The 113,179-nt window shown below is 69.0% G+C and carries 100 protein-coding genes, 1 tRNA gene and 2 pseudogenes (2 of these 103 cut by a window edge); 37 read left to right on the forward strand and 66 right to left on the reverse strand.

Going from position 1 to position 113,179, the window contains the following annotated elements; genetic code table 11:
* The 6 genes from EER27_RS09910 to dnaA form a co-directional block, all read right to left on the reverse strand.
* Positions 1-204 carry the 5' end (the start) of a M48 family metallopeptidase gene (locus EER27_RS09910; RefSeq protein ID WP_123087945.1) on the reverse strand. 600 nt of this gene lie to the left of the window's left edge, so only the first 204 of its 804 coding nucleotides appear in the window; the start codon lies at positions 202-204; the stop codon falls past the left edge of the window.
* Between the two features lie 120 nt (positions 205-324).
* Entirely contained in the window at positions 325-1,140 is an 816-nt protein-coding gene (locus EER27_RS09915) for a CPBP family intramembrane glutamic endopeptidase (protein WP_223807266.1), read from the reverse strand.
* Between the two features lie 7 nt (positions 1,141-1,147).
* Positions 1,148-3,616 (reverse strand): DNA topoisomerase (ATP-hydrolyzing) subunit B, encoded by a 2,469-nt coding sequence (gyrB, locus tag EER27_RS09920; protein ID WP_123087946.1) that lies wholly within the window; start codon positions 3,614-3,616, stop codon positions 1,148-1,150.
* Between the two features lie 204 nt (positions 3,617-3,820).
* Complete coding sequence (recF, locus tag EER27_RS09925) at positions 3,821-4,951, reverse strand: DNA replication/repair protein RecF (RefSeq protein WP_123087947.1); 1,131 nt, start codon at positions 4,949-4,951, stop codon at positions 3,821-3,823.
* A 105-nt stretch (positions 4,952-5,056) separates the two neighbouring features.
* On the reverse strand, positions 5,057-6,157 hold the full coding sequence (dnaN, locus tag EER27_RS09930) for a DNA polymerase III subunit beta (RefSeq protein ID WP_123087948.1): 1,101 nt from the start codon (positions 6,155-6,157) through the stop codon (positions 5,057-5,059).
* 278 nt (positions 6,158-6,435) lie between these two features.
* Entirely contained in the window at positions 6,436-7,770 is a 1,335-nt protein-coding gene (gene dnaA, locus EER27_RS09935; protein WP_123087949.1) for a chromosomal replication initiator protein DnaA, read from the reverse strand.
* Positions 7,771-8,129: 359 nt separating this feature from the next.
* Between dnaA and rpmH the strand changes: the two genes are divergently transcribed.
* From rpmH to EER27_RS09960, 5 genes are all read left to right on the forward strand, one after another.
* Complete coding sequence (rpmH, locus tag EER27_RS09940) at positions 8,130-8,270, forward strand: 50S ribosomal protein L34 (RefSeq protein WP_031374044.1); 141 nt, start codon at positions 8,130-8,132, stop codon at positions 8,268-8,270.
* Positions 8,271-8,325: 55 nt separating this feature from the next.
* On the forward strand, positions 8,326-8,847 hold the full coding sequence (gene rnpA, locus EER27_RS09945; RefSeq protein ID WP_123087950.1) for a ribonuclease P protein component: 522 nt from the start codon (positions 8,326-8,328) through the stop codon (positions 8,845-8,847).
* A 41-nt stretch (positions 8,848-8,888) separates the two neighbouring features.
* Positions 8,889-10,586: a membrane protein insertase YidC gene (gene yidC, locus EER27_RS09950; protein ID WP_123087951.1), complete on the forward strand. Its 1,698-nt coding sequence runs from the start codon at positions 8,889-8,891 to the stop codon at positions 10,584-10,586.
* Positions 10,587-10,699: 113 nt separating this feature from the next.
* The gene (mnmE, locus tag EER27_RS09955; RefSeq protein ID WP_123087952.1) at positions 10,700-12,052 is read left to right on the forward strand and encodes a tRNA uridine-5-carboxymethylaminomethyl(34) synthesis GTPase MnmE; all 1,353 of its coding nucleotides are present in this window, start codon (positions 10,700-10,702) and stop codon (positions 12,050-12,052) included.
* A 146-nt stretch (positions 12,053-12,198) separates the two neighbouring features.
* Positions 12,199-13,233 (forward strand): energy transducer TonB, encoded by a 1,035-nt coding sequence (locus EER27_RS09960; protein ID WP_123087953.1) that lies wholly within the window; start codon positions 12,199-12,201, stop codon positions 13,231-13,233.
* A gap of 322 nt (positions 13,234-13,555) precedes the next feature.
* Here the strand turns inward: EER27_RS09960 and EER27_RS09965 are convergent, their stop codons facing one another.
* The 3 genes and pseudogenes from EER27_RS09965 to EER27_RS09975 form a co-directional block, all read right to left on the reverse strand.
* Complete coding sequence (locus tag EER27_RS09965) at positions 13,556-13,885, reverse strand: hypothetical protein (RefSeq protein WP_123087954.1); 330 nt, start codon at positions 13,883-13,885, stop codon at positions 13,556-13,558.
* Between the two features lie 345 nt (positions 13,886-14,230).
* Positions 14,231-14,878, reverse strand: a complete 648-nt coding sequence (locus EER27_RS09970; RefSeq protein ID WP_123087955.1) for a response regulator transcription factor — start codon at positions 14,876-14,878, stop codon at positions 14,231-14,233.
* A pseudogene (locus EER27_RS09975) lies at positions 14,875-16,081 on the reverse strand (sensor histidine kinase). Before EER27_RS09975 ends, EER27_RS09970 begins: the two are co-directional and overlap by 4 nt.
* 46 nt (positions 16,082-16,127) lie before the next feature.
* On the opposite strand from EER27_RS09975, the gene EER27_RS09980 reads away from it, so the two are divergent.
* Both EER27_RS09980 and EER27_RS09985 read left to right on the forward strand, forming a co-directional pair.
* Complete coding sequence (locus EER27_RS09980) at positions 16,128-16,835, forward strand: hypothetical protein (RefSeq protein WP_123087956.1); 708 nt, start codon at positions 16,128-16,130, stop codon at positions 16,833-16,835.
* A 48-nt stretch (positions 16,836-16,883) separates the two neighbouring features.
* Positions 16,884-18,254, forward strand: coding sequence for an alpha/beta hydrolase family protein (locus EER27_RS09985; RefSeq protein WP_123087957.1), 1,371 nt, complete (start codon positions 16,884-16,886; stop codon positions 18,252-18,254).
* A 120-nt stretch (positions 18,255-18,374) separates the two neighbouring features.
* On the opposite strand, the gene phhA is transcribed toward EER27_RS09985, so the two are convergent.
* A complete protein-coding gene (gene phhA / locus EER27_RS09990; RefSeq protein WP_123087958.1) occupies positions 18,375-19,268 on the reverse strand; it encodes a phenylalanine 4-monooxygenase in 894 nt (297 codons plus the stop codon).
* A 207-nt stretch (positions 19,269-19,475) separates the two neighbouring features.
* On the opposite strand from phhA, the gene EER27_RS09995 reads away from it, so the two are divergent.
* A complete protein-coding gene (locus tag EER27_RS09995) occupies positions 19,476-19,952 on the forward strand; it encodes an Lrp/AsnC family transcriptional regulator (protein WP_123087959.1) in 477 nt (158 codons plus the stop codon).
* A gap of 66 nt (positions 19,953-20,018) precedes the next feature.
* On the opposite strand, the gene EER27_RS10000 is transcribed toward EER27_RS09995, so the two are convergent.
* Both EER27_RS10000 and EER27_RS10005 read right to left on the reverse strand, forming a co-directional pair.
* The gene (locus EER27_RS10000) at positions 20,019-21,050 is read right to left on the reverse strand and encodes a TIGR00266 family protein (RefSeq protein WP_123087960.1); all 1,032 of its coding nucleotides are present in this window, start codon (positions 21,048-21,050) and stop codon (positions 20,019-20,021) included.
* A gap of 117 nt (positions 21,051-21,167) precedes the next feature.
* Positions 21,168-22,997 carry a M20/M25/M40 family metallo-hydrolase gene (locus EER27_RS10005; RefSeq protein WP_223807268.1) on the reverse strand — a complete coding sequence of 610 codons (1,830 nt, stop codon included), beginning with the start codon at positions 22,995-22,997 and terminating at the stop codon, positions 21,168-21,170.
* On the opposite strand from EER27_RS10005, the gene EER27_RS10010 reads away from it, so the two are divergent.
* Positions 22,957-23,571, forward strand: coding sequence for a DUF2238 domain-containing protein (locus EER27_RS10010; RefSeq protein WP_223807269.1), 615 nt, complete (start codon positions 22,957-22,959; stop codon positions 23,569-23,571). The genes EER27_RS10005 and EER27_RS10010 overlap by 41 nt on opposite strands.
* A gap of 95 nt (positions 23,572-23,666) precedes the next feature.
* Here the strand turns inward: EER27_RS10010 and EER27_RS10015 are convergent, their stop codons facing one another.
* Positions 23,667-24,230, reverse strand: a complete 564-nt coding sequence (locus EER27_RS10015; RefSeq protein ID WP_123087962.1) for a cysteine hydrolase family protein — start codon at positions 24,228-24,230, stop codon at positions 23,667-23,669.
* Positions 24,227-24,673, reverse strand: a complete 447-nt coding sequence (locus EER27_RS10020) for a cytochrome c oxidase assembly factor Coa1 family protein (RefSeq protein WP_123087963.1) — start codon at positions 24,671-24,673, stop codon at positions 24,227-24,229. Before EER27_RS10020 ends, EER27_RS10015 begins: the two co-directional genes overlap by 4 nt.
* Before the next feature lie 160 nt (positions 24,674-24,833).
* Here EER27_RS10020 and hrpB point away from each other — a divergent pair, with 160 nt between their 5' ends.
* Both hrpB and EER27_RS10030 read left to right on the forward strand, forming a co-directional pair.
* The gene (gene hrpB, locus EER27_RS10025) at positions 24,834-27,368 is read left to right on the forward strand and encodes an ATP-dependent helicase HrpB (protein ID WP_123087964.1); all 2,535 of its coding nucleotides are present in this window, start codon (positions 24,834-24,836) and stop codon (positions 27,366-27,368) included.
* 433 nt (positions 27,369-27,801) lie between these two features.
* A complete protein-coding gene (locus EER27_RS10030; protein WP_123087965.1) occupies positions 27,802-28,842 on the forward strand; it encodes a sulfotransferase family protein in 1,041 nt (346 codons plus the stop codon).
* A 226-nt stretch (positions 28,843-29,068) separates the two neighbouring features.
* Here EER27_RS10030 and EER27_RS10035 read toward each other — a convergent pair whose 3' ends face one another.
* Positions 29,069-29,740, reverse strand: a complete 672-nt coding sequence (locus EER27_RS10035; protein ID WP_123087966.1) for a Fe2+-dependent dioxygenase — start codon at positions 29,738-29,740, stop codon at positions 29,069-29,071.
* Between the two features lie 144 nt (positions 29,741-29,884).
* Here EER27_RS10035 and EER27_RS10040 point away from each other — a divergent pair, with 144 nt between their 5' ends.
* The gene (locus EER27_RS10040) at positions 29,885-30,286 is read left to right on the forward strand and encodes a hypothetical protein (protein ID WP_223807270.1); all 402 of its coding nucleotides are present in this window, start codon (positions 29,885-29,887) and stop codon (positions 30,284-30,286) included.
* A gap of 47 nt (positions 30,287-30,333) precedes the next feature.
* Here the strand turns inward: EER27_RS10040 and EER27_RS10045 are convergent, their stop codons facing one another.
* Positions 30,334-31,428, reverse strand: coding sequence for a hybrid sensor histidine kinase/response regulator (locus EER27_RS10045; protein WP_190285737.1), 1,095 nt, complete (start codon positions 31,426-31,428; stop codon positions 30,334-30,336).
* A 372-nt stretch (positions 31,429-31,800) separates the two neighbouring features.
* On the opposite strand from EER27_RS10045, the gene EER27_RS10050 reads away from it, so the two are divergent.
* Both EER27_RS10050 and EER27_RS10055 read left to right on the forward strand, forming a co-directional pair.
* Positions 31,801-32,748, forward strand: a complete 948-nt coding sequence (locus tag EER27_RS10050; RefSeq protein WP_123087968.1) for an aldo/keto reductase — start codon at positions 31,801-31,803, stop codon at positions 32,746-32,748.
* 93 nt (positions 32,749-32,841) lie between these two features.
* Entirely contained in the window at positions 32,842-33,786 is a 945-nt protein-coding gene (locus EER27_RS10055) for a DMT family transporter (protein ID WP_123087969.1), read from the forward strand.
* Positions 33,787-33,827: 41 nt separating this feature from the next.
* Here EER27_RS10055 and ada read toward each other — a convergent pair whose 3' ends face one another.
* The 7 genes from ada to EER27_RS10090 form a co-directional block, all read right to left on the reverse strand.
* Entirely contained in the window at positions 33,828-35,009 is a 1,182-nt protein-coding gene (gene ada, locus EER27_RS10060) for a bifunctional DNA-binding transcriptional regulator/O6-methylguanine-DNA methyltransferase Ada (RefSeq protein WP_123087970.1), read from the reverse strand.
* A gap of 175 nt (positions 35,010-35,184) precedes the next feature.
* Positions 35,185-35,832: a DNA oxidative demethylase AlkB gene (gene alkB, locus EER27_RS10065; RefSeq protein ID WP_123087971.1), complete on the reverse strand. Its 648-nt coding sequence runs from the start codon at positions 35,830-35,832 to the stop codon at positions 35,185-35,187.
* 9 nt (positions 35,833-35,841) lie between these two features.
* Complete coding sequence (locus EER27_RS10070) at positions 35,842-36,573, reverse strand: 2OG-Fe(II) oxygenase (protein WP_123087972.1); 732 nt, start codon at positions 36,571-36,573, stop codon at positions 35,842-35,844.
* 271 nt (positions 36,574-36,844) lie between these two features.
* Positions 36,845-37,414: a pseudouridine synthase gene (locus EER27_RS10075; RefSeq protein WP_123087973.1), complete on the reverse strand. Its 570-nt coding sequence runs from the start codon at positions 37,412-37,414 to the stop codon at positions 36,845-36,847.
* A 21-nt stretch (positions 37,415-37,435) separates the two neighbouring features.
* A complete protein-coding gene (locus tag EER27_RS10080) occupies positions 37,436-37,867 on the reverse strand; it encodes a PPC domain-containing protein (protein ID WP_123087974.1) in 432 nt (143 codons plus the stop codon).
* Positions 37,868-37,967: 100 nt separating this feature from the next.
* On the reverse strand, positions 37,968-38,864 hold the full coding sequence (locus tag EER27_RS10085; protein ID WP_425480832.1) for a class I SAM-dependent methyltransferase: 897 nt from the start codon (positions 38,862-38,864) through the stop codon (positions 37,968-37,970).
* Between the two features lie 170 nt (positions 38,865-39,034).
* Complete coding sequence (locus EER27_RS10090; protein WP_123088171.1) at positions 39,035-39,952, reverse strand: LysR substrate-binding domain-containing protein; 918 nt, start codon at positions 39,950-39,952, stop codon at positions 39,035-39,037.
* Between the two features lie 125 nt (positions 39,953-40,077).
* On the opposite strand from EER27_RS10090, the gene EER27_RS10095 reads away from it, so the two are divergent.
* Positions 40,078-40,296 carry a hypothetical protein gene (locus EER27_RS10095; protein WP_123087975.1) on the forward strand — a complete coding sequence of 73 codons (219 nt, stop codon included), beginning with the start codon at positions 40,078-40,080 and terminating at the stop codon, positions 40,294-40,296.
* Between the two features lie 275 nt (positions 40,297-40,571).
* On the opposite strand, the gene EER27_RS10100 is transcribed toward EER27_RS10095, so the two are convergent.
* From EER27_RS10100 to EER27_RS10110, 3 genes are all read right to left on the reverse strand, one after another.
* Positions 40,572-42,803 (reverse strand): NADP-dependent isocitrate dehydrogenase, encoded by a 2,232-nt coding sequence (locus tag EER27_RS10100; RefSeq protein WP_123087976.1) that lies wholly within the window; start codon positions 42,801-42,803, stop codon positions 40,572-40,574.
* A gap of 271 nt (positions 42,804-43,074) precedes the next feature.
* Positions 43,075-43,446 (reverse strand): YkgJ family cysteine cluster protein, encoded by a 372-nt coding sequence (locus tag EER27_RS10105; protein ID WP_123087977.1) that lies wholly within the window; start codon positions 43,444-43,446, stop codon positions 43,075-43,077.
* Between the two features lie 91 nt (positions 43,447-43,537).
* Positions 43,538-44,254, reverse strand: a complete 717-nt coding sequence (locus EER27_RS10110) for a UPF0149 family protein (RefSeq protein ID WP_123087978.1) — start codon at positions 44,252-44,254, stop codon at positions 43,538-43,540.
* 210 nt (positions 44,255-44,464) lie between these two features.
* Between EER27_RS10110 and EER27_RS10115 the strand changes: the two genes are divergently transcribed.
* The gene (locus EER27_RS10115; RefSeq protein WP_123088172.1) at positions 44,465-44,845 is read left to right on the forward strand and encodes a YchJ family protein; all 381 of its coding nucleotides are present in this window, start codon (positions 44,465-44,467) and stop codon (positions 44,843-44,845) included.
* Between the two features lie 149 nt (positions 44,846-44,994).
* Here EER27_RS10115 and EER27_RS10120 read toward each other — a convergent pair whose 3' ends face one another.
* The 11 genes from EER27_RS10120 to EER27_RS10165 all read right to left on the reverse strand — a co-directional run bounded on the left by EER27_RS10120 (position 44,995) and on the right by EER27_RS10165 (position 53,893).
* Positions 44,995-45,489, reverse strand: coding sequence for a hypothetical protein (locus tag EER27_RS10120; RefSeq protein ID WP_123087979.1), 495 nt, complete (start codon positions 45,487-45,489; stop codon positions 44,995-44,997).
* A 44-nt stretch (positions 45,490-45,533) separates the two neighbouring features.
* On the reverse strand, positions 45,534-45,866 hold the full coding sequence (locus EER27_RS10125) for a LysM peptidoglycan-binding domain-containing protein (protein WP_123087980.1): 333 nt from the start codon (positions 45,864-45,866) through the stop codon (positions 45,534-45,536).
* 95 nt (positions 45,867-45,961) lie between these two features.
* On the reverse strand, positions 45,962-46,801 hold the full coding sequence (queF, locus tag EER27_RS10130; RefSeq protein WP_123087981.1) for an NADPH-dependent 7-cyano-7-deazaguanine reductase QueF: 840 nt from the start codon (positions 46,799-46,801) through the stop codon (positions 45,962-45,964).
* A 117-nt stretch (positions 46,802-46,918) separates the two neighbouring features.
* Positions 46,919-47,107 (reverse strand): hypothetical protein, encoded by a 189-nt coding sequence (locus tag EER27_RS10135; RefSeq protein WP_123087982.1) that lies wholly within the window; start codon positions 47,105-47,107, stop codon positions 46,919-46,921.
* Positions 47,104-47,694: a peroxiredoxin family protein gene (locus EER27_RS10140; protein ID WP_123087983.1), complete on the reverse strand. Its 591-nt coding sequence runs from the start codon at positions 47,692-47,694 to the stop codon at positions 47,104-47,106. The genes EER27_RS10135 and EER27_RS10140 overlap by 4 nt, the downstream gene beginning before the upstream one ends.
* Positions 47,695-47,839: 145 nt before the next feature.
* Entirely contained in the window at positions 47,840-49,162 is a 1,323-nt protein-coding gene (locus EER27_RS10145; protein ID WP_123087984.1) for a M20 family metallopeptidase, read from the reverse strand.
* A gap of 121 nt (positions 49,163-49,283) precedes the next feature.
* The gene (gene zapE, locus EER27_RS10150) at positions 49,284-50,420 is read right to left on the reverse strand and encodes a cell division protein ZapE (protein WP_123088173.1); all 1,137 of its coding nucleotides are present in this window, start codon (positions 50,418-50,420) and stop codon (positions 49,284-49,286) included.
* 28 nt (positions 50,421-50,448) lie between these two features.
* Positions 50,449-50,592: a hypothetical protein gene (locus tag EER27_RS17100; RefSeq protein WP_190285738.1), complete on the reverse strand. Its 144-nt coding sequence runs from the start codon at positions 50,590-50,592 to the stop codon at positions 50,449-50,451.
* A gap of 10 nt (positions 50,593-50,602) precedes the next feature.
* Positions 50,603-51,310: an alpha/beta hydrolase gene (locus EER27_RS10155; RefSeq protein ID WP_123087985.1), complete on the reverse strand. Its 708-nt coding sequence runs from the start codon at positions 51,308-51,310 to the stop codon at positions 50,603-50,605.
* A gap of 61 nt (positions 51,311-51,371) precedes the next feature.
* Entirely contained in the window at positions 51,372-53,225 is a 1,854-nt protein-coding gene (locus EER27_RS10160) for an ExeM/NucH family extracellular endonuclease (RefSeq protein ID WP_123087986.1), read from the reverse strand.
* 152 nt (positions 53,226-53,377) lie between these two features.
* Positions 53,378-53,893, reverse strand: coding sequence for a c-type cytochrome (locus EER27_RS10165; RefSeq protein ID WP_123087987.1), 516 nt, complete (start codon positions 53,891-53,893; stop codon positions 53,378-53,380).
* 674 nt (positions 53,894-54,567) lie between these two features.
* Between EER27_RS10165 and EER27_RS10170 the strand changes: the two genes are divergently transcribed.
* Together EER27_RS10170 and EER27_RS17600 are read left to right on the forward strand one after the other, a co-directional pair.
* A complete protein-coding gene (locus EER27_RS10170) occupies positions 54,568-54,966 on the forward strand; it encodes a hypothetical protein (RefSeq protein WP_148040993.1) in 399 nt (132 codons plus the stop codon).
* Entirely contained in the window at positions 54,963-55,529 is a 567-nt protein-coding gene (locus tag EER27_RS17600) for a putative immunity protein (protein WP_123087989.1), read from the forward strand. The genes EER27_RS10170 and EER27_RS17600 overlap by 4 nt, the downstream gene beginning before the upstream one ends.
* A 423-nt stretch (positions 55,530-55,952) precedes the next feature.
* Here the strand turns inward: EER27_RS17600 and EER27_RS10180 are convergent.
* Positions 55,953-56,029, reverse strand: a tRNA-Arg gene (locus EER27_RS10180).
* A gap of 225 nt (positions 56,030-56,254) precedes the next feature.
* On the opposite strand from EER27_RS10180, the gene ubiA reads away from it, so the two are divergent.
* Both ubiA and EER27_RS10190 read left to right on the forward strand, forming a co-directional pair.
* A complete protein-coding gene (gene ubiA / locus EER27_RS10185; RefSeq protein WP_123087990.1) occupies positions 56,255-57,160 on the forward strand; it encodes a 4-hydroxybenzoate octaprenyltransferase in 906 nt (301 codons plus the stop codon).
* Between the two features lie 53 nt (positions 57,161-57,213).
* Complete coding sequence (locus EER27_RS10190; RefSeq protein WP_190285739.1) at positions 57,214-57,744, forward strand: Rid family hydrolase; 531 nt, start codon at positions 57,214-57,216, stop codon at positions 57,742-57,744.
* Positions 57,745-57,758: 14 nt separating this feature from the next.
* On the opposite strand, the gene EER27_RS10195 is transcribed toward EER27_RS10190, so the two are convergent.
* Positions 57,759-58,418 carry a ComF family protein gene (locus tag EER27_RS10195; protein WP_263316931.1) on the reverse strand — a complete coding sequence of 220 codons (660 nt, stop codon included), beginning with the start codon at positions 58,416-58,418 and terminating at the stop codon, positions 57,759-57,761.
* A gap of 160 nt (positions 58,419-58,578) precedes the next feature.
* Here EER27_RS10195 and bioB point away from each other — a divergent pair, with 160 nt between their 5' ends.
* From bioB to EER27_RS10220, 5 genes are all read left to right on the forward strand, one after another.
* Positions 58,579-59,709: a biotin synthase BioB gene (gene bioB, locus EER27_RS10200; protein ID WP_123087992.1), complete on the forward strand. Its 1,131-nt coding sequence runs from the start codon at positions 58,579-58,581 to the stop codon at positions 59,707-59,709.
* A gap of 4 nt (positions 59,710-59,713) precedes the next feature.
* Positions 59,714-60,922, forward strand: coding sequence for an 8-amino-7-oxononanoate synthase (bioF, locus tag EER27_RS10205; RefSeq protein WP_123087993.1), 1,209 nt, complete (start codon positions 59,714-59,716; stop codon positions 60,920-60,922).
* 9 nt (positions 60,923-60,931) lie between these two features.
* Positions 60,932-61,753 (forward strand): pimeloyl-ACP methyl ester esterase BioH, encoded by an 822-nt coding sequence (gene bioH, locus EER27_RS10210; RefSeq protein ID WP_123087994.1) that lies wholly within the window; start codon positions 60,932-60,934, stop codon positions 61,751-61,753.
* Between the two features lie 141 nt (positions 61,754-61,894).
* Positions 61,895-62,815: a malonyl-ACP O-methyltransferase BioC gene (gene bioC / locus EER27_RS10215; protein ID WP_123087995.1), complete on the forward strand. Its 921-nt coding sequence runs from the start codon at positions 61,895-61,897 to the stop codon at positions 62,813-62,815.
* 70 nt (positions 62,816-62,885) lie between these two features.
* A complete protein-coding gene (locus tag EER27_RS10220) occupies positions 62,886-63,878 on the forward strand; it encodes a multidrug resistance efflux transporter family protein (RefSeq protein WP_123087996.1) in 993 nt (330 codons plus the stop codon).
* 282 nt (positions 63,879-64,160) lie between these two features.
* On the opposite strand, the gene EER27_RS17605 is transcribed toward EER27_RS10220, so the two are convergent.
* From EER27_RS17605 to EER27_RS10280, 10 genes are all read right to left on the reverse strand, one after another.
* A complete protein-coding gene (locus EER27_RS17605; RefSeq protein ID WP_123087997.1) occupies positions 64,161-64,532 on the reverse strand; it encodes an ankyrin repeat domain-containing protein in 372 nt (123 codons plus the stop codon).
* 63 nt (positions 64,533-64,595) lie between these two features.
* A complete protein-coding gene (locus EER27_RS10230; protein WP_123087998.1) occupies positions 64,596-65,219 on the reverse strand; it encodes a TonB family protein in 624 nt (207 codons plus the stop codon).
* Positions 65,220-65,699: 480 nt separating this feature from the next.
* Positions 65,700-66,227, reverse strand: coding sequence for a hypothetical protein (locus EER27_RS16935; RefSeq protein ID WP_148040994.1), 528 nt, complete (start codon positions 66,225-66,227; stop codon positions 65,700-65,702).
* A gap of 19 nt (positions 66,228-66,246) precedes the next feature.
* A complete protein-coding gene (locus EER27_RS10240; protein ID WP_123088000.1) occupies positions 66,247-66,717 on the reverse strand; it encodes an HIT family protein in 471 nt (156 codons plus the stop codon).
* Positions 66,718-66,753: 36 nt separating this feature from the next.
* Positions 66,754-67,245: a hypothetical protein gene (locus EER27_RS16940; RefSeq protein ID WP_148040995.1), complete on the reverse strand. Its 492-nt coding sequence runs from the start codon at positions 67,243-67,245 to the stop codon at positions 66,754-66,756.
* 93 nt (positions 67,246-67,338) lie between these two features.
* Positions 67,339-67,623 carry a hypothetical protein gene (locus EER27_RS10250; RefSeq protein ID WP_123088002.1) on the reverse strand — a complete coding sequence of 95 codons (285 nt, stop codon included), beginning with the start codon at positions 67,621-67,623 and terminating at the stop codon, positions 67,339-67,341.
* 1,086 nt (positions 67,624-68,709) lie between these two features.
* Positions 68,710-69,258 (reverse strand): hypothetical protein, encoded by a 549-nt coding sequence (locus EER27_RS10260; protein WP_148040996.1) that lies wholly within the window; start codon positions 69,256-69,258, stop codon positions 68,710-68,712.
* An 853-nt stretch (positions 69,259-70,111) separates the two neighbouring features.
* The gene (locus tag EER27_RS10270; protein WP_123088006.1) at positions 70,112-70,537 is read right to left on the reverse strand and encodes a ketosteroid isomerase-related protein; all 426 of its coding nucleotides are present in this window, start codon (positions 70,535-70,537) and stop codon (positions 70,112-70,114) included.
* A gap of 2 nt (positions 70,538-70,539) precedes the next feature.
* Positions 70,540-71,535 (reverse strand): pyridoxal-phosphate dependent enzyme, encoded by a 996-nt coding sequence (locus EER27_RS10275; RefSeq protein ID WP_123088007.1) that lies wholly within the window; start codon positions 71,533-71,535, stop codon positions 70,540-70,542.
* Positions 71,536-71,612: 77 nt separating this feature from the next.
* Complete coding sequence (locus EER27_RS10280; RefSeq protein WP_123088008.1) at positions 71,613-72,581, reverse strand: DMT family transporter; 969 nt, start codon at positions 72,579-72,581, stop codon at positions 71,613-71,615.
* Between the two features lie 140 nt (positions 72,582-72,721).
* Here EER27_RS10280 and EER27_RS10285 point away from each other — a divergent pair, with 140 nt between their 5' ends.
* From EER27_RS10285 to EER27_RS10300, 4 genes are all read left to right on the forward strand, one after another.
* Positions 72,722-73,297, forward strand: a complete 576-nt coding sequence (locus EER27_RS10285) for a hypothetical protein (protein ID WP_123088009.1) — start codon at positions 72,722-72,724, stop codon at positions 73,295-73,297.
* 670 nt (positions 73,298-73,967) lie between these two features.
* Positions 73,968-75,857 carry a tRNA uridine-5-carboxymethylaminomethyl(34) synthesis enzyme MnmG gene (gene mnmG, locus EER27_RS10290; RefSeq protein WP_123088010.1) on the forward strand — a complete coding sequence of 630 codons (1,890 nt, stop codon included), beginning with the start codon at positions 73,968-73,970 and terminating at the stop codon, positions 75,855-75,857.
* Between the two features lie 163 nt (positions 75,858-76,020).
* Positions 76,021-77,400: a sialidase family protein gene (locus tag EER27_RS10295; RefSeq protein WP_123088011.1), complete on the forward strand. Its 1,380-nt coding sequence runs from the start codon at positions 76,021-76,023 to the stop codon at positions 77,398-77,400.
* Between the two features lie 201 nt (positions 77,401-77,601).
* Positions 77,602-78,102 carry a hypothetical protein gene (locus EER27_RS10300; RefSeq protein WP_123088012.1) on the forward strand — a complete coding sequence of 167 codons (501 nt, stop codon included), beginning with the start codon at positions 77,602-77,604 and terminating at the stop codon, positions 78,100-78,102.
* A 319-nt stretch (positions 78,103-78,421) separates the two neighbouring features.
* Here EER27_RS10300 and EER27_RS10305 read toward each other — a convergent pair whose 3' ends face one another.
* Positions 78,422-82,339 (reverse strand): translocation/assembly module TamB domain-containing protein, encoded by a 3,918-nt coding sequence (locus EER27_RS10305; protein WP_223807271.1) that lies wholly within the window; start codon positions 82,337-82,339, stop codon positions 78,422-78,424.
* A gap of 119 nt (positions 82,340-82,458) precedes the next feature.
* A complete protein-coding gene (locus tag EER27_RS10310) occupies positions 82,459-84,468 on the reverse strand; it encodes an autotransporter assembly complex protein TamA (protein WP_123088175.1) in 2,010 nt (669 codons plus the stop codon).
* A gap of 444 nt (positions 84,469-84,912) precedes the next feature.
* Here EER27_RS10310 and EER27_RS10315 point away from each other — a divergent pair, with 444 nt between their 5' ends.
* Positions 84,913-87,621 carry a TonB-dependent receptor plug domain-containing protein gene (locus EER27_RS10315; protein ID WP_190285750.1) on the forward strand — a complete coding sequence of 903 codons (2,709 nt, stop codon included), beginning with the start codon at positions 84,913-84,915 and terminating at the stop codon, positions 87,619-87,621.
* A 147-nt stretch (positions 87,622-87,768) separates the two neighbouring features.
* On the opposite strand, the gene EER27_RS10320 is transcribed toward EER27_RS10315, so the two are convergent.
* The 4 genes from EER27_RS10320 to glyQ all read right to left on the reverse strand — a co-directional run bounded on the left by EER27_RS10320 (position 87,769) and on the right by glyQ (position 93,482).
* Entirely contained in the window at positions 87,769-89,445 is a 1,677-nt protein-coding gene (locus EER27_RS10320) for a tetratricopeptide repeat-containing sulfotransferase family protein (protein ID WP_123088015.1), read from the reverse strand.
* Between the two features lie 328 nt (positions 89,446-89,773).
* Entirely contained in the window at positions 89,774-90,211 is a 438-nt protein-coding gene (locus tag EER27_RS10325) for a hypothetical protein (protein ID WP_123088016.1), read from the reverse strand.
* 61 nt (positions 90,212-90,272) lie between these two features.
* Complete coding sequence (gene glyS / locus EER27_RS10330) at positions 90,273-92,372, reverse strand: glycine--tRNA ligase subunit beta (RefSeq protein WP_123088017.1); 2,100 nt, start codon at positions 92,370-92,372, stop codon at positions 90,273-90,275.
* A 186-nt stretch (positions 92,373-92,558) separates the two neighbouring features.
* Positions 92,559-93,482, reverse strand: coding sequence for a glycine--tRNA ligase subunit alpha (glyQ, locus tag EER27_RS10335; RefSeq protein ID WP_123088176.1), 924 nt, complete (start codon positions 93,480-93,482; stop codon positions 92,559-92,561).
* A 76-nt stretch (positions 93,483-93,558) separates the two neighbouring features.
* Between glyQ and EER27_RS10340 the strand changes: the two genes are divergently transcribed.
* The 3 genes from EER27_RS10340 to EER27_RS10350 are packed head-to-tail and all read left to right on the forward strand — an operon-like array spanning position 93,559 to position 97,168.
* Positions 93,559-95,490, forward strand: coding sequence for a GspE/PulE family protein (locus EER27_RS10340; protein WP_123088018.1), 1,932 nt, complete (start codon positions 93,559-93,561; stop codon positions 95,488-95,490).
* Positions 95,487-96,212 (forward strand): glutamine amidotransferase, encoded by a 726-nt coding sequence (locus tag EER27_RS10345; RefSeq protein WP_123088019.1) that lies wholly within the window; start codon positions 95,487-95,489, stop codon positions 96,210-96,212. Before EER27_RS10340 ends, EER27_RS10345 begins: the two co-directional genes overlap by 4 nt.
* A 53-nt stretch (positions 96,213-96,265) precedes the next feature.
* Entirely contained in the window at positions 96,266-97,168 is a 903-nt protein-coding gene (locus EER27_RS10350) for a hypothetical protein (protein ID WP_123088020.1), read from the forward strand.
* A gap of 108 nt (positions 97,169-97,276) precedes the next feature.
* On the opposite strand, the gene EER27_RS10355 is transcribed toward EER27_RS10350, so the two are convergent.
* The 5 genes and pseudogenes from EER27_RS10355 to EER27_RS10375 all read right to left on the reverse strand — a co-directional run bounded on the left by EER27_RS10355 (position 97,277) and on the right by EER27_RS10375 (position 100,470).
* On the reverse strand, positions 97,277-98,041 hold the full coding sequence (locus EER27_RS10355; RefSeq protein WP_123088021.1) for an RDD family protein: 765 nt from the start codon (positions 98,039-98,041) through the stop codon (positions 97,277-97,279).
* Positions 98,038-98,796, reverse strand: a complete 759-nt coding sequence (gene tatC, locus EER27_RS10360; protein ID WP_123088022.1) for a twin-arginine translocase subunit TatC — start codon at positions 98,794-98,796, stop codon at positions 98,038-98,040. The genes EER27_RS10355 and tatC overlap by 4 nt, the downstream gene beginning before the upstream one ends.
* A gap of 95 nt (positions 98,797-98,891) precedes the next feature.
* A pseudogene (gene tatB / locus EER27_RS10365) lies at positions 98,892-99,161 on the reverse strand (Sec-independent protein translocase protein TatB); the annotation flags it as partial.
* A 21-nt stretch (positions 99,162-99,182) separates the two neighbouring features.
* Positions 99,183-99,428, reverse strand: coding sequence for a Sec-independent protein translocase subunit TatA (gene tatA / locus EER27_RS10370; RefSeq protein WP_123088024.1), 246 nt, complete (start codon positions 99,426-99,428; stop codon positions 99,183-99,185).
* Between the two features lie 163 nt (positions 99,429-99,591).
* Positions 99,592-100,470, reverse strand: coding sequence for a lipid-binding SYLF domain-containing protein (locus EER27_RS10375; RefSeq protein WP_190285751.1), 879 nt, complete (start codon positions 100,468-100,470; stop codon positions 99,592-99,594).
* Between the two features lie 221 nt (positions 100,471-100,691).
* On the opposite strand from EER27_RS10375, the gene hemH reads away from it, so the two are divergent.
* A complete protein-coding gene (gene hemH / locus EER27_RS10380; RefSeq protein WP_123088026.1) occupies positions 100,692-101,720 on the forward strand; it encodes a ferrochelatase in 1,029 nt (342 codons plus the stop codon).
* An 8-nt stretch (positions 101,721-101,728) separates the two neighbouring features.
* Positions 101,729-102,595, forward strand: coding sequence for an alpha/beta fold hydrolase (locus EER27_RS10385; RefSeq protein ID WP_123088177.1), 867 nt, complete (start codon positions 101,729-101,731; stop codon positions 102,593-102,595).
* 93 nt (positions 102,596-102,688) lie between these two features.
* Here EER27_RS10385 and EER27_RS10390 read toward each other — a convergent pair whose 3' ends face one another.
* The 4 genes from EER27_RS10390 to ttcA all read right to left on the reverse strand — a co-directional run bounded on the left by EER27_RS10390 (position 102,689) and on the right by ttcA (position 106,080).
* Positions 102,689-103,246, reverse strand: coding sequence for a hypothetical protein (locus tag EER27_RS10390; RefSeq protein ID WP_123088027.1), 558 nt, complete (start codon positions 103,244-103,246; stop codon positions 102,689-102,691).
* Positions 103,247-103,335: 89 nt separating this feature from the next.
* Complete coding sequence (locus EER27_RS10395; protein ID WP_123088028.1) at positions 103,336-104,121, reverse strand: M48 family metallopeptidase; 786 nt, start codon at positions 104,119-104,121, stop codon at positions 103,336-103,338.
* Positions 104,122-104,209: 88 nt separating this feature from the next.
* On the reverse strand, positions 104,210-105,115 hold the full coding sequence (locus EER27_RS10400) for a recombination-associated protein RdgC (protein ID WP_123088029.1): 906 nt from the start codon (positions 105,113-105,115) through the stop codon (positions 104,210-104,212).
* Between the two features lie 29 nt (positions 105,116-105,144).
* Positions 105,145-106,080 (reverse strand): tRNA 2-thiocytidine(32) synthetase TtcA, encoded by a 936-nt coding sequence (ttcA, locus tag EER27_RS10405; RefSeq protein WP_223807273.1) that lies wholly within the window; start codon positions 106,078-106,080, stop codon positions 105,145-105,147.
* Between the two features lie 191 nt (positions 106,081-106,271).
* On the opposite strand from ttcA, the gene EER27_RS10410 reads away from it, so the two are divergent.
* The gene (locus EER27_RS10410; protein WP_123088031.1) at positions 106,272-106,481 is read left to right on the forward strand and encodes a YdcH family protein; all 210 of its coding nucleotides are present in this window, start codon (positions 106,272-106,274) and stop codon (positions 106,479-106,481) included.
* A gap of 402 nt (positions 106,482-106,883) precedes the next feature.
* Positions 106,884-108,845: a S8 family serine peptidase gene (locus EER27_RS10415; RefSeq protein ID WP_223807274.1), complete on the forward strand. Its 1,962-nt coding sequence runs from the start codon at positions 106,884-106,886 to the stop codon at positions 108,843-108,845.
* 159 nt (positions 108,846-109,004) lie between these two features.
* Here EER27_RS10415 and plsB read toward each other — a convergent pair whose 3' ends face one another.
* Both plsB and EER27_RS10425 read right to left on the reverse strand, forming a co-directional pair.
* A complete protein-coding gene (gene plsB / locus EER27_RS10420) occupies positions 109,005-111,953 on the reverse strand; it encodes a glycerol-3-phosphate 1-O-acyltransferase PlsB (protein WP_425480833.1) in 2,949 nt (982 codons plus the stop codon).
* 288 nt (positions 111,954-112,241) lie between these two features.
* Positions 112,242-113,179: the 3' portion of a hypothetical protein gene (locus EER27_RS10425; protein WP_148040997.1), read on the reverse strand. The gene runs 1 nt beyond the window's last position; only the last 938 of its 939 coding nucleotides appear in the window; its start codon straddles the right edge of the window (only 2 of its three bases are visible, at positions 113,178-113,179); the stop codon is at positions 112,242-112,244.

Consider the following 113,179-nt stretch of genomic DNA (forward strand, 5'->3'; position numbering starts at 1 on the left):
CACGCAACGCACGTACGCGACCTGCCGCGAGTCCCGGCTCTGCGGGGTTTTCGCCTTGGCTTCGGCGAACGCCTGCATGCCGAGCTGGTCGAGCTGCGCCTGCGAGACACCGCCGACCCGTTGCGTGCGCCCGGTGGGCGAGGTGGTGGTGGCGCAGGCGGCAAGCAACACCGCGATCGACAGGCCGAGCACGATCGGTTTCATGGAATCTGGTCCGTTCAGCGGGATGAAGACTTGTAACTCCGCCGCAATGAACAGGCCGTCAATATCCGACGATGGACAGGTGCATTGGCGGGTGCACCGCTTCGACGTTTCGAACGCCGCTCACTGCGTGGCCAGCAGTACCAGGCAGGCGAGCAGGTTGTTGATCGCGTGCGCGCCGATCGCGGCCCACAACGTGCCGGTGTGGCGGTAGACGCAGGCGAAGATTCCGCCCATCAGCGTGTAGCCCAGCAGCAGCAGGGTGGTCGCCGCGACGCTGTTGCCACCGACGCCGGGCACCTCGTGCATCAGCGCGAAGGCAAGGCTGCTCAGGAGCACGCCCAACCACGGCCGTCCGGCCGCCCACAGACGCCCGAACAGCACGCGTCGAAACAGCAGCTCTTCGTAGGCGGGTGCAAACAGCACGACGAGGGCAAACAGCGTCCACGGATGGCTGTGCAGCAATTCGCCGATCAGGACCTGATTGCTGGGGACCGCGTCGACGCCGACGTGCTGCATGGCCCAGCCCAGCAGCAGGCTGGCGGCGAAGGCCACCACGCCAGCCAGCAATGCCCAGCCCCAGCTCGACGGGCGCCGCGCTGCACGCAACGAGGTCGCGCGTTCGGCGGCCGGTGCGGGGCGTCGAAAGAAGTACACGACCAGCGCGGTGGCAAACATTGCGCCCAGGCCGATGCCGATCTGGGCCGCCATGCCGGGCTGGCCGATGGCCGCGGCCATCCGGTCGGGGGTGGCGAGAACGTCCAGGCGTGGTGCCATGGACACGAGGCGGGCGGCCGCCCAGACCATGCCACCCAGCACGCTGGTGGCCAGCAGCACCGCGAGCGCGATCAGCAGGTCGACCACGAAACCCAGCAGCGGGCGCCACCCCGCGTCGCCGGGCAGGCCCGGAGGCGGGCAGGTGCTGATCTTGGCCAGCACCGATGCCTCAGACGTCGAGATTGGCCACCTTCAGCGCGTTGTCCTCGATGAACTCGCGGCGCGGTTCGACCACGTCGCCCATCAAGGTCGCGAAGATCTGGTCGGCGGCCACCGCGTCCTCGATCCGCACCTGCAGCAGGCGTCGGGTCTCGGGATTCACCGTGGTGTCCCAGAGCTGCTCGGGGTTCATTTCGCCCAGGCCCTTGAAGCGCTGGATCTGGCGGCCCTTCTTGGCTTCCTCGAGCAGCCAGGCCTGCGCTTGGGCGAAGCTGGACACCGGCTGCGCGCGGTTGCCGCGCAGGATCTGCGCGCCTTCGCGCACCAGGCCATGCAGCTGCACCGCGGCTTCGCGAAGCGCGCGCAGCTCGCCGCTGTCGAACGCGCTCAACGGCAGGATCTGGGTGAGTTCCTCGCCCATGTGGCGGCGGGTGACCAGCAGCGCGCCCTGGCGGGTTTCAGTGGCCGGGTGCAGGTCGATCTTGTAGCGCGGCTTGCCAAGGCCGTGGTCGTTGAGGCGTGCGGCCAGTGCCTCCAGCTCGGCGTCCAGGTTGGAGCCGGGCGGCAGGTGCGCGCTGTCGAGCGGTGCGAAATCGATCAGCGCCGCGAGCACGTTCGGGTCGTAGCGGTGCGAGTTGCGGGCGATCGCCTCGCGAGCCCCGGCGTAGGCCAGCAGCAGCTTCTCCAGCGCGACACCCACGATCGGCGGCTCGCCGGTGGCCGGAATCAGCGACGCACCTTCCACGGCGTTGCCGGCCAGGTAGGCGTCCAACGCGGCATCGTCCTTGAGATAGAGCTCGGTCTTGCCCTGCTTGATCTTGTAGAGCGGCGGCAGGCCGATGTAGATGTGCCCGCGTTCGATCAGCTCCGGCATCTGCCGGTAGAAGAAAGTCAGCAGCAGCGTGCGGATGTGCGAGCCGTCGACGTCGGCGTCGGTCATCAGGATGATGCGGTGGTAGCGCAACTTGTCCGGGTTGTACTCGTCCTTGCCGATGCCGGTGCCCAGCGCCGTGATCAGCGTGCCGACCTCGGCACTGGCGAGCATGCGGTCGAAGCGCGCGCGCTCGACGTTGAGGATCTTGCCCTTGAGCGGCAGGATCGCCTGCGTCTTGCGATTGCGGCCCTGCTTCGCCGAACCACCTGCCGAGTCGCCCTCGACGATGAACAGTTCGGACTTGGCCGGATCCTTCTCCTGGCAGTCGGCGAGCTTGCCCGGCAGGCCGGCGATGTCGAGCGCACCCTTGCGCCGCGTCAGGTCGCGCGCCTTGCGCGCCGCCTCGCGAGCGCGGGCCGCATCGACGATCTTGCCCACGATGGCACGGGCTTCGTGGGGGTGCTCCTGCAGGAACTCCTCCAAACGTGCACCGAACGTGTGCTCAACTACCGGCCTGACCTCGGAACTGACCAGTTTTTCCTTGGTCTGCGACGAGAAGCTGGGGTCGGGCACCTTCACTGACAGCACCGCGATCATGCCTTCGCGCATGTCGTCGCCCGACAGCGCCACCTTGGCCTGCTTGGCCAGGCCGCTCTGCTCGACGTAGTTGGACAACGTGCGGGTCAATGCGGCGCGGAAGCCGATCAGGTGGGTGCCGCCGTCCTTCTGCGGGATGTTGTTGGTGAAGCAGAACATCGTCTCCTGGTAGGAGTCGGTCCACTGCAGCGCCACGTCGACGGTGATGCCGTTCTGCTCGCCCGACACCGAGATCACGTTCGGGTGCAGCGGGGTCTTCAACTGCGCCAGATGCTCGACGAACGAGCGGATACCGCCCTCGTACTCGAACACGTCGCGCTTGCCTTCGCCACGCTCGTCGGTGAGGACGATGCGGACGCCGGAGTTGAGGAACGACAGCTCGCGCAGGCGCTTGGCGAGGATGTCGTAGTGGAACTCGACATCGGTGAAGATCTCTACCGAGGGCTTGAAGCGCAGCAGGGTGCCGCGTCGCTCGGAGTTGTCGAGCGTCTTCAGCGGGTACAGCGGCTCGCCAAGCGCGTACTCCTGGCGGTGGTGGTTGCCATCGCGCCAGATGTCGAGCCACAGGTGCTCGGACAGGGCGTTGACCACCGACACGCCCACGCCGTGCAGACCACCGGAAACCTTGTAGCTGTTGTCGTCGAACTTGCCGCCGGCGTGCAGCACGGTGAGGATCACCTCGGCCGCCGAAACGCCTTCTTCCTTGTGGATGTCGACCGGAATGCCGCGTCCGTTGTCGGACACCGAGCACGATCCGTCGTCGTGCAAGGTCACCAGGACCTCATTGGCGTGGCCGGCGAGCGCTTCGTCGATCGAGTTGTCGACCACCTCGAAGACCATGTGGTGCAGACCGGTGCCATCGTGCACGTCGCCGATGTACATGCCCGGACGCTTGCGAACGGCCTCCAGACCACGCAGGACCGTGATCTTGCTGGAGTCGTAGGTCTGGTTCGGAACGGGCGCGTCGGCGGACGGTTCTTGCGACGGGTCGTGCTCGATCTGGGTCATGCGGCAGAAGGCTCCGGTGACGCGGTCGCGGGCGGTGCGCGCGCGTCGGGACACATTAGAAATACGTGACGGGAGTATAGCAGCCGGGGCTGGCCGGCCCGGCCGGGCTCCCAGTGCGTGCCGGTTTACGGCGTAGCCGGTTCAGCGGCAGAGGGCGCGACCCGGTGGGCGGTTTCTTGGCACCGCGAGCGCGAACGGTGGTTGTTAAATGCGTGTGACCAAACCATGTTCCACGTGGAACATGGTGATCGGAACATTGGCGGCCGCCACCGCGACCGGGATGTCGGTGCCGGTGACAAATACCTGGGCGCCGGTTTCCAGCAGGTAGTCCAGCACCCGCTGCTGGTGGTGTCGATCGAGCTCGGACGCCAAGTCATCGAGCGCGACGACCGGCCATTCACCGCGCTGCCTCGCGTAATCCTGCGCCTGGGCGAGCAGCGCGCACAACGCCACCAGCTTGGCCTGGCCGCGCGACAGGGCCTCGCGGCCAGGCAACCCGGCAATGGCGATGCGCCAGTCGGCCCGATGCGGCCCGACCGAGGTGAATCCGGCCAACAGGTCCCGGTCCCGGGCCAGCAGCAGGGCGTCGGCGAGCGACAGTTCGTCACGTCGCCAACCCGGTGCGTACGAGAGATGGACTTGGCCCAGGCTGGGGGCCAAGCGGTCGATGAGCTCGCGAAAACCCGGTTCAAGGGCATCGAGGTAGTGCTGTCGTCGTTGGCTCAGCGGTTCACCGGCGTCGGCGAGCTCGTGATCCCAGGCGTCGAGCTGCTTGCCGCCCGTCCGCGACTTGAGGAGGGCGTTGCGTTGCTTGAGGGCGCGCGCGTACCGGCGCCACAGCGGCAGGAAGTTCTGTTCCACGTGGAACAACCCCCAGTCGAGGTAGCGCCGACGGACCTCGGAAGGCCCGGTCACGAGGGCGTGACTGCCGGGCTCGAAACTGACCACGGCCAACGCCGCGCAAAGTTCGCCCAGGTGCCCGACGTCCTCACCATCGAGTCGGCCGCTCCAATCGCTGCCCCGATGGGACAGTCCCGCTTTCCGGGTGCGCGACCAGGCGGCTGCACCGTCGGCGACGCGACCGTCGGCGGGCTCACGAACCACCGCCTCCTGCCATTCGACGAAGACCTGCAGCGACGTGTCCCCGGCACGGATCAATCCGTCACGGACCCGACCGCGGAAACTTCGCCCGTACGCCATCAGGTGCAGCGCCTCCAGGAGGCTGGTTTTTCCCGCGCCGTTGTCGCCGGTGATCAGATTCAGCCCGCTGCCGGGTTCGATGCGGACATCGGCGAACCGTCGCAGGCCGCGTGCATCGAGGCGCGTTACCTGCATCGCTCGTCCTCCGGCACGCGGAAACAAACACGCCCGGGCAGGCCGGGCGTGTCAGGAAGCACATGTTCCACGTGGAACATCAGCAGATGTGCCCGGCCGATCGGGTCAGAGCCGCAGCGGCATCACGACATGCCGGCACCGCTCGTTACTCGCTTCGCGCACCAGCGCCGAGGAGTTGGCATCGCGCAAAGCGATCACGACGTGCTCATCGCGAAGCGCCGTCAAGGCGTCGAGCAGGTAGTTGACATTGAAGCCGACGGCCAGGTCATCGACCTTGGTGTCTGCCTCAACCTCTTCCTGCGCTTCTTCCTGCTCGGGATTGTGTGCGCTGATCTTGAGCTGGCCAGGCGACACCTCGATGCGCACGCCGCGGTACTTCTCGTTCGAGAGGATCGCGGCGCGTTGCAGGGATGCACGCAGGACCTCGCGCTCGATGCGGACTTCGCGATCGGCGCCAATCGGAATCACCGCCTCGTAGTCCGGGAAGCGGCCGTCGATGAGCTTGCTGGTGAAGGTGACGTCGTCGCGCTTCACCCGGATGTGCCCTCGCCCCATCTCCAGTTCGATCTCCCTCTCGCCGTTTTCGAGCAGGCGCTGCAGCTCCTGCACGCCCTTGCGGGGCACGATGATCTGGCGCTTGGTCTGCGCACTGCCTTCGTAGCTGGCTTCGCAAAGCGCCAATCGATGGCCATCGGTGGCCACGCAGCGCAGGCTGGTTTCCCGCAGGTCGAACAACAGGCCATTGAGGTAGTAGCGCACGTCTTGCTGGGCCATCGCGAACGCAGTGCGCTCGATGAGCTCCTTCAGTGCGGCTTCCGGTACGCGGACGCGTTCGGTCGCTTCCACCTCGTCGATCGACGGGAAGTCGTTCGATGGCAGACACGCCAGAGTGAAGCGCGAACGACCGGCCTGCACGGTGACCTTCTCGGCCGCCTGCGACACGGTGATCTTGCTGCCGTCGGGCAGGGCACGAACGATCTCGAACAACTTGCGCGCCGGAATCGTGGTTTCCCCGTCTTGCGCGTCGTCGACGGCGATGCGGGAAACCATCTCGACCTCGAGATCGGTACCGGTCAACGACAGCTGACCGTCGCGGACCTGGACGAGCAGGTTAGCCAAAACGGGCAAGGTCTGGCGTCGTTCGACGACGTTGACGACTTGCGCGAGCGGCTTGAGGAAAACTTCGCGTTGCAGGCTGAAGCGCATGCGGACCCCTTTGCCCCTGAGCTGTGATGGGCGAAAACCCAATACAGGATTGTTGAATAAATCAAAAGCTTGGTGGTGATGGTGTCGCCGAAAATCCGGGAAAACTCAATCAAGCTATTGATTTACAAGAAATTTCTTGCAATGGAAAACCTGCTGAAAGCTAGCTGGCAAACCTCTGACAAGCTGTGGACAACTTTACCATCGGCAACCGGCGCGACACTTGTCCACAACTTCTACGGCATTGATCCACCAGGCTCTGTGCGTAATCGCCAAAACGGCTATTCGCTGAGCTTGCGGATCAGCTTCTCCCAGTCCTCGCGCAGCTTTCCGTCGGCCTCCATCAGCGTGCGGATCTGCCGGCAGGCATGCAGCACGGTCGTGTGGTCGCGGCCGGCGAAGGCATCGCCGATCTCCGGCAGGCTGTGCTCGGTGAGTTCCTTGGTCAGCGCCATGGCCACCTGGCGCGGGCGCGCCAGCGAGCGCGTACGGCGCTTGGACAACAGATCCTTGATCTGGAGGCCGTAGTAGTCGGCGACCGTCTTCTGGATGTTCGGGATGCCGATGGCGTGCTGCTGGGCGCGCAGCAGGTCACGCAAGGTCTCCTGGGCGAACTCGGGCGTGATCGCCCGGCCGGTGAAGTTGGCGCGTGCGGTCAGCGTGTTGAGCGCGCCCTCGAGGTCGCGCACGTTGCTGCGCATCTTCTTGGCGAGCAGAAACGCGACTTCTTCGGGAATGTTGGCGCCGCGTTCCTTGGCCTTGGCCAGCACGATCTGCGCGCGGGTCTCGAAATCCGGCGGCTCGATCGCCACGCTCAGGCCCCAGGCCAGACGGGACTTCAGGCGCGGTTCCAGGCCGTCGACCTCGCGCGGGTAACGATCGCAGGTCAGGATGATCTGCTGCTTGCCGTCGAACAGCGCGTTGAAGGTGTGGAAGAACTCCTCCTGCGTGCGGTCCTTGCCGGCGAAGAACTGGATGTCGTCGATCAGCAGCGCGTCGACCTGCTGGAACTGGCGCTTGAACTGGTCCATGGTCCGGTCCTGCAGCGCTTTCATCATCGCGCTGAAGAACTGGTCCGAGCGCAGGTACATCACCCGCGTGCCCGGATTGGCCGCCCGCATCGCATTGCCGGCGGCAAACATCAGGTGCGTCTTGCCCAGGCCGGTGCTCCCGTACAGCAGCAGCGGGTTGTGCGAGCGGTCACCGGGCTTCTGCGACGCCTGCAGCGCCGCGGCCCGGCCGAGCTGGTTGCTGCGGCCTTCGACGAAGTTCTCGAAGGTGTAATGGTTGTCGAGGTTGCCCTGGAACGGCTCGGCGTTTGCCGCGGCGGGCGCGGCGCGCGGGCGAGACGGTTCGCTGGCGGTGGCCGGCGGCGCGGCGCGCGGCAGGGAGCCGACCTCGAGGCTGACCTCGCTGCTGCCGGCGAAGTACGACAGCAGCTCACGGATGCGGCCCAGGTAACGTTCGCGCACGTTCTCGACCACGAACGCGTTTGGCGCGTACAGCACGGTGACGTCGTCGCGATGGCTGGCCTGCAGTGGCTTGAGCCAGGTGTGGACGTCCTCCGCGGGGAACTCGGCTTCAAGGCGTTCGAGGCAGCGGGGCCAGGCGTCCATCGTATTCACAAACTTCTCGGGTTCTGGCTGGCCGGGCGGCTGGGCGGGCAAAAAGGTGCCGGCCGCACGATGCACGCATCGCGGCAAAGCTGATTGGGGACGCGGCAGACTACCACCGCCGAGAGGCGCGGAACAGGACTTGTCCACAGGTCTCTGTACAGGGTAGTCCACAGGCTCTGGCACGGGCATCGCCACGTCCGGCGAGGCTTTGCGCGAAAGATCCCCAGCTTCGAGCCACCGAGCGGTGGATAACTATGGGCGGCCGTCCCCGGGGGGGCGTGGACGGGGCGACTTGACCTGCCTGCCGTGAGGTCGCTAGACTCCGCGGTCTTTTCCGCCGTTCACGCAGAAGCCGAGCCATGGCCACCAAGCGCACCTACCAGCCCAGCAACCTCAAGCGCAAGCGCGACCACGGCTTCCGTGCCCGCATGGCGACCGCCGACGGCCGCAAGATTCTTGCCCGTCGCCGCGCCAAGGGCCGCAAGCGTCTTTGCGCCTGAGCGTTCGGCGACAGCCGGACCTCCAGTGGCCGTCCCTGACGGCCGCCAGCCGACAATGTCATCGAACCGCTTCCCGCGCACCGCGCGGGTTCGCGCGCGTTCGGATTTCGACCGCATCTTCAAGCATGGTCGGCGCGTAGCGCTGCCCGTGCTTGCGCTGCATTGGCAGGCCGATGACGCCGAGCCACGGATGGGCCTTGCGGTGTCACGCAAGGTCGATCCGCACGCGGTCGGCCGCAACCGCATCAAGCGCATTCTCCGCGACGAGTTCCGTCATCGCCGGGCCAACCTGGCCACCGGCGACTACGTGCTGGTCGCGCGCCCCGGCGCCGCCCGTTGCAGCGGCGACGAGCTGCGTGCCGCGCTGCAGTCGTTGCTAAAGCGTGCCGGCGCGCTGCGCCCCGACGGTTCGTCGCCATCGGGTGGCCCGCAGGCCGCCAGTGCGCACGCCCAAACACCCGGTTCCACGGCCTCGCCCGGTTCGACACCCGGTGACGCCGCGTTGCCGCTGTCGCCAGCGCCCGGCACAATGCCGCCCGCTGCTTGTCCGGCGGACCTTCCGCCCCAATCCCCCTGATCCTGCGCCGACCTCCCGCGTCGGCCGAGCCACTGCCGCCCATGAACCAGACACGTGCCTTCCTGATCTTCGCCTGGCTGATGGTGGCGACCCTGCTGTGGATGGAATGGGGCAAGGAGAAGGTCGCGCCGCCGGCGACTCCGACCGCTACCCAGCCCGTGCCGTCGGCCAGCACCGTCCCCGGCGCTCCGACCGCGAACATCCCCAAGGCGCCCGCCGCCAACGGCACCGCACCGACGGTCGCCACCGCAAGCGCCACGCCGGCCGGTCCGACCGCGGTGACCGTGGTCACCGACGTGCTGCGGGTCCGTCTCGACGGCGGCGTGCTGCACCAGGCCGACCTGCTGAAGTATCCGAGCACCGCCGACGCCCGCAGCGCACCGGTTCGACTGCTCGCCGATGACCCGGCCAACTACTTCGTGGCACAGAGCGGTTGGACCACGGCCGGCGGCCTGCCTGCGCCGACCCACGAGTCCGGCTTCGTGCTCGAGGGTGCGCCGCGCGAGTTCAAGCTGGCCACCGGCAGCAACACGCTGGTCGTGCCGTTCGTGTGGACCGGCAACAACGGCGTGACGATCCGCCGCAACTACACCTTCCACCGCGGTGGCTACGTGGTGACTGTCCGTGACGAGGTCGCCAACAACGGCGCCGCGCCGTGGCAGGGCTTTGTCTATCGCCAGCTTGGCCGCGTGCCGCGCGCTCTCGTCAAGAAGGGCCCGATGAGCGCGGAGAGCTACAGCTTCCAGGGCGCGGCGTGGTTCAGCTCCGCCGACAAGTACGAGAAGCGCCCGTACGACGACTTCGTCGAAGATGGCACCCTCGACAAGCAGGTCACCGGCGGCTGGATCGCGATGGTGCAGCACCATTTCTTCGCCGCCTGGATCCCGGGCGCGAACGACGCCAGCACGTTCTCGGTGATCGCCACCCCGGTCACCGGCGGCAGCCAGTACCTGATCCGCGAAGTCGGTCCCGGCGTCAATATTGCGCCCGGCGCGACCGCCAGCACCGAGGCGCGCCTGTGGGTCGGGCCGAAGCTGGTCAAGCAGATCGAAGCGCAGAACGTGCCGGGTCTGGACCGCGCGGTCGACTTCAGCACGTGGTCGATCATGGCCGCCATCGCAAACGCGCTGTTCTGGCTGCTGGAGAAGATCCACGGCCTGGTCGGCAACTGGGGCTGGGCGATCGTCGGCCTGGTGGTCGTGATCAAGGCGCTGATGTACCCGCTGTCGGCCGCGCAGTACAAGTCGATGGCGAAGATGCGCAAGTTCCAGCCGCGCATCGCCCAGCTCAAGGAGCGCTACGGCGAGGACAAGCAGAAGTTCCAGATGGCGATGATGGAGCTGTACAAGAAGGAGAAGATCAACCCGGTTGGCGGTTGCTTCCCGATCCTGCTGCAGATGCCGGTGTTCCTCGCGCTGTACTGGATGCTGTCCGAATCGGTCGAGCTGCGCCATGCGCCGTGGATCGGCTGGATCCAGGACCTGACCTCGCGCGATCCGTTCTTCGTGCTGCCGGTGATCAACATCGCGTTGATGTGGGCCACCCAGAAGCTCACGCCGACGCCGGGCATGGACCCGATGCAGAAGAAGATGATGCAGATGATGCCGCTGGTGTTCGGCGTGATGTTCGCGTTCTTCCCGGCCGGTCTGGTGCTGTACTGGATCACCAACTCCGGCCTGGGCCTGCTGCAGCAGTGGTGGATGACCCGCAAGTACGGCGAGGCGCCTGCCAAGGCGTGATGCACCCCGCGTCGTAACCCGTCCAGGCCCGCCGAAAGGCGGGCTTGGCGTTTGAGGCGCGGGCATTCCGCGCTGCGACGGCAACCCCATCCCGTTCTGCCACCATTGCCGCCATGACCGAACCCGCCCGCGACACCATCGTTGCCGTCGCCACCGCCCCGGGGGCCGGAGGCGTCGGCATCGTGCGCCTGTCCGGTGCCGGCGCCAGCGCGATCGCGCGGACTCTGGCCGGCCGGGCGCTGCGCCCGCGCCACGCGCACCACGTGCGCTTCCGCGATGCGCGCGGCGAGGTGCTCGACGACGGCATCGCGCTGTACTTCCAGGGCCCCGCCAGCTACACCGGCGAGGACGTCGTGGAATTGCAGGCGCACGGCAGTCCCGCGGTGCTGCAGGAACTGCTGCTGCGTTGCTGCGAGCTGGGGGCGCGGCGGGCGCGTCCGGGTGAATTCAGCGAACGCGCGTTCCTCGAAGGCCGCCTTGACCTCGCCCAGGCCGAGGCCGTGGCCGATCTCATCGCCGCGGCCGATGCGCGCGCCGCCCGCGCGGCGCGCCGGGCACTCGATGGCGAGTTCTCGCGGCGCGTCGACGCGATCGCCGACGAGCTGCTCGCGATCCGCGTGCACGTCGAAGCGGCGATCGATTTTGCCGACGAGCCGCTGGACACGCTTGGCGGCGCCGGCCTGGGCAAGCGCTTCGATGCCCTGGCTTTGGCGCTGGCGGCGCTGCTGCGGGCCGCCGAACGCGGCCGACGCCTGCGCGACGGCCTGCACGCGGTGATCGTCGGCCCGCCCAATGCCGGCAAGAGCTCGTTGCTGAACGCGCTGGCCGGGAGCGACCGGGCGATCGTCACCGACATCGCCGGCACCACGCGCGACCTGCTGCAGGAAACGATCCGCATCGACGGGGTCGAACTGACCCTGGTCGATACCGCCGGCCTGCGCGACGGGGGCGACGCCATCGAACGCGAGGGCATGCGCCGCGCCCGCGCCGAACTGTCGCGCGCCGACCTCGCGATCGCCGTGATCGACGCCCGGGACCCCGAGGCCGGCCACGCCGCGGTCGCCGACGCCATCGCCGGGGTCGCCTCGGTTCTGTGGCTGCACAACAAGTCCGATCTGCTGGCGTCGGGACCGGCGTTCGACCCCGGCACGGACGAGGTGCTGCACGTGTCGGCGCGCACCGGCGCCGGCCTCGACGCGCTGCATCGGCGCCTGCGCGGGCTGGCTCAGGGCGAGGGCGAGGACGCGGGAGAAGGCGCATTCACCGCCCGGGCGCGCCACGTCGACGCCCTGTTGCGGGCGCAGGCGCACCTGGTCGAGGCCCGCGGGCAGCTGGACCACGAGATCCTGGACCTGGCGGCCGAATCACTGCGCCTGGGCCACGACGAGCTCGGGGCGATCACCGGCCGGGTCCGGCCCGACGACCTGCTGGGGCACATCTTTTCGAGCTTCTGCATCGGAAAATAGGCGCCCGCGGGGGTAGAACGGCAGACGCGCATCCCGTAACGTGCTCCGGCGGCCGCCGTCGATGCCGTTCATGCTTGACAAACGCAGCGCTCTAGCGCGTCCTAACCATGTGCGCCGCGCTGGCGTACTTCAGGGGAGCTTTGCCAATGATTGTGAACACACAGCGCCGGCCTGTCAGCCGGCTTGCCAACCTCACTCGGTTGACCGCGCTGCTGGCCCTGGGCCTGGCCGTGGCAGCCTGCAACAAGGAACCGGCCGCACCTGGCCCGGCCACCACGCCTACGACCGACGCCGCGGCACCCGCGGTCACGGCGCAGACGGCGGTGTCCGACAAGGTTTCCGCCATGGACGTCGAGCAGCTGCGCGAAGCCGCTCGCAAGGCCTACGCCGAAAACCGCCTGTACGCGCCGGCCGAGGACAACGCGGTCGAGTACTACCTCGCGCTTCGTGACAAGCAGCCTGGCGACGCCGCGGCGTCCAGCGCACTGACCGACCTGTTGCCGATGACGGTGATCGCGATCGAGCAGAGCATCACGCGCGAGGACTTCGCAGAAGCCCAGCGCTTGTCCGCGTTGCTGGAGAAGACCGACCCGAACCACCCGGCGCTGGCCCGCCTCAAGAGCACCATCACCACCCAGCAGACCGCGGCCGTGAAGCGCGCCGAAGAGCAGGTGCTGACCGCCGAAGAGCAGGCCAAGAAGCAGATCGAGCTCGAGAAGCAGCGTCTGGAAGATCAGAAGAAGCAGCAGGAGCAAGCCGCTCGCGCGCTTGCGACGCAGCAGGCTGCCGACGCCCGCGCCGCCGAAACGCGTGCCACCGAACAGCGCGCCGCCGACGCCCGCGCCGCCGAACAGCGTGCCGCCGACGCCCGCGCTGCGGAGCAGCGTGCCGCCCGGCAGCGCGCAACGGCGTCCGCCCCGGCTGCGCAGGAACTGCGTGCGCTGTCGACGCCGGCGCCGCGCTACCCGCCGGAAGCGTTGCGCGCAGCGCAGCGTGGCGAGGTGCAGGTCGAGTTCACCGTCGGCACCGACGGCTCGGTGACTTCGGCACGCGTGGTGCGTTCCAACCCGGCCCGCATCTTCGATCGCGAAGCGGTCAATGCAGTCCGCAAGTGGCGCTTCCAGCCGGTGGCTTCGCCGGTGACGACGCGTCGCACGATCGGCTTCGATCCGGGTCAGTAAGCCCGCCTCCGCCAACGCTGCAGCAACAGGCAGCGGCATCAACGAGAAGCCCGGCCTGGCCGGGCTTCTTGCTGTCTGCCTGACGCATCCGGTTGCCACGCCGTGCGTGTGTCGTTCCTGGTCCGACGCTGCGCAGGCACGACGCACGGCCGGCAAGCCCGATGGCAGAGCGCGCTCTGCTATGACAACCGCGCCGTGCCGCACGGGCCCGCGATTCCGGGTGCCGGTCTGCGTTGAACGACTACGGCCGGGCGACGACAAACAAGTGAACACAAACGGGCGACACGTGCCGGCCGTCCATCACGTCACGCCGTGTTGCGGGCTATCCCGCGTCTGCGCTCACCGCGCGTCGTCGGCCGGCGCGCGATAGATGCCGGCGCACGCGCAGGGTCAGTTGTTCGCGTGCCATGGCCAGCATCAGCAGCGGCGCGGCCGGGTCCGCCGCCTCCATCGCACGCTTGGCGGCGGAGATCGCCTCGCTCGCCGCCGCTGCGCCCTCGTCATCGAGCAGCGATCGCAGCGCACGCGAATGCTGGTCCAGACGTCGCGAGAATCCGGGGTTCACTCCGTGTCCGGCGCGCCGTATGACCTGGACCATGGTGGCTTCGGTGCGCACCAGTTCGTTGCGAAGCTGCTCGTTATGGAGAGTCATGCGAAGAGTGTGGCCCGTGTCTGTCGCAGTGGCTGCGAAAGGCCCGCATCTTGACGACGCCAATGTTATTGACCGGTGCACGCGGTGCTACGCAATCGTTACAGCGGCTGGCCGTCGACGCTGGCGTTCGCGATGCGTGACGTCGCGCCATGTCCACACGCATCGCGCAGCGGCGCTCTGCTGGAACGTGCGCCGTGCGCCGACAACACGGATGGCGCTGTTCGATGTTCGATGGACAACGTCCACCCCAAGCCGACCGCGCCCGCGACGGCGTCGAATGATTGTGCTGCGCGCTGGCATCGGCATCGGTAGCGTGTCCGGACGCCGCGACGAGAACGATCTCGCTCAGATCACCCGCAACGTGATCGCCTTGAGCACAGCGCGCGTGCGATCGCGCGTGTCGAGCTTCTCGAGGATCACCGACACGTAGTTCTTGACCGTGCCCTCGGCCAGGAACATCGCGCGTGCGATCTCCTTGTTGGAGTAGCCGCCCGCCATCAGCCGCAGGATCGCCACTTCCTTGTCGCTGAAGCGTTCCCGTGGCGGGTCCTCGGTGTGGTAGCGGTAGCGCGCGCGCACCGCGTCGGTGCTGACCGGCTGCAGCAGCGTGCCACCGTCGGCGACGTGCACGATCGCCGCACGCAGGTCTTCCGGCGCGGCGTCCTTGAGCAGAAAGCCCTGCGCACCGGCTTCGGTCGCGCGCAGGAGGAGTTCGCTGTCGTCAAAGGTGGTGAGCAGCAACACCGGGGTGGTGTCGCCGCGGTCGCGCAGCCGTTGCAGCGCGTCGATGCCGTCGATGCCCGGCATGCGGATGTCGCTGAGCACCACGTCGACGGGTTGCCCGGCCAGTTGCGTCAGCAGCGCTTCGCCGTCGTCGGCCTCGAAGGCGATCGCGATGCCCTGGCGTTCGAGCAATGCGCGCAGGCCGGCGCGAACCAGGCCCTGGTCGTCGGCCAGCGCAATCCGGATTGGCGTCGCGCGCGGCGCGGTCATGCCGGGAGCCTCGCGTCGATCCGCATCGATCCCTTGGCGGTCAGCGTGAACGCCACCGTGCCGCCGGCGCCTTCAATGCGTTCGCGCATGCCCGTCAGCCCGTTGCCTTCGCGCAGCGCGTTACGCACGCGGCCATCGTCTTCGATGGCGAGCAGCAGCGCATCGCCTTCGCGCAGCAGCGACACCCGCAAGGTGTCCGCACCGGCGTGGCGGGCGGCGTTGGTCAGCGCCTCCTGCACGATGCGCAGGATCGCCTCGGCCAGGCACGGGTCGTCGACGCGAACGTCCTCGTCGACCTGCAATCGCAGCAGCGGCCTCGGCAACGGCGCGGCAAGGGCACGCAGCGCAGTGGCCAGGTCGAGCCCGCGACTGTCGCGCAACGCCTGGACCACGTTGCGGATGTCCCCGAGCAGTTCCGCCGACAGCTGTTGCGCCACGCGCACTTCGCTGCGCGCGGCCAGCTCGGGGTCCGTGGCGAGCGCGCGCAGGTTCAAGGTCATCGCGGTGAGCTTGTGCCCGGCGACATCGTGCAGCTCGCGCGCCACGCGCAGACGCTCGGCGTCGCGCGCGGCGTCGGCCAACAGCGCGCGCGTGGCCAGCAGGTCGGCGTTGACGCGGGCCAGCTGGTCGCGCGCCTGCTCGGCGGAACGTGCGTAGTGCGAGCACATCATCGCAAAGCCCTGGAAGCCGGCGTTGATCATCACCACCAGCATCGGCGAGGTCCAGTTGGCGTCGCGCAGGATCAGGTAGTAGGCGATGTCGGCCAGCAACGCGGCAACCAGCGTCACGCGCAGCGAGCGCTCAGCAGCCAACTGCGTGACCCAGATCACCAGAAGCACCTGCGCCGTGCCAGGACGCGGATCGAGCCAGATCAGCGTCAGCGCGGCAAGGGCTTCGAACAGCAACAGGGCATTGCGCAACCAGGGCCTGTCCGTCTGCAGCAGCTCGTGGACCACCAGAGCGAGCAGCCACGAGACCAGCAGCACCCAACCCAGCGCCTGGTGCTGGGCCATGAAGCGCATCGCCAACGCCACCGCCAGCCAGGTCAGCAGGCCGGCGATGAACAACGGGTCGAGCAGCAGTTTGCGAAGGCGTTCGATCATGCCGGCCATGCTGGGGCGGCGCGCGGTGCGTGGCAATGCCGTCGGGTCGGAAAGTGACTTCCGGCAGGTCGGATCGATGACTGGGGGCACTGCGGCGCATCCGGCCACGCGGACACGCTGTGCGCACCTTGCCACGGAGCCCTGACATGACCGCGTACCAGATGCTTGTCGCCTTCCACGGCGCGATCGGAGTCGTCGCGCTCGCCGCCTTCTGGGGCGCCGCCGCGCTGCGCAAGGGAAGCGTGCTGCACCGTCGGGTCGGACAGATCTACCTGATCGCGATGGCGGGCATCGTCGTCACCGCGTTGCCATTGGCGGCGGCGGCCTTCGCGCGCGGCAAGCCGGTGATTGGCGTGTTCCTGGCCTACCTGGTGGTCATCACCGCAACCGGCACGTGGAGCGCCTGGCGCGCGATCCGCGACAAGCACGATGTCGCGTGCTACACCGGCCCGGTCTACGTCGCGTTGGCGTGGCTGTCGTTGTTGTCGGGCGTGGGATCGCTCGCGTTCGGCATTCGCACCGGGATGCCGTTGCTGATCGGCTTCTCGGCCGTCGGACTGTTCACCGGGCAGGACATGCTGCGCAAGCGTCGCAATCGCGTCGCGTTCGGACAGCAACCGCGCTGGTGGCTGGTGGAGCACTACACGGCGATGCTGGGCAACGGCATTGCGACGCACATCGCGTTTCTTGGCATTGGCCTGCCGCGCCTGCTCCCGTCCATCAACGGCGAAGCCCTGCATTACTTATCGTGGTTTGGTCCGCTGGCCGTGGCGCTGGTGGCCAAGGTTCTGGTCGATCGCCGCTGGAAGCCGCGCCCGAAGGTAGGAGTAACGGCACGTGCCAGCACGGTCTGAGCTCGACCAACATGGACACCCCCACGAACACCCATTCAAGGAAATCCGATGCGCGCTTCGCAACCGTTCCTGTTGACCGTGGCATGGATGCTCGCCGGCATCGCCGGTTGCGCCAGCGCCAACGATCTTGCCTGCCATGCCGGCGCCTATCGACTGGTCGACGGGAGCGTGGTCGACGTGGCGGCGCGCGACGATGACGACGCCCTGCGCTGGCGTCTGCTCGATGGCCGCACCGGTCGCCTGACGCGCGGTGCGGACGGCGCTTGGACCAGCACCCTGGGCTGGACCAACCGCAACGATGGCGTGCAGGTCGACTTTGGCGAATGCGCCGCGGAGCAGATCCGGTTCGGTGGCCAGGCCGGCAAGAAGCTGGCGTTCGACGTCGTCGACACGCGGTTCGCCGGCGAAGGCGTGAGCCTGCGCGGCCGACTGGTGTTGCCGCGCGGCAACGGCCCGGTGCCCATCGTGATCGAAGTGCACGGTTCCGAACACAACTCGGCCGTGCGCGGCAATCACCGCCAGTACCGTTTCCCGGCGCACGGCATCGGCGTGTTCGTCTACGACAAGCGCGGCACTGGCGAGTCCAGCGGCCGTTACACCCAGGACTTCCACGTGCTTGCCGCCGATGCCACCGCGGCGATGGCCGAAGCCCGGCGGCTGGCCGGCGCACGGGCCGGGCGGATTGGCTTCGAGGGCGGTAGCCAGGGCGGCTGGATCGCGCCGCTGGCCGCCAACCGCGCCGGTGCCGATTTCGTCGTGGTCGGCTTCGGACTGGCAGAGAGCCCGCTGGCCGAGGACCGCGAGCAGGTGATCCTGGATCTGGCCACGGCCGGCTTCACCGCGCCGGACGTGCTGGCGAAAGCGCGCGAGATCACCGACGCCACCGGCGCAGTGGTTGCCTCGGGGTACCGCGACGGCTTCAAGCGCCTCGACGAGGTGCGCGCGCTGTACCGCAACGAGCCGTGGTACGCGGCGATGCGCGGCGAGTTCACCGGCGAGGTTCTGAGCCACCGCAACTGGATGTTGCGCATCGTCGGCCCCGTGCGCGACCCGGGCACGTCGTGGGACTACGATCCGATGCCGACCCTGCGGGGCGTGCAAGCGCCGCAACTGTGGGTGCTGGCCGGCGCGGATCGCGAGGCGCCGTCGATCGAGACGCAGCGCCGTTTGCTCTCGCTGACTGCCGAGGGTCGGCCGATCACCACCGTGATGTTCGCCAACACTGACCACGGCATCCTCGAGTTCGAGACCGATGCGCAGGGCCAGCGCTCGGAGACGCGCTTCGCGGACGGCTACTACCGCCTGCTCGTCGACTGGATCCACAACGGCAAGCTGGCGCCGCCGTACGGCAAGGCGTTGTGGCCAGCGGCAACAGACACGGCCGCTGACGCGGCGGCCGGCGCCGCGGCCAGCCGGTAATGCCCGGATGCCGGTGGCGACCGAGAGGTTTGCCACCGGCGTCGAAACCGGTCCCGGCGTGTGCGCCTACCGGGCCGTTCTTGGAATCAGGTGCGCCGACCTTGACCCGGCGCGGCGGCTTCAGACGTCGCCGTCGTTGAGCCAGCCCTCGCCGGTGCCGCGATTGAACACGGTGTCGGTCGCCAGCACCTCGCCGGCCGGGATCGAGTCCTGCTGCGCCAGCTTGGTGTAGATCGGCGTGAAGTCCGGCGTGGTCGACTCCATCAACTGCTCGTAACTGTCGATCACGAAGTAGGTCTTCTGGTAGGTGTCGATCCGGTAGCGCGTGCGCATGATCCGCTCGAGATCGAAGCCGATCCGGTTGGGTGCCTTCGATTCCAGGCAGTGGATCGATTCGCCCTTGCTCGACACGATGCCGCTGCCGTAGATGCGCAGGCCGTCGTCCTGGCGGATCAGGCCGAATTCGACCGTGTACCAGTACAGGCGCGTGAGATTGACCAGCGCTTCGGGGCCGATCGCATGCGCCTTGACGCCACCGCGGCCGTAGGCGGCCATGTAGTCGGCGAACACCGGGTTCATCAGCAGCGGCACGTGGCCAAACAGGTCGTGGAACAGGTCCGGCTCGCTGAGGTAGTCCAGCTGCTCGGGCTTGCGGATCCACCACGTCACCGGGAAACGGCGGTTGGCGAGATGGTCGAAGAAGGTGAGTTCGGGCAACAGCCCCTCGACGCCGACCAGCTCCCAGCCAGTGGCCTTTCGCAGCAGCTTGTTGAGGTCGTCGAACTTCGGGATGCGGTCGGGCGTCATGCCCATCGCCTGCTGCGTCGACAGGAACTCGTCGCTGGCACGCCCCACCAGGATCTCGCGCTGGCGCTTGAACAGCGTCGCCCAGACCGCATGGTCGGCGTCGCTGTAGGCGTCCCACGGTTGGTCAACCACGGCGGTCGTGTAGACCGGCACATAGCCCTTGTCGGTGAGCTGGTGTTCGACGCGGTTGGGCGTGGTGGTGTTCATGGCGGCTCCGGGGTCGACGGCTGCCTTCCGTTGCAAGCGGGGACGGGCCAGGGGCTGGGTTCGCAGGTGGCGCAGTGACTGCGCCCGCGCCGGTCAAGCCGGCCAGAACGAATGTAGCCCGCTTGGCGCGCAACAAGCTTGCGTTATTGCGCCAGATTGCGGGTCTGGCGCATGATTCTTGCTTGTTCAGCGAGTTGATCGCACGAAATGCCCGCAGTTGACCTCGATCGCACCGACCTGTTGCTGCTTGCGCAGCTGCAACGCGGTGGCCGCCTCACCAACGCCGAGCTGGCCGAACGCGTGCACCTGTCAGCGTCGGCCTGTCTGCGGCGCGTCCAGCGGCTCGAGCGTGAGGGGGTGATCGCCGGCTACAGCGCGCAGGTCGATCCCGAGCGCATTGGCCTGGGCCTGCAGGCGTTCGTGCGCGTGCAGCTCGCGCACCACGACGCCGATGCGATCGCCGCGTTCACCGCGTTCGTGAACCAGTGGGACGAGGTGATCGCCTGCCACGCCCTGACCGGCGACATGGACTACCTGCTGCAGATCGCGGTGAGCGATCTGGAGCACTTCTCGCGCTTCCTGCTCGACCGCCTGCTCAACCAGGCCGGCGTCGCCGACGTCAATTCCAGCTTCGTGCTGCGAACCGTCAAGGCGTTCCGCGGTCTGCCACTGCCGGCGCGCTGAGCGCGACGGGTTGGATCGCAATGCACCGTGCCCAGGACGGGCACGGTGCGCGGCATCGCGACGACGTCAGAAGTTGTTGTCGCCGTCGAGCAGACGGCCCAGGCCGCCAAGCACCGAGCCTTCGCCACGGTTCTGGCCGCCGGCCTGCGGCGCGGCCGCGAGCATGCGTCCGGCCATGCGCGAGAACGGCAACGACTGCAGCCAGACCTTGCCCGGCCCGGTCAGGGTGGCCAGGAACACGCCTTCACCACCGAACAGCATGCTCTTGATGCCACCGACCGCCTGCACGTCCATGCTGACGGTGTCGTGGTAGGCCATCACGCAGCCGGTGTCGACGTCGATGCGCTCGCCGGCCTTGAGTTCGCGTTCGACCAGCGTGCCGCCGGCGTGCACGAACACCCAGCCGTCGCCTTCGAGCTTCTGCATGATGAAGCCTTCGCCGCCGAACAGGCCGGTGAGGATCTTGCGCTGCAGGTGGATGCCCACCGACACGCCGCGCGCGCCGGCCAGGAAGCTGTCCTTCTGGCAGATCAGGCGGCCGCCGTGCTCGCTGAGGTTCATCGCCAGCACCGTGCCCGGATACGGCGCGGCGAACGCGACCTTGGCCTTGCCGGTGCCCTGGTGGGTGAACATCGTGGTGAACAGGCTCTCGCCGGTCAGCACGCGCTTGCCGGCCGACAGCAGCTTGCCCATGAAACCGCCACCGCCCTGGCCGCTGCTGGAGCCGTCGCCGAACACCGTGTCCATCTGCACGCTGGCGTCCTTGTACATCAGCGCACCGGCCTCGGCGATCGCGCTTTCGCCCGGGTCGAGTTCGACTTCGACGAAGGGCATGTCGTTGCCGACGATGCGGTAGTCGATCTCGTCGCTGCGGCCGCGTGGCTTGGCACCGCCCGGAATCGGCGGAAGGACCGGCGGCGGCATGTCGGTGTGGGCGCTGGCGAACTCGGGCATCGCCCGCACCGGCTGCCAGCCGCCGAGGCCTTCGCGCCAGCACTGGTCGCCGGGGTTGCGCTGCGCGTGCGCCTGGGCGGCGTCCTCGTCGAGCGGGCCGACGCGGTTGCCCGTGCCGGGCGAGACGAAATACCACTGGATCATGACGACGTTCCTTGCTGTGCTGGGTAATGGCCGCACGGAATACCACGGGATCGCCGCAGCGTCATGGGTGGAAGGTGAGGGTGGTCGATGGCTACACCGGCCGCGGACGCGGAATCGCTAGCGTTGGGTGTCCGGCGTGTCGGGGACGGTACCGCCGTACCCCGCGGTGGCCACCCAGGCGGGGCGCTGTGGGGCGTCGGCCACTCGCGCGCCAGTGCGGGCGACCAACCGTGCCAGGCGCTCCGCGTCGGGCCAATGGATGGCCTGGTCCGGCCCGTCGTCCACGTCGTGGTAGCGCTGGCCGAGAAAGCGCGTGAATCCGGCGCGCGCGTCCTCGCGCCAGCTGCTCGCGTCGACGCCCCCGAACAGGTAGAGCGCCGGGATGCCGGCGCGCGCGAACGCGTGCTGGTCGCTGCGCTGGAACATCGCGTACTGGGGCAGCGGATCGGCACTCACAGACACGTCGAGCTCGCGTGCCGCGTCGTGCAGGGGCTGCCGCAGGTCCGACAGCGCCGCGCCGGCGACGCCCACGTCGTCGGTCGCCACGGCCAGCACCGGCATGTCGAGGTTGAGGTTGGAGATCAACGCGCCCCGTGGCGCGGCCCGAACGAACCAGCGGGCACCCAGCAGGCCCTGCTCCTCGCCGGTGGTGGCCAGGAACAACACCGAGCGGCGTGGGCGATGCGGTTGGGTTGCCAGCACACGCGCGCTTTCCAGCATCACCGCAACGCCCAGTGCGTTGTCGACCGCTCCGCCGTGGATGCGACCGCCGGCGATGCCCAGGTGATCCAGGTGCGCGCTCAGGACCACGTGCTCGTCGTTCAGCCCGGGGTCGCTGCCGCGCAGGCGCCCGACGACGTTGTGCGACTGCACGCGGTCGATGGCGTTGCGTGCGGAAAGTCGCAGCGTGCCGGGCAGGGGGAAGGCGCGCACGCGGCCGTCGCGGCCGGCCTGAAACAGCGTGGCAGCATCGGTGCCGCTGCCTGCCAGCACCGCGTCGGCGGCGCCGGCACGCACCACCGCGACCACCCGCAACCCCGGCAGGCTGTCGAGCCCGCGGTCGTCGCGACCGCGCAGCTGCATCGCCGGCTCGTGCCAATGCGCGGCGATGCGCGACCACGGCCACGCGCGCTCGTCGTCGTCGCGGCGCAGGAACACCGCGCCGACCGCGCCGTGCCGAGCGGCTTCGCGCAGCTTGGCCTGGCGCGAGGCGTGCAAGGCGTCGCTGACCGGATCCAGGCCGACGGGAGCGCCGTCGAGCAGCACCGCGATGCGCCCGCGCAGGTCCAGCCCGGCGTAGTCGTCGCGACCCGCGACACGCACGCCGTGACCAACGAACACCGCCGGGGCTTCGACCTGTGCGACGGCGTGGTCGACGCTGGGCTCGGGCAGGAAATCCGACTGCCAGCGCAACGCGCGGTCGCGGCCGTCGCGACGCACGCGCAGCTCGCCGCCGTGTTCGATCCGCGTCGCGCGCAGCAAGGGCACCGCCTGCAACCAGCCACCGGCATCGCCCGCCGGTTCCAGGCCCAGCGCCTGCATGCGCCGAACGACGTGATCGGCCGCGCCCTCGAACCCGCGACTGGCGGTCAGGCGGCCTTCGAAGCGGTCGTGCGACAGCGCGCGTACGTCGGCCTCGATGCGTGCCGCGCCGGCTTGCTGTTGCGCGGTGGGCGCGCGCGAGCAGGCGAGCGGCAGCAGCAACAGGAGTGCCGTTAAAAGCGGCGATGGCAGGCAGCGGTAGTGCATCGGCGCAGGGTAGCGGACGACGCCCGCTGGACGCGCCACAATCGACGCCCACCACCACGCCCTGGACACCATGGCCGCGCCATCGCCATCGCCATCGCCATCGCCATCCGCAAACGCCGCCATCGCCACGACGCCTTCGAGGCGCGAGGCCGGCCTGATGGCGGCGATCGTCATCGCCGCGCTGCTGTGGTCGGCCATTGCGCCGACCGACCGGCTGACCTGGCTGCTGGAGGTGGTGTGGGTGCTGGTCGGCTTGCCGCTGGTGGTGCTGGCCGCGCGCGGCACGTTCGGCGCGGCGTTCCCGCTGTCGCGATTGCTGTGCTGGCTGCTGGTCGCGCACGCGCTGGTGCTGATCTACGGCGGCGCCTACACCTACGCGCAGACGCCGCTGGGTTTCTCGCTGCGGGACCTGTTCGGTTTCGAGCGCAATCCCTGGGATCGCGTCGGGCACTTCATGCAGGGCTTCGTGCCGGCGATTCTCGCCCGCGAACTGTTGCTTCGTTGCACGCCCCTGCGTCGCGGCGGCTGGTTGGTCTACCTGGTGCTGGCCGCCGCGTTGAGCTTCAGTGCCCTGTTCGAACTCATCGAGTGGTGGGCCGCGTTGGCCTTTGGCGCCGATGCCGATGCTTTCCTGGCCACCCAGGGCGATGTCTGGGACACGCAGTGGGACATGTTTCTGTGCCTGTGCGGCGCGGCATTGTCGTTGCTGCTGTGGTCGCGCGTGCACGACCGCCAACTTGGCGCAGCCGCGCCGACGGAGCCCGCCCGCTAGGCGCGCAACCGACCGCGTTGTTCTTGCCGATGGTGATGCGGGACGTGGGAACGCACCTCGCCGTGCGTCCCGAATGCAGAACCTGCTGGGAGCCGTTAGCCAGCGCGGGAAAACTCAATCGCGTCGCTGTCCACGGCGCGGATTTCCACCCCGAAGCTGGAGATGTCCGGCAACGTGGCGTTGTGGTGCGCGCGAATGCGTGCCGCGTCCAGGTGGGGTTTGTCGTGCGTCGTGTGGGCGTCGGCGGCCAGGGTCACGGGAAAGCCCAGCGCGGCCGCACGCCGGGCGGTAGTGTCGACGCAGAACTCGCTCGCGTAACCGCACAGCACCAGCCGGTCGACGGCGAGTGCTTGAAGCAGGTCGGCCAGCCCGGTGCGCAGAAACGCGTCGGGCGTGGTCTTGCGCACAACGTAGTCGCGCGGGCTCTGCCGCAGGCTGGATTCCAGCGACCAGCCATTGCTGCCGAACGCGAGCGGGCTGCCGTCGCGCTCGTGTTGCACGAACACCACCGGCGCGCCGGCTGCGCGCGCCCGGTCGGCCAGCCCGTTGATCCGGGCGACCACCGCGTCGGCCTCGAACGGCGGCGGCCGGGTGTCGAACAGACCGCGTTGCACATCGATCACCACCAGCGCGGCGGTGCCCGTGTCGATGGCGTTCATGGCGCTTCGGCCTCGGTCGCCGTCGGCGCAGCGGCCGTCGTTCCCAGGTCGATCGCCGCACCGACGCGCGGCTGTACGCGCAGCAGCGAATACTCCCATCGGCCCGCGCGCTTGCGGCCTTCGATGGTCAGCGTCGCCTTGCCTTTGGGACCGAGCAGCGGCACGGACAACACTGCCTCGCCGCTTGCGCCGCTGACCTCGATGTTGCCCGAGACCAGGTAGCCGGCCTCGATCGGTCGACCGAGTGCGGCCTCCACGGCCGGGCTGCTGCGCGCCGCGGCGAGTCCGTCACGGTAGGGGTCACTGCTTTTGATCATCGAGAACACGAACCCGACGATGGCCAACGCAAAGGCGACCAACAATCCCAACGCAAGCACCAGCCCGACGGCGAGCAGCCACTTCCAGTTGCGACGTGCCCAGCCGGGCGGCGCGGGGTGCGACATGGCGTGCTCCTGATTCGGGTGACGATGCTGCCGAGTCTAGCGCCGCGCCTGAAGCCGGGCCGCGTGATCGGAACAGCGCAGCCCGTCGAGACACCGGCCGTCTCATCAGTACGCCCGAACTCGCACCATCGCGGTTGCCGCCGCCCGGTATCCTTTCCGCGTGAATCGCAGCGCATCGCCACCGCCTTCCTTCCCGATCGACGAACTGCTGCCGCGGATCCGCGACAGCTTGGCGGCGCACCCGCGCCTGGTGCTGGAAGCGCCGCCCGGTGCAGGCAAGACCACCCAGGTGCCGCCGGCGCTGCTCGACGCACCGTGGCTGGCGGGCCAGCGGATCGTGATGCTCGAACCGCGGCGTGTCGCCGCGCGTGCGGCGGCCACGTTCATGGCCGGCCAGCGCGGCGAGCCGGTCGGCGAAACCGTCGGCTACCGCATCCGGTTTGAGAACAAGGTGTCCGCGCGTACCCGCATTGAGGTGGTCACCGAGGGCATCCTGACCCGGATGATCCAGGACGACCCGATGCTCGAGGGCATCGGCGCCCTGCTGTTCGACGAATTCCACGAACGTCACCTCGCTGCCGACCTCGGCCTGGCGCTCGCGCTGGACGTGCAGGCCGGATTGCGCGAGGACCTTCGCATCGTGGTGATGTCGGCAACCCTGGATGGCGAACGGCTGGCGAACTTCCTGGATGCGCCGCGCCTGAGCAGCGCCGGGCGCGCGTTTCCGGTGGAGGTTGCGCACTTCCCCGCGCGCCGCGACGAAGCGCTGGAGGCGCAGACCCGGCGTGCGGTCGAACACGCGCTGGCTGCGCATCCCGGCGACGTGCTGGTGTTCCTGCCCGGACAGCGCGAGATAGCGCGCGTCGAGGCGGCGCTGGGCCAGGCCCTGCCCGCGCCCGCGCCGGCCGTTCTGACGCTGCACGGCGAGCTGCCCGTCGAGCAGCAATCGCAGGTGCTGCAACCCGACCCGCAAGGCCGGCGCCGCGTGGTGCTGGCCACCAACGTCGCCGAATCCAGCGTGACCCTGCCCGGCGTGCGTGTGGTGATCGACAGCGGCCTTGCGCGTGAGCCGCGCTACGACCCGAACAGCGGATTCGCGCGGCTCGACGTGGTGCACGTCGCGCAGTCCTCGGCCGACCAACGCGCCGGCCGCGCCGGGCGCATCGCCGACGGATGGGCGTACCGGCTGTGGCCGCAATCCCAGCGCCTGGAGCCGCAGCGGCGGCCCGAGATCGCCCAGGTCGAGCTGGCCGGTCTGGCGCTCGAGCTGGCCGCCTGGGGCAACGTGGCGCTGCCGTTTGTCGATGCGCCTCCACCGGGGGCGCTGGCGGCCGCACGCGACCTGCTGCAGCGGCTGGGTGCGGTGGATGGCGCGGTGATCAACGCGTTCGGCAAACGCATGCTCGCACTCGGCACGCACCCACGATTGGCGGCGATGTTGCTGGCGCCCCGCGGTGACGACGAGAAGGCGTTGGCCTGCGACCTGGCGGCCCTGGTCGAGGCGCGCGACCCGTTGCGTTCGCGCAGCGATGCGTTGGCCGAGCGTTGGCAAGCGCTGGCGGCGTTCCGCCGTGGACGCGTCTCCGCCGATGCCTCGCGTTCGGGTCTGGCCGCGCTGGACCAGGCCGCGCGCCAGTGGCGGCGACGCCTGCGCGTGGACACCGCACCGGCCGACAGCGTGCCCGCGCACGCACTGGGCGATCTGCTGCTGCACGCGTTTCCGGACCGCATCGCGCGCCAGCACCCCTCCGACCCCTTCCGCTACCAGCTGGCCAACGGTCGCAGCGCCAAGCTGTTTGACGACAGCGCGCTGTACGGCGAGCCGTGGCTGGTGATCAGCGAGTTGCGCGACGACCCGCGCGACGCCCGCGTGCTGCGTGCGGCACCGCTGGACGAGGCACGCCTGCGCCGCGATTTCCCGCAGCGTTTCACCAGCGAGGACCGCGTGGTCTGGGATGCCGGCGCCCGTCGCATCGCCGCGCAGCGCGAGAGCCGCTTCGACCGCATCGTGCTGGACACGCGCGCGTTGGCAAAGCCCGACCCGTCGCGCTTTGCCGACGCCCTGGTCGACGCGGTGCATCAACTCGGCCTGGACGCGCTGCCGTGGACCGAGCCGCTGTCGCAATGGCGAGCGCGGGTGCGCTGCCTGCGCGCATGGCTGGGCGAACTGGACGGCCTGCCGGACCTGTCCGATGCCGCGCTGCTGGCGTCGCTGGACCGCTGGCTCAAGCCGGCGCTGGCCGGCAAGACTCGCCTGGACGCGCTCGACGAGGGCGCGTTTTCGGAAGCGTTGAAGTCCGGGATGGAATGGTCGCTGCGGCAGCGCATCGACGCGCTGGCACCGACCCGCATCAGCGTGCCCTCGGGGCTCGAGCGGCGAATCGAGTACGGCTTCGACGACCACGCCGACGACGGCCGTGGCGCGCCGATGCCGCCCGTGCTGGCGGTGAAGTTGCAGGAACTGTTCGGCCTGGCGGACACGCCACGGATTGCCGATGGCCGGGTGCCGCTGACCCTGCATCTGCTGTCGCCGGGTGGCAAGCCGCTGCAGATCACGCAGGACCTGCGCGGCTTCTGGGATCGCACCTATCCGGAAGTAAAGAAGGAAATGAAGGGCCGATACCCGCGTCACCCCTGGCCCGAGGACCCCTGGAGCGCCACCGCGACACACCGGGCCAAGCCGCGCGGGACATGACTGCGCAGGACCTGAGCGCGCAGGACTAAACCGTTCGGGACCGGGCGGCCCGGCGCGCGCTCCGCACCGATGACCGCCGTCCCGCTGCGCGACCGCCGCGCGCGCCGGTGCGGTGACCCTCACTCGTGCCTCTGGGATGTCGCCATCGTCCGTCATCGGCACACGCTGCCGTGCTGGCCATCCGGTCCGGCGAAACCGGCAGCCAGCGCGACGGCGCCCCATCCGCTGCACACAATGATCGCGATGACGGAGCGATGGCGACATGGAGGAGATGATCCCGACGCGTTGGCGATCACGGTATCGGTGAACCGGGCGATCGCGTGTCGGGCATCCCCGTGGCGAGCGTTCGGATTTTCGGGCGCCAAGGTCGGTGCCGCCGAAGTCACGGAAACGCCGGCTGTTGCGTCGCGCGAGCGCTCACTACACTGCGCCGATGCCCTCCTCGCCCCTGCACGATCCCGCCTTCCTGCCCTTCAAGCTCGATCCGGTGACGCGCCGCGTGCTGTGGCTGCGCGTGGACCCGCGCTGGCGCCGCGAGGCGGCTTTCCTCGACGAACGCGCCCTGCCGGCCGATGCCGAAGGTGGCTGGCTCGGGTTCGACAGCCTGCTGGATGTGCCGTTACCGCGCGCGCGCGCGGCCGACGCGATCTTCCACATCGGCCATTGCGGTTCGACCCTGCTGAGCCGGCTGCTGGACAGCTGGGACGACGTGCAGGGCCTGCGCGAGCCGTTGCCGTTGCGCACGCTGGCCGACGCCTGGCCCCTCCTGAGGCAACCGCAATCGCGGATCGCACCCGATCAGGCGCCGCGATTGCTGCGCGCGTTGTGGGCGGCGTGGTCGCTGGCGCCTGCGCCGCGATCGCGCTGCGTGGTCAAGGCGACCAGCAGCTGCAACGCGCTGGCGGCGTCGGTGCTGGCGATGCACGCGACGTCGCGCGCGGTGCTGCTCGACATGCCGCTGCGACCGTACCTGGCGACGTTGCTGAAATCGCCGAACTCGGTACTCGATGCCGCCAACGCGGCAGCCGACCGTCTGCAGGTGCTGCACGACCACGGCGTCGGCGACGACCTTGCCTTGCATGCGCTGTCGCTTCCCCAGCAGTGCGCGATGGGTTGGCTCGCCGAGCGACTGCGCTTCGATGCGCTGGCTCGCGGCGAACACGGCGATCGCGTGCTGCGGGTGGATTTCGAGGCGTTGCTGGCCGATCCCCGCGCAGTCCTGACGGCATTGGCCGAACACCTGTCGTTGGACCCGCTCGGCGTCGACGCGGCAATGGCCTCACCGGCCTGGGGGCGCTATTCCAAGTCGCAGGACCACGGCTATGGCCGCGACGATCGCGCACACGACCTGCACCTGGCGTACGAGCGACACCGCGCCGACATCGACGCCGGACTGGCGTGGGTGAGCGCGCGGCTGCAACGCCATCCGTCGTTGCTGGCCGTGGCAGGTGAGCGGCAAGCGGGGGAGGCGTAACCGAAGCGTCGAGTTGCGGGCGATGGCCTGCTCGACGTCTCTCTCCGTCCCACCCCTCGCCACGCCAACCGTTCATTCGGCGCGGGCGCAACACACCAAGCGCTGCGTCGCAGCGCCCCCGCTGATCACGGCTGACACCGGCTGATGTCGATCACGTGGTGCGCGGTCGAGCCGGCAGCATGCGGCACGCCGCGCAAGGCATGCTCGTTCTACGGCAGGCCTGCTTTCACGTGTCGGCCCACATCCGGAACAGGTTGGTGCGCAGCGATTCCAGCAGCACCTGCAGGCGCGGGTCGCCCGGTGCCGCGCCGCGCACGGCGATGGCGCGGGCTTCGTCCAGCTGCACCAACAGCTCGCGTTGCGCCGCGTCGGCAATCCAGCTGTGCAGCCAGGTGATCGCCGCCAGGCGCACGCCGCGTGTCACCGGAGCGACGCGGTGGATGGTCGTCGACGGGTAGAGGATCGCGCTGCCGGGTTCGAGCTTGTACGACAGCTCCTGGCCGCCCAGTTCGATGCTGAGTTCGCCGCCGTCGTAATCGACCGGGGCGTTGAGGAAGATCGTGCACGACAGGTCGCTGCGGATCGGCGGGCTGGATGGGAACAGCGCTTCGTCGACGTGCCAGCCGTAGTCCATGCCCGGCTCGTAGCGCACCACCGTGGTGCGCGCCATCGTGCGTGGCTGCGCGTAGATGCGCAGGTCGGGGTGGCGCACCAGCGCGTCGCGCGCGATCTGGGCGATGCGCGCGTTGGCCGGGTCGTCCTGCGGCGCCTGCAGATTGTGCTTGACGGTGGAATCGGGGTTGGTGATGCGGCCATCGCCGAAGCGCACCTGCGGCAGCAGTTCGCGCACCGCTTGCAGCTCGGCGGGGCCCAGAACGTTCGGCAGCACACGGATCATCGGCAACTCGGCTGGCAGGCGGGGACAGCGCCGATGATCGGCATTCAGCCGCGGGCCGGCAACCGCTCACGCATCGCCAACACCGGCTTGCCGACACTGGCCGCTCGCTGCTGACAGTCCTTCGCATCATCACAGGAGTCGATCATGAACACTTTCAACGGATTGCCCGGCCGCGCGCTGGAACTGGCCGGCACGCTGGGCGACAACCTGCGCAACGCGCTGCCGCCGGCCCGCAAATGGTTGGAAACCGGCGCGAAGCTGGGCGCGTTGAAGACCGGCGCAAGCGTCGCGGGCAAGTTCGCACGCCGCAATCCGGCGTTGCTGGTGGCCGCCGCGGCCGGTGCGGGCCTGCTGTGGTACGCGGTGAAACGGCGCAAGCGCCAGGCCGAGGAGGCCGCACGCCAGGGCGAACCGATCGAAGGCAGCTCGCGCCGGATCGATGCGCGCAAGGCCAACGGCAGCGAGCGCACGCGGCGCAAGCCCGCCAGCCGACCCACGCGCGCTCCGCGAGACACCACCACCACCGGCACCCACGCGTCCGAGTAATCGCACCGTGCCGCGCCGGGCAAACGTCCGGCACGGCGCGCGCCGAATCAGCCCGTGGTGGCGTCCGTCGCCTCGGGCAGTTCGATCACGAAGCGCGCGCCGCCGCTCTTGCGCGTCTCGTACCAGAGCTGTCCACCGGCATCGGCGATGATCTGTTTGGCCAGCGACAGGCCGAGCCCGCTGGAAATGCCGTCGTTGCCGTCGTGCAGTCGCGTGAACGGCTTGAACAGTTCGCGCTGCCGCAGCGGCGGTATGCCGGGTCCGCGATCGGCCACCACCAGCTGCCAGAACCCCGGCGCGCCGGCGCGCGCGGCCAGCAGCAACGGCGCGCCGGGTGCGTACTTCATGGCATTGGTCACCAGGTTCTCGCTGACCTGACGCAACACGCGCTCGTCGATGCCGACCGTGGCGGAGATCGCCGGACGCTGCAGTTCGATGTGGATGCCGTGGGCTTCCAACTGCATCTCGTAACGCTGCACCAGCCAATCGAGCGTGCGTCCGAGGTCGGCGCGATGGTTGTCGCCGGTGCAGGCACCGGACTGCCGCTCGAGGTAGTGCCGGATGTAGCCCAGCGCGTCGTCGGCGCTCTCGTGGATCATGTCCAGGTAGCGCGGCACGCGTTCGGGGCGGCAGCCGTCGTTGCGCAGGATGTCGCTGGCAAACAGCACACTGCTGATCGGGTTCTTGAGGTCGTGCGCGACCAGGTTGACCAGTTCCTCGCGTTCGCGGGCCACGCGTTCGAGGCGGTCGCGGGTGAGCTTCAACCCGATGTGCGCGTTCACGCGCGCCAGCAGCTCTTCAGGCAGGAACGGCTTGGTCACGTAGTCGACCACGCCAGCGTCGAACGCGCGCAGCAGCAGTTCGCGGTCCTGCGCGGCGGTGACGAATATCACCGGCGTGCGCAGCGGCGCATGGCGGCTGCGCAGCGCGGCCAGCACGTCGAACCCGTCCATGCCCGGCATCATCATGTCGAGCAGGATCAGGTCGGGCACCGACTCGGCGTAGGTCGCCAGCGCTTCGTCGCCATTGCCGGCGACCAGCACGGTGTAGCCCTGACGGGACAGCAGGCTGCTGACCACGCGCAGGTTCGCGGACTGGTCGTCGACAACCAGGATGCAGCCGGTAGCGGGGACGCTGTTCATGCCTGAGTGATTCCCGGATGTGGGCGTCCGATTCCCCTGATCGGTGCCGCGGGCAAAGCGCTGGCGTGCAGACGTTAGCAGAACGCATTGGCCAGGACGGTACGGCCGAACGTGGCCCGCCTGGAGCGCGACGGCGGCGCCGCGTCCGGGCCCGGACGCGGCGGGGCCCATGGTGCGATGGCGGGGCGGCGGTGGCTGCCCGTCGACGTCGACAGCTTGCGCCGCGTCGCGGAAACCGGGCTGTCCGGGACGGTGCGGCGGCACCCGGGCCGTCGACGGCGCTGGGCGTGATCGCCGTGGGCCGTCATCATGGCGTCCTGCCGACGCCGCACGCGCCTGCGCGCACCTGTCCACGTTGCCGATGGAGCTGCCATGAACCGACGTCCACTGGGTCGATCGCCGTTGTCGGTGGCGCCGTTCGCGTTCGGCGGCAACGTGTTTGGTTGGAGCGTCGACGAGGCGACCTCGTTTGCGCTGCTGGATGCCTTCGTCGATGCCGGTTTCGACCTGGTCGACACCGCCGACAGCTACGCGCACTGGGCACCGGGGAACCACGGCGGTGAGTCCGAGGCCATCATCGGCCGCTGGCTGCGGCGCGGTGGCAAGCGCGATCGCGTCACCATCGCGACCAAGGTCGGCAAGTGGGTGCCGCGGCCCGGGCTGTCGCCGGCCAACATCGCCGCCGCCGCCGACGAGTCGCTACGGCGCCTGCAGACCGACGTCATCGATCTGTACCAGGCGCACCAGGACGATCCGCTGGTGCCGCTGGCCGACACCCTCGGCGCGTTCGCGCGGCTGATCGAGCAGGGAAAGGTGCGCGCGATCGGCGCGTCCAACTATTCCGCAGAACGCTTCGCCCAGGCGCTCGACACCGCGCAGGAGCTGGGCCTGCCGCGCTACGAGTGCCTGCAGCCCGAGTACAACCTGGTCGACCGCGCGGGTTTCGAGAGCGCGCTCGAGCCGTTGGTGCGGGAGCGTTCGGTGGGCGTGATCAGCTATTACTCGTTGGCCAGCGGTTTCCTCAGTGGCAAGTACCGCAGCGTCGCTGACCTTGGCAAGAGCGCCGCGCGCGCCGGTGCGGTGATGCGCTATCTCGAGCCGCGCGGCCTGCGCGTGCTGGAGGCGCTGGACGACGTGGCCGCCGGGCATGGCGCGACACCGGCGCAGTGCGCGCTGGCGTGGCTGATGGCGCGGCCCAGCGTGACCGCGCCCATTGCGAGCGCGACCAGCGTCGAGCAGCTGCGGGAACTGCTGGGCGCGGCGCGGCTGTCGCTGTCGGCGGACGACATCGCACAACTGGATGCGGCCGGTGCCGCCTGAGGGCGGTGCTCGCCCGCGCCCCGTGATGCCTCACCCTCGCGCGGCGCGCTTGCCGCGACCGCGCTCCTGCGCCGCATTCCACACGACCCAGTGATGACCGACTCCATCGACCCACACGCGCTGCGCCGGCATCGCACCGGCCTTGCGTTGGCTGCCGCCGGCGCGGTGCTGTTCTCGGCCAAGGCGATCCTCGCCAAGTTCCTGTTCCGCGAAGGGCTCGACGCGCTGGACGTGATGGCGTTGCGCATGCTGATGGCGCTGCCGCTGTTCGTCGCGCTGGGCTGGCGAGAGCGTCACCGTGGCGGTGCGCAGGCGCTGTCGCGTCGCGACATGGGGCTGATCCTCGTGCTGGGCGTTCTGGGCTACTACCTCTCCAGCCTGCTGGACTTCTGGGGCCTGCAGTACGTGCCGGTGTCGCTGGAGCGGTTGATCCTGTTCCTCAACCCGACCTTCGTGCTGCTGTTGGGGGTTCTGGCGTTTGGCCGCCGCGTCGCGCGCCGGGAATGGGTGGCGATGGCCGTCAGCTACGCCGGCGTCACGCTGGTGTTCGCCGAGAACCTGCGCGCGCAGGGCGATCACCTGCTGTTCGGCAGCGCGCTGGTGCTGTTGGCGGCGATGAGCTACGCGCTTTACCTGGCCATGTCGGGGCAGCTGGTCAAGCGCATCGGCTCGCTGCGCCTGGTGGCGTACGCGATGTGCGTGTCCACCGCGGCGACCGTGCTGCATTACCTGCTGGTGCGCGATCCGCAGCACCTGCTGCAACTGCCGGCCAACGCCTACCTGCTGGCGGTGGCCAACGCCGTGCTGTGCACCTTCCTGCCGGTGACGTTCACGATGGCGGCGGTCGCGCGACTGGGCGCGGCCACCGCCGCGCAGCTGTCGGTGATCGGCCCGGTGTCGCTGCTGTTCCTCGGCGGCTGGCTGCTGGGCGAGCCGATCACGGCGCTGCAGTTGCTCGGTACCGGGGTGGTGCTGGGCGGCGTGTGGGTGCTGACCCGCCCGGGTGCCAACTCGGTGCCGATCGCTGGCGAGGAGTAGCGGGCGCGGTACGTGCCCGCACAGCGCGTGTCGGTGCCGGCTCAGGCCCGCGAGGTGGACTTGCCGGGCGCGCGCATGCGGCGCGTCGTCGTCCCGCCGGACGGCGTCGGTGCGACGGTGGTGGTTGCCGCTGGCGCCTCGCGCTGCAGCAGCTCGCGTTTGCGCTCGACGCCCCAGCGATAGCCCGACAGTGCGCCGTCGCTGCGCACCACGCGATGGCAGGGGATGGCCACGGCGAGGTGGTTCGCCGCGCACGCCTGCGCCACCGCGCGCACGGCCCGGGGCATGCCGATGCTGGCCGCGACCTGCGCGTACGACGCGGTGCTGCCGGCCGGGATCTGCCGGAGGGCCTGCCAGACGCGCTCCTGGAACGCCGTGCCCTGCACGTCCAGCGGCAGGTCCAGACCGATCGCGGGTGCCTCGACGTGGCCCACCACGCGCGCCACCAGGTGCTCGAAGCCGGCATCGCCGCCGATCAGGTTCGCGCGCGGGAACTGGTCCTGCAGATCGCGCGCCAGGGCATCGGGATCCTCGCCCAGCAGGATCGCGCAGACGCCACGTTCGCTGCGCGCGACCAGGATCGCGCCGAGCGAGCATTCACCGACGGCGAAGCGGATGTCGGTGTTGCTGCCGCCGGCGCGGTAGTCCTTCGGACGCATTCCCAGGCGCTGGCCGGCGGTTTCGTAGAAGCGGCTGTTGGCGTTGAAGCCGGCGTCGTAGATCGCATCGGTGATGGTCGGCGTGCGATCGAGTCGATCGCGCATCTGCCGGGCACGGTGCGCGGACGCGTAGGCCTTGGGCGTGACGCCGGTGGCGGCCTTGAAGACGCGATGGAAGTGGTAGGGACTCATCGCCGCGCGTTGTGCGAGTTCGGCCAGCGACGGCGTCGCATCGGCTGCCTCGATGTGCCGGCATGCCGCCGCGACCACCGCCGCGTGCTGCGCGGCGACCGCGCTCTGATCGGCGGCCGCGCGTCGGCTGGGCCGGTAACCGGCGGCCTGCGCGGCCTCGGCATTGTCGAAGAACACCACGTTCTGCGGCCGCGGCAAACGCGATGGGCTGCTCGGCCGGCAGTACACGCCGGTGGTCTTCACCGCGTAGACGAAGCGCGCGTCGGCGGCGGGATCGCGTGCCACCACGGCCGCCCAGCGGGGATCACGCTCGGTCGCGGACGGCGGGCTGGCGATGGACTGTCGGGCGGTGGATCGAAGTGGACGGTTCATGGCGTCGATGCGTGGGTAGCCTGGCCAGTGGTCAAGGTAGGCCGTGTGCCCGCGGCGATCACTCCGGGTCTTGCGGTCGAATTGGCGGTGATCGGCCGTGCCCGGGCGGGCCTGCGTCGATCTGGACGGCTGTGTCCAAGCTACTCCAACCGGCCGGCGTGCCGCATCGTGCGGGTCAGCCGGCCTTGCGCAGCGTGAAGTTGATGCGCTGCTCGCCCAGCAGCGGGTGCCGGGCCGGTTTGAGCGGCACAACGCCGTGGAAGCGCAGGCGATCGACGCCGCCCCAGACCACCACGTCGCCGTGCACCAGTGGTATGCGCGCGGCCTTGTCGGCCCGCCGATGGCCGCCGAAAAGAAACGTCGCCGGAATGCCGAGCGAGACCGAGACGATCGGATGGTCGTGGCTGCGTTCGTCGCGGTCCTGGTGCAGCGACAACCGCGTCCCGGGCAGGTAGCGGTTGATCAGGCAGGCATCGGGAACGAACCCGGGGAATCCGGCCTCGCTGGCGGCCTCGCGTGCCAACGCCAGCATGGCGACGGGCATCGCGGGCCAGGGTTGGCCGCTGTCGGGATCGTGGCTGGCATAGCGATAGCCGCGCCGGTCGCTGGTCCAGCCCAGCGCGCCGCAATTGGTCATCGCCGCCGACATGGTCAATCCGCCCGGCGTCACCAGTCGGCGGAACGGCGCGGCCGCGCTGACGTCCGCCAGCGCAAGCAGCAGTTCCGCTTCGTTCGCCAGCGCGAAGCCGCGCAGCACGAATGCCTGTTCGCCGAGGCGTTCGCGGTGGCCAACCAGAGCGGTACCGAACAGGTCGCCAATCATCGATCCGACTCAGCGTGCATCGTGGAAGATGATGCCCAGCGCGTGCCGCTGTCCGCAACGGACCCGGCTGACGCCGTGGCGAAGTGTGACCTTGCGGCTGCCGTGTGCGCCCGCCACCGGTCGCTGGTTGACCGCAAACAGCACCGCGTCGCCCTGCGCCAGCGGCACCACTTCGGCGCGCGACTGCTGGCGCGGGCGTTGTTCGGTCAGCACGAATTCGCCGCCCTCGAAATCGCGGCCCGGTTGCGACAGCAGCACCGTCAGCTGGATCGGAAAGACGTGCTCCCCGTACAGGTCCTGGTGCAGGCAGTTGTAGTCGCCCTCGCCGTACCGCAGCAGCAGCGGCGTGGGTCGCAGCTGGCCGGCGTCATGGCAGCGCCGGATGAATTCCTCGTGGTGTTCGGGGTAGTGCACGTCGACCTGCATCGCATCGTTCCAGCGATTGGCGATTGCCACCAGGCGTGGGTAGATCGCCGAGCGCAGCGCCGACACGGCGTCGGGCAACGGATACCCGAAGTACTTGTACTCGCCGCTGCCGAAGCCGTAACGCGCCATCACGACGCGGCTGCGAAAGGGATCGTGGTGCGCGTACAGCGCGGTCATCGCCGCGCATTCGTCCGCGGTCAGCAGACCCGGCAGCAGAGCGTTGCCGTGTGCGTCGAGCGAACGCTGGGCTTCGTCCCAATCGAACGCGGACACGCGGTCGCCGGGTGTGCCGGCATCGCCCCGTTCGACGCTCATGCGTTCGCCCCGCGGCGCGGGCGCCACGCCGAGAGTGGCGGACGCCGGCGGGTATCGGTCGCGGCGGTCTGGGTCATGGTCGAGGTTCCGTTGAGTGGTCGCGATCACGGCAGTGTGCCGGCACGAATCGCGCCAGGCACTCCGTTGCTTGCTGGCGAATTCGCCATCGGTTGGCGGGCTTGCCTGCCGTGTCGATGTCCGGTGCGCCGCGCCGGCAGCCAGGCAGATGGATGGTCCGTGCGACGGCGGCGCAGCAGTGGGGCGATCGCGGTCAGCGGCGCCGACGGGTGTTGCCGGGTTCGGCCGGGCAGTCGCGCCATTGCCCCGGTGCCAGGCCGGAAAGCTGTTGCGTGCCGATCGCGGTGCGGATCAGGCGCAGGGTCGGCAGCCCGACCGCGGCGGTCATCCGCCGCACCTGGCGGTTGCGCCCTTCGTGGATGGTCAGCTGCAGCCATGAATCGGCCACGGTCTTGCGGTAACGCACCGGCGGATCGCGCGGCCACAGCCAGTGCGGCGGGTCGATCGCCAGCGCCTGCGCGGGCAGCGTCAGGCCGTCGTTGAGCACCACGCCCCGGCATAGTGCGTCGAGCTGGTGCGTCGACGGTTCGCCCTCGACCTGCACGACGTAGGTCTTGGGTTCCTTGTGGCGCGGGTCGGTGAGGCGATGGGCCAACGGGCCATCGTCGGTCAGCAGCAGCAAGCCTTCGCTGTCGTGGTCGAGGCGGCCGGCGGCATAGACGTCCGCGGGCAGGCCGAAGCCCGCCAGCGTGGGCCGCGGCGGCGTGCTGCGATCGGTGAACTGGCACAGCACGCCGTACGGCTTGTTGAACGCGATCAGCATCGGCGCGTCCGGTACCGCGGATTACTGGTCGGCAATGCTCATGACCTTCAGCGAGTAGTCGCCGGTGGCGCTGTCGTCGTCGCCCGAGAGCGCGTGGACGCGAAGCAGGTATTCGCCGGCGGCCTCGACCTCGGTGACGATCAGCGAGTCGGTGCTGTCGCCTTCGCCTTCGCGGTCATCGTTCTCGGAGATCTTGTTGCCGGTCGGTCCGAACAGCACCAGCACGGTGTCGAAGTCGTCGGACTTGGCGCTGATCGCGACCAGCTGGCCGGCCGGCAGGTTGATGCGGTAGTCGTGGCTGCGGCCACCGTTGTCGCTCGGGCGGTCGGCGGCGACCAGGGTGCCGTTGACCTGACGACCCATCTGCAGCGACTTCGGGCTCCAGTCGGCAGCGCTGGCGGTGGTGGCGGCGAGAGCGGCGACGAGGCCGAGCGCGAGGGTGTGGAGGCGCATGTACTTTCCTTAGTTTTTGGTTTTGTTGGCAGGGAATGGTTCGAGGGATCGCCGGACGCCCCTGCGCGGCCGGCGTGATCGAAACGGTCTGGCGGCGCGCTCAACCGGCCGGCTTGCGGAACCGCAGGGTCATGCGGTCGCTCTCGCCAATCGCCTTGTATTTTGCATTGTCCGCGGGCTCGTGGTCGTTCACCGGTGGCAGCGTCCACACGCCATTGGGATGGTCGCGCGTGTCGGCCGGGTTGGCGTTGACTTCGCTGCTGGCGTCGAGCACGAATCCGGCGGCCTGCGCCATCGCGATGATCTGCGCCTGGCCGACGTAACCGGACTTGTCATCGGCCGGCACGTCGGCGGCGGCGCGGTGTTCGACCACGCCCAGCGTGCCGCCCGGGCGCAGTACGGCGAAGAAGCCCTTGAACATGCCCTCGGCCTGGCCGGCCATGCGCCAGTTGTGGACGTTGCGGAAGGTCAGCACCGCGTCGGCCGAGGCCGGCGGACCGAACACGGGCTGCACGGGATTGAAAGCGACCACGCGCGCGCGATCGAACTGCGCCGGCGCCGCGGCGAACTTCGCGTCGAGCTGGCTGCGATAGCGCTGCTGGTTGTCGCGGCCGCGGCCTTCGGGCACCGCGGCCGGATCGACCATCGCGGCGATGTACTGGCCGTCCTGGCGCAGGTACGGGGCCAGGATTTCGGCGTACCAGCCGCCGCCCGGGGTGATCTCGATGACGGTCTGGCCACCCATGACCTCAAAGAAGGTCAGCGTCTCGCGCGGGTGGCGGTAGCGGTCACGCGCGACATTGCCGGCGCTGCGCCAGTCGCCGGCGATCGCGGCGTCGAGCTGGGCCCGACCGAGCATGTCGCCGCGCGGTGCGCGTGCGGACGCGTCGGCCTGGCTGCCCACCGTGGCGGCGTCGGGCGTCGCAGAGGCGGTTGCTCCTCCGGCACAAGCGGCCAGAAGGCCGGGGAGGATCGCAGCAAGCAGCAATGGCTTCATTCGCAGGGCTTCCAGTGAACGGGACGCCAGACTAGCGCCTCCGGAGCAGAAACGAGTGGTGGGCGTGAGGAACCGGCGGGGCGCGGGTGGGCGGGCCACGCCCGGACGTTGGCGAAGCGCGGTGAGACGGGATGCGGGCGCGGGCACCGACGGTCGCCGTCGTCCTCAGCTCACTCCTGGCCACGCATGCTGCGCTGCTCGCTTGCGACCGCCTCGACGTACTCGCGCGCCTGCTCGAGCAGCCACTCGCGGAACAGCGTGAGGCCGGTATGGTCGGCCGAGCGTGCCGGGTACACGAGGTAGTGCGCGAAGTCGGAGACCTGGCGCTCGTCGAACAGAGGTACCAGCAGGCCAGCGTCGACGAAGGGCTGCATCAGCGTGCCGCGGCCCAGTGCGATGCCCAGCCCCTCGACCGCGGCGCGGTGCAGCGTCTCGGAGTCGTCGAAGTTGGCCACGTAGCGATCGGGCGGGTCTCCGCCGATCGTCGCGAACCACCCGCCCCAGCGGTTGCCCGAGTCGCCGAGTAACGGATACGTGCGGAGCGTTTGCAGGGTCGGCCGGCCCAGCCGTGCGATCAGCGCCGGGCTGGCGGTCGGCGTCAGCCAGTCGTCGAACAGGTGCACGGCCTGCAGCCCCGGCCAATGCCCGGGGCCGAAACGCAGGCCGGCGTCGAGTTGCAGGTCGCGCGCGAAGTCGACCACCGTGCTGCTGGACTGCAGGCTGACCTGCATCTGCGGGTGCCGGGCCAGGAAGTTCGGCAGCCGCGGCACCAGCCAGCTCGATGCGAACGACGGCAGCATCGTCAGTGCCAGCATGTCGTGGCGCGGCGTGCTGCCCGGTCGCACCGCCTGTTCGATCGCGTCCAGGTGCGGCGCGATGCGATCGAACAACGCCCGACCTTCATCAGTCAGTGACACGCCGCGCGCGCCACGCACGAACAGGCGCTGTCCCATGCGCGTTTCCAGGCCGCGGATCTGGTGGCTCAGTGCGCTGACCGTGAGGTGCATCGACTCGGCCGCGCGCGACAGATTGGCGGTCCGCGCGGCGGCGACAAAGCCCTGCAAGGCATGCAATGGGGCACGGCTCATCTTGAATTCCATTCAAGTCAGACTTGCAGAATCGTCGCTTTTTCAAGCGTTTTTGCGGGTCTATCTTGCACCTCGTTCAAGAGGTATGTCCAACGCGGGCAACCCGGAACCCCAAGGAGCCCACCATGAACATCTTCACCAACATGCTGTCCCTGCACGGCTTCAACACCGACGCCAGCCCGGCCGACCACGACGAGACCAGCTACGCCGAAGGCCTGGGCAATGAGGTTGCGTCGCGCCACTTCTTCGCCTCGCCGTTCTCGGTATTCGGTCGCCGCGTTTCGGCCCCGCGTCGCGAGGCCACCGACGCCGACCCCCGCGTTGCCGGCGCGTGCTGCGGTTGAGTGCTCGACATGCAGCGGCATGCCCGGCCATTGGCGACCCAGGCGTTGACGCGTCCTTGCGCAGGACCGGGACGCTCGGCGCCGGGGATTACCGCCTGACCGATGCCCGATGGCTTCGCCTCGCGCGACCCGCGCATCGACCCGGTGCGGACGGCCCGCCAAAAACCACCACGCAGGAACGAAGAAGGCCCGGGAATCCCGGGCCTTTCTTTTTGTGCGGCGTTGGTCGCAGGTCCGCGCGCCGTTGGGAGGGCGCGCGATCCTGCCGGTCGGCGTCAGCCCGCGGCCAGCTTGGCCAGTGCGGCGTTGAGCGTCGCGCTGGGACGCATCGCCTTGCCCAGCAGCGCCAGGTCGGGGTGGTAATAGCCGCCGATCTCGACCGGATGGCCCTGCACGCGCACCAGCTCGTCGACGATCGTCGCCTCGTTGGCCTGCAAGGTCGCGGCCAGTTCGGTGAACTTGGCCTTCAGCCCGGCATCGACGTCCTGCGCGGCCAGCGCCTGCGCCCAGTACATCGCCAGATAGAAGTGGCTGCCGCGGTTGTCCAGACCGCCGACCTTGCGCGATGGCGAGCGGTCGTTGTCGAGGAACTGCGCGTTGGCCGTGTCCAGCGTGTCGGCCAGCACCCGTGCGGCGGCGTGGTCGTAGCGGTTGGCCAGGTGCTCGAGCGAGGCGGCCAGCGCCAGGAACTCGCCCAGCGAATCCCAGCGCAGGTAGTTCTCGGCGACGAACTGCTGCACGTGCTTGGGCGCCGAACCGCCGGCACCGGTCTCGAACAGGCCGCCGCCGGCCATCAGCGGCACGATCGACAGCATCTTCGCGCTGGTGCCCAACTCCATGATCGGGAACAGGTCGGTGAGGTAGTCGCGCAGCACGTTGCCGGTCACCGAGATCGTGTCCAGGCCCTGGCGGATGCGCTCGAGCGAGAACCGCGTGGCCTCGACCGGCGACAGGATGCGGATGTCCAGGCCCGACAGGTCGTGGTCCTTGAGGTAGGCCTGGACCTTGGCGATCACCTGCGCGTCGTGCGCGCGCGCCGGGTCCAGCCAGAACACGGCCGGCGTGTGGCTCAGGCGGGCGCGGCTCACGGCCAGCTTCACCCAGTCCTGGATCGGCGCGTCCTTGGTCTGGCACATGCGCCAGATGTCGCCGGCCTCGACCGCGTGCTCGAGCAGCACGTTGCCGGCCTCGTCGACCACGCGCACGGTGCCGTCGGCCGGGATCTGGAAGGTCTTGTCGTGGCTGCCGTACTCCTCGGCCTTCTGCGCCATCAGGCCGACGTTGGGCACGCTGCCCATCGTGGCCGGGTCGAAGGCGCCGTGGCGCTTGCAGTCGTCGATCACTGCCTCGTACAGGCCGGCGTAGCAGCGGTCGGGGATCACCGCCTTGGTGTCCTGCAGCTGGCCGGCGGCGTTCCACATGCGGCCGGAGTCGCGGATCATCGCCGGCATCGACGCGTCGACGATCACGTCGCTGGGCACGTGCAGGTTGGTGATGCCCTTATCGGAGTTGACCATCGCCAGGCCCGGACGCGAGGCGTACTGCGCCTGGATGTCGGCTTCGATCGCCGTACGCGTGTCGGCCGGCAGCGAAGGCAGGCGTGTGTACAGATCGCCGATGCCGTTGTTGGCATCGAAGCCGACCTTCTCCAGCGCATCGGCGTGCTTGGCCAGCACGTCGCGGTAGAAGCGCGAGACCACCAGGCCGAACATGATCGGGTCGGAGACCTTCATCATCGTCGCCTTCAGGTGCAGCGAGAACAGCACGCCCTGCTGCTGCGCATCGGCGATCTGCGCATCGACGAACGCTGCCAGCGCCTTGGCGCTCATCACCGCCGCGTCAATGATCTCGCCCGTCAGCAGCGCGGTCTTCTTCTTGAGGACGGTGGTGGTGCCGTCCTTGCCCAGCAGTTCGATACGCACGTTGCCGGCATGTGCGATCAGCGCCGAGCGCTCGCTGCCGTAGAAGTCACCGCCGTCCATGTGCGCCACATGCGACGTCGAGTCGGCGTTCCACGCGCCCATGCGGTGCGGGTGCTTGCGTGCGTACTGCTTGACCGACAGCGGTGCGCGGCGGTCGGAGTTGCCTTCGCGCAGCACCGGATTGACCGCGCTGCCCTTGGTGCGGTCGTAGTGCGCCTTGATCTGCTTCTGCGCATCGTCCTGCGGTTCGTCCGGGTAGTCCGGCAGTGGGTAGCCCTGCTGCTGCAACTCGGCGATGGCGGCCTTCAGCTGCGGCACCGAGGCGCTGACGTTGGGCAGCTTGATGATGTTGGCTTCCGGTGTCGTGGCCAGCTGGCCGAGCTCGGCCAGGTGGTCGGCGACGCGGCGCTCGCCCAGCGCTTCGGGGAAGTGCGACAGGATGCGTGCGGCCAGCGAGATGTCGCGGGTCTCGACCCCGATGCCGGCCGTGCCGGTAAACGCTTCGACGATGGGCAGCAACGACTGCGTGGCCAGGAGCGGGGCTTCGTCGGTCAGCGTGTAGATGATCTTCGGGGTGTTGGACATATCGGGAGCGGCTCGCTTGCTGATCAGGCTGGAAGGCGACGGGCGGCGCGCCGGGGGAGGTCGCGGCCGCGGTGAGGTCGTTCGGGGGTGTCGCGCGCGGATGACATCGAACGCCATCCGGACCGGCCATTGTCGCGTTTCACGCGTTTTCCGGCAAAGCGCCAACCCTACGCATGCGTAGGGTTGGCGCGGTTCTCGGCGCGCGTGGTCCCGTACAGCCGTCGTCGCTGCGACGGTCCCGCAACGCCTGGAACCGGATCGCCCGGCGCTTCTATGCGAGATCGGGCGTGACCGGGGTCTGCCAGGTCTGCGGTGTCAACGGCGACAGGCCGTGCGCGATGCGGGCGCGATCGCACTGTGGGCTGGCCTCGCCGTTTTCCCAGGCCGCTTGCAAGGCGTGGCAGGGCGAGGGCCGCTGCGCGTAGATGCCGCAGTGCGCGGCCTGGCCAATGTCGCCCACCAGCGACGTGCACCGCGTGGGCTTGTTCATCGTGCCGCGCATCACCACACGGTGTGGATCGAGTGGCTCGGTCAGTGCAGGCGGGGTGACGCCGGCCAGCTCGGGGGCCGCTTCCGACCAGTGGAACGCGACGCGGAAGGTGGCGCAGCACGCGCCACAGCTCAGGCAGGGATGACGCGACATGGCGGGGCGTTGCCGGGTATGCGGGGATTGGGCGGATCGGCGTGGTCGCCCGGGCCTGGCGGCCCGGGTGCCTTCGTTGGATCTGCGGTGCTTAGGCCGCCGCCGCTCCGCAGCACTTCTTGTACTTCTTGCCGCTGCCGCAAGGGCACGGGTCGTTCGGGCCCGGGGTGGCTTCGCGACGGATCGGCTCGCGCGGGGTCAACGCGTCGACGCGATGGTGGTTCAGGTCGGCCAGCATCCCGGGCAGGCTGGCGATGATCTCGAGCCGCTCGCGGTAGCTGATCGGGGTGGCCGGTGCGGTCGGGTCTTCGGCAAGCACCTCACCGCTGGCGAGCTGGTCGAACAGCGAAAAGATCTCCTCGATCCAACCGTTGTCGTCCAGCCACTGGTCCCACTGCATCTCGCGCAGCTGCGCGCCGGAGAAGAAACCGACCGCCCAATCACGGCCCACGTCGAGTTCGTCGGGATGTTCGGCTTCGGTCTCCTCGGGCAGCCACAGCAGCGGGGCGAGGTGATCGGGCAGGTCGTCGTCGCCGTGGCGCACGCGTTGGCTGACCATGTTCCAGTGACCGGCGAGCAGCGCCTCGACCTCGGCCTGCTCGGCCGCGTCGCCCCAGCGCGGCGTGGTGCCGCCCCAGACCGCCGGGTGCCATTCGGCCGGCGCGATCACGTCCGGCGAGACCACCAGCGCCGACAGGAAGCCGTCCAGCGCCTCGAGGTTGAAGCCCTTGAACGGCACGGCGCGCTGCTCGAGCAGCTCCGCGAGGCGTTCGATCTGTGCATCGTCGAGGTAGGAGGGGGCTTTCATGGGGGTCACCGGCGGTTGCGTAGCGGGCATGGTAGTCGCAGCCGGGCGCCATGCCGAACGGTGGACGCCGTCGCCGGCGCCGCAACGCCCGGCCGGCAGCCGCGGAAGTCGCCCGCGCGGCACCCATGGCCCGGTGCTATGCGCGATGGGCGCTTGCCGGGGCCGCGTCGAATCGGCAAGGCTGGCGCCCCGTCCACCACCGGCCCGGTCATGACCGCCTGCCCCTGCGACCCCAAGCGCGCCTATGCCGACTGCTGCGGTCCCCTGCATGCCGGCGTGCGCGTCGCCGATACCGCCGAGGCGTTGATGCGCTCGCGCTACAGCGCGTTCGCACTGGCCAATGCGGACTACCTGCTTGCCACCTGGCATGCCAGCACGCGTCCGGCAGTGGTCGCGCTGGACGATGCCGCCACCACGCGCTGGCTTGGGCTGGACGTGCGCCACCACGCCATGACCGGTGCCGACACGGCGCAGGTGGAGTTCGTCGCGCGCTGGAAGGTCGGCGGCTCGCCCGCGGTGCGCCTGCACGAGCGCAGCCGCTTCCTGCGCGAAGGCGGGCGCTGGTTCTACCTGGACGGTGAGTTTCCCTGAGCAAGGCACGCGCCCGATGCAGCACGCGTGTCGCGGCGCGCGCGGCCTCGTCCCGGGCAATGCGCGCGACACGGTTCCAACAAAAAGGGGCGCGACCTGCGTCGCGCCCCGAGAGCCGGTTGGGCCGGCTGGGAGAGAGTGTCTCTTGACTACTTCACTTCGAAGTCGCGCGACTGGACGATGGCGCCGTCCAGCGTGATTTCGACCTTGTACTTGCCCAGCGGCCAGCCGTCGGGCTTGCTGACCTTGAAGTTGGTCACCTCGTTGCCGGTGAGATTGATCGACGTGGCCGGGTCGTCGGGAATCGTGGTGGTGCCGTTGTAGGTCCAGATCGCATCGAGCTGCGCAGGCACGGTGGCCGCCGAATCGCTGGTCGAGGTCGACACGGCCGCGATGATGGCGTCCTTCGGTGTGAACGTGGACATTGCCGTGGTGATCTTCTTGTCGGGCCCGACCGCGGTACCCAGGTCAACCGCAGTGACCGATGCGGTGGCGGCGACCGGCATAGGCGCCGGCATCGGCGACGGCTCGGTCGCAACAGGCGGCGTCACGGGAGCGGGTTCTTCTTTCTTCTTGCAGCCGACCAGGGCGATGCTGCCGAGCAGGACGGTGGCGAGGGCGAGGGTCAGTCGGTTCTGGGTCATGGGTGTCTCCAATGGGTTTGCTGGGGAACTCGAGGCGCTGCCGCTCAAGCGGCCGGGTCGCTGTCCTGTGCCGGAATACGGAGCACCTGACCCGGGAAGATCTTGTCGGGATCGTTAAGCTGGTCGCGGTTGGCGTCGTAGATGCGCGCCCATTTGTTGGCATTGCCGTAGAACTGCTTGGCGATCTTGGACAGGCTGTCGCCGCCGGCCACGGTATAGGTCTGCTCACCACCGCCGCCGCTGCCGCCACCACCACCGGTGATTTCCCCGGTGGATTCGACCGACGACTTCACGTTGCCGAAGTCGGGTTGGACCTCGCCCGTGCTGCTTACATCGCTTTTTACATTCGAGAAATCGGGTGTCTTCTGGTTGCTCATGCCGGGCTCTCCTCCTCGAGGTGTCGAGAACGCAGCCACGCTCGCACGGCGGGTGTTAATAAAACATGCTGCCGTCGTGAAGCCCCGGCATCCCGTTACTGGCGCTCGTCGCGTCCCGCCGCAGGTCGCGACCAGCCCGGCGTCGCGCGCCACGGGTTGATGTCCAGACCGCCGCGACGCGTGTACCGCGCTTCCACCGACAACGCCTCGGGCCGCGCGCGCGCAAGCAGGTCGCCGAAGATGCGTTCGACGCATTGCTCGTGAAACTCGGCATGGTCGCGGAACGACACGAGGTAGCGCAGCAGCCCGGCACGATCGATACGCGGGCCGCGGTAGGCGATGCGCACGCGGGCCCAGTCGGGCTGGCCGGTGACCGGGCAGTTGGACTTCAGCACCGCGCTGGTCAGCGTTTCCTCGACGCGATCGCCATCATCGGCGTGCAGGAACTGCGCGCGCGGCGGGCCGTAGTGATCGATGGCGATGGCGAGCGCGTCGATCGATTCTTCCGCGCCGTTGGCGCTGTCGGTCGTGTCGATCGGCGGCAGTCCCATCGCGACGGTGACCGTCGCGCCGGCCACGCGCGACAGATCGAGCGCGATGCGGCTGCGCACCGCCTCGGCCGTGTCGAAACGCGCGGCGTTGAACGAGTTGAGGTAAAGCTTCAGCGACTTGGACTCGACCAGGTTCGGCGAATCGGCGGGCACTTCGAAGGTGGCGGTGGCGACGCACGGCTTGCCATTGCCGTCGAGCCAGCTGAGCTCGTAGGCATGCCAGCGGTCGTGGCCGGCGAAGGGCAGCGCGTTGGCCGTCAGCCCGATGTCGCTGCGGCCGAGGCTGCGCGCGATCGGGAACAGCAGGTCGGGATCGAACTGGCGCGGGTAGTCGACGTGACGCCCGAGCGGGATGGTGGTGTCGGCGGATTCTTGGCTGGTCATGCCGCGATTATCGCCCCGCCGGATGCTGATCGCTCTGCATGCGGGCGCGTGGGCGCCCCAGCGGTGGAACCCGGCGCCGCGAATCCGCGGCGCCGGGTCCGGGTTGCCGGATCCGCCTTACGGCAGGACGCAGCAGCCGATCTTGCCGCCGCCGTAGCGGCAGCCCGGCTTGAGCGGACAACCCGTGTCCGGATGGGTAGCGCTCATGCCGCCGGTATTCAGTGCCTGCGCGGCTCCGAAACCGAACGAGCCGGCGATGGTCAGGGCAAACAGGGCGACTTTGATGCGCTTGCTCAGAAGCTTCATTGCATTCTCCGTGTCGTGGTGACGGCAATCGGCCTATCCATGGCTCGAACCACCGTCAGGACCTTCGCTACCTCTTCCTTGGTGTTCAGTTGTCCGTTGTGCGAGAACAGCACGCGTCCATCGCGGTCGACCACGACCAGCAACGGCACCACGGTAATGTCGTACAACGAGAGTGTCTTGGGCGCCGACAGCACGACCGGGAAATCCAGGCCGCGAGAGCGCACGTAATCGTCGACCGCCTGCCGCGGCGGCTGGGCGATGCCGAGCAGCTCGACTTGCCCTTGAGGCGCATCGCGCAAGGCCAGCGCCAGCGCGCGAACAGCCGGCAGCGATGCCTCGCAGATGGGGCAGGCGGGATCGAAGAAGTACAGGACCTGATGGCGGCCGCGCGCGGCGCCGAGCGTGACCGGCTGGCCGTCGAGCGTGGTGGTGTGGGTGGCGGGCAACCAGCTGCCGACCTGTGGCCGGCGGCCGGCATCGACCAGTGCGTCGTAGCCCTCGCGCAGCTGGCGGTTCTGCACCGACAGCAACACGACGAGCGCGCACGCGGCCAGCAACAGGACATAGGCAATCCAGTTGCGCTGCATCGTTTCCCCTTCCTTGAGGCCCCCCGTGCCGGTTCCGTCGCTTGGACGGGACCGGGCTCCTTGCCGCCCGGTGAAGCTAGCACCGCGTCTTCGTCAGGTGCAAGCGGCGCGAGGCCACTTCACCTCGCGCCCCCCACCTCGCGCGTCAGCCCTGCGGCGCGTGCAGATAGTCCAGGGTGACCTGCAGCATCGCGCGCAGGCCGACGTCCATCGCCGATTCGTCGAGCACGAACTCCGGCGAGTGGTTGCCCGGTGCCGTCGACGGATCGATGCCCGGTGCGGTCGCACCGACGAAGAAGAACATCGACGGCACCTCGCGCGCGTAGAACGAAAAGTCTTCCGCGCCCATCTGCAGCGGCGGTTCGACCACGTTGTCCGCGCCGGCCACCGCCTTGAGGCTGGGCAGCATGCGCGCGGTCAGTGCCGGATCGTTGTAGGTCACCGGGTTGCCGTTCTGGTCGGGCACCTGCGACTGCGCAGTGGCGCCGTGCGCGGCGCTGACGTGATCGGCGACGTTGCGCAGATCCTTGAAGATCGCCTCGCGCATCGCCGGGTCGAAGCTGCGGATGGTGCCGATCATCTCGACCTGGTCGGGAATGATGTTGTAGCGGATGCCGCCGTGGATCGCGCCGAACGTCACCACCGCCGGCAGCTTGGCGATGTCGGTACGGCGGCTGACGATGGTCTGTGCACTGCCGATCACGTCGGCCGCGGCGACGATCGGATCGATACCGCCCCACGGCCGCGAACCGTGCGTCTGACGGCCCTTGATGGTGATCGAGAACCGGTCCGACGCCGCCATCAGCGGGCCCTGGCGCACGCCGATGACACCGGCCGGAAGGGTCGAGAACACATGCAGGCCGAACATCGCGTCGGGCTTGAAGTCCTTGAACAGGCCTTCGTCGAGCATCAGCGAGGCGCCACCGCGTTCGTCCGCCGGCGCGCCTTCCTCGGAGGGCTGGAACACCAGCATCACCGAGCCCGGCAATTCGCTTTGCATCGCCACCAGCGCGTCGGCGATGCCGAGCAGGATGCCGGTGTGCGCGTCGTGGCCGCAGGCATGCATGACGCCGGTGGTCTGGTTGTTGAAGGTGGTGGTGACCTTGGACGCGAACGGCAGGTCGACCTGTTCGGTCACCGGCAGCGCGTCCATGTCCGCGCGCAGCGCGACGCGCGGCCCGGGCTTTCCGCCTTCGATGATCGCCACCACGCCGTGGTGCGCGATGCCCGTGCGGGGCTTCAGGCCCAGCGCGCGCAGGTGCTCGGCAACCTTGGCTGCGGTGCGCTGCTCGCGGTTGGACAATTCGGGAAACTGATGGAAGTCGCGGCGCCAGGTGATGACTTTCTCGCGCACTGCCTGCGCCGCGGCACGGACTTCGGCGCGTTCGCCGGCAGCGGCGGGAACCGTTTGCGCGAACGCGGCGGGGGCAAGCAGGGAGGCAAGCAGGGCAGGCAGCAGCAGGCGCATCGACGGAACTCCGCGGGTCGGTCTGGGTAGCTGCCGATGCTAGCGGCAAAGCACCGTGACCAGTGGATCGCTCTGTCGCGTGGTCTTGATGGCGCGCGGCGTGCAACTGCGCGCCGCGGGCTCAGCCGCGATGCGCCAGTGCCAGGTACTCCGCCGACTGCATCTCGATCAGGCGCGAAGCGGTGCGCTCGAAGGCGCCGTGCAGGCGCTCGCCGGTGTACAGCAGCGGCGGCGCGACGGCGGCGGTGCAGATGAGGTTGACGTGGCGGTCGTAGAGCTCGTCGATCAGGTGCACGAAACGACGCGCCGGATCGGCATTGTTGTCGTTGAATGCGGGGATGCCACCCACCAGCACGGTGTGGTTTTCGGTGGCGATCTCGATGTAGTCGCTGGCCGCGCGCGGGCCTTCGCACAACGCCGTGAAGTCGAACCAGCAATGGCCTTCGGCCAGACCGCGCACCGGAATCGTGCGGCCATCGATTTCCAGCGGGCCGTGCTCGGACGGCAGGCCCGTGGTGAGGTCGCGCCAACGCGCCGCCAGCCAGTCGTCGGATTGGCCATCGAGCGGCGACCGGTACACCGGCGAGCGCGTCAGTGCGCGCAGGCGGTAGTCGTTGTCGCTGTCGAGCAGCACCACCGCGCAGTGCCGCTGCAACTGGGCGATGGCCGGCAGGAAGCGTTCGCGCTGCAGGCCGTGCGCGTAGAGGTTCGACGGGGCGGTGTTGGAACTGGTGACCAGCGCGATGCCCTCGGCGAACAGGCGCTCGCACAGGCGGCCCAGCAGCATCGCGTCGCCGATGTCGTTGACGAAGAACTCGTCGAGCACCAGCACGCGCAGCTCGCGGCCCCAGTCGCGCGCGATCTTCATCAGCGGATCGCTTTCGCCGGAGTGCGCTCGCAGCTGTGCGTGGACTTCGCGCATGAAACGGTGAAAGTGGGTGCGGCGCTTTCCGCCAAGGCTGCTCCCGCCGGGATGGCCCGTTGCCGCGTCACCGCTGGCGGCGACGTCGCGGTGCGGCAGGCAGTCGTAGAACAGATCGATCAGGAACGTCTTGCCGCGTCCGACGCCGCCCCACAGGTACAACCCGCGTGGCGGCGGCAGCGGCTTGTTGCGCAATCGGTCGAACAGTCCCTGGCGGGGCGGATCGAGCAGGGTGGCGAACAACCGGTCCAGCTCGATCAGCGCGGGCTGCTGGGCGGGGTCGACGGTCCAGTCGCCACGCGCGACACCGGCGGCGTACGCCTGCGACGGCGTCATCGCGGCCGGCGTGGCATGCGCCACCGGCTCAGCGTGCACGCGCACCCCGGTCGTCGTTGGCGCCGGCATCGCGGACGGCAAAGGCCACCGGCGCGCAGATGGGCAGCGCGGCGATGTCCATCCGTGACGCGCGGGCGCGCGGCCCGGCGTCGGGCAGGGAACGGTGACTCATGCGCAGGGCCTCACGCCGGGCGGTTGGCCGGCGTCGGGCCCGGCAGGTAGGCGCGCACGCCGTGCTTGATCGCGCCGCGCAGGTCCATCAGGCGGCGGTGGAAGAAGTGGCTGGTGTCGGGCATCTTCACCAGCTCCGGTGGGTTGGGCAGGCCCTTGAGGCCGTCGAGCCAGGCGTACACCGCGGCCGGATCGACGATCTCGTCCGCCTCGCCCTGGATCACCAGCCACGGGCATTGCGGCGCGGCGAGCGCGGCGAAGTCCCATCCGCGCCCGGCGGGCGGGGCGATCGAGATCAGCATGCCGGGCTCGAGCTCTGCCGCCAGGCGCAGCGACACGTAGGCGCCGAAACTGAAACCGGCCAGCCACAGCTGCGCGTCGGGGCGCTGGTCGCGCACCCAGGCGGCGACCGCGCGCAGGTCGTCGGCCTCGCCGTCGCCGTTGTCGAAGCTGCCCTCGGAACCGCCCACGCCGCGGAAGTTGAAGCGCACGGTGCCGACGCCGGACTCGCGCAGTGCGCGCGCGGTCATCGTCACCACCTTGTTGTGCATCGTGCCGCCTTCGGTGGGCAGCGGGTGGCAGACGATCGCCACCACTGGCACCGGGGCGGCATCGCCTTCGGCGCCCTCGACGATGGCTTCCAGCGCGCCGGCGGGGCCGGCCAGCACCAGCGTCGTGGACGCATCGTTGGCGAAGCTGGGCGGGATCGGCGTGGTCATGGCGGGGTGGGCCTGGCCGTGAGAGACGACCGGGATGATACCGGCCCGGCCCAGCGCACTGTCATCGGCTCGCGCGAAGCGCGAAACCCAGCAGCAGCGGATCGTGGTCCGAGCTGCGCCAGGGTCCGGGCGCGGGGTTGTCGCGGTAGCCGGCCGACTCGGGTTCGTCGGCGTTGGCGTGCCATTCCGCAGCGCCGCGCAGGCGTTGCGCGAACGCGGGGCTGAGCAGGGCGTGGTCCAGCCGGCCGAGCTCGCCCTTGTAGGCATAGCTGTACGGCGCAGGCACACCGTGCGCGACGAAGGCGTCGCGCCAGCCGGCGTCGGCCAGCGCGCGCACCGGCGATTCCTGCGCGTAGGCGTTGAGGTCGCCGACGATCAGTGTGAGGTCGCTCCCGGTGCGGGTGGGATCGGTCTTCAGCCAGGCATCCAGCCGCCGTGCGGCATCGGTGCGCAGGGCATTCCAGCAACCGGCGCCGTCGCCCTGGTCGCGATCGTCACCGAGGGCTTCGCTGCAGCTCTTGGATTTGAAGTGGTTGGCGACCACCACGAACGCCGCGCCGTCATCGCGCCCGTCCGCGCGAACCGGCACGAACGCCTGCGCCAGTGGCACCCGGCTGCGATCGCCGAACGGTCCGCCCTCCAGCGTGGCGGGCGTGCCTTGCGGGCGCACGCGGTCGGTGCGGAAGATCAGTCCCACTCGGATGGTGTCGACGCCCGGACCGCGCGCGCCGTCGCGGCAGTCGTCCGCGCAGCCGCGCACGAACTGCCACCGGGCGCCGTCGCCGGCCCCCGCGCCGGTCGGCCGGGCGTTGAGCGCTTGCACCAGCTGGGCCAGGCTGGAATGCGCGTCATAACCGTCGTTTTCCAGCTCCATCAGCGCCACCACGTCGGCATCCAGCGCCCGCAGTGTCGCGACCTGGCGGGCCAGCTGGCGTCGGAGCTCGTCGACCGATCGCGCGCCGCGTTCGGTCGGGAAGCCGCCGCCGAGGCCATCGCCGTTGAACAGGTTCTCGAGGTTGAGCGCGGCGATGCGCACGTCACCGTCGACCCGTGGCGCAGCCGGCCGGGCGGCCGGCTGCAGCTGCGGCGTGCGGGTCAGTTGCAGGCGGTAGCGGCCATCGCGCTGGTCGAGCACGCCTTCCACCCGGTGCAGGGTGCTGCCCAGGCGCGCGGCACCGATGCTGTCGGCGCCAATCCCGTCGTCGCCGTGGTCGTCGCCACTGCGGGGTCGGCGCGCACCGGCGAAGCCGTCGTCCAGCATCAGGCGGCGGGCGGAGTTGGCGACGGCGAGTTCGCGCGCTGCGGCACTGCCGGGCCGTTCGCGCTCATTGGGCTGCCAGAGGCGACCGTCGAAGGCGACCTGTACCTGGCCGTGCGCGGGCGCGGCGTGGTGATCGATCACGGTCAGCGGCGCGGCGATGCGCAGCAGCATGCCCTCGTGGCGTTCCCAGTCGCCGGCTGGCGCACTCACTGCCTGCGCCGCCAGGGGCGCGAGGTGCGGGGCATCGATCGCCTCGACGCGCAGCGGTTCGATTGCCGTCAGGCTGGCGCCGCGCCCGGCATCGCGTTCAACCACGCGCCCGTGCACGCGAACTGCGCTGCCGATCGTCAGTCCCGGTGCGAGTGCGCCGGTCACGAACAGGCCGTCGGAGCTGGTCGGGTCGGCGTCGCCGCTGTCCTGCACGAACCAGCCGCCGAGGCCACGGCGGCCGCCCACGGTGCCGAAGTCCGCACTGATCCGGCCCTCGACAGTGACCAGTTGCCCGACCATCGGGCTCGTCGCGCCGGTGCCCTGCACGCGCCCGATGAGGGTGCTGCCACCGTTGGGTGGCGCCGCCGTCGCGCCGACGGGCAACACGGCCAACACGCAGGCAACGGCAAGCGCCAACGGACGAAGCGGGATCGAAAGGGGCATGTGGACGTCGTGGCCTGGCGAAACGTGGATGGTAGTGGCTGCCCGTGGACGAGCAATGCCACGATTTCGCGCGACGCGGCAGGGAGGCCGCCGGGGCGCGCAAACGAAAACGCCGCCCGGAGGCGGCGTTTCGGGACGGCAGGGTCGGCGACTTACTTGAGGTTGCCGAGCATCCAGTCGACCGTGGCGACGACCTGTTCGTCGGTCAGGGCCGGGTTGCCGCCCTTGGCCGGCATCACGCCGGCGCTGCCGGTGAAGCCTTCGATCGCATGCTTGTGCAGGGTTTCGGTGCCCTGGCCGATACGCGCGGCCCAGTGCGCCTTGTCCATGGTCGGCGCGCCGCCGGCGCCCGACTTGTGGCAGCCCGCGCAGAGGCTGTCGAAGATCACCGAGCCGTCGGTGGTGCCGCCATAGGCGACCTGCGATGCGGCAAGCAAGTCAGCCGCCGCCTTGGCAGAGGCCTGCGCCGCGGCACCGGTGGCGCCCGCATAGACCGCGCCAACCGGCGCGATACGGGCTTCGGTGCGACGTGCGACGGCCGGGTCCGGATCACGCGGGAGCTGGTGATTGATGTAGATCGCGGCCAGGATCAGGCCAAGTGTGACCAGCCCGAGGAAGCCGATCACCATCGAGAATTTCTTGAGGAATTCAAGGTCGTAGTTGCGCACGATCCACCTAGGTTGCAGGCGCCCCAAGGGGCGCAGCTTGGCTGCCAGAGTTACCCGCACGAAGGTGCGGCCGCCGGCCAGTATAAAGGCGAAGGCGCGTCGGGGCACGTCGGGCCTTCCGCCGGCGGCGCCGATGGCGGTCCGCGTCCGCCCGGGCGCTTGCCGCCGAGCGGCCTCAAACGCGCCGCCGACGGGCGATCGGTGGCTCAGGCGCCCCGGCCCCGACACCCGGCAAGGACGCTGGGGACGGTGAGATCGCGCAGCCCATGCGTGCCGCTCCAGCCGCAGTGGCCCCGATGGCGATGAGCCCCGCACTCGTGACGGGAGGCAACGCACATGGCCCGGCAGGATTCCGGGGTCACCGGACGAGCGCCGTCTGCCGCATCGAGGATGCCGCGTGGGTGATCTCAATAGGTACCGATCGGCTCGGTTGACTGAGGCCCGGTGCTGCCGGGTGTTCCCTGGAGTGCCCGCGGGTCGAGTGGGCATACTTGGGCAGGGGCGTCCTGGTTCAAACGGATGTCGGTGGGCCCATCCATTCCGGACACGCGCGCTGAGCATTTCGTGCTTGTTGTCAGGGCTGGTGAGCCCCAAGAGTTCATTCAAGCCGAACGCCGTTCGCCAGTTGCCTGGTGTCGGCTCGGTTCAGGCGTAGGGACGCACAGGAGACCTTCTTGCAAGCCTTCAAGTTCTTTGCGCTTTCGTCGTTATCGGTAATCGCATTCGACGCGCTCGCATCGGTCGCGTCCGTGGCGCTTGGCTTTCCCTACTCGTACACCGCCTTTGGTTCTGCCGCGCTCTACATCGTGCTGGCGTTCTTCGCTGCTCGAATGTTCGGCTTCTGGGCTGCAATTGCGCTTGGCGTGGTGATGGGGATAACCGATGTAACGATTGGCTGGGCGGTCTCCTGGGCGATCGGCCCCGGCCGGTATGACGTGGGCACGCTCACGCCATCGGACTGGATCTTCACCGCGCTGTTCGCAGCCGTCCTGGGTGCAATTTACGGGCTGATTGGCGGCAGCGTCGGCACGTTCGCGCGGCGGCGGCGGCCTGCAGGAGAGCCGCAGCCATGACCAACCAAATCTCAGGCGTTCGGGAGGTTGACCTTTCAGACAACGAGCGTCGGATTCTCGCTTCATGGTGTGCAGATTGTGCTGCACGGTCCCTTCATCTTTTCGAAGCCGCGAAGACGTCCGACCCCCGTCCCCGCCGCGCAATTGAGGCTATCAGGGCTTACGCTCAAGGCGCAAAGAGAAGCGGGGAGCTTCGCTCATCCGGCTGGAAAGCCCTCCGGGCTTCCAGGGAAGCTCCGACTCCCAGCGCAGAAGCGGCAGCAAAGGCGGCCAGCTATGCCGCCGCAACGGCCTATCTTCATGCGTTGGCAACTCCTCATCAGATCAGGCACATTCTCGGACCCGCGGCACAAACAGCAATCTCCATCGAACTCTTCGCTGGATCAGATACCAGCGTGGGAGATAGTGAGATTGTTTGGGCCGCTGAACATGCACCGGCAGAAGTTCGCCAGGTCGTACAAAGATTCCCCAACCGGGCGCCCGGAAGCACCAGAGTTGCGGCACTCGAATTGCAACTTGATGCTGCATTGCGGCGTCATGGCACATATCGCACGGGTGCCTAACCATTCCATGAGGAGCTTCCCGTGGACCCCGTGATCCCTTCCGGGAGATTCAGCGCAAAGGTATCAGCGGCACGGACCTGCTCGCCGACAAGGTCATGCTGACCGTAACGACGTCGCGGCCCGTTTCGTGGGGCCGTTTCTGGTGGAGACGTCGCTCATGGCGCCGAACGGCATGCATGGATCAATCCACTCCAGACGGTACGTCGCTCTCCCTTGGGGGCGGCACGTGCGTTCCTCTGAGGTGATTGGCCTGGTCGTGGCCCGACCGCGTCGCGGCTGATCGCCAACCATCCATTCAAGCCGACGCCGCTTCGTGGCTTGGTTTGATTCAGGCGTTTGGCGAGGCGAAAGCGAACCGTGGGTTGGCGCGTTGGCGACCTCGCAAAGACGGAGGTCTGACGCCAACGGAACTGTCGCAGGGATTGGCGCGCCTGGAGGGATTCGAACCCCCGACCAATGGCTTCGGAAGCCACTACTCTATCCGGCTGAGCTACAGGCGCGTTGTGGTGCACGGTGCTTTCGCCCCGGTGCCGCGGAGCGTTGCCGGGCGGTGGAGCCCGTGCGGCAGCGCCGAGGGTTCCGGCCAGGACTGGCATCCGGCCGACGCGGTGGACCGCGTGCGGGCAGGCATTCTAGCGGCAAATGCGGGCGTCCGGGTGGCCGTGGCCTGCGCGAGGTCGTGTTGCGCTGCTGCAAGCCCGCGGGCCCCTGCTAGGCTTTAGCGCATGAGCTACGAACGATTCGAGGCCCCGGTGCTGTCCCCGGCACGCGTGCGTCTGGCGCTGTACTGGCAGCTGGTGCGCGGCGACCGACCGATCGGCTGGTTGCTGTTGCTATGGCCCACCTGGTGGGGCCTGTGGCTGGCCGCCGAGGGTGTGCCGCCGCTGTGGACCCTGATCGTGTTCAGTGCCGGCGTGTGGCTGACGCGTTCGGCCGGCTGCGTGATCAACGACTACGCCGACCGCTGGCTCGATCCGCACGTCGAACGCACCAAGCACCGACCGCTGGCGACCGGCGCGGTGCGCGGCCGCGAGGCGCTGGGGGTGTTCGCGGCGTTGATGCTGGTCGCCTTTGCGCTGGTGCTGACAACCAATCGGCTGACCGTCTACCTGAGTTTCGTCGGCGTTCTGCTGGCGGCCAGCTACCCCTACCTCAAGCGCTACACCTACCTTCCGCAGGTCTATCTGGGCCTGGCGTTCGGCTGGGGCATCCCGATGGCGTTCGCCGCGGTGACCGGCAAGGTGCCGCCGCTGGCCTGGCTGCTGTACGTGGCCAACATCCTGTGGGCGACCGCCTACGACACCTGGTACGCGATGGTCGACCGCGAGGACGACCTGCGCATGGGCAGCAAGTCGACCGCGATCCTGTTCGGTGACCTCGACCTGGTGGCGCTGGGGCTGCTGTACGCGTTGACCTTCACGGCGCTGGCGCTGGTGGGCCGCAATGCCGGACTCGGCCTGTACTGGTGGGCCGGGCTGGGCGTGGCCGCCATGCTGGTGGTGCACCAGTTCGTGATCGCCCGCGATCGCGAGCGCGACACCTGCTTCCGCGCGTTCCTGCACAACCATTGGGTCGGACTGGCGGTGTTCGCCGGACTGGCGCTGGACTACGCCCTGCGCGGCGTCGGCTGACAGCGGTCGCGCCGATGACCGACACTCCGGGCTGGATTCCGCCGGAGCACGCCATGCGCACGACCCTGTTGTTGCTGTTGCTGTTGCCGCTGCACGCCCTGGCCGGGTCGTCTGCGCCCGCGTCCGCCTCGCCGACCCGCGAACACCTCGCACCGTCCGGTTGGGAGGGCTCCTACCACGGCCTGCACTACACGCCGGTGCTGAAGATTGGCGATCGGGTGATCGTCTCGGGCATCCCGGCCATCGTCGGCACGACCGACGAGGAAAAGATCCGCTGGGCGTTCAACCAGCTCAAGGCGCACCTCGAACACGCGGGCGCGACGATGGCCGACGTGGTGGAACTGCACAGCTACCACGTGGCCAACGACCACGCGCAGTTCCGCGCGCGGGTCGAGCCGGTGCTGAAGGTCCACCGCGAGTTCTTCACGGACCACTACCCGGCCTGGACCGCGGTTGGCACCACCGCGCTGTTTTCCGAAGGCGCGCCGATGGAGATCCGCGCCGAGGCGGTGATTGGATCGGGCGCCCGCCCACGCGCGCAGATCGCGGTGCCGGCACCCGCACCGGCACCGGCCGCGCCGTAGCCCACGTCGGGCCGTCACGGCACGCGTGCGCAGGCCCAGGCATCGACCCGGGCCGCGCCGGCGCGCAGCAGCACCCGCGCCGCCGCATGCAGGGTGGCGCCGGTGGTCATGACGTCGTCGAACAGCACCACGTGCGCCGGCATCGTGGCTCCGGGCACCGCCGCGAATGCCCCGCGCAGGTTGCGTCGACGCTGCGCGGCATCCAGCCGCGACTGCGGCGCGGTCTCCCGCACGCGCCGTAGCAGGTCCTCGCGCAACGGCAGGCCGAGCGCGCTTGCCAGCGGCCGTGCCAGTTCCAGCGACTGGTCGTAGCCCCGCTCGCGCAATCGCCGCCAGTGCAGCGGCACGGCAACCAGCGCGTCCGGTCGCGTGTCGTGCCGCCATTCGCGCGCCATCAGCTGGGCCAGCAGGCGCGTCGTGGCGAGATCCCCATGGAACTTGGCGCGCGGCAGCAGGCGGTCCAGCGGCCGGGCGTAGACGAACGCGGTCCGCGCACGGCCCTGGGGCGGCGGCGATCGCAGGCAGGCGCCGCAGGCATCGGCGGGGTGCGCCAGCGGCAGGGCGCAGCGGCCGCAGGCGCTGCGGTTCCAGGGAAGGCCCGCGGCGCAGTCGGGGCACAGGTCGAGCCCGGCGTGGCCGCGCTCGTGGCACAGCAGGCAGCGGGGCGGCCACACGCGCCGGGCCAGCCAGGCCCAAGGCCGGTGCCAGTGTCGTGCCCAGGCGCCGGTGGGTCCGCCGGGGCTGTCAACCGGTCTGGCGGGCGATCGGTTGACAGGTGTCGGCATGCTTTCCAGACTGACCGGCCTGTCCCGCCGTGTCTCTCGGAAGATCGCCATGTCCGCTGTCAGTGAAACCTCCGCCGTTCCGGCATCCAGTCCGCCTGCCGATGTCGCAGGGGCCCCGCTCCGCCACGACTGGAGCCGCGCCGAGGTCCGCGCGCTGTTCGATCTGCCGTTCCCCGAGCTGCTGCACCGCGCCGGCGTGAGCCATCGCGCCCACTTCGACCCGTGCGAAGTCCAGGTGAGCACCCTGCTGTCGGTCAAGACCGGCGGCTGTCCCGAGGATTGCGGCTACTGCCCGCAGGCCGCCCGGTACCACACCGGTGTCGACGCCACCAAGCTGATGAGCACCGAAGCGGTGGTCGAGAAGGCCAGGCAGGCCAAGGCCGCCGGTGCCTCGCGCTTCTGCATGGGCGCGGCCTGGCGCTCGCCCAAGGACCGCGATGTGCCGAAGGTCGCGGCAATGATCGCCGAGGTGAAGGCGCTCGGCCTGGAGACCTGCGCGACGCTGGGAATGCTGTCGGGCGACCAGGCACGCGCCCTGCGCGATGCCGGCCTGGACTACTACAACCACAACCTCGACACCGCTCCCGAGTTCTACAACGAGATCATCCACACCCGCGAGTTCCAGGACCGCCTGGACACCCTCGGCCACGTGCGCGACGCCGGCATGAAGACTTGCTGCGGCGGCATCGTGGGCATGGGCGAGACGCGCGAGCAGCGCGCCGGACTGCTGCAGACGCTCGCCAACCTGCCCGCGCACCCGGACTCGGTGCCGATCAACAAGCTGGTGCAGGTGCCGGGCACCCCACTGGCCGGAACGGCCGAGCTGGATCCGTTCGAGTTCGTCCGCACCATCGCCGTCGCGCGCCTGCTGATGCCCCGTTCGATGGTGCGCCTGTCGGCCGGGCGCGAGGCGATGAGCGACGAGCTGCAGGCGCTGTGCTTCCTGGCCGGCGCCAATTCCATCTTCTACGGCGAGAAACTGCTGACGACCGGCAACCCGGACACCGAGCGCGATATGGCATTGTTCGGCAGACTGGGCCTGCGACCGATGCAGGTCGTCGAATCACCGCACGCAACCGGGGGGAACACCGTGCACGCCGACATCCTTGAAACCACTCCGCACGCCGACACCTGCGCCATCACCGGCCCGGACGCCGCCCGCAACACCTGCGTGGCCTGAGCCCGTGGCGCGCCCGTCATGGCATGAGCGCATCGAGTCGGCCCGGACCCAGCGCGAGGCCGACAACCGCCGTCGCGTGCGGCGCAGCGTCAGCCAGCGCGATGGTGCGCGCTGCGAGGTCGACGGCCGCAAGCTGCTGAACTTCTGCGGCAACGACTACCTGGGTCTGGCACAGCACTTCGCAGTGGTCGGCGCGCTCCAGGACGCGGCCTCGCGCGATGGCGCCGGCGGGATCGGCTCGCACCTGGTGTGCGGCCACCACGCGTTCCACGACGCGCTCGAGAAAGAGCTCGCCGACTGGCTCGGCACGCCGCGCGCACTGCTGTTCGGCAGCGGCTACCTGGCCAACCTGGCCGTGGTGCAGTCGCTGCTGGGCGATGGCGACATCTGCGTGCAGGACCGCCTCAACCACGCCAGCCTCATCGATGCCGCGCGCCTGGCCGGCTGCCACCTTCGCCGGTATCCGCACGCCGATCCCGAGGGTGCGATCCGGCAACTGCGCTCGGTGCCCGACAGCATCGCCATGCTCGCCACCGACGGTGTCTTCAGCATGGACGGCGACATCGCTCCGTTGAAGGACCTGGCACTGGTCACCCGCGTGCAGAACGCGTTGTTGTATGTCGACGATGCTCACGGCGTCGGCGTGCTGGGACCCGACGGCCGCGGCAGCGTCGCTGCCGCCGGACTGGGCGTCGAACAGGTGCCGCTGCAGCTGGCCACGCTGGGCAAGGCGCTCGGCGGCTACGGCGCGGTGGTGGCCGGCAACGAAGCGCTGATCGAACACCTTTCCGAAACCGCGCGCCCGTACATCTACACCACCGCGTTGCCGCCGGCGCAGGCGGCCGCCTCGCTGGCCGCGGTCAAGCTGGCACGCAAGGAGCACTGGCGTCGCGAGAAGCTCAACGAGCAGATCGCGCGCTTCCGCGATGGCGCCACCCGCCAGGGCCTGGTGCTGATGCCCTCGGACACGGCGATCCAGCCGCTGATCTGTGGCGATGACCTGCGCGCGCTGTCGATGTCCAGGTCGCTGGAAGCGGCGGGTTTCTGGGTGGCCGCGATCCGTCCGCCGACCGTTCCCGAAGGCCGCGCGCGGCTGCGCATCACGCTGTCGGCGCTGCACACCTCGTCCGAAGTCGACGGACTGGTGGCGGCGCTGGCCAAGGCACGCGACCGCGCCGAGGCCGAGGCGCGGATCGCATTGCTGTCCGGTTGAGGTTGCAGGATGTTCATCGAAACGCGCGGGCAGGGTCCCGCGCTGGCAATGATCCACGGCTGGGCGATGCACGGCGGGCTGTTCGAGCCGCTGGTTGAACGCCTCGCCAATCGCTACACGCTGCACCTGGTCGACCTGCCCGGACACGGTCACGCGCGCGACCATGCCGCGCTGCTCGAGCCGCACGCGATCGCCGCCGAGCTGGTGGCGCGGGTGCCCGATGCCGCGTGGCTGGGCTGGTCGCTCGGTGGTCTATTCGCGTTGCGCGCCGCACTCGATCACCCGCGGCTCGTGCGGGGCCTGGTGATGGTGGCCTCGTCGCCCCGTTTCGTCAGCGGCGATGGGAGCGATGGCGCGGCGCCGTGGCCGCACGGCGTCAGCCCCAGCCTGTTCCGCGATTTCGGCGAGGCACTGGGACGGGATTTCCGCGGCACCCTGGAGGGCTTCCTCGCGCTGGAGGCGCTGGGTTCCAGCAGCACCCAGGACGACCTGCGCAATCTGCGCGAGCGTGCGTTCGAGCGCGGCGAGCCGGCGCCGCGGGCGCTGCTCGAAGGCCTGGACCTGCTCGACCGCAGCGACCTGCGCGCGCACCTTCCCGCCCTGCAGGTGCCGAGCCTGTGGATCTCCGGGCGGCGCGACCGCCTCGTTCCCGCCGCGGCGATGCCGGCCGCCGCCGCGCTTGCCCCGATGGCGCGCAGCGTGGTGATCGGCAATGCCGGGCACGCACCCTTTTTGGGGGCCGCCGACGAGGTGGCGCGCGAGATCGACCAGTTCCTGCGCCAGAGCGCCGCATCCGTGCCGGTTCCGGAACAGGAGATCCACGCCCCATAGCACCACGGCCGATCCGCGCCCGCGGTGGCAACACCGCCGCCCACCGGTCGACCGGCGCCGCGGCGATCTCGTGCCCCGCGTGCCCGACCGTCCCCGCCTTCCGAATTCCCGCTTCATTCCCCCACAGCGAATCCCCCAGCCGTGTCTCCATCCCTGTTCGACCACCGTCAGGTCCGCCGCGCGTTCTCGCGCGCGGCCGGGCATTACGACGATGCCGCCGCCCTGCAGCGCGAAGTCGCCTCGCGCCTGGCCGAGAGCCTGGACTACCTCGACGACCCGGCGCTGGCACGCCCCGCGCCGGCGGTGGTGCTGGACGTCGGTTGCGGTCCGGCCCACGCCAGCGTGGCGATGCAGAAGCGCTGGCCGAAGGCGCACGTGCTCTCGCTCGACCTGGCCCTGCCGATGCTGCACGAAGCCAGGCGCAATGCCGGCGCACGCCGCCAGCGGTTGTTCGATTTCGCGCGGCGTCCCGACATGCTGTGCGCCGATGCGCGCGCGCTGCCGCTGCGCGACGGCAGCGTCGACGTGCTGCATTCCAACCTGTGCCTGCAGTGGGTCGAGGACCTGCCCGCGGTGTTCGCCGGGTTCCGGCGCGTGCTCAAGCCCGGTGGCCTGATGGTGTTGTCGACGTTCGGCCCGGACACGCTGTTCGAGCTGCGCGGTGCGTTCTCCGAGGCCGACGACGCGCCACACGTCAGCCTGTTTCCGTCGATCGGTCAGTTCGGTGACGCGTTGATCGCCGCTGGGTTCAAGGACCCGGTGCTGGACCGCGACGAGTTCACCCTCCATCACCCCGATCTCAACAGTCTGATGCGCGAGCTGCGCACGCTCGGCGCGACCAACGCGATGAGCGAGCGTCGCCGCAGCCTGACCGGACGGGCGCGATTTGCCCGCGCCGCGCGTGCCTACGAACAACTGCGCGGCGAGCGCGGCCTGCCCGCCACCTGGGAAGTGATCTACGCGCACGCCTGGGGTCCGCCGCCGGGCGCGCCGATCCGCGTGGGTGGCGTCGACGAGGTGCATGTGCCGCTGTCGGCGATTCCGGTGCGGCGGCGTCCATGACGGCCACGGCGAAGCCGGTGCGTGCGCTGTGGCACTGCCGCGCCGAGCATCCCGCCCCGGGCGGGCCGCGATGAGCGCGCGCCGGCTCGCATTGACCGCGGTCGCGATCGCGCTGCTGTCGGCGTTGTTCTTCACCTGCACCTACGTGCTCAACCGCGCCGCGGCGACCGGCGGCGGTCACTGGGCATGGACGGCGTCGCTGCGTTACCTGATCACGCTGCCGTTGCTGTTGCCGGTGATGCGCTGGCAGGGCGGCATCGGACCGGTGTGGCGCGCCATCCGCGCCCATCCGGGGCCGTGGCTGCTGTGGAGCGGCGTCGGCTTCGTGCTGTTCTACGTGCTGTTGAGCTACGCGGCGGCAAGCGGGCCATCGTGGCTGGTCGCCGGGACGTTCCAGCTGACCGTGATCGCCGGGATGCTGTGCGCGCCGTTTCTGTACCGCGACGCGCGTGCGCGCATCCCGTTGCCGGCGTTGCTGGCGGGCGTGGTGGTGGTGGCGGGCGTGCTGCTGATGCAGTTCGGCCACGGCGGCGGCGCGCTCGATCGCGATGGCTGGATCGCGCTGGCCTGTGTCGCGGTCAGTGCGGTGGCCTATCCGCTCGGCAACCGTGGCCTGCTGCTGCATCTGGAGACCACCGGCATCGAGCTCAACGCGACCCAGCGCGTGTTCGGGCTGACGCTGGCCAGCCAGCCGCTGTGGCTGGCGGTGGCCGTCTGCGCATTCGCCTCCGCCGGGCCGCCGCCAATCGACCAGGTGTGGTTGGCCGCGGGCGTTGCGCTGGGGGCGGGCGTGATCGCCACGGTGCTGTTCTTCCAGGCCACCGGCATGGTCCGCAACGAGCCCAGTGCACTGGCCGCGGCCGAGGCGATGCAGGCCGCCGAGATCCTGTTCGCCACGATCATCGGCGTGCTCTGGCTGGGCGAAGCCTGGCCGCAGGGTCGCGCGCTGTTGGGCGCGCTGGTGGTGGCGGTCGGGATCGTACTGTTCAGCGTGGTGGCCGCGCGCGCCGCCGCCGGCGATCACCAGGCCACGCAGGAGCTGCGCAGCGACCGCGGCGGCTGAGCCCGACTGGCACCGCTGGCGATTCCACTGGCCGAAAGGCCCGGCCCGCCACGCAACTGGCTGGCCGCCGAGGGCGTCAGCTGGGACGTTCGCGCGCAACGGCGGAAGCCGAAGCCCTGGCGAAGTGTGCGAATCGTGGTCGAGTCGACCAGACGTCGTTGCGTCTGCGAGTGCGACTGGTGAATCGGTCTGGCAGGTGCCTAACGCCCGAAGCAAGTCGAGCCGCGACGCGGATTCGGCTTGAATTGTTAGGTGCCAGCCGACTCAACGAAGCACCCGCACTTAGGTGCTAGATAGGCCAAGGCTATCCCATTCATTGTCCCAGCAAAGATCTCGCGCTAGCTTGCCTTCGTCGTTAGCGATTGATTGATACGCGCCCAGCTTGACTAGACGCCTGGCAATTACAAACTCTCCCATGCGGATAGCGTGATGGAGTGCTGTGTCACCGCCCTCGTTCTTTGCATCCATAGACGCGCCCGCCCCGAGTAAGAGATTGACCGCGGAAAGGTCGCCCCACGTAATCGCAATCTTGAGAGGGCGGCTGCTAAATGCGCCAACAGAGTGAACCGTTGGCCTGTGTTCAAACGAGCCAAACTCGACGGCCCCTCTAACCGCCTCCAGTACGGTCTCCACAGAGTCGTAAGAACTATTCATGGAGCCTGAAGCCTGAATTAAGCCGAGCCGCGAAGCGGCTTTGCCTTGAATATCTGTAGATACTCACCTGGCCACAGCCAGGTTGGACAGGCTCTCCATGAATCTTGCCTCTGGATTTGACGCGCAATGCGATTCAATCCGTGGCCCCAAGGCCTTCAAGTTACGTACGACTTCGACTTGCCTTTCCATCGGGATTCCGGGAAGGAGCATGAGCATGCCCGTGGCAAGGCGGAACCCCTGTGTTTGTTGCGCGGTGGCTCCAGGGGAGATGCTGCGAGCGAACGCGAGGTCCGCATTGAAATCGCCGCAGCTCTTCTGACGGATGGTAAGGACCGTGTCCTTGCGAAACTCAATCGGGACAAGAATTGAAGGAGGAAATGCCGCGCCATCCTTCTGCTTCAGTTTTGTTGCTTTGGCGTAAGCAAGGGCCAAGGCATCCAGCGAGGGCGACTTCGAGGATTGCTCCACGACCGGATCAACCAGCCAGCCATCGGGCGCGATCCCCGCTCTCACTATTACCGTTCCTTGCGCTCCAGACGTGACGACGCCGGCAGGATAGTGCTCAGAACCGGGCTCCGGGTTGAGTGTCGCCATCCTTGCGGTGGGCAGGGGCAACTCGGTGGCTTGTGAACAGCCACAAATCAGCAGGAAGGCCAAAAAGGCCGCTCGCGGCGTTAAGGGATGCATAGATCTGTCCAGTTGGTACTAATGGCTGAAACTAGGCCGAGCTGCGAAGCGGCTTCGGCTTGAATGACTCGTTAGGCGGCGTGCGCGCGGGCCGCCAAAGCCACCATGTGCCAGCCGCGCAGGCCAGCAAGAAGGTGGCCCACATTAGGAATCCGGCGCGAGACTGCCTCGTTTGTGGCGAGCCGTCGGGACGGAGGCTGACTGTTACTAGCGTTGGCTCAAGAACGGGAAGAAACGTCACTTGGTTTTGCCCAGCACCGATTGGCACAAGGGCTTGTCCGGGAAAGCGTGCCTGAGCCGCTCTGACGGCAGCGGCATTGGGAGCGATGAACGCTGGCATTGCGAGCATGCCCATGAACGCGATCGGCAGTGAAAGCCGGAACACCCAGTAGTAGAACCTCAGAATCTGCTTAATCATGATCAGCCGCCAAACGCCTGAATTGAGCCGACCCGCGAAGCGGCTTCGGCTTGAACAAATTGTTAGATGTTTCCTCGCACAACCTGAGTCACTCGGGGCTCTTGTGCGTCCATGAACATGAAGCACCGCCCGAATAGTGCCTTCTTGCCAAAATCATCAAATACGTTTGATCCGAGGGGCGTGATCAGGGCTTCATCAGTAGCAAGCGCCCGCTGATGATTGCTCTCGATCTCTGTCCAATGTTGGACGGCGATGCTGTCCAGGACCAAATTGACCGCCGGGTGGTTGTACCGCACCAGAACATTCCCGTCTTTCATGGGGGTTGGATTCATGTCTGGGTGGTAGTTGAAGATCTTTGACAATGCGTCCTTGGCAAAGGACTCAGCCTCAGCATCTGCGAGATCATCAGGAAGGACAACACATGTCCCATGCGAGAAAACGGCAAGATCGCGTTGGCCGTTGGTGTAAAAGCGTAGGCGTTCAACAATCTGATCAATGGGTTGCACGATCGTGGGGCGCCAGTCTGGAACAGGCGGGAACCACTTGGGCGGCTCCTGAGGTGGCTCCTTCTTCTTGAACAGTCCGAACACTGACGATCTCCAGAAACATCTAACGCCTGACAGCACTTGCGCCCAACTCCAGCAACAGCCTGTCTCGCAGCTTCGAGAACTGACCAGCGGAATAAACCCGTTGACTCACCCGTGCAGGCTCGATGGCATGGCCTTCGAACGGGTCACCCACGTATCTCGGGAAGTAGTGCATGTGTAGGTGCGGCAACGTGTTTCCGTGAATCTCGTAGTTGAGCTTAACGGCGCCCGTGACAGCTGATAGAGCGGAAGAGACTTTATGCGCGTCACGCATGAAGGACTCGGCCTGACTGCTGGTGAGGTCGTGCAACACCACAGCATGCACTCGCGAGACAAGGCAAACATATCCTGGCATTGGAGCCGCCTCGGACATGGTGAGCCAAGAGGAGTCCAGTTGCGCAATGTTGTTCAGTGGCTGGCCGCGTGCGCAAATCGGGCAGCCAGAACCATCACACAAGCGTTGCCATTCGGTCGGGGAATTCCATTTGCTCAAGTGGCGAGTCTCATGGTGTGCGGCCTAACGCCTGAACTAGGCCGAGCCGCGAAGCGGCTTCGGCTTGAATGAATTCTCAGGTGTTGCCCCTCTGTAGCGACCATCCATGACGAGCCCGGGTCTTTCGTCGTCCCAGATCATGCTGACGATTCTCCACGACTGCCCGTCGTTGTAGAACTGGATGCTGTTTATTCCGCGCTTTACGAACTTCGTTTTCTCCGCATCCTCCCATGCTTCATAGGTGCTGAACGCATGAGCAATATTTCCGAACACCTCGATGATGTTCTGGACCTCGAGCTCGTAGAAGGAGCGCCCTGCCATCAGCTTTGTAAAGTTCTTTGGATACTCGGAAACATGGAGGCGCGTTGCCTGAGGTACGCCTTCTTCGTCAACCGAGGTGCGAATCATGTACGCAGTTGGCAGGAAAAGCTCGGCCTCCCGCCTCCAGTTGGGCTGATGTCCAACTGGTCCTGAAATGATGGAATAGAGTTCAGCAATGATTGAACCGATTTCTTCTCGAGCTCCCATGACCTCTCCTGGCAACCTGACGCCTAAACTAAGCCGCAGACCGATCGCGCAGCGATTGGGCTGTCGGCTTGAACGAATTGTTAGATCCCATCCTCAAGACCATAAGGCCAGCGCGTACTCAAGCGCGTCCCTTGCGACCTGAGGAGTTGCCAAATCGAACTCCAGCACGTCCACAATGGCCTCCGCAAGATCCTGATGGTTCCGGGGCGTCGCCGCGCGAAGGTCCCTCTCCGAGAAGTCGTCGCCGAAGACAGCAGTGAGAACCTCGTACGAATCTTGTCCACAGAAGACGCAATCGTCGGCGGTCTTGTTGAGTGAGTCCGCGAAGTTGCTGCAAATGGATGAGATGAAATCCAAGTCGTCGTGGGTGCTGGTCATGGGCTCTAACGCCTGGATTGAGCCGAGTCGCGAAGCGGCTTCGACTTGAATGAATTGTTAGGCGCCCGAGTCATTGCCGGAGCGGAGATGGCCGAGAAATGCCATCAGCAAGCCCACAACTCCAGCCCCACAGGCCCAACCAGCGTTGAGACCAGTCTGTGAGTGAAGCTGCCACAAGACCAGGGCGCCATGAACGTAAGAAGACCAATTGCCTTAAACGCGCCAATTGGTCTGTTACCGACTTGGTAGTGACGCCCATCGTCTCGGTTGATCCTCTGTCGGAGCCTGTTGAAGGTGTGCCGATCCATATGCGCCTAACGCCTGAAACCGAGCCGCGAAGCGGCTTCGGCTTGAATGAATTGTTGGGCCTCACACGAGGGGCCTATACGGCGTTACTAGCCTACCGTACCGGCGCGCGGCCCATACGCCCAAGGGCATGCCCGCCACATACGCGGCCACTACGGCAAGGGCGGCCTCCCAGCCGGTCAGCCAGTATTGATGCGTGAAGCCGACTGCAAGCAACAGCGACAAGCTCGGTGCGAGGGAGAGCAGAATTGTCTTGCGGCTTAGCATGTTAGTTGCGCCGCAAGAGTTGCAGACATACCGATCAGGGAAGCTGGATGGAACTAGATCCCAGTTGGTGATCCTTAAAGGCTGTTTGCAAGAGGAGCAGGTGAAGTCCGGCATGAGGCCTAACGCCTGAATTAGGCCGAGCCGCGAAGCGGCTTCGGCTTGAATGAATTGTTTGGCCGCGGCCGCCGATTGTGATCACGAGGTTCTCCGAGCGGGCAACCAACGTCCAAAGGTGGCTACGGCGAGTAGGTAGAGTACGAGAATACCCAATGCGTAATCGACTGCAGTGAGAGGTACGGCGCGACTCTTGAAGTAGTACCAGTTGATTGAGCTGGCAATCTGGTAATTGACGATTCCAGTACCCACGATGGCCAGGGCGAAAAGTACGAGAACCCAGCGCCACAGCGGTTGCATCCGCTTGCCCGTGCTGTTGCCAGTAGATCGAGTGTCTGACATGCGGCCTAACGCCTGAATTGAGCCGATCCGCGAAGCGGCTTCGGCTTGAAAGAATTGTTAGGCCTTGATCCCGGAAGCCAGAACCAGAACCGAGGCCGTTGAGCAGACAATTTGACCAAGAACAAGAAGTGCTTGGAGTTGCGATGTTTTCGCAGTTAGTCGGGCGCTCGCCATAAGGTCGCCGCGCTTTACCTTGTCGAAGGTGCTTGAAGCGATGCACTTATAAGGCAAGAGTAGGCCGCTGAAAAGAAAGTGAATGAACGCAGGAAACGAAAAGCGTTTGGCTGAAGAAATGGAGCCAGCCAGCTGTTTGGATAAGGCCTCATTGGAGTTGAGCCCGCCGAATACAGTTACGGCCAAGAACCGAGCAAGCAGCCCTAAGAGAAGAGACGCAGAAAACCAAAACAACGCCCAGCGGAAGCTATACGCGTAAATGTACTTAGCAACCGAATCGATGTTGGCAACAAGCAGCGCGAATGACGCGCCGAGCCCAGCCATAAGCCACGCAGAAAACTCTGAAAGAAGGGGCGTAGCTATTGCGGCGACTTGCAGTAAAGCGTCGCTCGCAACCTTCTGCTCAGTGCCGAATCGTCTTGGCTCTTTCACTGACCGCTCCAGAAGGTTGCATCAAGGTCTAACGCCTGAATTGAGCCGAGCCGCGAAGCGGCTTCGGCTTGAATGAATTGTTAGGGCGCTGGCGGCTGCTGATTGGCCAGCAACTCATCAACCCGCTCCCAATTGGTGATTGCATCCGATAGTGGCCAACCATGGGCAAACTGCCGATACCACTTTAGATCTCGCAGAAGTGTCGCTGTGAGAAGGCCAGCAAAGAAGATTGCCACGTTAGGCCAGCCAGCCCATATGTAGAAGCAAATTGTCGCTATGCCTGCAAGAACAATGAGGAGATATGCCCGCCAGGCTGTTCGAACATACCAGCCGAGCGTGGGGGTCCGGCCACGCAATGCGCGGGACATCCGCAGCAGCTTGGTTTGTTTGTCAGTCAGTTGCATAGAGCTATCTCACGCGGCCTAACGCCTAATTCTGCCCCTCAACCGAGGCGTTGCGCGAAGTATGCGTCCCCCCGTCGTTGGCGCCAACGAAGAATTCCTACACGGAATCAGTGGTTTGCCCGATAGCTTCCGGCTGCCCGGGCGGCCACCATCGCGTTACAGCGACGCAACGGAGGGCGTATGGATTACAGGGTGCGGGGAAGGGGTGTAACGCGGCTGCCCGGGGGCGAGTCCGGTGGGATATTGGCCATTACGGCAGCCTGGCCACAGCCCTCATCGCGGTAGCCGATGTGGCGATGACCCTGCGGTGCCAGCGCCAGCGCCAGCGCCAGCACCCAGGCCAGAACCGCAATCCAGAATCCCGGTCGGTGTCGCGGGGGCGGACGGGCAGGGAGCGGCATCGGTATCGGCATCGCCTTGATCGGCGCGCGCGGCCCGGGCAGTGCGGATCAGCGAACCTGCGCCAGCCAGCCTTCCAGGTTGTAATGGTTGCTGACGCGCCGAATGCGGCCACTGCGCAGTTCGAAGAACGCACCGCCGGCGAGGACGTACTTCTGTCCACGCGCTTCGGGCATGCCGCTGTCGTTGGCCAGGTACTGGCCATGCACCATGTACTCGGCCGCGGCGCGATCGCCGTCGACGGTGGCCATCACCACCACGTCGTGCAATTGCTCGCGGTAGCAGGCGTTCATGCGTTCCAGGAAGGCGGCGAAAGCCGGCTTGCCGGTCTCGCGCGCTCCCTGGTTGAGGTCGTGGACGACGTCGTCGCCAAGCAGGGCGAGCATGCCGTCCCAGTCGCGGTGGTTGAACGCCGAGTAATAGGCCAGCACAAGTTCGATCGCGCGATCGTTGCTGCGGGTGCCGTCGATCTTCATCGTCATTCCTTGCGGAAGGTGGCGGATGTCCCTGCGAACAGCGTGGGCAGCGCGTCGGCGTCGACGTTGCCGCCCGAGAGGATGATACCCACGCGCTTTCCAGCGAAGCGAGCGGGTTCGGCCAGCACCGCCGCCAGCGCGATCGCCGAAGACGGTTCCACCAGCAACTTGGCACGCTGCCACAGCAGGCGCATCGCATGCACGGTGGCGTCGTCGTCCACCACCACCACCTGGGCGCCGTGCGCGCGCAGCAGGTCGAAGTTGGGGGCCCCGAGGGTTCCGCGCAAGCCATCGCAGATGGTGTCGGGTACGAACTCGGTGAGGCGCTCGCCTGCCGCCAGCGATGCGTGGGTTTCCGCGGCGCCGGCGGGTTCGGCAAGCACCAGTTCGGTGGTCGGCGAGGCGCCGGCGATGGCGATCGCACTGCCCGCGGCCAGTCCGCCGCCGCCCACCGGCACCACCACCACGTCCAGGCCCGGGCTGTGCGCCAGCAGTTCGAGCACGGCCGTGCCCTGGCCGGCCATGACGCGCGGGTCGGTGTACGGATGCACCAGTTCGGCGCCGGTATCGACCTGCACCTGGGCGCACATCGCCTCGCGTGCGGCGATCGTCGGCGCGCAGTGGTGCAGGGTGGCGCCATAGGCTTCGATCGCGGCGAGCTTGGCGGCCACCGCGCCTTCGGGCACGACCACGTGGCAGGCGATGCCGCGCGTGCGGGCGGCCAGCGCGAGTGCGGCGCCGTGGTTGCCCGAGGAATGCGTGACCACGCCGCGCGCGGCCTCGGCATCGGTCAGGGACCACACCGCATTGCACGCGCCACGGAACTTGAACGCGCCGGTGCGCTGCAGGGGTTCGGCCTTGAGGTGCAGCTCACAGCCGGCCAGGGCGTCGAGCGTGCGCGAGCGCAGCACCGGTGTGGCGTGGGCGTGCGGCGCGATGCGTGCGGCCGCGGCCAGGATGTCGTCGAAGCCGGGATGCGGCGTGGGGGCTGGATTCATTGCCGTGAGACTACCCCGAATCGCGTCTCAGTCGGTCGCGCGCGGGCCGCGCGCGGGTGGGTCAGGACGGTTGGCGCTCAGGTGCGGGCGCGCGCTCTGGGCCGTCCCAGCAGGCTCACCGAGGCCGATCCCGCCACCACCAGCGACGCGCCGATCCAGCCACCGACGCCGATATGTTCGGGCTCCAGCCAGCCCGGCAACAGCGTGGCCACCACGCTCGCCGCGGCGATGCACAACAGCGGCGTGGTCGCGATCACTGCCGAAACCCGCGAGGCCTCCCAGTGCGCCAGCGCTTCGGCAAACGCGCCATAGGCGCCAACTGTGTTGAGCGCGCAGAAGCCCAGCAACGCCCACTGCCTGCCGTCGAGCGCAAGCAGGGCCCGCGGCGTTGCAAACGGCAGCAGCACCACGGCGGCGGCGACGTAGATCGCCAGCAACACCTGCATCGAGCCCAGCTTCACCAGCAACTGCTTTTGCGCCAGGGCATATACCGCCCACACCACCGCGCCGACGACGACCAGCGCCGAGCCCAGCACGTATCCGCCGGCGTGGCGCGCGGTGCCGCTGGCCGCCTCCCGTGCCCACGCCTGGTGGAGTTGGTCGTGGAAGAACAGACCCAGCCCGGCGACGAGCAGCGCCAGTCCGATCCACTGCGCGGCGCGGAACGGCTCGCGGAACAGCCATATCCCACCCAGTGCCATCAGCAACGGCGCCAGCTGGATCAGCAACTGCGCGTTGGCCGGCGACGTGTGCTGCACGCCGAGCAGGTAGAACACGTAGTTGCCCAGCAGCATCAGCGCAGCCAGCATCAACAGCGCCCAGCTGCGCCCGCTCAGCGCGCGGTAGCCGCCCAGCTCGCCGCGCCAGGCCAGCCAGGCCGTGGTGCAACCGGCGGCCACCAAGAAGCGGAACCAGGTCAGCGTCACCGGGTCCAGCACGCCCACCAGGACCTTCAGCGCGAGCGGCAGCGTCGCCCAGCACAGCGCGGTGCACAGGCTCAGGCCCAGCCCGAGCCGCCATTGGCCAGATGCGCGGTGCAAGGTCATGCACTATCCGAGGGAGGGGTGGCAGGCCAGCGCCGCAGGCCATCGGGGACGGTCCAGCGGCACGCGCTGCCGGCCAGTTGGATTAAGCACGAGTTCAAAGCGCCGCGCCCAGTCTGGCGACACCAACGGGGGTTATCGACATGATCCGCAAACTGCTCCTGCCTGCCGCCACCGCGCTGTTGCTGGCCGGTTGCGTGACGGGTCCGTACGGGTACCAGGGCGGCCGAGGCGACTACTACTACGGCCAACCGAGCGTCGAGTACCGCTACTACGGCTCGCCGTACGACGGTTACTACGGTCACGGCGGACCGTACCGCCACGGCTACAGCTTCCCGTGGGACTACGGCCGCTACTACGGCGGCTTTTACGGTTTTCCGCACTACTACTACCACCCGCGCCCGCGCTGGCGGCCGCACCACCCACGTCCGCCGGCGCCACCGCGTGGTCCGATGGCCGGCGAGGGAACGTCACCGGGCGTGCCGGTCGATCGTGGGCCGCCGTGGCGCAACATCGGCCGCCCGTCGGGGCCGCTTGACCAGCCGCGTGCCGGTGAGTGGGGCGGGCCGGGACGGTCGCCGCAATCGAACGCGCCGCCGCCGCCGAGACCGGCAGTGCGGCCGAGGCCGGAGGGCGGTTCGCGCATGGAGCAGACGATCCGCCAGGCGGGTCGCGACAATGCACCCAAGGGCGACGCCAGGCCGCGCTCGGAGCGGTGACGCGCGTCTCATCCCACGACTGACGAGCAGCCGCGGGTATTGACAGAATGCGTCACCATGCGACGTAATCGGCCTGTAGCGTCGATGTCGGCGCCCGGCGAGGAATCACGGATCCCCCCTGTTCCGTCCCCGTCGGGCGTCGGCGCCCTACGCACCGCAAGCGCTGCACTCCCACCCGGAAACCTCTCGCTGGCTCGACCACACGTCGCGGCCGGCTTTGCTGTTTCCGATATCGGGTGATTTCTGGGATGGGGCGCACGGATCGGGCGACGGCGGCGCATAAAAAAGGGGCCGAATGTCCCCCGACATTCGGCCCCCGGGCTTCCCCTGCGGGCGCTTGGCCAGCCCCTGTTCCAATTACCGGCCGGCGACTGGCGCCTGCCCCGCTGGGTGCACTGGAAGATGTTGCAGGATGCGTGCCAACTTTCCGGTCGCCAGCCGTCCTGCTCCCTGATTTGGCCGGCCGACACCCGGCCCCGCAACCGGGGCTGACGGCACCCTGACCGGCATGGCAGGCCCCGACGGCGATCTGGCCTAGAATCGCTCCCCGCCGCCGGTGTCACGACGGCCTTGCCGCCTCGCACGGCGCCGTGTCCAGCCGACCCCTGACGGGTCCGCACCCCTGCAGGCCGCCCGTCCTGCTGCAAGCCCGACCCAGACAAACGCACCCATGAGCAACGATTTCTTCCAGTACGACGTGATCGTGGTCGGCGGCGGCCACGCCGGCACCGAGGCCGCGCTGGCGTCGGCGCGCGCCGGTGCCCGCACCTTGCTGCTGACCCACAACGTGGAGACCGTTGGCGCGATGAGCTGCAACCCGGCCATCGGCGGCATCGGCAAGGGCCACCTGGTCAAGGAGATCGATGCGCTGGGCGGCATCATGGGCCGCGCGGCCGATGCCGCCGGCATCCAGTGGCGCCGCCTCAACGCCAGCAAGGGCCCGGCCGTGCGCGCGACGCGCTGCCAGGCCGATCGTTCGCTGTACCGGGCGTTCGTGCGACGTGCGGTCGAGAACCAGCCCGGTCTCACGGTGTTCCAGTCCGCGGTCGACGACATCGTGTTCGACAACGGCCGGGTCAGCGCCGTTGTCACCCAGACCGGCCTGCGCTTCTGCGCGCCGGCGGTGGTGCTGACCGCGGGGACGTTCCTGGCCGGCAAGGTCCACGTCGGCCAGACCACCTACGCGGCCGGCCGCGCCGGCGATCCGCCCGCGCAGGCACTGGCCGCGCGCCTGCGCGAAGGGCCGTTCGTGATCGACCGGCTCAAGACGGGCACGCCGCCGCGCATCGACGGGCGCACGCTCGACTATTCGGTGATGGAGGAACAGCCCGGCGACGACCCGCGCCCGGTGATGTCGTTCATGGGCAGTCGCGCCGACCACCCGCGCCAGGTGTCGTGCTGGATCACCCACACCAGCGAGCGCACCCACGAGATCATCCGTGGCGCGCTCGACCGATCGCCGCTGTACACCGGCCAGATCGAGGGGACCGGGCCGCGCTACTGCCCGTCGATCGAGGACAAGGTGGTGCGCTTCGCCGAGAAGGCCAGCCACCAGATCTTCGTCGAGCCCGAGGGCCTGGACGTCGCCGAGATCTACCCCAACGGCATCTCGACCTCGCTGCCGTTCGACGTGCAGCTGGCGCTCGTACGCAGCATCCGCGGTTTCGAGCAGGCGCACATCACGCGCGCCGGCTACGCGATCGAGTACGACTACTTCGACCCGCGCGGGCTGAAGACCACGCTGCAGACCAAGGCGATCGAGGGCCTGTTCTTCGCCGGGCAGATCAACGGCACCACCGGTTACGAGGAAGCCGCCGCGCAGGGCCTGCTGGCCGGCGTGAACGCCGCGCGCTTCGTGCGCGGGCAGGAAGGCTGGAGCCCGCGTCGCGACCAGGCCTACCTGGGCGTGCTGGTCGACGACCTGATCACGCACGGCACCAGTGAGCCGTACCGCATGTTCACCAGCCGCGCCGAGTACCGGCTGCAGCTGCGCGAGGACAACGCCGACCTGCGCCTGACGCCGGTCGGACGTGAACTGGGCCTGGTCGATGACGCGCGATTCGCCGCGTTCGACACCAAGCGCGAGGCGATCGAGCGCGAAGGCGCGCGACTGGCGTCGATCTGGGCCGCGCCGAACAACCCGCTGGGTCGCGAGCTGGCTGCCACGCTGGGCGTGGAAGTCAGCCGCGAGACCAGCGCGCGTGACCTGATCAAGCGCCCGGAGCTGGACTACGCCACGTTGATGACCGTGCCGCTGCTGGGCCCGGCGGTGACCGATGCGGCGGTGGCCGAACAGGTCGAGATCGGCGTGAAGTACGCCGGCTATCTGGACCGGCAGCGCGAAGAGATCGAACGCCAGCAGCGCAACGAAGGCACGCCGGTACCGGACGCGTTCGATTACGCCGGCGTGCACGGTCTGTCGATCGAGGTCCGCCAGAAGCTCGAGAAGGTGCGACCGCAGACGGTCGGGCAGGCCCAGCGCATTCCGGGCATGACCCCGGCGGCGATCTCGCTGCTGCTGGTGCATCTGGCACGCCAGCGGCGCAGCGCCCAGGGCTGAGCACGCGGCGCGGGGAAGCGGGTGCCGTGAAGCACGCGGCGCGAAATGGGCGGCGTGAACCGCACGACGCGAAGCGGGCGGGGCCCCACGTGCGGCGCCGCTTCTCGATCCCGTTGCTGGCGTCCTGTGACGCGCGGCGCGCCGCATGGATTAGGCTTCGCCCATGAGCGTCTTTGCCGATCCGTCGTTCGCACTGCGGCGCACGCGCCTGGTCGCAGCCGTCGTCATTGCCGTCGTGGTTTCCGGCTGCAACCGGACGCCATCGGTCGACGACGCGCCCGCACCGCCCACCCTCCAACCCGCGGTCGCGGCGCCGCCGATCCGCATCGAGCCTTGGCGGTTGCCGGTGGGCCAGGGCGCCGCGCAGCCGGACCTGGTGGCCACCTCGGACGGGCGCCTGCTGCTGTCGTGGATCGAGTCGCGCGGCGACGACGACGCGGCCGTGCACACGCTCCAATTCGCCAGCCTGGACGCGACCGCCGCCACGGCGACGTGGAGCGCGCCGCGCACGATCGCGCAGGGCCGCGACTGGTTCGTGAACTGGGCCGACACGCCGCATATCGCGGTCACCGCCGACGGCGCACTGTGGGCGCATTGGCTGCAGAAGTCGGCCGCGGCCACCTATGCCTACGACATCGCGCTGGTGCGCTCGAGCGACGGTGGCGCGCGCTGGTCGGCCCCGGTGCTGGTCAACGACGACGGCACCGCGAGCGAGCACGGCTTCGTCTCGCTATGGCCGGCTGGGCGCGACCGCCTCGGTGTCGCCTGGCTCGACGGCCGGGCGATGGCCCAGGGCGATGCGGTCGATCATGACGCGCACGCCGGGCACGCCGCGCCAGCGGGCGCCACCGACGTGCCCGGTGCCCCCACGATGTCCTTGCGCAGCACGACGTTTGCCGTCGACCTCGCTCGGCATGGCGACACCGCACTCGACCTGTCGACGTGCGATTGTTGCCAGACCGACGTCGCCGCAACTGCGAACGGCGCGGTGCTGGCGTACCGCGATCGCAGCGACGACGAGATCCGCGACATCCGCCTGATCCGGCAGGTCGATGGCCAGTGGCAGCCATCGCAGCCGGTGCACGCCGACGGCTGGAAGATGCCGGCGTGTCCGGTCAACGGCCCGGCGCTGGCCACCAACGCAGACGCGGTGCTGGTCGGTTGGTACACCGCCGCCGACGACACGCCGCAGGTGCGTCTCGCACGCAGCGCCGATGGTGGGCGGACGTTCTCCGCACCCATCGTGGTCGAGCGCGGCGCCGCCGTGCAGGGCCGGGTTGCGGTGGCTTTGGACGACCGCGCCGCGTGGGTGTTGTGGCTGCGCGAGGACGCGCGCGGCCAATCGATCTGGCTGGCACGCTACAGCCCGGACCTGACGAGCGAGCTGCAACGCGTCGAGGTCGCCCGTCTGCACGGACGCGGACGCGCCACGGGCTTTCCGCAGCTGGAGCTGGCCGGCAATCGCGGCCATGCCGTGTGGACCGACGTCGTGGGTGGCACACCGCAGTTGCACGGCGCGGTGTTCATCGCCACGCAACGCTGAAAGGCCACACACCGGCTTCATCGTCGCCACACCGGCGCGGGCGATAACGCATCGCCAGCCCACCCGCCATCCGACGACCATGAGCATGCCCGGCCAGTCCCACGCCCACCCGGCCGCGAACGCCACGCTGCGCGTGCCGTCGTTCGCGCGCGCCCTGCGCATCGAGAACGACGGCGGGCGCACCGTCGCGGAGCGCGCGTGATGTTGCTGCTGTTCTATCAGGGCTTGCCGCTGTTGGCGCTGGTGCCGGCGTTCGTTCCGTTCGGGCGCTGGTTCTCTCGCGCGTGCCTGCTGTTCGGTGCCTTGCTGGCATCCGCCTGCGGCCTCGCGTCTGTCGAGTTGGAGACGATGACGTCGGGCGAGGGGCCGGCGTTCTTCGGCATCGCCTTCTACTTCACGTTGGTCGGCGCCGTGTTCCTGGCAGGGTTCGCCGCGAAGATGGTGGCCGTGAACGTCATCGCAACTGCACGGCCTGCGACGCGCAAGTGGGTGGCCGTGGTGATGCGTGCGCTGGCTGCGCTGTGCCTGGCCTTTGTGCTGCTCGCCTGCGTCGTTGCCGCATACGGCATGGCCGCGTGCGCCGTCACGGTTGCCGTGCTGCTTGCCGTGCTTGCCCGGGACGTGCTCCGTGGGCGTGGATCAAACCCCTCCGGTGATCCGGGGCGGGGGCTGCCATCGCGGAGCCCTCGTAGGATGGGTTGAGCGTAGCGATACCCATCGCTTGGCGTGGCGGTCAATGCGCCAGATGCAATTCCGATGATGGGGCGCGAGCCGCGGGGCGGATCGGCCTGCCAGCTTTGGCACTCGCCGGGAATCGCCGCCATCCCTCCCGCCCGGCCCCGGGTTGATCGGTATCGGTGCGCTCAACCCATCCTTCGTCGTGAATCGGTTGCGAGCTTTGACGTGTCCGTGTCGATGGCGCCTGATCGATAAGGACGAACCCATCGACCGCGAGCATTCACGTCGAGCACGCACATTCGTTGAGGCGTGCAGTCGCCCATCGGGCGACCGGCACGTTGGGCTAGCGCTCCAGGCGCCAGTTGACCGAGGCGCGGTTCTCGACCGTGCTCGATTCGATCTCGACATCGAAGCCGCGGCGCAGCAGGTATTTCAGCGTGAGCACCTGGCCGGTGCCCAGCAGCGAGACGCCGTAGCCGACGTACAGCCGCGGCGACAGGTACTTGCCGACACCAAACACGCTTTCGCCAAGCGCGCGGCTCTCCATCACGCCGGCGTCGTCCAGGCCGATCTTCGCGCCCAGCTGCGAGGCCAGCATGCTGCCGCCGGCGCTGAGCGCGGCGCTGGCCGCGTTGAGCTGGCGGCTCTCGTCGCCGCTGGCGGTGCTCAGGCTGCGACCCAGCGCGAGGTAGGACAGCGCCTCGGACTGCGAGCTGGCCGGGTCCGACCACACCGTCGCTTCGGGCGCGCTCGCGCGGCCCTTCACGTCGACGCCGGCGGTGACTTCGCCAACCTCGCGCTCGGCGCGGATGTCGAGGATCGGATCGGCAACCGGGCCGTTCGACCACACCAGCTGGCCGCGCGTGATGTCGAGCTTCTGCCCGTACGCGGTGTAGCGTCCGTCGACGTCGAGGCGACCGCTGGCGGCCATCTCGCGGCCGGGCCGCGCGATCACGCGCAGGCGCCCGCCGAGGCTGCCGTCGAGGCCGAATCCGTTGAGTCGCACCTTGTCGCCCAGCGCGAGGGTGAGGTCCATCTCCAGCGGATTGCTGGCGGTACGTTCGGGGTCCACCGGGTCGAGCACCACCACGTCGGGTGAGGCCGACACGCCCTGGTCGAGGCGCTCCAGATCGATGCGCGCTTCGGGCACAGTGACCGTGCCGGTGACCTGCAGCGGTTGGCGCGCGGCGTAGCGCACCGTCACGTCGGGATTGGCGATGGCGCGCAGGTCGCGCGTGTCGGAGACCAGCACGTTGTCGCCGCGCACGCGCAGCATCAGTGGCGTGTCGTCGCCCTGCCAGCCCAGCGTGCCGTCGATCGCCAGCGTGCCTTCGCCGGAGCGCAGGCTGCCGTTGATCCGCGCGCTGCCGTCGGGCTGCGCATCCAGGCGGACGTCGCCCTGGCTGAGGTGGATTGCCAGCGCGGGCAACTCGGTGGCGAAGTCGCGCAGCTGCGCCTGACCGCCCAGCCGCGGCTGCGCGCGCGTGCCGGCCAGTGCGATGCGGCCATCGAGCTTGCCGGTGGGCTCGACGATGTCGGGCGAGAACAGCTCCATCCAGGTGAGCTCGTCGGTACTGGCCGCGATCCCGCCCGACAGCGGCGCGTACGCGTCCCAGCCGGTGGCGACGCGCGCGTCGATGCGGTCGTCGTCGAAGATCGACGCGCCCAGCTGGGCCTGTACGCGCTGCGGATCGAAGGTGGCATCGAGCGTGAGTCCGGCGTAGCGCACGACCTCGCGGCGCGAGCGCTCGCGGTTGCGCAGGCCGCCGCCGGCCGAGGTGACCGAGGCCGTGCCGCGCCAGCTGTTGCCGACCGGGCGCAGCTGCGCCTGCAGGTCGATCTCGCCGCGCACGAACCACGGCCGCCGGTCGCTGCGCTCGGGCAGATAGGGAAGCGCCAGTGCCAGCGGCAAACCGGTGCCGCGCACGTCGAGTCCGCGCCGTGGCCACTGCGCGTCCGCACACAGCGAACCGCCGCCGCTGGAGGCGAGGCAGGCATCGGACAGCGCGCCGTTGCTGCCGTCCCAGCGGAACTGCGCGGCCTGCTGCAGGCGCCACGACGCACCCTTGACCGGCGCCAGCTGCAGCGAGGCCAGCGTGCCTTGCCAGGTGGTGCCGCGCTTGCTGGCGTTGCCGGTCAGCGCGATCGTGCCGAACTCGCTGCCGGCATCGGCGTCAAGCTGCAGCGACTCGACCGCGCCGCGGGCGTCCACGTGCAGCGACTGCAACGGCAGACCCACCGCCAGGCCGCTGCCGTCCACGCGCAACGAGCCGCCACCGCCGCGCCACGGCAACCGGCCGTTCGCGGCGAGCGTGTCCGCGCGCCATTCGCCGTAGCGCAGGCCGCTGCCGGTCAGCGCAGCGGCGACATCCGGGGCATCGCGCGCGCCACGCAGTTGCAGCGTGCCGCGCAGGCTGCCATCGGCATCGGGCAGCAGGTCGGCCAGGTGCAGCGGCGCGAATTCCGCGTCCAGCTCCAGCGCCTGCGCGAGCTTGCCGCGTGCGTCGATGCGGCTGTCGCCCAGGCCCAGCGCGACCTCGCCCTCGTAGGCCTCGTCCTGCTTGCCCGGCGCCGCGCCGTGCATGGCGAAATGGCCGCGTCCCGAGAGTGGCCGGCCGCGCAGCCGGCCGCCCAGTTGCTTGGCATCGACGGTGAGCTCCAGCCCGCCGTCGACGCGCGTCTGGCCGGTCGAGGCGAGCGTGCCGTTGACCGCGCCGCTCCAGTCCGGCGCGAAGTAGCCCGGGTCGAAGCCGGCCAGGGTCGCATCGAACGTCCAGCCCAGCGCCGGCGCCCAGGCGAGCTCGCCCGTGCCATCGAGCGTTCCGCTGGGCATGCGCACCTGCAGGCGTTTGAGGGCCACGCGTTCGGCGTTGCCGCGGCTGTCGAAATCGAGCCGTGCGGTCTGCCCGTCGCGTTGCAGCGCGGCCTTGCCGATGGCGGCCCAGGCCTGCACGGTGCCGGCCAGGCCGAGGTCGGCGTCGGCGACGATGGCCGGCGTCTCGGCCGACGGCGAGGCGGCGCCCGCCGTCGATGTCGGCGTGCCAGCCCAGCGCAGTCCGCGCGCATTGATGGCGATGTTGAAGCGCCCGTTGCCCGCGTCGCGGAAGTCGGCGTGGCCTCGCAGGGTCGCGTTGCCGTCGAGCAACTGCAGCGCCAGCGGTTGCACGTCGAGCACCTTGTCCTTGAGGTGGATGCGTGAGGGCAGGATGCGTGCCTGCCACTGGCCCTGCGCGACCTCGCCACTGAGCTGCGCTTCGCCGCCCACGCCGCTGGCGCGCAGCGTGGCGACCAGTGGCTGGGCATCCGCCGCCGGGGCCTGACCGAGCAGCAACGCCGGCTCGATCGCATCGGCGCGCGCGTCGATGCGCCAGTCCGCCTCGCCACCGTTGCCGCCGCTGGGGTCGCGCAGCACCAGTCCGGCACGCAGCGGGCCGGGCACGGCGCCGCCCAGGCCGATGTCCAGGCGCGCCAGGTCGCCCTTCGCGATCAGGCCCAACCGCGCCGGCGTGCGCCCGTCCGGCGCGGGCATCACTGCGGTCGCGAGCAGGTCCATGCGGTAGTCGTCGCGCGGCACGTAGTCGCCGTGCACCGTGAAACGGCCTCGATCGCTGTCGACCACGAGTCGCTCGACGTGCAGCGCGCCATCGCTGGCATCCAGCCCGCCGCGCAGGCGCCGGATGTCGATCAGCGGTTCGCCTTCGCGGCTGACCTTGAGGCCGTCGACGCGCACGTCATCGGCCTGCAGCGCGAGCGGCGGCGCGATGTCGGGCAGGACCTCGGGCCAGGTGGGAAGGTCGAACGGCTTGTCGTCGCGGGCCAGGTCGAGCGCGGCGCCGGATACCTGCAGGGCATCCAGGCGCAGGCGCCGGCCGAGCAGGGGACGCAGCGCGAAGTCGACGTACACGCGCTGTGCGGTGAACACGATCGGCGCGCGATCCGGTGCGCACGGTGCGTCCTCGGGCAGGCAGGCGGGCAGTTGCGAATAGCGCAGGCCGTGCAGCGTCAACGGACCGCGTGCCGGCCCTTCGACGGACGTCCAGCTCAGGTGCGCGCCCTCCGGCAGGCGCGCGACGATCTGTCGCAGCAGCAGGTCACGCCCGCCGATCGTGCTGATCAGCCAATACACGAACGCGGCCAGAACCAGGCCCAGTGCGCCGGCCGCCAGGCTGCCGCGTATCGCCAGCCAGCGCAGCCTTGCGCGTCGGCGCACGCGCAGTTCGGCGATGCGTTGATCGGGGCTGCTGGCGGTGTGGTCGCTCATGCGTGCATCCATGCGCGTGGCGTCATGCCGGGCGCGGGTTGATGGACCTGCGCGTCGCCGCGCGCCGGGCCGTGGTTGCCGCCAGCGCGCGACCGCGCGGCCGGCGGCGGCAATGGCGCCTAGAGATCGGCGCCGATGTTGAGGTAGAGCTGGAAGCCCGAGTCGGGATCATCGAGGCCGCGCGCGATGTCGATGCGCAGCGGGCCCACCGGCGAACGCCAGCGCAGGCCGATGCCGACGCCGGTGCGCAGGTCGGGGCTGTCGTCGAATGCACTGCCACTGTCGACGAACGCCGCCGCGCCCCAGCTGCTGTTGAAGTACTGCTCGTACTCGAGGCTGCCGGTGACCACGTTCTTGGCACCCAGCGCGAACCGGCCATGGGCGCCGTTGGCGCCGGTGATGCGCGGGCCGACCTCGCGCCAGGCATAGCCGCGGATGCTGCGGTCGCCGCCGGCGAAGAATCGCAGGCTTGGCGGCATGTCGACCAGCGCATCGGTGAACGTATGGCCCAGCTCGCCGCGTGCGATCAGGCGGCTGTTTGCGCCCAGGCCGCGGTACCAGCGCGCGGTGGCGTGCATTTGCGCGAAGCTGGCGTCGGAGCCGGCGCCCTCGATGCCGCCACGCAGCATCAGCGTTCCACCCAGGCCGTTGCGAGGCTGCAGGCGGTCGTCGGCGGAGATGTACTCCGCGCGCAACGACGGATAGCTGAAGGTCGCGTAGCGATAGGTCAGCGGCGTCGCCTCGTCGCCGTCGTCCTCGGCCGCGTAGGCCCATCGCTCGCGCAGGGCGTGCATCGAGGCCGTGGCGGTCAGGCGGCGGTTGATCGTGCCGCTGCGGCTGGCGACCAGTTCGATGCGGCGGTTGTCGACGTAATCGGTCTGCTCGTCGGCGGCCTGTGCGCTGATGGTGTACCAGCCGTCGCGCCACGCGAACGCCGGGATCCGGTACTGCAACGTCAGCGTCTTGCGGCGCTGGGCCCAGTCCACCTGTGCCAGCGCCTTGTGCCCACGCTGGTTGACGTAGCGACGCTCGACGCCGCCGCGTACACCGGCGCCGCTGTCGGTACCGTAGCTCAGGCCGGCGGTGTAGATGCTGCGTTTGGCGGGCGTCAGGGTAACGGCGACCGGCACTTCGCCGTCGACGGCCGCGTCCGGTCGCGGCTCGATGTCGATACCGGAGAAGTAATCGAGTCGGGCCAATGAATCGCGCAGGCGATCGAGCTTGCCCTGGTGGTAGTAGCTGCCCTGTTCCCAGTACACCAGCTTGTCGAGCAGGTCGGCTTTGATGATGCGCCGGGGCTCCTGGGTGAAGGTGATCGGGCCCATGTCGTAGCGCCGGCCGCTGGTCCACGACAGGTCGACATCGGCGGCGCGCTCGGCGCGCGTGACCTGGACCTGGCGCGAAGCGAAATCGGCGTCGAAGTAACCGCGTTCGGCAAGCCGGCGCGTGATGCGGGTCTTGCTGGCCTCGTACTGCGTGTGGTCGAACACCGCACCGGGTCGCGGCTGGAACAGCGAGAGGTCCTCGCGCAGGTAACGGTCCTGCTCGCCCTCGCCCGAGATCGCGAGGTTGAAGCCGCGCACGGTGACCGGCTCGCCGCGGTCGACGGTGATGGTGACCACCACCGGCGAACGATTGGCCGCGCGTGCCGCGCTGTCGGGTGTGCCGTCCAGGGGCGCGCCGTTGGCGGCCGTACCGTCAGCAGGGGGGCCATCGGCGGACACGGGAGCGCCAGCGGCGGTGCCCGCCGGAGTCGCCGTGGCGTCGACGCTCGCCGGGGCCGCGTCGACAGAAGCGCCGGGGGCTGGGGTGCTGCCCGAGGTATCGGCGGCGGGCGGCGTGCTGCCGTTCGCGCCATTGGTCGGCGGTTGATCGCTGTTGATGACGGTGGTGACGCCATCGCGGGTGCGCTCGATGGTGATCGTCGGCGAGTAATAGCCAAACGGCTCCAGCGCCTCGCGGGTCTCGTTCTCGGCCTCGCGCATCAGATAGGCCAGGCGTCGCCCGGAGAGCTCCTTGCCGATGGCGTCCACCAGTGACAGCGAGACCTGAACGTTGGCGGTCATCGCCTCGTCGAGGCCGCGGATGTCCACACGCTCGACCTGCGCCGCCTGCGCCGAGCCGGCCATCGACAGGATCAGGGCGGCGATGGCGAGGCGTGGGGTCTGTGGTGGCATCGGCAAAGGATAACTGCGCGGCGTCAACGACCGATTAACCGATCAAGGCGGTTGGACGCTTCTGGTCGATCCGCCTACCCGGGAATGCGTGGTTTCCCTCGTCAAACCCACAACAAACCCCGCTTGGGCGCCGCCGGTGGAAATGTTCCCATCTGCATGTGAATGGGGGTGGATGGTTGCAGTGACAGTGCCATTGGTACTAGCGTCGGCCCGAGCCGGATCCATGCATTGGAAGGCGACGTCGGTTTCAGGCAATTCGAAAAGATTGGATCTGCTCGTTCGTTCGCGCTCCGGCGCGGAAACAGGCCATCAAAACTTTCGGGGAGTCGGGGCGTGAATAAGAAGATCTTGAGTGCGGCCATCTGCGCAATCCTGGTTGGCCCGTTCGGGGCAGCGTTGGCCCAGGACACAGGCCAGGAAAGCGACGCACAGGAACTCGACCGCGTCATCGTGACCGGTTCGCTGATTCCGCAAACCGAGCTGGAGATCGCCACGCCGGTCATCTCCATCACTGCCGAGGACATCAAGCGACAAGGCTTCAAGGACGTCTACGACGTCCTGCGCGCACAGCCACTGGCCACCGGTTCGGTGCAGGACAGCCAGTTTTCCGGCGGCTTCACGCCCGGTGCCGAGCCGATCAGCCTGCTGGGGCTCGATCCCGGGTTCACCCTGGTGCTGATCGACGGCCGGCCAATGGCCGACTACCCGCTGCTGTACAACGGCCAGAGCAACTTCGTCGATCTCTCCAGCGTGCCCACCGCGATGGTCGAACGCATCGACATCGCACCGGGCAACCAGTCGGCCATCTACGGTTCGAGCGCGATCGCCGGCGTGGTCAACATCATCCTGAAAAAGCGCATCGACGGAACCAACCTCAACTTCCGCTTCGGCAGCTACGACGAAGGCGGCGGCGAGAGCATCCGTTACCAGCTGACCGGAGGCCAGTCGGTGGGTTCGGGCGATTTGACGTACGGCGTGCAGGCCAGCCGGCAGGATCCAATCTTCGGGTTCCAGCGCAACGACTTCGATTCCACCAACGACAATCCGAACTCGGCGCTGCAGTATGGCTCGCGCACGTTCCTTCGACTCAGCGCCACCCAGGCCATCTACCACGACCCCGGCCAGGCGACCTGCGACGGGCTCGGCAACCTGTTCAACGGCAGCACCATCCGCGACTTCCGGCCCAATCGTGGCTTCTACTGCGGCAGCCGCGCCGAGCCCGGCTACACCTCGATCATGAACGACGAGCGCTCGCTCAGCGGCTACGTCAACCTCACGGTCCCGATGGGCGACAGCAACGACTTCTACGCCACCTTGTTGGCCAACCACAACAAGATGGAGTCCAACAGCGGCTCACGGTTCTGGGCGGCTGGTGTGGATACCGGACAGATCATCTTCAACCAGACCAGCGGCGACTTCGAAACCTTCCAGCACATCTTCGCGCCCGAGGAAATCGGCGGCATCGACGTCAACAACGAGCGCAACACCAGCGACTCGTACAACCTGGCGGCCGGCTTCCGGGGCACCTTCGGCGAGTCCAGCTGGGACTACGACGCGTACTACGCGCGTGCGGCGTACGACATCAAGAACCGGCAGCTGTGGCCGTTGAAGGCTGAGGTCGAGAACTTCTTCCGCGAACAGTTCCTGGGCCCGCAACTGGGCGAGTACTACGGCTACCCGGTCTACGCGCCGGACGTCGACGCGTTCTACCAGGCGCTGACACCGGAGCAGTACCGCAGCTTCAACAGCGAGATCCGCAGCGACTCCAGTACCTGGACCCACAACCTCAACTTCCAGCTGACCAACACCAACCTGTTCAACCTGCCCGGCGGTCCGGTCGGCTTCGCCGCCGTCCTGCAGGCGGGCGAGCAGTCCTGGGAAAACCCGACCGACCAGCGCGTGGTCAACGGCCTGTTCTGGGGTCTCACTGGCACCCAGGGCGCCGGAAAGCGCACCAACGAGGCCCTCGCCATCGAGTTCCGGCTGCCGGTGTTCAGCATGCTGACGGCGAACGTCTCCGGCCGTTACGACCAGTACCACAACAAGGGCGTTAACTCCGATTCGGACTTCACCTACAAAGTCGGGTTGGAGTTCCGTCCGGTCGAGAGCCTGCTGGTGCGCGGCAACTACGCCACCGCGTTCAAGGCACCCGACATGGCCTATGTCTTCGCCGGCGACAGCGGGTTCTTCACCTCGGTCACCGACTACTATCGCTGCGCGACCGAAGAACCCACCACGCCGATCGACGACTGCACGTTCAGCGGCGAAGGCGTGTTCGGCACCCGGCGCGGCGCGCCCGATCTGGAATCGATCACGGCGACCTCCTGGGGTGGCGGCGTGGTGTGGGCACCGAACGCCAACTTCGACGTCAGCGTGGACTACTACCGCGTCGACATCGACAACAAGGTCAACGACCTGAGCCTGGACTCGCTGATGCAGCTGGAAGCGGCGTGCCGGCTCGGCCAGCTCGACCCGGGTTCGCCAACCTGCGTCGATGCCCTGGCACGCATCGGTCGCAGCGGACCAAATGCGCCGGTGCCCAACCAGGTCAACACCGTCCTGACCAATCCCATCAACGTCTCCAAGGAAGAAGTGTCGGGCATTACCGCCAAGCTGAACTATCGGTGGGAAACGGAGCGTTGGGGGCGGTTCTCGCTGTCCTCGTCGTACAACGTCACCCTTGATCACGAGAGCCAGCAGTACCCCGACGACCCGGTCCTGGATCTGCTCAACGAACCCTTCTTCTCGTCGGAATTCCCGAACATCGGCAGCCTTTCCGTGACCTGGGAAAAGGGTGGATGGACGACCACGCTGTACGGCGCACGCTACGGGCGGACCCCGAACTTCGCCGCGCAGCTGACCACCGCCGGCTACACGGCGGCCGGCGCTGAGAAGGTCGATGCACACGTGACCTTCAATGGCAGTGTCGACTACCGCTTCAACGACGACGTGTCGCTGTCGTTCACGGTCAACAACCTGCTCAACGAAGACCCGCCGCACGATCGCAGCTGGACCAGCTACCCGTACTACAACGGCTTCAACTACAACGCGTTCGGCCGCTCGTTCCTGGTCGAGGTCAACTGGAAGCTCGGCGGCAACCAGTAGGCATCGCGCGTCGCCCACTGGATGGCGACACACGGAAGGCCGGCATTCGCCGGCCTTCCGATATCCGCAGCCGGGCAATAACGCGGGCAATCCGGCAATCACGCGGGACAAGCACGCCGGGACAACGGGGACAACCACGCCGGGCAATCACGCCTTGGCGGCGGGGGACGCGTCGTCGCTGTCGTTGTCGCTGCCCGTGGCCATCGCGCCGTTGCCCACGACGTCGTCGCCGAGCAACTCGCGCAGGCCCTGCAGCTGCGCTTCGTAGCGTCGCCATTCGCCGACGCCGCGCGAATGGATCGGTTCGCGCACCTGCGCGGCGCTCAGCGTCGCCACCGGCGCGGTGTTGCTGGCCAGGTCGCTGATGCCTTCCGCCGCCGGCAGGCCGCAGAACGCGAGCACCTGCGCGCCGACGCGTTCGGGTTCGGCGACCAGTTGCTGGTAGTCGACGTCGAGGATTCTGCCGGGCGCGACCGTGTGCCAGTGCGCCATCAACTGTCGGTAGTTGCGGTGGTGCGAGGCCAGCGTGGCGAGGTCGTAGCTGTAGGCGTACGCGTCGCCAAACAGCGCGCGGTAGTTGGAGAAGCACACGTCCATCGGCGCGCGCACCAGGTGCAGCAGCCGTGCGCGCGGCAGGGCGGGTGCGATCAGGCCGGCCAGGACGAAGTTGGCCGGCAGTTTGTCGACGTAACGCGTGCACCCGCCCGCGCGCCAACGGCTCTGCGTCAGATAGCGTCGGCCCAGCGTGTCCAGATCCAACGACGGCAATCGTTCGAGCATCGCGGCATCGGCCAGGCTGCGTCCGGGCAGGTCGACGCTCCACCGCAGCTGGTGGCCGAAATCGCCCAGCTCGCCGGCGGACACGACGTCGGGATGGTTGCCCAGGATTCTGTCGAGCACGGTGGTGCCCGAGCGCGGCAGGCCGATGATGAAGATCGGCTGCGGCCCCTCGTCGGCCGCCGGCTCCGGCTCGCGATGCGATGCCAGCAGGTCGGCATCGCAGCGCGCGGCCAGACCGTTGTACAGCCTCGCTTCGGCAACCGGGTCGTGACGGAGCCGGGCGTGCATCAGCGCGTTCGCGCGTTGCAGCGCCTGCCAGGCATCGTCCAGCTCGCCCAGGTCTTCGTGCTCCTTGTAGAGCGCGAACTCGCACGCCGCCCGGTCTTCGTCGCCGGCGGCGCGCGAACGCTGTGCGCGGATGGCATCGATGTGGTTGTGCTCGCGCGACTGCCGGCGTAGCCGCGCCAGCGTCAACCATGCCCGGCCGTAGCTCGGGCCAAGCTGCAGGCAGGCCTCCAGCTCCGCGGCGGCTTCATCGAGGCGGCCGTTGAACTGCAACTGGATGGCACGGAAGTAGCGGAAGTCGGCGTTGTCGTAGCCGCCCGCGCGGGCGCGGTCCATCAGCGCCAGCGACTCCCGGTGCTGGCCGAGCAGCTGGTGCAGATGGGCCAGCGACGCCAGCGTCGCGCCGTCCTGGCAATGGGCGATCGCCGGATGCGCGAGGCAGTCGCGAACCGCGGTGGTCTCGCCAACCCGCATCAGCGCCTGCGCAACCCGGCACACCGTTGCCGCGTCGCGGGGCAACCGGCGCGCGGCCTGCAGCAGTTGTGCGCAAGCCGAGCGCAACTCGTTGCCGGCCAGCATCACCCCGGCCAGCAGCACCCGCGGCTGCACCTGCGTCGGATCGGCCGCCAGGGTGGCCTGCAGCTCGGCGCGGGCGCGACCGAGATCGCGTTGCGCAAGCGCCTGCTGCGCGCGCTGCCACGACGCCAGCGCATCGCCCGGTCGGGCGGTCGCAGCGAATCGGTCGGTGGGCGGGCGCATGGGCCGAGGATAACCGCGGCCGGGTACGTTCGATCCACCGGTGGGCGCCGTCGTTGGTCAGCGGACGCCCGATGATTGCCGAACTGCCGCCCGCGGCAACCGAGATCCCGGCCGAGGTGGACAAGGTCTGAGCTGCGACGGCACCAACACGTGCTCGATCGCGAGGCGCTGTGAACCGGTTCGGCGAGCCATTCGGTCCCGCGCGCCACGACGCGATCAGCCGCAGTTGCTGCGCCGGTGCGAACGACGGCTTCGGATCCTGTCGCGAAAAGTGCAGGGGCGGGTCGCTACGCGCGGCTTCCGGTGCAACTCGTTGCGGCCCAGCCGGCTAGGGCGTGATTTCCTGAGTGTTGCCGGCGTCAGGTTCGCTGGCTGGCGGCACGCAGCTGGCAATCGGGGACTCCGACTTGACCGTGACCTGCCAGCGCCGATTGCCCAGTGCGTTCTCGTGGCTGGCAACCAGGTCGTACTGCACGCAGGGCTTGGCCATCAACATCAACGGCTGTTGGGTGGCATCGCCGCGGCGATCGCGTCGGGTGGTGGCGATGTGCAGCATGTGCCAGCCGGGAGTGAGTTTGTAGCTCATGCGTTGCCGGAACGTCATGTCACCGTCGATCGCCACCACGCGCACATCGACCTCGTCGGGTTTGCTTGCCGCGGCGCGGTTGGTGGTGATCTCCGACCAGGGCGTCGGCCCGGCGGCCCGCGTCGTCGTCGCGGTTGCTACGGACACCAGGACAAGGGCGAGCAGCGACAACGGCTTCATGAACTCGGCCTGGTCAGGTAGAACGAACGGTTGCCGCCGTGCCGGCGGCAACCGCCGCGGATCAGATCGAGAGGTGTTCGATGGCCGCGACGCTGCCCAGGCGGTCGCTGAGGCGCTTGAGCAACGCCAGGCGGTTGTTGCGCACGGCCAGGTCGTCGCTGTTGACCATCACGTCGACGAAGAACGCGTCGACCTGCGGACGCAGCGCCGCCAGGCGCGCCAGCACGGCGACGTAGTCGCGACGTTCGAGCAGCGGGTCGGTGTCGGCCACGGCCGAATCGACGGCTGCGGCGAGCGCGTGTTCGGCGTCTTCACTGAACAACGCCGGGTCGATGGCGCTGGGCACCACGCCTTCGACCTTCTTGAGGATGTTGCGACTGCGCTTGTTGGCTGCGGCCAAAGCGGCGGCTTCGGGGAGCTTGGCGAACTCGGCGATCGCGGTCAGGCGTGCGTCGAGGTCGGGCAGCGAATCGTGGGCGACGTTCTCGGCGGCATCGAACTGCGCGGCGGTGACGCCGCGGTCGGCGTAGTAGCCGCGCAGGCGGTCGTAGACGAACTGGCTGATGTCGTAGCTGCCCAGTTCGTCGTGCTTGACCGGTTGCAACGAGACGGCGCGCTCGACCAGTTCGTGCAGCAGCAGGTCGTGGCCGCCTTCGAGCAGCGTACGCGCCAGGCCCAGCGCATTGCGACGCAGGGCGAACGGGTCCTTGTTGCCGGTTGGCTTGAGGCCGGCGGCGAAACCGCCGGCCAGGGTGTCCAGGCGCTCGGAGATCGCAAGCACCTGGCCAAGCGTGCTGGGCGCGATCGCGTCGCCGGCGAACCGCGGCATGTAGGCCTCGTCCAGCGCGGCGGCGAGTTGGGTGCGTTGCTCGTACGGCAGCGCGGCCAGCGATTCGTCGGCCATCGCGTAGTAGCGGCCGGCGACGCCCTGCAGCTCAGGGAACTCATTGACCAGGCGCGACTGGAGGTCGGCCTTGGACAGCGCGGCCGCGCGGCGGGCGAGGGACGGTTCCACGCCGACCTGGGCGGCGATCGATTCGGCCAGCGCGGCCACGCGCGTCACCTTGTCGGCGACGCTGCCCAGCTTGGCCTGGTAGGTCACCGTGGCCAGGCCGGCGTCCATCGACACCAGACCCTGCTTCATGTCCTCGACGAAGAAGAACTTGGCATCGGCGAAGCGCGGGCGGATCACGCGCTCGTAGCCCTTGCGGACTTCGGATTCGTTTTTGGATTCGATGTTGGCAACGCCGATGAAGCGTTCGCTGAGCTTGCCTTCGGCGTCGAGCACCGGGAAGAACTTCTGGTTCGCTTCCATCGTGGCGATCAGCGCTTCCTGCGGCACCGCCAGGAACGTGCGTTCGAAGCCGCACGCAATCGCCTTGGGCCACTCGGTGAGGCCGTTGACCTCCTCCAGGATGCCGGCGTCGATGCGCGCGGTGCCTCCGCACGCGTCCGCGGCCGCTTCGACTTCGGCGACGATGCGTGCGCGGCGCTCTTCGGGGTCGACCAGCACGCAGGCCGCGCGCAGGGCTTCGTTGTAGTCGCCGGGCGCGCCGATCCACACCGGCTTGTCGTACATGAAGCGATGGCCGCGGCTCATGCGGTCGCCACGCACGCCCAGCACCTCGGCCTCGATCACGTCACCGCCCAGCAGCACCACCAGCCAGTGCACCGGCCGCGCGAAGCCGTACTCGTGCGCGCCCCAGCGCATCGGCTTGGGGATCGGCATCGCGGCGATCGCCTCGGCGATGACATCGCCCAACAGTGCCTTGGTCTGCGCGCCGGCGCGGCTGGCCCGGTGCACGAAGCGTTCGCCCTTGGCGTCGCTGGTCTTGTCGAGCGCCGTCCACTCAACGCCGGCCTTGGCGGCGAAACCCTGCAGCGCCTTGGTCGGATTGCCGTCGGCATCGAGGGCGATGTTGAGGTACGGCCCGAGCACTTCCGAGTGCTGTTCGGGTTGCTCGCTGGCCACGCCCGGCAGCAGCACCGCGAGGCGGCGCGGCGTGTACAGCGGGCGCGCGTCGCCGCGCTCGACCGCGATGCCGCGCTTGTCGAGGCCGGCGAGCACGCCGTCGAAGAACGCCTGGGCTAGGCCGTGCAGCGCCTTGACCGGCAATTCCTCGGTACCCAGTTCGATCAGCAGCGGCTTCATGTCGGTCATTGCCTGGTGTCTCTGACTTTTCTTCTCGTCCGAGAAGGTGCCCGTAGGGCGGATGGGGTGCGGCGCAGTGGTGCGGGTCGGGTGTCGATCGTCGGGCCTGGCGACGCGTCGCGGGTGTGATGCGCGACACGGTGCCGAACCCTGCCGCGCGCCCTCCCCACCGGGGAGGGCGTGTGGATCATGGCCTCACGCGGCCTGCGGTGCCTGCTTCAGGCCCGGGAAGCCGAGCTTCTCGCGCTGGGCGAAGTAGGCGCGGGCGACGCCCTGGGCGATCGTGCGCACGCGCAGGATGTAGCGCTGGCGTTCGGTCACTGAGATCGCGCGGCGCGCGTCGAGCAGGTTGAAGCAATGGCTGGCCTTGCAGACCTGCTCGTAGGCCGGCAGCGGCAGACCCAGCTCGGTAAGCCGGGCGGCTTCGACTTCGCATTCCTCGAAGCGCCGGAACAGCACGTCGACGTTGGCGTGCTCGAAGTTGTAGGTGCTCTGCTCGACTTCGTTCTGGTGGTAGACGTCGCGGTAGGTCACCGGCGTGCCGTCCGGGCCGTAGGTCCACACCAGGTCGAACACGTTGTCGACGTTCTGCAGGTACATGCACAGGCGTTCGAGACCGTAGGTGATCTCGCCCAGTACCGGCTTGCACTCGATGCCGCCGGCCTGCTGGAAGTAGGTGAACTGGGTGACTTCCATGCCGTTGAGCCAGACCTCCCAACCCAGGCCCCATGCGCCGAGCGTCGGCGACTCCCAGTTGTCCTCGACCAGCCGCAGATCGTGCACCAGCGGGTCCACGCCGAGCGCCTTGAGCGAGTCGAAGTACAGCTCGACGATGTTGTCGGGGCTGGGCTTCATCGCCACCTGGTACTGGTAGTAGCGCTGCAGGCGGTTGGGGTTCTCGCCGTAGCGGCCGTCGGTGGGTCGGCGGCAGGGCTGCACGTAGGCGGCGTTCCACGGCTCGGGGCCGAGCGCACGCAGGAACGTCGCCGGGTGGAAGGTGCCGGCGCCGACCTCGAGGTCGAGCGGCTGGATCAGCACGCAGCCCTGATCCGCCCAGAAGGCGTTCAGGCGCTGGATCAGTTCCTGGAAGGTCGGTGCGGTGGGCCGGGAATCGGGCATGCCGGAAGAGCCGTACACAGGGCGCGGTAGTATGCCAGCGCCAGGCGGGATCCCGCGCGCACCGAGGCACCCCGTGATGCAAGAACCCCGCGACGTCGTGCCAGAAGGTCCTGTGATCGGGGTCGCGAGCGCTGTCGGCAGCGCGCCCGCCGGCACGCCCGACGCGTCGCCCGATCGCGCGCCCGCGCACGCGCCCGCAGTGGCCCCGGCAGCTCCGTCGGCCACCCGCGCCCGCCTGTCCGGCGGGCGGCTGGGCTTCGAACAGGTCGTCGCGGCGCTGCTTTCCGATGGTCTGGTTGCGCCGGCCGACACCGAGCGGGCGCAGTTTGCCGCGCAGGGTTCGCGCGCCTCCAGCGACGTGCACCCGCTGGTGCTGGTGGCCAACCTCAAGCTGGCCGCCAGCCAGCCGGTCGGTACCCAGCTCGGCCTGGAGCGGTTGACCGAGTGGCTGGCGCAGCGCACCGACCACCGTTACCTGCGCATCGACCCGACCCGCGTCGACGTGGCCGCGGCGACGTCGATCGTTTCCCACGCGTACGCACGCCGCCACCGCATCCTGCCCCTGGCGGTGAGCAGCGCACGCCTGCTCATCGCGACCAGCGAGCCGACCGACCTGGCCTGGCTGCCCGACCTGGTGCACCTGAGCCGGCGCGAGATCGAGGTCGCGGTGGTCAACCCGCTCGACCTGCACCGCTACACGATGGAGTTCTACGAGGTCACCCGCTCGCTGCGGCACGCGCGTGATGGCCGCGAGCAGGGCACCGGGCTGCCGAGCTTCGAGCAGCTGGTCGAGCTGGGCCGGGTGGGCGAGCTGGGCGCCGACGACCACCACGTCGTCCACATCGTCGACTGGCTGCTGCAGTACGCCTACGAGCAGCGGGCGTCCGACATCCACCTCGAACCGCGACGCGATGCCGGACGCATCCGCTTCCGCATCGACGGCGTGTTGCACAAGGTGTTCGAGATGCCGCCGCCGGTGATGACCGCCGCGGTCAGCCGGATCAAGGTGCTCGGGCGCATGGACCTGGGCGAGCGTCGCCGCCCGCAGGACGGTCGCATCAAGACCCGCTCGCCGGGCGGGCGCGAGGTCGAGATGCGTCTGTCGACAATGCCGACCGCATTCGGCGAGAAGTGCGTGATGCGTATCTTCGATCCGGACGTCGCCCTCAAGCCGATCGAGGAGCTGGGTTTCAGCGCGGACGAGGCCGCCGGCTGGACGTCGCTGGTCGAGCGGCCGCACGGTATCGTGCTGGTCACCGGCCCGACCGGTTCGGGCAAGACCACCACCCTGTATTCCACCCTGAAGCGGCTGGCGACGCCCGACGTCAACGTCTGCAGCGTCGAAGACCCGATCGAGCTGATCGCGCCGGAGTTCAACCAGACCCAGGTGCAGCCGGCGATCGACCTGGATTTCGCCAGCGGCGTGCGGACCCTGCTGCGGCAGGACCCGGACATCATCATGATCGGCGAGATCCGCGACCTGGAAACCGCGCAGATGGCGGTGCAGGCCGCACTCACAGGCCACCTGGTGCTGTCGACCCTGCACACCAACGACGCGGCGTCGGCGATCACCCGCCTGCTCGATCTGGGCGTGCCGCATTACCTGATCGCCTCGACGCTGAACGGCGTGCTGGCGCAACGCCTGGTGCGCACGCTGTGCCCGCACTGCAAGCGCCCGGCCAAGCTGACCGAAGTGGAAGACGAGGGCGACTGGCAGCCGCTGCTCGGCGCGGGCGCGACGGGGCCGCAAGGCGCCGCGCTGCACGTCGCGCCGGGTTGCCTGGAATGCCGTCGCACCGGCTACCTCGGTCGCGTCGGTCTGTACGAACTGCTGCCACTGACCCCGTCGCTGCGCGCGCTGATCCGTGCCGACATGGACCTGGACGCCTTCGCCCGTGTCGCACGTGCCCAGGGCGTGCGCGGCCTGCGCGAGGCGGCGGCCGAAAAGGTCGCGCTGGGATTGACTACAATTGCCGAAGTCGTCTCCGTGCTGCCACCGTTGGAATGAACCTGAATCCCTTTCTGATCCTCGAGACCGGTCAGCCGGTTGCCTCGATGAGCCGCCATGGCGGTTTCCCCCACTGGATCCGCGTCGCCGCCGGACTGGAGCGCGACGACGCCGTCGTGGTCAACGTGCAGGCCGGCGAATCGCTGCCGTCGCGCGAAGGCTTCGCCGGCACGATCGTGACCGGCTCGGGCGCGATGGTCAGCGACCGCGAGGACTGGAGCGAACGCAGTGCCGGCTGGTTGCGCGACGCCGCGCACGCCGGCATGCCGGTGTTCGGCATCTGCTACGGCCACCAGCTGCTGGCGCACGCGCTCGGCGGCGAGGTGGGCAACCACCCGGGCGGTCGCGAAATGGGCACGGTCGAGCTCGACCTGCACCCGCAGGCGCGCCACGACCCGCTGTTCGGGCCGCTGCCCGACCGCTTCCACGCGCAGGCGACCCACCTGCAGACCGTGCTGCGCGCGCCCGACGGCGCCACCGTTCTGGCCGCGTCCTCGCACGACGCCTGCCACGCGTTCCGCTGGGGCGAAAGCGCGTGGGGCGTGCAGTTCCATCCCGAGTTCAGCGCCACGCACATGCGCGGCTACGTGCGTGCGCGCCAGGTCGCGTTGTCACGTGAAGGGCACGACGCCAAGGCGATACTGCGCAACGTCGGCGCCACGCCGCAGGCACGTCGCGTGCTGCGCCGCTTCGTGCACCACGTGCGTCACCTGCCGCGCTGAGCGCGGCTCCGCGCCGGCGACGCCGGCGTCGGACATTCCCAGGAAACAGCAACATGCAGATTCACAAGGTACCGGCGAGCCACGGTGCGCGCTGGTTCGTGCAGGCGGTCAACGTGGGTGCCCGCAACCCGCGCGCGGTGTTCGGCGCGGCGTTGCTGTTCGTGGCGACGTTGTACCTGCTGATGCTGGCGACGGCGGTCGTGGCGGCCATGTTCCTGGGCGCCGGAGCCGGTGGCGAACCGGACAAACAGCAGCTGATGATCGCGGCCGTGCCGGTCCTGGCGATCCTCCTGCTGGCGTTCCCGGTGCTGCTGGGCGGGCTGATGCACGTCATCGCCGAAGCCGAGGCCGGTCGCCCGGTGCGGCCGATCGATCTGTACGCGCCGTTCCGCCTTCGCAAGGCCGGCGCCCTGGCGGGGCTGGGCGGCGTGCAGGTGGTGTTGACCGTGCTCGGCGGGCTGGTGCTGGTGGCGCTGGCCGGCAGCGACTTCTACGTCGAGGCGATGCGGGCGGCACTCGAAGGGCGCGTCGTGGCGGGTGGCGAGCCCGACCATCCGGGCCTGATGCTGCTGTTCCAGGTGCTGTTCAACTACTTCGGCACCGCGTTGATGCTGCTGTGCGTGCCGCTGCTGATGTTCGGTGACGCCGGCCTGGGCGCGGCGCTGCGCACCGCCCTGCGCGCGGCGCTGGTCAATGCGCCGGCCTACCTGTTGCTGGGGTTGCTGTTCATGGCCGCGTTGTTTGTCTCGGCGCTGCTGGTAACGGCCGTCAACGCGCTGTTGCTCGCGGTGGGTGGCGCGGTGTTGGGCACCTTGCTGAGCGGCGCGCTGTCGTTCTTCTACGGTGCGGTGGTGTTGATGGTGCTGGTGGGCGCGACCCTGATGGCGTGGCGCGGCACGTTCCAGGGCAATGACGCCGCGCCGCCACCGGGCAACACCCTCCACGTCGAGGCTTGAGGAACTGCCGCACCGCGCGGCCCGTCGTGAGGCGGCGTGCGGGCGATGGCTGGCAACGCAGCCGCGGCTGAGGTCGAGCGTTGCGCCGAGTCGCGCCGCGCGCCCGGGTCAGCCGATCAGCGCCGACTCCAGGGCGAGCTGCCAGCGGGCGGCGACCGCGAACGACCACTTCAGCACCACCACGGCCTGCAGCGCCATGAACGCGGTCAGCCAGACCATGGCCCACAACGGCAGCCGGTTGCCCGGCCGGGTGCGCACCCGCGTCCCGGCCAGCAGGTCGTGCAACGCGAGGTGCTGCGGCGGCATCGCGGCCATGGCGTGGCCGGCGTTGAGCGTCAGCCACGACAGCGCACCCGCGCCGAAGCGCAGCAGCGACTGCACGGGCCGCAGGCGCCGGCCGCCGCGGCTTTCCACCCACAGGCCCAGCAGACGCTTGCCCGGGCTGGCCCGTCGGTGCGAGCACTCGAAGCCGACGTGGTACAGCGCGCCAAGCACCGTGAACATCAGGATCGGCGGCAGCAGCAGCTGCCAGATCGCGCTGCTCATTGCCGAGGTGGCCTGGGCCAGCAGCGGGTCGCCCAGCAGCAGCGGCAGCAGATCGGAAACGCCGGAGGCCTGTTCGACGGCGGCCTGCAGGGTCTGCGGCAGCGCTTCGCCGATGCGCTCGACGGCCGCGTCCAGACGCGCGAGGCCGGGCAACCACGAGCGCGCCGTGAGCAGCGCCGTGGCGACGCCGATCAGGGTCGCGTCCACCGACCAGGCGGCGCTGCGCAGCCAGAAGCTGGCGGCGACGCCGGCATCGCGGGTGCCGTCGACGGCCGCGCGGTTGATCGGCGCCCGATCGACCACGGGCGGGGTGGCGGTTCGGCTCATGCGGCCGGAAGGTCGGGTCGCGGCGCAAGCCAGCGCGCGGCGAGGATGCCCACCTCGTACAGCAGGCACATCGGCACGGCGAGCATCAGCTGCGAGACCACGTCGGGTGGCGTGATCACCGCCGCGACGATGAAGATGCCCACCACGGCGTAGCCGCGCGACTCGCGCAACTGGGCGGGCGTCACCCAGCCCAGCAGCACCAGGATCACCAGCGCAACGGGAAGTTCGAAACTCAGGCCGAACGCCACGAACAGCACCGCGACGAAATCCAGATAGCTGCTCGGGTCCGGCGTCACCGCGACGATGCCCGGCGTGAAGCGGATCAGGAAGTCGAACACCGCCGGCAGCACCAGGAAGAACGCAAACGCGCAGCCGATGTAGAACAGCGCCAGCGCCGACGCCAGCAACGGCAACGCCAGGCGCTTCTCGCGCTGGTACAGACCCGGCGCGACGAACGCCCACGCCTGGTAGAGCAACCACGGCATGGTGGTCAGCAGGGCCACCAGGAACACCATCTTGACCGGCGCGGAGAACGAGGAGGTGACCTCGCGCGCGACCAGCTGGGTGCCGGCCGGCAATTGCGCCAGCAGCGGCGCGGCCAGTCGTCCGTACAGGCGGCCGGCAAACGGCAGCAGCGCAACGAACACGATCAGCAGGCCGGCCAGGCCGCGCATCAGCCGCGCACGCAACTCCAGCAGGTGGTCGAGCAGACGCGGCTCGGTAGCATCTTCGGGTGAGGGATCGACGCTGTTCATCGCGGCGGGTTGTCGTTGGCGTCGGCGGCGGGTTGCGGCGGCTCGTTGCCGCCAGCGGGCGTGGCGTCAGCGCCGTGGCCCGAGTCGCTGCCGTCGCCCTCGACGCTGTCGCGCAACGCCTGGCCTTGCCGCTGCAGGCTGTCGCGCGCCTCGCGCAGCTCAGCCTGGGTGGCCTGCAGGCTGCGCTTGAGTTCGTCGGCGGCGAGTTCGTTCTCGAGTTCGGCCTTGACCGAGTACCACTGCGCCCGCGCGCGCCTCACCCACAGGCCCGCGAAGCGCGCGGCCTTGGGCAGTCGTTCGGGGCCGAGCACGACCAGTGCGACGAGCGCGACCACGAACAGCTCGGAAAAGCCGATGTCGAACATGGCGCGCCGCGTGCCGCCGGATCAGCGCGGCGTGCGTTCGTCGTCGCGCGGCGTGGTGCTGCGCTGGTCCTGGGGCGCGGCGTTGGCGTCGCGGGTTTCGTCGGACAGGCGCGCCGGCGGCTTGGTGTCGTCGTCCTGGATGCCCTTCTTGAAGCCCTTGACCGCTTCGCCCAGATCCTTGCCGACGCTGCCCAGGCGCTTGGTGCCGAACACCAGCACCACCACGACCAGCACGATCAGCCAGTGCCAAATACTCAAACCGCCCATGGGGACGCTCGTTGGTAAGGGGTGGTCAGGATACCGCAGCGCCCGTGTCGCCGCCGTTGCGGCGGTCACGGCACGCCATCGCCACCAGACCCGTTGGCGATGGCGCGACCCGGGCGGCGCGGGGCGCCCGGGCGGGCGCGTGGACGCGTGGACGCGGCGCGCCTTACGGCGTGGGCGGCAGCGGTTCGGCGTTGACCGGGTTTTCGACCGTCTCGAACGGCGCCGGGGCCGGATCCGTGGCAGCCGGGGTCCCGAGCGGCGCCGTGCTCGCTTCGGACGGGCTTGCCGGCGGCGGGCTCGCGGCGGCAGGTGTCGCAGCAACCGGCGTCCGCGCGTTGCCACCCGAGCGCGCGTTGCGGGCGGCAGCGCTGGCTTCCTCGAGACTGTCGCGGAAGTCGACCACCGACTCCGACGGCGCGCCGGCGGCGCGGCCTTCGAAGATCATCCGCGGCGTGGTGTCCTGGCCATACACCGCCTCATTGGCGGCGTCATCGATCGACAGCACCGCGCCATCGAGGGCGACGCCGGCGAACAGTCCGCGCGCGCGCGACCACGACCAGATCTCCGCCTTGAGCTGGCCGTCGGTGGCCGTGGCGGCATTGCGGCCGACCGGGCCGGCGGCGACGCCGGCGTCGGCGCCGAGCGTGATCTTGCCGTTGACGATTGAATCCAGGCCGCGGTCGCTGCGGAACACCAGCACCACGTCGGCCGATTGCACGCCGGCCTGGAAGCCGATGCTGCCGCCGGTCAGCTTGACGAAGCTCGGGTTCGACCACGTGCCGTCGGGGTTCTTGACCGAGACCAGGCCGTGCCCGCGGCGGCCGCCGAGCACCAGGCCGACCTTGAGCGTGTCGGGCACCACCACCACGGCGCGCGCTTCGTCGAGCAGGCGGTCGGGAATCGCGGATTCGGGGATGCGCTGGATGTCAGCCAGCACGCGCACCGCGTTGCGCGCACGTTCGTCCTCGACGGGGCCGGCGGTGGCGATGGCGGACGCGCTCAGGGCGAGCAGCAGCACGGACAGGCGCGAAGTGCGGAGGATCATGCGTGGGGACTCCTGCAAGGCAACGGGGGTTCGACCGCAGCGGTGGCGATCGGTTCGGCGGGCATTCTGGCCGAGGCCGGCGAGCCCGAGGCTAGTGATCGTGCAATGAATCCACTCGTAACCGCGGGAGTCCCGCCCCGGCGTTTGCAGACCGCCCGTGCCTTCACCGCAATCGAGGGGTGCTGGCCCGTACGGCGCGCGGGCGTCATCCTATCGGCATGCAAGCCAACGCCAGCACCGTCACCAGCACTCCCACCAGCACCCCCGCCGCGCCGGTCATCGCCAGCGACACCGCGCTGGTACTCGTCAACCTGGGAACCCCGGATGCGCCCACCGCGCCGGCGGTGCGCCGCTACCTGGGCGAATTCCTGCACGATCGCCGCGTGGTGTCGCTGACGCGCTGGCTGTGGTGCCCGTTGCTGCACTTCGGGATCCTGCCTTTGCGCAGCCCGAAGGTGGCCCGCAAGTACGCCAGCATCTGGATCGAAGGCGAGGACGGCGGCTCGCCGTTGGCCGTGTACACGCGGCGGTTGGCGCGCGCGGTGCAGGGGCAACTGCCGGGCCTGCGCGTGGTCGAGGCGATGCGCTACGGCAATCCATCGCTGGCCAAGGTGCTCGACGGCCTGCGCGAGCAGGGCATGGCGCGTGCGCTCGTGCTTCCGCTGTACCCGCAGTACTCCACGTCGACCACCGCCTCGGTCGGCGATGTACTGGCGCGCGGCCGTGGCCTGTCCACCCGCATGGTCGAGGACTACCACCTCGATGCCGGCTGGGTGGGCGCGGTTGCCGATTCGATCCGGACCGGGCGAGCGGGCGATGCCGCACCCTCGGCGCGCCACCTGCTGTTCTCGTTCCATGGCCTGCCGCAGCGCTTCGCCGACCAGGGCGACCCCTACCCACAGCAGTGCGAGGCCGGCGCGCGCGCGATCGCCGCCGCACTGGGCCTGGCCGACGATGCCTGGACACTGGCCTACCAGTCGCGGTTTGGCCGCGAGAAGTGGCTGGAGCCATCGACATCGGCCACGCTGTCCGCGCTGGCCGCCCGCGGCGTGCGCGAGGTCGACGTGGTCGCGCCGGGCTTCGCGGTGGACTGCCTGGAAACCCTGGAGGAGGTTGCGATGATGCTGGCCGAGGACTTCGCCCGGCACGGCGGCAGGCTGCGCTACATCCCCTGCCTCAATGACGGCGTGCCGCACGCCCGGGCGTTGGCGGCGATTGCCACCCGCGCCCTGGAGCGCTGGCCGTGAGCGCGCCGATGCGCGACTTCGTCGTCGATACCGGTTTCGGCCGAATGGCCGGCCTGCGCGGCGGCAGCGGCCGCCGGGTGCTCGCGCTGCACGGCTGGCTGGACAACGCGGCCAGCTTCGTCCCGCTGCAGCCGCTGCTGGAAGGCGTCGAGCTGGTTGCCGTGGACCTGCCCGGCCACGGGGCCAGCGCCCACCTGCCGCACGCGGCCGAGTTCACGATGGTCTCCGCGGCGCGCGCCTGCTTCGAGGTGGCCGACGCGCTGGGTTGGGAGCGGTTCGACGTGCTGGGCCATTCGCTGGGCGCCTCGATTGCCAGCGTGATGGCCGCGGCGTGCCCGCACCGCATCGAGCGCCTGTGCGCGATCGAGGCGCTGGGCGCATTGGTCGAAGCCGAGGAACGCAGCGCCGAGCGCCTGCGCACGGGTTTCGCAGCGCAGGCGGCCATCGGCAGCAAGCAGCTGCGGGTGTTCGACGACATCGCCACTGCGGTGCGTGCGCGCATGCAGGCCAACGGTCTGTCCGAGCCGGTCGCGCGCCTGCTGGTCGAGCGCGGCATCGCACCGGTGCGTGGCGAGAACGACAGCCGCGGGTTCAGCTGGCGCAGCGATCCGCGCCTGACCACGCCGACCCTGGTGCGCATGAGCGAGGGCCAGGTGCGCGACCTGCTGCGCGGCATCCAGTGCCCGGTGCGGGTGGTCTATGCCACACCGGCACAGTCGTATTTCCCGGAGCCGTTGCGCAGCGAGCGCGTGGCCCAAATCGCGCAGGCCGAACTGGTGGTGCTGGACGGCAGCCACCACCTGCACATGGAAGACCCGGTCGCGGTGGCGGCGGCAATCGGCACGTTCCTGAGCGACGGATTCCCGAGCGACTGAGCGGGGTGCCCGCGACCGGTCCTGAGTAAACGCCACGGCTCGCCGCACGCCGGCCGGGCGCGGCAATGCCAGGCGCACCCCGAACCGGTCCCGCTAGCGCCCTGCGACCATCATCCCCGGCACCGCCAGGGGGTGGGCCGTCCACAGGCGCATGCGCACCTCGACCGTATTGCCAGTGCCCCCGGCCAGGGTCAGCACCGCGCTGCGACCGGGTTTGGCGTAGGCCAGTACGTAGACGTCCGCGCCCTGCTGGAACGCGATCACCGGCGTCCAGCCGTTGCTGCGCATGGTGGCGCGCGCCTCCTCGCGCATCCGCCACGCCGCGCCCACCGCGCGCAGCCGGACGAACTGCGCGCCGTCGCGGTGCGTGACGTTCCTCGGGCCGGGCTGGACGGGCAGGTAGATGTCGCCGGCGATGGCACTGGTCTGCTGGATGTTCGGCTGGGCGACGATGACGCCCGGTTCCCGGGGTTTGCCGAAGCTGATCCGGTCGCCGGTGTTGTCGATGCGTTCGTGGGAGGTGTCGACGACCACCTTGGCCAGGTCGCGGCTGATGGCCTCGTCGACCCGGCGGCAGCCACCGCCAACGATCAGGACCGCAGCCGACATCGCTGCGATTACGCACAATCGCACCTGGTCGGTGGTGTGCATGGTCGATCCGATCCGGCGTTGGCCGGCCTGGTGCCGGGCGTTTGCCGGCGTGCCCAATAGAACGCGTGTCCCGCCCGGGGAAGGTCACCTTATGGTGAGAGCAATGCGCGCAGCGTCGCCTTGAGGCGACGGCCCTCTGCTCGGAACCAGTCGCGCTCTTCGCGCCAGTGCGGACAGCGTGCTTCAACCTCGCGCCAGAACGCGCGGGAGTGGTCGGCGTGCAGCAGGTGACACAACTCGTGCACCAGCACGTACTCGAACGCCGACGGTCGCGCCAGCACCAGCGCCAGGTCCAGGGTCATGGCGCCGTCGGGCGCCAGCGAGCCCCACAGCGAGCTCATGACCTTGAAGCGCAGCCGCGACGGGGCGCGCGGCAGTTCCGGCAGGTACCGGGGCAGCCAGCGGCCGACATCGGCACGCGCCTGAGCCTCGTAGAAGTCGCGCAGCGCGGAGGCGATCGCGGTGTGGCCGGCACGCGCAGGCAGCGACAGCTGCAATCCGCCCTCGCTGTCGTCGTCGAACTGCAGCCGCGTGTAGCGGCCTTCGGCCCAGCGCAGCGGCAGGGTCGCCCCGCGCAAAGGCAACCGGTCGGTCTGGTCGCGCACCAGGGCCGGCATGGCCTCGACGGCATGCCGGTCGAGCTGCTGCGCCAGCCAGTCGCGGTGCTCGTCGACGAAGCGTTCGCCCGCGACCAGGCTGGCGCGGCGCGGCAGGGTCAGGCGCGCGCCGCGCTCGTCGACCGACAGACGGATGCGCCTGGCGCGCGGGTCGCGCACGCGTTGCACCTCGATGGTGCGCCCGTCGGCCAGCTGCAACGCGAACGCATCGCGCTCGATCGCTGGCGGCTTGGGTGACAGCAGGCGGAACGGATTCATGCCCGGACCATTCTAAGCAGCCCAGCTCGCGGCAAGCCCGCTGCCGGCAGATGCGCTGCCGGCAGGGCCGCCGCGAAGACGCGCGCCGTCAGCCTTCGACCTTGCTGAGCTTCAGGGCGCCTTCGAGCACGGTGAACAGACGCTTGACCTCGCCGGCCATCAGCACGAAACGGGCATCGAGTTCGGCGCGCAGGTCATCGCGCTCGGTGTTTTCCAGCTCGTCCACGGCGCCGTCGAGCAGCTTGAACTTGCGGATGATCAGGTCCTCGCCGAGCACGAAGCTGACGTGGTCGTCCAGCGTCAGTGCCAGGCGCGTGACCTGCTTGCCGGACTCCAGGTGCTTGTTGATCTCGTCGCCCTGCAGCTCCATGCGCTGGCACTTGACCACCGCGCCCTGCTCCATCGGGTCGCGCAGCTCGCACTCGTCGCCGATGGCGAGGCCTTCCGGCAGCGGTTCGCCCGCCAGCCAGCCGGTCATCACCGAACGCGGCGCGATTTCGGCGTTGAGCGGCAGCGCCGGGAAGCTGCCCAGCGCGCGGCGGATCTCGCTGGCGACGTTCTCGGCGCTCTTTCGGCTGCTGCTGTCCACCACCAGGATCCCGTGGCCGAGATCGATGATCGCGTCGGTACGGCTGGGCTTGACGAACGCGCGCGGCAACAGCTCGGTGATCAGGTCGTCCTTGAGCCGTTTGCGGGTGCGACCGCCGGGCTTGCGGCCTTCCTTCTGCTCGATCTCGTCGAGCTTCTTCTGCAGCATGTCGTTGACCACCGCGCCCGGCAGCAGGCGGTCTTCGCCGCCGACGGTCAGCCACAGCGCGTCGCCCTTGCGGTTGCACAGCAGTTCCGCGTCGCGCCCCCAGGGGGAGATGAAACCGCGACTGGACAGCTCCAGCGGGCCGACCGGCTTGAGCTGGCATTCGGTCAGGCCGGTATCGAGATCGTCGAACTTGGTGGTGGGCGGAAAGCGGAACAACGTCAGGTTGCGAAAGAACATCGAGAATCCTGCAATGGAGCGAAATGGGCTCAGGCGAGGTCGTGGTCGCTGGCGGGCGTGGCCAGCGCGGCTGCGGCGGCGTCGCCGCGCAGTGCATCCAGGCCGAGGAAGTCGAACAGTTTTGGATCGCTGAGCTGTGACGGACGGATGTCGCCCAGCGCCCGGGCGATGATTTCCAGGCGCCCCGGCGTCTCGCGTTCCCACGCGTCCATCATCCGCTTGACCTGCTTGCGCTGCAGGTTCTCCTGCGAGCCGCACAGGTTGCACGGGATGATCGGGAACTGCTTGATCGCCGCGTACTGGCTGATGTCGTCCTCGCGGACGTAGGCCAGCGGACGGATCACCACGTGGCGGCCGTCGTCGCTGAGCAGCTTGGGTGGCATGCCGCTGAGCTTGGCGTGGAAGAACAGGTTGAGGAAGAACGTCGCGACCAGGTCGTCGCGGTGGTGGCCCAGCGCGATCTTGGTGAAGCCCTCGGCGACCGCATACGAGTACAGGGCGCCACGGCGCAGCCGCGAACACAGCGAGCACATCGTCTTGCCTTCCGGCACCACCCGCGTGACCACCGAGTAGGTGTCCTGCTCGAGGATGTGGAACGGCACGCCAATGGATTGCAGGTACTGCGGCAGCACGTGTTCGGGAAAGTCGGGTTGCTTCTGGTCGAGGTTCACGGCAACCAGCTCGAACTTCACCGGCGCCTTCTTCTGCAACTGCAGCAGCACGTCGAGCATCGTGTAGCTGTCCTTGCCGCCGGACAGGCACACCATCACCTTGTCGCCGTCTTCGATCATGCCGAAATCCGCGATCGCCTGTCCGACCTGGTGGCGCAGCCGGCTGGCGAGTTTTTCGCCATCGACGCCGCTGCCATGGCTGGGGAGGCGCACGCGCGGCGCGGGCTCGGCAAGCGGCAGCGCTTCGGCGCGCGCGCTGGAGACGTGGGGCAACGGGGGCAGAGGGGTGCTCATCAGACCGGCCATTCTACGGGAGCGACGCGGTTCGACCCGCGACCGCGGCACGCGGGCGGAGCACGGCCGGGGCCGGCGGGGTTCCTGAATGCGCGCGCGATGCGCCACCCGTGCCCGCGACGACCGCTGCCCGGTGGCGGTGCGCCATGCGACGGTGTCGCGTGCGTTCGCCGCGCGGTAAGCTCGTGGCGATGATCGAAAGCGCCGATCCCATCCTGATTGCACGACGCCTGGCCGAGTTGCGGGTCGAACACCGCGACCTGGATGCCGCGATCGCACGTTTCCCGGTGCTTCGCGATCCCGACGACCTGGCGCTCAAGCGGCTCAAGAAGCGCAAGTTGCTGCTCAAGGACTGCATCGCGCGCCTCGAGAGCGCCCTGATCCCCGACGAACCGGCCTGATCCGTCCGCGCCCCGGCACGGCCGCGGGCATCGTGGCGACCACGCGCCGCGGCCGGGTGCGCGTCCAGATTTCGTGTGCCGGTGCCGCCGGCGAAACGCCACCTCACGGGCTCCCGGGTCGATTCGCCCCCGGGTGGGGCGGTGCGAGATTCGTTGACCTATTCCGTGCCGTTGCGTCGTTTGCCTTGTCCGCGTAGGTCCGGATTGTCCGGACAAGGATGCAAGGCCATGGACGCGACACTGTTTCCCGGTAGCCAAACCTCAATGCACCTGACCGCCACGTGCGGACTTCCCTCCCGAACCCTGCTCACCGCCGCAATCGGCGGCCTGGCCCTCACACTGGGGCTGTTCTCAACCCAAGCCGTTGCCGCGCCGCCAACCAAGGCCGCGATGGACGCAGCCATGGCATCGCCCGTCGGGCATTTCGACCAGTTCATCGTCAAGTTCCGTGCGGGCAGTGCCGAGGCCCGCGACGCACGCATGCTGGACAACCGCATTTCGGCCATGGTGACGCGCGCCGGCCTGGTCCAGGCCTCCGCACAGGGGTCGACGCCGGCGCTGTCGGCGCGCTCCTTGCGTCGCCTGGCCGTCGGTGCCGACGTCATCAACGTGGGCCGCAAGCTCAGCACCGCCGAGACCGCCGCATTGCTGCGCGCGATGCGCTCGGATCCCAGCGTCGAGTACGCCGAGATCGACCGCATGTTGCAACCTACTTTCGTGCCCAATGACCCGGCGTGGCCCAGCATGTGGGGCCTCAACGGCAGTGCCGGCATCCGCGCGGCCACGGCCTGGGATGTCAGTTCGACCAACGGCCTGAACGAGGTCGTCGCGGTGATCGATACCGGCCGCACGTCGCACTCCGATCTCAACTCCAACCTGGTGGCGGGTTACGACTTCATCAGCAACGCCGCCAATGCCCGCGACGGCAACGGCCGCGACGGCATCTCGATCGACCAGGGCGACTGGAACACCGTCGCCGCCGACTGCCAGGTGCGCAATTCGAGCTGGCATGGCACCCACGTCTCCGGCACGGTCGCCGCGCGCACCCACAACGCGCTGGGCGTGTCGGGCATCGCGTTCCGCGGCAAGGTGCAGCCAGTGCGTGTGCTCGGTCGCTGCGGCGGCACCTTCTCCGACATCTCCGACGCGGTGATCTGGGCGTCGGGCGGCACCGTGGCGGGGGTTCCGGCCAATGCCACGCCGGCCAAAGTCCTCAACCTCAGCCTCGGCGGTGGAGGTGCCTGTCCGGCGGTGATGCAGGCGGCGATCAACTCGGCCCGTTCGCGCGGCGCCACGGTGGTCATCGCGGCCGGCAACGATGCCAGCGACGTCGTGAACTTCACGCCCGCCAACTGCGTTGGCGTGGTCGCGGTCGGGGCAATCGGCAGCACCGGCGCGCGGGCCTCGTTCTCGAACTTCGGCGCGTTGGTCGACCTGGCCGCGCCGGGCGTGGGCATCGCGTCGACGCTCAATACCGGCACCACCGTGCCTGCGGCTGAGAGCTACGCAAACTACAACGGCACCTCGATGGCGACCCCGCACGTTGCCGGCGTGGTCGCGATGATGCGTTCGGCATCGCCGGTGAGCCGTACGCCGAGCGAGATCGAGGAGATGCTGAAGTTGAGCGCGCGTCCGTTCATCGCCAGCTGCGTGGGTTGCGGCGCCGGCATGCTCACCGCCGACGACGCGGTCTCCCTGGCGAAGAACGGCATGCCGATCGCAGTCGCCAACAACACCCTGTTGACGGGTCTGTCGGGCGCGGCCGGATCGGTGCGTCGCTATCGCATCTATGCACCGCTCCACGCACGCAACCTGACCGTGCGGCTCAGCGGCGGCATCGGCAACCCCGACGAGTACGTGCGCTTCAACAAGTTGCCCAGTCCGACCGCGTTCCATTGCCGTCCGGCACTGCCTGCCGGGTCGACCGAGACCTGCCTGTTTGCCACGCCGGCGCAGGGCTACTGGTACGTCGACGTGCGGGGAAACACCGCCTACAGCGGCGCCAGCCTGTTGTTCCGCTATGAACCGGCGTTCTTCTCCAACGCGACCGATTTCCTGATCAACGATCTGTCCGCGGCGATCAGCACGATTCCGGTGGCCCGCAGCGGCAGCGCCCCGGCCACGCTCAAGGTCAACGTGGTGATCCGCCACACGTTCGTCGGTGACCTGATCGTGCGGTTGCAGGCGCCCGACGGCACCACCTACATGCTGCACAACCGCGAGCTGGGGGGGCAGGACGACCTGATCAAGACCTACACCGTCGACGCGTCGTCCGAACTGGCAAACGGGACGTGGCGGCTGGTGGTCACCGACAACGCCGCCCAGGACACCGGCAAGATCGACAGCTGGAGTCTGCAGTTCTGATACGGACGTCGCAGGGGCGCAGGGATGCGCCACGAGGCGAGCGCCGCGCCGTCGCGCGGCCTCGCCACTCCAGCAGGCAAGGGCAGGCTTTCGATCCCGGCGAGGACGCCGGGATCGACAAGCGGACACGGCACGGCGCCACGCGGCGCCGCTTTTGCGTCAGGCCTTGGGTTCGGTGGGAGTGTCGGCCGCCGCGGGCGCCGCGGCCGACCCGTTGCCGTCGCCTGATCGCGCCGCTTCGGGGCTGACCTTCTCGATGGTGTGACGCAGCTCGCGACCGAGGATGAACTTGGCGTCGCGCGCCCAGGCTTCCAGGCGGCTGTCGAACGTCAGCTTGCCGTTCGCGTCCGGCCACACCAGTTTCAGTTCGCGCATCTTCTGGATGAAGCCCCGGAACAGCGTCTTGTCGAAGAACTCCGGCGCGGCAGGCGCGTACAACAGGCTCAGGCGCTGCGCGGCCAGCTGGCACAGGGTTTCAAGTTCGCCGGCGCTGAGCGTGCCGGCGCCGTTCTTCACCAGGACCGAGGTCGCGATGTAGTAGCGCTCGAACGCCTGCTGCAGCGAATGGCCGATCGCCCGCAGGCGGAACACCTCGTCGGTCTGCCCGGCGTTGCGGGCCAGGATGCCGCCATCGTCCTCGCTGACGCGTTCGAGCAGGCCTTCACGGACGAACACGTCGATGGTGCGAGACAGGCGCTCGACGAATTCGTCCTCGCTCCACGGCAGGAACAGCTCGGCCTGCAGGAACGGGTACACGCTGCGACCCAGGCGCAGCACGCTGACCACGCCCATGCGGCGGTTGTTCTGGAAGCAGCAGGCGATCCACGACGCCGCAGTGAACAGATGCAGCACGTTGTTGCGGAAGTAGCTCAGCAGCACCGCCTTCTCGCCGGCCACGCCGAGCACGTCGCCCAGCGGGTGCGGCACGCGGGTGAGCACGCCGATCTCCTCACCGTGGGCCACGATTTCGGCCGGCGCGTGCGGCGTGACGGTGACGCGATCGGAGTAAGGCACGTCGGCGAGCAGCGTCTTGGAGAGCGTGATCTGCGCCAGCAGGTCGGCTTCGCCCATCGCGTGCTTGGGCGTGGAAAGCAACGCCAGCGCGAGCAGGTTGATCGGATTGACGTCGGCGGCGCGATTGACGTTGACCTGGATACGTTGCGCGAGGGCGCTGACGGTCTCGCCCAGCCAGGCCGGCTTCGCGTCCTCGGGCACGGGCGTGCCGTTCCAGTCGGGCGCGTGCTCGCCGAGCACCTCGCCCAGGCGGATCGGCTCGCCGAAGTTGACCACCACCTGGCCATAGTTGCTGCGCAGCACCTTGGGGATGCCGAACAGCAGTTTCCAGATCGATTCCTTTTCCTTGGGCTTGCCGGTCAATTCGTCGAGGTAGCTGTTGCCCTCCATGAGCTTCTCGTAGCCGATGTAGACCGGTTGGAACATCACCGGACGCGTGGGCTGGCGCAGGAACGCGCGCACGGTCATCGCCAGGGTTCCGCCCTTGGGCGGCAGCAGCCGGCCGGTGCGCGAGCGTCCGCCTTCGATGAAGTACTCGATCGAGTAGCCGCCCGAGACCAGCTGCGCCATGTACTCGGAGAACACCGCCGAGTACAGCGCGCTGCCGCGGATGCTGCGGCGGATGAAGAACGCGCCGCCCTTGCGCAGGATCGTGCCGATCACCGGCAGGTTGAGGTTGATGCCCGCCACGATGTGCGGCGGCACGATGCCGCGCGCGTACAGCAGGTAGCTCAGCAGCAGGTAGTCCATGTGGCTGCGGTGGCAGGGCACGTAGACGACTTCGAATCCGGGCGCGTCCTGCTTGAGGCGGTCCAGGTGGTGCACCAGCACGCCGCGGTAGATGCGGTTCCACACCGGCGTCAGCAGGAAGCTCACCGAACGCACCACCGGGTGCGAATAGTCGGCGGCAATCTCGTAGGCGTAGCCGTGCGCCTTCTTCCAGGCCTCGGCCGGCGAGCTCTTGTCGCGGCGCGCCTGGTCGGAAATGGCGTCCTTGACCGTCTCGGCAGCAAGCACCTGGTCGACCAGCAATCGACGGGTCGACAGATCCGGACCGATCACCGCCGCGCGGATTCGCCGGAAGTGCGTTCGCAGCACGCGCGACAGCTTGCGCACGGTGCGCTCGGGCGGCAGGCCTTCGTTGACGATCTCGCGCAGGCTGACCGGTGGCGCGAAACGCACCAGCGTGTCCCGGCCATTGAGGGCGATGGCCATGATCCGGCGGAAGCGGCCGACCAGCGTCCAGTTTTCTGAGAACAGCACCGAGAACCAGCCGCTGCTCTTGTCCGGAGCGCGGCCGACGAAGATCGACACCGGCACCAGTTGCACGTCCAGCGCCGGGTCGACGCGATGGGCGTCCAGCAGGCGCGCCAGCGAGCCCGAATGGGTCTTCGCCGACGGCACCTGGGGAGTCAGGGACGGCAGCGGCGGCAGTGCGCTGACGTTGCGCCGCGACAGGGCAACGTAGGCGCGCTTGCGACCGAGCGGGTCGCCGGGCAAGGGCTGCAGCGGCGACGGCAGGCCGGTCTCGCGGCAGGCACGTTCGAGGATCAGGGCATTGCTGAGGCCGTAGTCCTCCAGCACATAGCAGACCGGCCGGCCGTTCCATTCCGGCACATGGTCGACGGGGCTTTCCGGTTCGACGGTCAGGGTGACCCACGGCGCCATCACCCGGCCGAGCAGTCGCGCCCACCACGGTGGCCTCACGGCCGGCACGCGTGCGTCGGGGGACTCGACTGGCGCCGACGCCGCGATCGGCAGTGCCGCCTGGACGGGTGCGTGGTCGTGGTCGCCGTCGGGCCGGTTGACGTCATGTGGGGTGACGTCATGTCGATCGACCTCCGTCGGATCGGTGTCGATGGCGGCCTCGGTGTCCGGCACGCTGGCCCGCGCCGCGATGTCACTGGGCAGCGGCTGTGCGTCGTCGGCGACGTCGTGGGCAGGCGGCTCGGTGGCGACGGTGGCGACGGTGGCGCTCGCATCGGCGCGCACGTCCGCGTCGGCGCGCGCACGATCGGCGGACGGGATGGCTTCGTTGGCGACGGCCTCCGGCGCGAGGGCGTCGGGCGCGTCAGCGGTCGATGGCTCGCTCATCGGAGCCTCGTTGGCAGGGGCCTCGCTCGAAGCCTCGCTGGTCGGGGCAGCGGCCGGCTCCGTGGCTGCATCAGCCTCGGGCACCGACGGATCGACCGTGGCGGGGGTGGGGCTCGCCGCGGCGGCTTCGGGGAACGGCAGGGGTGTCTGTTTCGGCATCCGCGCCATTATGCCGATTCAGCTGGGTTGCGCCGTGCGAAGGCGGTCGATCGGGGCCGGGTCGCCGCCGCGAGGCTCGCTGCCACGGATCGCGACAGCCGCGGGCGCGGGACGGCCAGTCGGGCGCGCTCAGTGGTGGGCGTCGGACGCCGGACGCGGTGGCGGGGCCTCGCCGTTGTGTTGCACCACGGACGTCGGCGCTTCGCGCGGGGTGCCCGTGCGCGCGGCCTCGACCTCGGCATGGCGCAGCAGATCGCGCAGGTACCACCGGCCCTCGCGGCGCTCGGCCAGCACCACCGCGTCGATGGCCTTGTCGCCCAGGGTGTAGGTCAGGCGCAGGCGGGCCTGGTCGCCGTTGTGCTCGATCACCGCCACCCTGGCGCTGGCCAACGTCGCGTCGATGTCGAGGCCATAGCGCAGCAGGACCCCGCGCAGGCGCCATGCCAGCGGACCCAGTCTGCCCAGGGTGCGCTCCATGCCCGCACGGGCGAAAGTGTCGCGGTCCTTGATGCCGGTCGCACGCGCGGCGGTCGCCAGCTGGCCCAACGTGGCCTTGGCCAGCGCCGGATCGCCCAGCGGCGCCTGCCGGCCCCAGTCGCTCAGCGCCGCGATCAGCTGCACGTAGTGACCGCGTTCTTCGGTGCTGTAGTCGCCCTCGCTGCGCACGTACTGCGCGGCGAACAGGCCGATGGTCGCCGCCGCCGAACGCAATTCGCCGTCGGCGTGTGCGAACTGGCGGTGGTAGGCGGCCAGCAGGGTTTTCTCGGAATCCTTCGCCGCCAGCGCGGCGATGGCCGAGGGCAGCCGGTCTTCCAGCGGCAATTCGGTCAGCGGCCAGCTGGTGCGGCCCTCGCTCCAGGCGATGGCAAGCCGGGCGTGGAGCGCGGGCGGCACCGAATGGCGAGCGAAACCGGCCAGGTCATCGCGGCGCAGGTCGTCGATCAGGCGGGTCAGCGCTTCGGCCGGCGCGGCCGCGCCGGGCGCCTGGGCCGACGATGCGCCGCCGCCGCAACCGGTCGACGCGGCGGCCAGCAACAGCGCCGCGACGGCGGCATGGAACCGGCGCA

The organism is Montanilutibacter psychrotolerans, assembly GCF_003719825.1.
Classification (GTDB): Bacteria; Pseudomonadota; Gammaproteobacteria; order Xanthomonadales; family Xanthomonadaceae; genus Montanilutibacter; species Montanilutibacter psychrotolerans.

What these genes read in the sequence shown, in the direction of transcription:
- gyrB (WP_123087946.1), bottom strand. Translation starts at nt 3,616, where the DNA reads ATGACCCAGATCGAGCACGACCCGTCGCAAGAACCGTCCGCCGACGCG.
- recF (WP_123087947.1), bottom strand. Translation starts at nt 4,951, where the DNA reads ATGCAGGTAACGCGCCTCGATGCACGCGGCCTGCGACGGTTCGCCGAT.
- dnaN (WP_123087948.1), bottom strand. Translation starts at nt 6,157, where the DNA reads ATGCGCTTCAGCCTGCAACGCGAAGTTTTCCTCAAGCCGCTCGCGCAA.
- dnaA (WP_123087949.1), bottom strand. Translation starts at nt 7,770, where the DNA reads ATGGACGCCTGGCCCCGCTGCCTCGAACGCCTTGAAGCCGAGTTCCCC.
- rpmH (WP_031374044.1), top strand. Translation starts at nt 8,130, where the DNA reads ATGGCCACCAAGCGCACCTACCAGCCCAGCAACCTCAAGCGCAAGCGC.
- rnpA (WP_123087950.1), top strand. Translation starts at nt 8,326, where the DNA reads ATGTCATCGAACCGCTTCCCGCGCACCGCGCGGGTTCGCGCGCGTTCG.
- yidC (WP_123087951.1), top strand. Translation starts at nt 8,889, where the DNA reads ATGAACCAGACACGTGCCTTCCTGATCTTCGCCTGGCTGATGGTGGCG.
- mnmE (WP_123087952.1), top strand. Translation starts at nt 10,700, where the DNA reads ATGACCGAACCCGCCCGCGACACCATCGTTGCCGTCGCCACCGCCCCG.
- EER27_RS09960 (WP_123087953.1), top strand. Translation starts at nt 12,199, where the DNA reads ATGATTGTGAACACACAGCGCCGGCCTGTCAGCCGGCTTGCCAACCTC.
- EER27_RS09965 (WP_123087954.1), bottom strand. Translation starts at nt 13,885, where the DNA reads ATGACTCTCCATAACGAGCAGCTTCGCAACGAACTGGTGCGCACCGAA.
- EER27_RS09970 (WP_123087955.1), bottom strand. Translation starts at nt 14,878, where the DNA reads ATGACCGCGCCGCGCGCGACGCCAATCCGGATTGCGCTGGCCGACGAC.
- EER27_RS09980 (WP_123087956.1), top strand. Translation starts at nt 16,128, where the DNA reads ATGACCGCGTACCAGATGCTTGTCGCCTTCCACGGCGCGATCGGAGTC.
- EER27_RS09985 (WP_123087957.1), top strand. Translation starts at nt 16,884, where the DNA reads ATGCGCGCTTCGCAACCGTTCCTGTTGACCGTGGCATGGATGCTCGCC.
- phhA (WP_123087958.1), bottom strand. Translation starts at nt 19,268, where the DNA reads ATGAACACCACCACGCCCAACCGCGTCGAACACCAGCTCACCGACAAG.
- EER27_RS09995 (WP_123087959.1), top strand. Translation starts at nt 19,476, where the DNA reads ATGCCCGCAGTTGACCTCGATCGCACCGACCTGTTGCTGCTTGCGCAG.
- EER27_RS10000 (WP_123087960.1), bottom strand. Translation starts at nt 21,050, where the DNA reads ATGATCCAGTGGTATTTCGTCTCGCCCGGCACGGGCAACCGCGTCGGC.
- EER27_RS10010 (WP_223807269.1), top strand. Translation starts at nt 22,957, where the DNA reads ATGGCGGCGATCGTCATCGCCGCGCTGCTGTGGTCGGCCATTGCGCCG.
- EER27_RS10005 (WP_223807268.1), bottom strand. Translation starts at nt 22,997, where the DNA reads ATGGCCGACCACAGCAGCGCGGCGATGACGATCGCCGCCATCAGGCCG.
- EER27_RS10015 (WP_123087962.1), bottom strand. Translation starts at nt 24,230, where the DNA reads ATGAACGCCATCGACACGGGCACCGCCGCGCTGGTGGTGATCGATGTG.
- EER27_RS10020 (WP_123087963.1), bottom strand. Translation starts at nt 24,673, where the DNA reads ATGTCGCACCCCGCGCCGCCCGGCTGGGCACGTCGCAACTGGAAGTGG.
- EER27_RS10030 (WP_123087965.1), top strand. Translation starts at nt 27,802, where the DNA reads ATGCCCTCCTCGCCCCTGCACGATCCCGCCTTCCTGCCCTTCAAGCTC.
- EER27_RS10035 (WP_123087966.1), bottom strand. Translation starts at nt 29,740, where the DNA reads ATGATCCGTGTGCTGCCGAACGTTCTGGGCCCCGCCGAGCTGCAAGCG.
- EER27_RS10040 (WP_223807270.1), top strand. Translation starts at nt 29,885, where the DNA reads ATGAACACTTTCAACGGATTGCCCGGCCGCGCGCTGGAACTGGCCGGC.
- EER27_RS10045 (WP_190285737.1), bottom strand. Translation starts at nt 31,428, where the DNA reads ATGAACAGCGTCCCCGCTACCGGCTGCATCCTGGTTGTCGACGACCAG.
- EER27_RS10050 (WP_123087968.1), top strand. Translation starts at nt 31,801, where the DNA reads ATGAACCGACGTCCACTGGGTCGATCGCCGTTGTCGGTGGCGCCGTTC.
- EER27_RS10055 (WP_123087969.1), top strand. Translation starts at nt 32,842, where the DNA reads ATGACCGACTCCATCGACCCACACGCGCTGCGCCGGCATCGCACCGGC.
- ada (WP_123087970.1), bottom strand. Translation starts at nt 35,009, where the DNA reads ATGAACCGTCCACTTCGATCCACCGCCCGACAGTCCATCGCCAGCCCG.
- alkB (WP_123087971.1), bottom strand. Translation starts at nt 35,832, where the DNA reads ATGATTGGCGACCTGTTCGGTACCGCTCTGGTTGGCCACCGCGAACGC.
- EER27_RS10070 (WP_123087972.1), bottom strand. Translation starts at nt 36,573, where the DNA reads ATGAGCGTCGAACGGGGCGATGCCGGCACACCCGGCGACCGCGTGTCC.
- EER27_RS10075 (WP_123087973.1), bottom strand. Translation starts at nt 37,414, where the DNA reads ATGCTGATCGCGTTCAACAAGCCGTACGGCGTGCTGTGCCAGTTCACC.
- EER27_RS10080 (WP_123087974.1), bottom strand. Translation starts at nt 37,867, where the DNA reads ATGCGCCTCCACACCCTCGCGCTCGGCCTCGTCGCCGCTCTCGCCGCC.
- EER27_RS10085 (WP_425480832.1), bottom strand. Translation starts at nt 38,864, where the DNA reads ATGAAGCCATTGCTGCTTGCTGCGATCCTCCCCGGCCTTCTGGCCGCT.
- EER27_RS10090 (WP_123088171.1), bottom strand. Translation starts at nt 39,952, where the DNA reads ATGAGCCGTGCCCCATTGCATGCCTTGCAGGGCTTTGTCGCCGCCGCG.
- EER27_RS10095 (WP_123087975.1), top strand. Translation starts at nt 40,078, where the DNA reads ATGAACATCTTCACCAACATGCTGTCCCTGCACGGCTTCAACACCGAC.
- EER27_RS10100 (WP_123087976.1), bottom strand. Translation starts at nt 42,803, where the DNA reads ATGTCCAACACCCCGAAGATCATCTACACGCTGACCGACGAAGCCCCG.
- EER27_RS10105 (WP_123087977.1), bottom strand. Translation starts at nt 43,446, where the DNA reads ATGTCGCGTCATCCCTGCCTGAGCTGTGGCGCGTGCTGCGCCACCTTC.
- EER27_RS10110 (WP_123087978.1), bottom strand. Translation starts at nt 44,254, where the DNA reads ATGAAAGCCCCCTCCTACCTCGACGATGCACAGATCGAACGCCTCGCG.
- EER27_RS10115 (WP_123088172.1), top strand. Translation starts at nt 44,465, where the DNA reads ATGACCGCCTGCCCCTGCGACCCCAAGCGCGCCTATGCCGACTGCTGC.
- EER27_RS10120 (WP_123087979.1), bottom strand. Translation starts at nt 45,489, where the DNA reads ATGACCCAGAACCGACTGACCCTCGCCCTCGCCACCGTCCTGCTCGGC.
- EER27_RS10125 (WP_123087980.1), bottom strand. Translation starts at nt 45,866, where the DNA reads ATGAGCAACCAGAAGACACCCGATTTCTCGAATGTAAAAAGCGATGTA.
- queF (WP_123087981.1), bottom strand. Translation starts at nt 46,801, where the DNA reads ATGACCAGCCAAGAATCCGCCGACACCACCATCCCGCTCGGGCGTCAC.
- EER27_RS10135 (WP_123087982.1), bottom strand. Translation starts at nt 47,107, where the DNA reads ATGAAGCTTCTGAGCAAGCGCATCAAAGTCGCCCTGTTTGCCCTGACC.
- EER27_RS10140 (WP_123087983.1), bottom strand. Translation starts at nt 47,694, where the DNA reads ATGCAGCGCAACTGGATTGCCTATGTCCTGTTGCTGGCCGCGTGCGCG.
- EER27_RS10145 (WP_123087984.1), bottom strand. Translation starts at nt 49,162, where the DNA reads ATGCGCCTGCTGCTGCCTGCCCTGCTTGCCTCCCTGCTTGCCCCCGCC.
- zapE (WP_123088173.1), bottom strand. Translation starts at nt 50,420, where the DNA reads ATGACGCCGTCGCAGGCGTACGCCGCCGGTGTCGCGCGTGGCGACTGG.
- EER27_RS17100 (WP_190285738.1), bottom strand. Translation starts at nt 50,592, where the DNA reads ATGAGTCACCGTTCCCTGCCCGACGCCGGGCCGCGCGCCCGCGCGTCA.
- EER27_RS10155 (WP_123087985.1), bottom strand. Translation starts at nt 51,310, where the DNA reads ATGACCACGCCGATCCCGCCCAGCTTCGCCAACGATGCGTCCACGACG.
- EER27_RS10160 (WP_123087986.1), bottom strand. Translation starts at nt 53,225, where the DNA reads ATGCCCCTTTCGATCCCGCTTCGTCCGTTGGCGCTTGCCGTTGCCTGC.
- EER27_RS17600 (WP_123087989.1), top strand. Translation starts at nt 54,963, where the DNA reads ATGACCAACCAAATCTCAGGCGTTCGGGAGGTTGACCTTTCAGACAAC.
- ubiA (WP_123087990.1), top strand. Translation starts at nt 56,255, where the DNA reads ATGAGCTACGAACGATTCGAGGCCCCGGTGCTGTCCCCGGCACGCGTG.
- EER27_RS10190 (WP_190285739.1), top strand. Translation starts at nt 57,214, where the DNA reads ATGCGCACGACCCTGTTGTTGCTGTTGCTGTTGCCGCTGCACGCCCTG.
- bioB (WP_123087992.1), top strand. Translation starts at nt 58,579, where the DNA reads ATGTCCGCTGTCAGTGAAACCTCCGCCGTTCCGGCATCCAGTCCGCCT.
- bioH (WP_123087994.1), top strand. Translation starts at nt 60,932, where the DNA reads ATGTTCATCGAAACGCGCGGGCAGGGTCCCGCGCTGGCAATGATCCAC.
- EER27_RS10220 (WP_123087996.1), top strand. Translation starts at nt 62,886, where the DNA reads ATGAGCGCGCGCCGGCTCGCATTGACCGCGGTCGCGATCGCGCTGCTG.
- EER27_RS17605 (WP_123087997.1), bottom strand. Translation starts at nt 64,532, where the DNA reads ATGAATAGTTCTTACGACTCTGTGGAGACCGTACTGGAGGCGGTTAGA.
- EER27_RS10230 (WP_123087998.1), bottom strand. Translation starts at nt 65,219, where the DNA reads ATGCATCCCTTAACGCCGCGAGCGGCCTTTTTGGCCTTCCTGCTGATT.
- EER27_RS16940 (WP_148040995.1), bottom strand. Translation starts at nt 67,245, where the DNA reads ATGGGAGCTCGAGAAGAAATCGGTTCAATCATTGCTGAACTCTATTCC.
- EER27_RS10250 (WP_123088002.1), bottom strand. Translation starts at nt 67,623, where the DNA reads ATGACCAGCACCCACGACGACTTGGATTTCATCTCATCCATTTGCAGC.
- EER27_RS10270 (WP_123088006.1), bottom strand. Translation starts at nt 70,537, where the DNA reads ATGAAGATCGACGGCACCCGCAGCAACGATCGCGCGATCGAACTTGTG.
- EER27_RS10275 (WP_123088007.1), bottom strand. Translation starts at nt 71,535, where the DNA reads ATGAATCCAGCCCCCACGCCGCATCCCGGCTTCGACGACATCCTGGCC.
- EER27_RS10280 (WP_123088008.1), bottom strand. Translation starts at nt 72,581, where the DNA reads ATGACCTTGCACCGCGCATCTGGCCAATGGCGGCTCGGGCTGGGCCTG.
- EER27_RS10285 (WP_123088009.1), top strand. Translation starts at nt 72,722, where the DNA reads ATGATCCGCAAACTGCTCCTGCCTGCCGCCACCGCGCTGTTGCTGGCC.
- mnmG (WP_123088010.1), top strand. Translation starts at nt 73,968, where the DNA reads ATGAGCAACGATTTCTTCCAGTACGACGTGATCGTGGTCGGCGGCGGC.
- EER27_RS10295 (WP_123088011.1), top strand. Translation starts at nt 76,021, where the DNA reads ATGAGCGTCTTTGCCGATCCGTCGTTCGCACTGCGGCGCACGCGCCTG.
- EER27_RS10300 (WP_123088012.1), top strand. Translation starts at nt 77,602, where the DNA reads ATGTTGCTGCTGTTCTATCAGGGCTTGCCGCTGTTGGCGCTGGTGCCG.
- EER27_RS10305 (WP_223807271.1), bottom strand. Translation starts at nt 82,339, where the DNA reads ATGAGCGACCACACCGCCAGCAGCCCCGATCAACGCATCGCCGAACTG.
- EER27_RS10310 (WP_123088175.1), bottom strand. Translation starts at nt 84,468, where the DNA reads ATGGCCGGCTCGGCGCAGGCGGCGCAGGTCGAGCGTGTGGACATCCGC.
- EER27_RS10320 (WP_123088015.1), bottom strand. Translation starts at nt 89,445, where the DNA reads ATGCGCCCGCCCACCGACCGATTCGCTGCGACCGCCCGACCGGGCGAT.
- EER27_RS10325 (WP_123088016.1), bottom strand. Translation starts at nt 90,211, where the DNA reads ATGAAGCCGTTGTCGCTGCTCGCCCTTGTCCTGGTGTCCGTAGCAACC.
- glyS (WP_123088017.1), bottom strand. Translation starts at nt 92,372, where the DNA reads ATGACCGACATGAAGCCGCTGCTGATCGAACTGGGTACCGAGGAATTG.
- glyQ (WP_123088176.1), bottom strand. Translation starts at nt 93,482, where the DNA reads ATGCCCGATTCCCGGCCCACCGCACCGACCTTCCAGGAACTGATCCAG.
- EER27_RS10340 (WP_123088018.1), top strand. Translation starts at nt 93,559, where the DNA reads ATGCAAGAACCCCGCGACGTCGTGCCAGAAGGTCCTGTGATCGGGGTC.
- EER27_RS10345 (WP_123088019.1), top strand. Translation starts at nt 95,487, where the DNA reads ATGAACCTGAATCCCTTTCTGATCCTCGAGACCGGTCAGCCGGTTGCC.
- EER27_RS10350 (WP_123088020.1), top strand. Translation starts at nt 96,266, where the DNA reads ATGCAGATTCACAAGGTACCGGCGAGCCACGGTGCGCGCTGGTTCGTG.
- EER27_RS10355 (WP_123088021.1), bottom strand. Translation starts at nt 98,041, where the DNA reads ATGAGCCGAACCGCCACCCCGCCCGTGGTCGATCGGGCGCCGATCAAC.
- tatC (WP_123088022.1), bottom strand. Translation starts at nt 98,796, where the DNA reads ATGAACAGCGTCGATCCCTCACCCGAAGATGCTACCGAGCCGCGTCTG.
- tatA (WP_123088024.1), bottom strand. Translation starts at nt 99,428, where the DNA reads ATGGGCGGTTTGAGTATTTGGCACTGGCTGATCGTGCTGGTCGTGGTG.
- hemH (WP_123088026.1), top strand. Translation starts at nt 100,692, where the DNA reads ATGCAAGCCAACGCCAGCACCGTCACCAGCACTCCCACCAGCACCCCC.
- EER27_RS10385 (WP_123088177.1), top strand. Translation starts at nt 101,729, where the DNA reads ATGCGCGACTTCGTCGTCGATACCGGTTTCGGCCGAATGGCCGGCCTG.
- EER27_RS10390 (WP_123088027.1), bottom strand. Translation starts at nt 103,246, where the DNA reads ATGCACACCACCGACCAGGTGCGATTGTGCGTAATCGCAGCGATGTCG.
- EER27_RS10395 (WP_123088028.1), bottom strand. Translation starts at nt 104,121, where the DNA reads ATGAATCCGTTCCGCCTGCTGTCACCCAAGCCGCCAGCGATCGAGCGC.
- EER27_RS10400 (WP_123088029.1), bottom strand. Translation starts at nt 105,115, where the DNA reads ATGTTCTTTCGCAACCTGACGTTGTTCCGCTTTCCGCCCACCACCAAG.
- ttcA (WP_223807273.1), bottom strand. Translation starts at nt 106,080, where the DNA reads ATGAGCACCCCTCTGCCCCCGTTGCCCCACGTCTCCAGCGCGCGCGCC.
- EER27_RS10410 (WP_123088031.1), top strand. Translation starts at nt 106,272, where the DNA reads ATGATCGAAAGCGCCGATCCCATCCTGATTGCACGACGCCTGGCCGAG.
- EER27_RS10415 (WP_223807274.1), top strand. Translation starts at nt 106,884, where the DNA reads ATGGCATCGCCCGTCGGGCATTTCGACCAGTTCATCGTCAAGTTCCGT.
- plsB (WP_425480833.1), bottom strand. Translation starts at nt 111,953, where the DNA reads ATGAGCGAGCCATCGACCGCTGACGCGCCCGACGCCCTCGCGCCGGAG.